Here is a 114391-nt window from a genome sequence, read left to right as displayed (position 1 = left end):
GAAGCTGACGTCGTCGAGCGCGGTGAACGTGCCGAATCGTTTCGTCAGTTTGGTGACGTTCATCGCTTCGTCCGTCCCCATAAGAAGTAGACGATCGGGCCGAGGATGTTGATGAACAGGATGACGAGAAGCCACACCCATTTCGGTCCGTTCGTTTCTTGTCGCTTCAGTAAATCGATCAAGGCGACGACGAGCAAGATGAGTTGCAATACGAGCAGCGGCAAGAGGATGAGCAATAAATTTGAGTCATTGGCAATGTCCAAGTATGTTCCTCCTTCATAAATTGAGTTCACTATCCCATTCCACACCTAGTACTTATTTCCTGTATGGAACAGAAAAAAAGCCCTTTCTCCGCAAAGAAAGGGTGACCATCATTTGACGATGATGACCGGGGCGAGAGCGCGTTTGGCAAGCTTATGGCTGACGCTGCCAAGCACGAACTCTTGGAACGTGTTCAGTCCGCGTGAACCGACGACGACGTACTCGTACGGCTGATGGTTCGCGTATTTGACGAGCTCGACGTCCGGTTCGCCGCGAAGTTCGATATATTCATATTCGAGCCCGGCTGCAACGATTTGATCGAAGAGCGGTTGTAACATCAATTTTCGCTTCGCTTCGAGATCGAGTTTTCCCGTCGAGTTGAGCGCGGCTTCTTTCGATTCTTTGGCGCTGACGACATGGACGATGTCAATCGATGCGTCTGATGCCTTGGCGAGCTGGATCGCTTTCTCAAGCGCCCGCTTCGAGTGGGCAGACCCGTCTGCCGCTAAAAATACCTTTCCCATAAAAACGTCCTCCTCTTTCACACAATCTACTTTTAGTATATGCGATTTTGTAGAGCCATGGATAAAAAAATGGGAGTGAACGCGAATGTCCACTCCCGTAGAGACCAAATCAATGGCCGGCGTTTGCTTCTTGTTGTTTCAAGTGAAGCGCGAGCGTATTGAGCAGTTTCTCTGAATCTTTGTTCAAGTTCAATAGTTCCGGCTCGATCCCGACTTCGCGATACTTGAAGACGACTTTATCGATGGCACCGATGGCCGAGTCGTCCCAAAGATGGGTGTTCGAGAAGTCGATCGTGACGTGTTTGACACCGGCTTCGGCGTCTTCGGTCACATCGAACTGATTGACGAACTCAGACGTCGAAGCGAAGAAGAGCTGACCGTTCACGATGTAACGGGCACGATCGGCGTCTACACTGCGATCGAGTTCGACTTTCGAGATTTTTGCGGCGAAGAGGATCGCTGCCGTCAAAATCCCGGCGAATACACCGAGTGACAAGTCGTGGGTGACAACCGTGACGAGCACCGTCACGAGCATGACGACCGTATCCGATTTTTGAGCGGTACGCATCGCTTTGAGCGAGCCCCAGTCAAACGTCGCATACGAGACGAAGAACATGACACCAACGAGAGCGCCGACCGGGATGAGCATCAATACATCACTCATCGTCATAATCATCAGGAACAACGCGAGTCCGGCGACGAACGTCGACAGTCGGCCGCGAGCACCAGACGATACGTTGATGACCGATTGGCCAATCATCGCACAACCTGGCATCCCGCCGAAGAAACCAGCGATGATGTTGGCGATCCCTTGACCGCGCGACTCACGATTTTTGTTCGAGTCCGTACCTGTCATGTCATCGACGATTTGTGCCGTCAACAGCGATTCGATCAATCCGACGAAGGCGAGGGAGATCGAGTAAGGAAGGATGATCATCAACGTGTCAAACGTCAACGGGACGTTCGGGAATAAAAATTCCGGTAGCGTTGCTGAGATCGTTCCCATATCACCGATGTTTTTCGTATCGAGACCGAGCGTGATGGCGAGCACCGTCATGACGACAATGGCGACGAGCGGGGCCGGGATCATTTTCGTGACACGCGGGAATAAGAAGATAATCGCGAGTGACGCGGCAACGAGCGCCCAGATGATCCAGCTCTCGCCTTCAAAGTTCGACAATTGCGCTTGGAAAATCAAAATCGCGAGCGCATTGACGAAGCCGACCATGACGGCGCGCGGGATGAATTTCATCAACCGGGCGATGCCGAAATAGCCGAGCGCGATTTGAATGATTCCCGTCAAAATACCGGCCGCGAGCAAGTACTCGAGACCGTGATCCGCGACGAGCGAGACGATGACGAGGGCCATCGCACCGGTCGCGGCCGAAATCATGGCCGGACGACCACCCGCGATCGAGATGACCATGGCGATGATGAATGACGCGTATAATCCGACCATCGGGTTGACTCCCGCGATGAGTGAGAACGCGATTGCCTCAGGAATGAGTGCGAGCGCGACGACAATCCCCGCAAGGACGTCTGCCCGGACGTTGCCGAGCCAATCTTGTTTGATCGTATTCAATTTTTCCAAAAGAACACACCTCTCTATATATTTTTGACTTTGATCTCCGAGTCTCACGAAGATCAAACGCCGCATTATATGAAAGAAGTCGTTCGACCGACACATGGTTTCACAACGTGTTTCATCATACCGGATTTTTTCTGAAAAGACAATTGCCGCGAATGAAAAACTATGGTAATTTCATAACGTAAAGGTTATATAACGGATTTGTTATACAGAGAAGGAGAATGACGATGCATACGGTAGATGATTTAAGTAAAGTGCTCAAAGTGCTCGCCGACCCGACCCGCTTGACGATGCTCAAGCAAATGCAGGCAGGGGAGCAGTGTGCCTGCAGTTTTGTCGACTGTTTCGACATCTCGCAGCCGGCCATCAGCCGTCATTTGAAGATGATGCGCCAAGCGGGACTGTTGTTGGAACGCCGCGACAAGCAGTGGATTCACTATCGGTTGAATGAGACGAGCCCGTTCTATGCGATCGTCGTCGAGCTGCTCGACAACATCGAGACGGTCGATGCGAGTTGTGACTGTGACGCCGAGTGTGCGATTTAAGGAGGAGTCAACGATGAAACTTGAAGTGTTCGAACCAGCCATGTGCTGTTCGACCGGACTATGCGGTCCGTCGATCGATCCCGAACTGACGCGGATCGCGACCATCCATTACGTATTGAAACAACGCGGCTTTGATGTGGCCCGTTATAACCTCGCCTCCGAGCCGAATCGGTTCGTCGAGAACGCCCACGTCCAAGCTGAAATCGCGAACGGCCTCGAGACGCTTCCGCTCACGGTCGTTGATGGGGACATCGTCAAACGGGGCGCCTATATGACGAACGAAGAGATCGCCCGATTGACAGAACTCCCGGTCGAGTCGTTCGCCACACAAGACGGCGCGAAACCGAAAGTGCGCATCACGCTCAAAAAATAAGGAGGCGCGTCATCATGAATCGCTTTGACTTCACGACAATCGAGCCGACCCGTTACGTATTTTTGACCGGGAAAGGCGGTGTCGGCAAAACATCGACGGCGTCGAGCCTCGCCTTGACGCTCGCTGACCGCGGAAAACGTGTCTTGCTCGTCTCGACCGATCCGGCGAGCAACCTACAAGACGTGTTCGAGATGGAACTTGACGAGACACCGCGTCGCGTCCCGGATACAGGTCTCGCCATCGCGAACTTCGACCCGGAAGAGGCGGCGCAACAATACATGGAACGCATGGTCGGACCATATCGCGGCGTGTTGCCGGACGTGGCCATCCAGTCGATGGAAGAGCAACTGTCCGGCGCCTGTACGGTCGAGATTGCGGCGTTCGACCAGTTCACCGAGCTGTTGACGTCCGAGTCGGCACGTGAGACGTACGATCACGTCATCTTTGACACGGCGCCGACCGGTCACACGCTGCGGTTGTTGACGTTGCCGAGTGCGTGGGACGAATTTTTAGAGACGAACACGACCGGTGCGTCGTGCCTCGGTCCGCTCGCCGGCCTAGCCGATAAGCAACTGCAATACAAACGGGCCGTCGAGACGCTCACCGATGGCGAGGAAACGACACTGTTGCTCGTCGCCCGTCCGGAGACGTCGACGCTCGTCGAGGCGGCGCGAGCCGCGACCGAACTTCACGCGATCGGGATCGAACGGATGCAACTCGTCATCAACGGCATCGTCGCAGTCGAAGAAGGGACGGATCGCTATACGAAACGGTTCATCGAGCGTCAACAACAAGCGCTCCGCGAACTTCCAGACGGCGTCGCCGACCTCGAGACGTTCACGTTGTCATATGCCTATGAGAACCTCGTCGGTGTCCCGGCGCTCCGCCGTTTTGTGAACGGAGAGACGGTCGCCGTCCCGGACACACGTTATGACACGAACCGTTACGGATCCATCGATCGTCTCGTCGACGAAATCGAGATGGACGGACCAAACGTCATCATGACGATGGGGAAAGGCGGGGTCGGCAAGACGACGCTCGCCTCGCTCGTCGCCGTCGCGCTCAGTGAGCGGGGGCACGCCGTCCATTTGACGACGACGGACCCGGCCGCGCATGTCGCCTTTACGATCGGGTTGGACGTCCCGGATACGTTCACCGTCGATGCGATCGACCCTAAAATTGAGATTGAGAAGTACCGGATGGATGTGTTCCGGGAAGCGGGGGAAATGAACGACGAGCAGCGCATGATGCTCGAAGAGGACTTGCGTTCGCCGTGCACCGAAGAGATCGCCGTCTTCCGCGCCTTCGCCGATCAAGTGGCGAAAGCGAAAGACCGCTTCGTCGTCATCGATACGGCGCCGACGGGTCACACGCTTCTCCTCTTGGATGCGACCGAAAGCTATCACCGCGAACTCGAACGGTCGACCGGGGTCGTCCCGAAAGCGGTCCGCGAGCTGTTACCGAAACTGCGCGACCCGAAACAGACACACGTCGTCATCACGACGCTTCCTGAAGCGACCCCAGTGTATGAAGCCGAGCGGCTCGTCGCTGACTTAGAACGGGCTGAGATTCAACCGTTCGCCTGGGTCGTCAACCAATCGTTCACACCGCTCGACGTGACGAGCAAGCTGTTTACGGCGAAAGTCGCGAGCGAGGCGCCTTGGCTCGAGCGTGTGAACGCCTATCCGCGCCCGACGTTACTCGCCTGGCAAGAACAGCTGCCGGTCGGTTATCCGGCACTGTCACAACTACTCAAGGAGGAAGTTACATGAACGTCACGAATGAAGCGATCGATTTTATGAAAGATGCACTGATTGAAGAGGAAATAAGATCGGTTCGCATCTGTACGGAAGCCGGGTGCTGTGGCCCGACACTCGGTCTCGTCGTCGCGGCTCCGGAAACGACAGATGATGTGAAAGATTTTGACGGACTCACGTTCGCCGTCGCGAAAGATGCCGAAGCGATGGCGGAGAACGTTACGCTCGACGTCGAGTCGACAGGAGACGGCGTCAGCCTCGTGCTTCGCGGCTTACAACAGACGTGCTAAACAAATAGAGAATTATTGGAGGAACTCATTGTGCAGTGGATTGCTAGTTTGATTTTTTTGGTGACGCTCTTCCTCATCATCAAGCAACCGAAAGGCCTCGGCATCGGTTACTCGGCGATGGGGATGGCGGTCATCGCCTTACTCACCGGGGTCGTCAATTTGGACGACGTCGGTACCGTGTGGGGCATCATTTGGAACGCGACGTTCACATTTATCGCCATCATCATCATCTCGCTCATCTTGGACGAGATCGGATTTTTTGAATGGGCTGCCTTACATATGGCCCGCATCGCCAAAGGCGGCGGCGTGAAGCTGTTCGTCTATATCACGTTGCTCGGTGCGCTCGTCGCGGCGTTGTTCGCCAACGACGGAGCGGCGCTCATCTTGACACCAATCGTGCTCGCCATGGTGCGAGCGCTCAAGCTGCCGGACGCGGTCGTGTTGGCATACGTCATGGCGTCCGGGTTCATCGCCGATACAGCGAGTCTGCCGTTCGTCGTCTCGAACCTCGTCAACATCGTCTCGGCCGACTTCTTCGGCATCGGTTTCGCCGAATATGCGGCGCGGATGGTGTTCGTCAACGTATTCGCAGTAGCCGGAAGTTTGCTCGTCTTGTATTTGTATTTCAAAAAAGACATTCCGAAGCAATACGATTTATCGAAACTCGTCGAGCCGGCCTCGGTCATCAAAGACCATAAAATGTTCCGTTTGTCGTGGGTCGTGCTCGCACTTCTCGTCATCGGATACTTCACGAGTGACATCATCGGCATCCCGGTCTCGCTCGTCGCAGGCGTCATCTCGTTGTTCTTCCTCATCATGGCGAACCGTTCACCGGCCGTGCCGACCCGGTCCGTCCTACGCGGTGCGCCTTGGGCGATCGTCTTCTTCTCGCTCGGGATGTACATCGTCGTCTACGGTCTGCAAAACGCGGGACTGACGCAAGTGCTCGCCAACTTCATCGACTGGTTCGCCGTGAACGCCTTCAGCGCCACGTTCGGGATGGGCTTCTTGGCCGCCATCTTGTCATCGGTCATGAACAATATGCCGACCGTCATGATTGACGCGCTCGCCATCGATTTGACGAATACGACCGGTCAGATTCGGGAAGCGCTCATCTATGCGAACGTCATCGGGTCCGACCTTGGTCCGAAGATTACACCAATCGGGTCACTCGCAACGTTGCTTTGGCTCCATGTGCTCCGTACGAAAGGGCTTAAAATCGGTTGGGGTCAATACTTTAAAGTCGGCATCATCTTGACGATCCCGACGCTCGCCATCACGTTGCTCGGACTATATATCAGCCTAATACTTTACTAAGGAGTGTTTTTTATGAAATTGGTCATCATCGGTTCAGTCGCCGCCGGTACGTCGGTCGCGGCAAAAGCACGTCGTAACAATGAAGACGCACAGATTACGATTTACGATCGCGATTACGATATCTCGTACTCAGGTTGCGGCATCCCGTATTACGTCGGCGGCGAAGTCGAGTCACGCGACGATTTGACGCCTCGTGACGCGGCGTTCTTCAAAAAACGTTATCAACTTGACGTCATGACACGACATAACGTGACGGCAATCGATGCCGACGCACAGACGATCACGGTCGAGAACCTCGAGACAGGCGAATCGTTCACGGACAGCTATGACCGCCTTGTCCTCGCGACAGGCGCCTCGAGCATCATCCCGCCGATCCCGGGTGTCGACTCGGACAACGTGTTCCCGATCCGTAACATCCAGAACGCGGAAGCGACACGCAACTTCGTCGACGCAACGAATCCGAAGCACGCGACGATCATCGGCGCCGGCTTCATCGGCCTCGAGATGGCCGAGCAGCTCAAATTGCGCGGCATCGATGTGACGATCATCGAGCGTTTCCCACAAGTGATGCCGCCGCTCGACAAAGACATGGCGTGCCGGGTCGAAGATCACCTCGAGAAGAACGGCATCGAGCTCATGCTCGGTGAGACGGTGACGGAACTCATCGGTGACGGTCACGTCGAACGCGTCGTCACAGAGAGCGGCAAGACGATTGACACGGACCTCGTCATCCTGTCGGTCGGCGTCCGTCCGAACACAGAACTCGCCAAGTCGATCGGGGTGACGATCGGGGAGACGGGTGCAATCGCCATCAACGAGCGCATGGAGACGAACGTGAAGAACGTCTATGCGGCCGGCGACGTCGCCGAAAGCTTCTCGCTCGTCACGGGTAAACCGATTTGGCGTCCGCTCGGTTCGACGGCGAACAAGATGGGGCGCGCTCTCGGTGACCTCATCACGGGCGGCGACCTCGAACACCGAGGCATCCTCGGGACGGGCATCTTCAAAGTGTTCGGCCAAGCGGTCGCGCAGACCGGTCTATCGGAACGTGAGGCACGCGAACTCGGATACGACATCGAAGTGCTCCATAACACGAAACCGGATAAGCCGGCCTATATGGGCGGGAAAGACATGACGATCAAAGCAATCGGTGACCGGGCGACACGCCAATTGCTCGGCGTTCAAATCGTCGGGTTCGAAGGTGTCGACAAACGCATCGACGTGTTCGTCACGGCGATTACGTTCAAGGCGAAAGTCGATGATTTGTTCCATCTCGATCTCGCTTATGCGCCACCGTTCTCGACGACGAAAGACCCGGTCATGTACACGGGCATGGTGCTCGCGAACAGTATGGACAAAGCGGCTCGCCTCATCACGCCGGCCGAACTGCAAAAGCGGATTGATGCGGGTGAGGACATGCAAATCATCGATACACGCAAAGCCTCGCAGTTCGAGAAGGCGTGCGTTGACTGTGCCGTCAACATCCCGCTCGGTGATTTACGTGCGGCATCGAACGACCTCGATAAGACCAAACCGACCGTCGTCTATTGCAACGGCGGGGTAACGGGGAACGCGGCCCAAAACGTGCTCCGCAACCTCGGGTTCACTGATGTCTATAACTTGTCAGGCGGAAACAAGAACTATCAACTCTTTAAAAAGTACGGGAATTAACACAGACGACGTCCGAATCAATCGGGCGTCGTTTTTTGTGTGCTGAGAAGTACGGGGAACAGGATATTATCGGGTGTTGCATGAGAAGGACGAAACGTTCAAGCTGAGCTATCGTTGGTCCTTAGAGGCGTTAGAAGAATGGAAGAAACTATCATGAACCCCTGATGCCACGCATCAAGGGTTAGTTCGCTTTCTTTTCATTCCACTTGCCGAGTCGGTTGCGTCCGCTCCGTTTGGCGACATATAAGCCGACGTCAGCTTTTTTAATCAGCTGGCTCGACGTGGCGATTTTGGACTCTGACGTGCTGGCGATGCCGATGGAGACGGTGACGTCAATGAACGATCCGTCTGGCAATAAGAACGGCGTTTCGGCGATTTGCCGTAAATAGCGTTTGCCGATGACGAACCCTTGCGACAACGTGCAGTCGGCCAATAAAACCGAGAATTCTTCGCCGCCGTTGCGGCAGACCATGTCATCGGTCCGGGCGGTTTTCGTCAACCGGTTGCCTAATTCGATCAAGATGGCATCACCGGCATCATGGCCGTACGTATCGTTAATCGATTTGAAATGATCGATGTCGAGGAAGAGCAAGGCGACGTCTTGCGTTCCATTGATCACTTCTTCGTCGACGCGCTTCATCTCTTCCTCGAAGCGGCGGCGATTGCCAAGTCCGGTCAATGCGTCGGTGAAGGCCGCTTCTTTATATTTCGAGATGAGCCGTTCCGAGCGTTGGATTTTATGGATGCCCCCGTAGACGACATGGAGAAGGAATCCGGCTGAGTACCCGATGGTGATGAAGGCGAGGAGCGTCATCACATACGTTTCGATTTGATTATAATTGCTGACGTTTAACAATGAGAACAACGAGATGAATCCGAGGCTGATCGCATTGACGATTCGGATGTCCCGCGCCGGCTTGATTCGTTCACGGAACCATAGGAAAGCGACAGCGACCGATGCGGCGAGCGTGTAGTCGAGAAACGTGATCAACAAAAGCGTCTCGGTCAAGATGAACGGCAAAACGAGAATGCTCGCGACATATGTGATGCGTACACCCGGCAGGCCGAAGTAGAGCGCCGACATGATGATGGGGACAAACCCGTATTGAAAGTCGGCTTGCGCGTTCCACAACACGCCGTGGAGGGTGATCACAATCGACAGCCCGGCGAGTAAGAAGGAGATGGTGACTTGACGCCGGAGCGGGAGCTTCGTCGTCACGCCCAGCTTCGTGAGACGCGAGATGATATAGAGGCCGACCAGCAACAGACTGGCGTTGGCGATCAAGTTGTTAATGAGGTTCGTAAGTGACATATTTTTAAAATTCCTCCCCTAACTTCTATATACAGTCCAATCGACCAATAATGCAATCGTTTTTCAAATGGATAATAGAGGGGGTTTCCCAACCGATGGCGCAAAGTGGAAGGCGTTAGGTGTTTGTCTAGAAAAACATTGAATTCCGAAAAGGAAACGTTTACAATTTTTGTGTAAGCGTTTTCCCAAATTAATGCTACAAGGAGGGACCCACATGGTCAACAAGCGATGGAAACAGGCATGGGCAGTTGTGCTAACGTTTGCACTAGTGTTCTCAATGTTTCCGATGTCATCGTCCGCTCTCGATAAAGGCAAGTCGACGCTCGTCGTCGTTCACTATCAAGAGGCCCCGGACAATCAAACGGATTGGAACTTATGGCTTTGGGCGAATAACCCAGATTATTTCCCGAATAAAGCCTTCGCCTTCAACGGCGAGGACGACTTCGGAAAGGTGGCGGCCTACGAATTCCCGGTCGATTCACCAGAAAAGCTCGGTCTCATCGTCCGTACGGACAACTGGGAGAAGGATAAAGGGTCTGAGAACGACCGCTTTATCACGAGCGATATGATCAAAGACGGCGTTGCCGAAGTGTGGATCAAGTCAGGCGACTCGAAGATCTATACGTCGAACCCGGACGGGGAGACGGCAGCAACGGACGTGGATATGAAAGTTCATTACTTCCGTTACGACAATACATACACCGACTGGGGTCTTTGGACATGGCCAGACGGTGGCGACGGGCAAAGCATCAACTTCGATGAGACGGACGCATACGGTGGCGTGGCGAACGTGAAGTTCGCGAACCCGGACGCGAAGAAACTCATCGGGCTCGTCACGAAAAAAGGGGAATGGGCCGAAAAAGATGGGGAAGATCGGTTCGCGCTCAGCACAGCGAAAGAGATTTGGCTCGTCGAAGGCGATTCGACAATCTACTACTCAGAACCAGAAATCGATCGCTCACCGAAAATCGTCTCATTCGAAGCGGACACGTTCCGTCAAGCGGAGCTCACGCTCAACCGCGTCATCGATGAGACGTTCTTGAGCGAATTGACGGTCGAAGGTGCGACGGTCGAGTCGGTTGAGAAATCAGGCGACAAATCGGTCACGGTCCGCTTCAGTGCCGATATCGATTTGGCGGCGGTCATCACGGCGAAACATCCGACGTTCGGAGATAAAGTGCTCCAAGCGGGCGACGTCCTCCGTTCACCGGAGTTCGATGCGAAGTACGCCTATGACGGCAAGCTCGGCGTGACGTACAAGAACTCAAAATCACAGTTCGTCCTGTGGGCCCCGACGGCTCAAGACGTCAAGCTCGAACTATGGAACATGCCGAAAACGCGTCCTGCTTCAGATAAAGACTTGAAGAAGACGATTTCGATGAAGCGTGGCGAGCGCGGCACGTGGGTCGCTGAAGTACGCGGCGACTTGGATGGCATTGGCTACACGTACAACGTCAAGCACGCGTCAGGCAGCGTCCGCGCGGTCGACCCGTACGCGACGGCGGTCGGTGTGAACGGGGACCAAGGGGTCGTCGTCGACTTGAACGAGACGAAGCCGAAACGTTGGAACTCGATGAAACCGAAATTGGCGAAACGGACAGATGCCATCATCTATGAGACGCACGTCCGCGACTTGTCAATCTTTGACGTCACGTCAGACAAGTATGACTCAGGCATCACGAACAAAGGCAAATATCTCGGCGTCGTCGAGCCGGGGACACGTCTCCTCGTCAACGGCAAGAAGACAGCGACGAAGACAGGCCTCGACCATATGAAAGACCTCGGCGTCACGCACGTCCAGTTCATTCCGGTATACGACTACAACACGGCCTCGGTCGATGAGACGAAACCGGATGCATCGTACAACTGGGGCTATGACCCGAAAAACTATAACGCGCCGGAAGGCTCATACTCGACGAACCCGTATGACGCCAAAGTCCGGATTCGCGAGATGAAACAAATGATCCAAGGGCTCCATGACAACAACTTGCGCGCCGTCATGGACGTCGTCTATAACCACATGTTCGATGCGCAGGCGTCGAACTTGCACAAGATCGTCCCAGGATACTACTATCGTTACACTGAAGGCGGCGACTTCGCGAACGGAACGGGCGTCGGCAACGACACCGCGTCGGAACGCAAGATGATGCAGAAGCTCATCGTCGACTCGGTCGTCTATTGGGCAAAAGAATACCATTGGGACGGGTTCCGTTTCGACCTCATGGGCATCCATGACGTCAAGACGATGAACCAAGTCCGTTCGGCGTTGAACAAAGTGGATCCTTCCATCCTCGTCTTCGGCGAAGGGTGGGACCTCAGCACGCCACTCGACCCGGCGAAGAAAGCGAACCAAAAAAACGCGTATAAGATGCCAGGCGTCGCACACTTCAACGACAACATCCGCGACGGCTTGAAAGGCAGTGTCTTCGTCGACACGGACAACGGCTTCATCAATGGTAAAGCCGGCCTTGAGAACCGCATCAAGACGGGAATCGTCGGCGAAATCGACTATAGCGCCGACATCAAAGGCTTCACGAAAGAACCGACGCAAGCGATCACATACGTCGAAGCGCACGACAACCACACGCTCTGGGACAAGCTCGAACTCACGAACCCAGAAACGTCGGAAGCGGACCGCACGAAGATGCACCGTCTCGCGTCGAGCATTCTCTTGACGAGCCAAGGAACGACGTTCATCCATGCCGGTCAAGAATTCATGCGCACGAAAGAAGGCGACCACAACTCGTACAAATCACCTGATCGCATCAACCAAATGGACTGGAAACGGGCCGCCGACCGCAAGGCGGACGTCCAGTACATGAAAGGCTTGATCGAGATGCGTAAAGACAACCCAGGTCTTCGCATGACGAAAGCGGTGGACGTGAAGAAAAACTTGAAATTCTACAAAGCCGAAGCGAACGTCATCAGCTACTCGATCGATGACAAAGCGCCAGGCCAGAAGAAGGACTTGTTCATCACGCACAACGCCAACGCCAAGACGGTCAAAGTGAAATTGCCGAGCGGGCAATGGAACCTCATCGTCGATGGGAAACAAGCGGGCACGAAGACGATTAAACGCGTCTCGGGCTCGGTCGATGTACCGGCTTACGGCTCGGTCGTCGTGAAACAGCGTTAATCAGGAGACCACGGCTCAATCGAGTGCGTGGTCTTTTTGCAAGGGTTAAAAATAATGACATTAATTTGAAAATATATACAAAAGAAAGATTATTCCCCTTATTTTCAAAAACAGATACCTGTTTGATCGTTCCCGTCTTATATAATCAAGGTAATACGATATTTTTGTGACGCTCGTCACACCGGGGAGTGGTGGAAATGGGCTTCTTCCGACAATGGAAGCATGCATTGGAATCAAACGTTGAACAATTGGAACGTGGGGAACGGATCAATATCGACCCGTTGCTGCTCCATCAGTATCCGGACGCCGTCTACGTCCTAGACTGTGACTTGAGACTAGTCGACTCAAATGAAAAACTGTCGCTTCTGTTCAACGGGGAAGAAGAGCGGTTCGTCCACCCGGCCTCATGGCTGCCGAAGGCCGAAAGTGAACGGGTCCAAGCGTTCCATCAGCGTTCGCTCCAAGGCGAAACGGTGCATTACGAATTGCAAGCGCGTAATGCGGATGGACGCTCAATCCATCTGTCGATCACGAACACGCCACTCTATACCGGACGGGTCATCACGGGCCTTTACGGGGTCGTCAAAGATTTGACGACGCAGACGGAGTTGCGGGAACGCTACAATCGGATGAAAGTGAGCCGGGTGCTGTTCGAGCGAATCCCTGGGCTCATTTTGATCGAGCTCGACCTCGACACCGGGACGTTCTATCATTCCCCGCAGACTGGGAACCTGCTCGGTTTGACGAAGCGACAGCTCACGAATATGAAACGAGAGGACTTCCGAAACCTGATTCATGAGGACGACCGGGGCGCGTTCGCGGCGGCGCTCGAGGCGTTGCTTCAAGACAGCACGCAATTCGAGTACGAGACACAACTGCGCGCCTTCAACCCGAAGATGAAACAGTATTTGGAGTTGATTGTGAAGGTCGGTGTCTCGAAAGACCGAAAAGCCGTCACCTGGGCGATGTTCGACGTGACGAACCTGGTCACAGCCGAAGAAGAACTGACGAAGGAACGATCGAAAGTGAGGCAGTTGTGTGAAATCGTCGACTCGGTCATTTTTGAGCGCTATTTCGAATCGAAGCAATTCAAGTTTTTGACGCCGGGCTTCTCGCTCATTTTTGGTTATACGGAAGATCAATTCAATGCCCATCCGGACTATTGGCAAAAAGTCGTCGTCCCGGACGACGTCCCGAAAATCAAGCAGGCGCGGGAAGTGACGTTGAGCGGCAAACCGTCGACGTTCTCGTACCGTATTTTCGCCAAAGGGAACGTCAAATGGATTGAAGAGAATCGGGAACCCATTTTTTCTGAAGGCGGCCATGTCGTCGGGTTCCGGACGCTCGTCAAAGACATCACACAGTTGAAAGAGCAGCAAGAAGAGATTTGGCGTCTCGCCTCGCTCGACCCGATCACGAACATGCCGAATCGCGAATCGATCACCGAATCGGTGTATCATTTGACCCGGAAGCGCAATCCGTTCACGTTGTTCTCGCTGTCGTTCAACCGGATTGCGGAGATCAACCATACGTTCGGTTACGAACTTGGCGACGAGTGGCGTGTCGCGACGGTGAACCAATTGATTCGTCTCTTGCCGAAAGACGCGCTCCTTGGACATCTCGATGCGGATAACGTGCTCATCGTGTTACCACGGCGCTTGGAAGACCCGGAAGTGCTCGCGCTCGGCAAGAAGCTCGGCACACTCTCGACCCACCGCTTCCGTGTCGACGTGTACGACTTGTTCGCCCGTATCTCGATCGGGGTGAGCCGATATCCGGAGGACGGCACACAGGCGAGCGAATTGATTAAGCACGCCTGTATCGCCATGAACCGGGCCGATAAGAAGATCGGGGCCCAATTGGAACTGTACTCGTCACAAATGGACATCGAATCGTTGAAGCGGTATGAACTGCTACGAGATATGCGCGGTGCCCTTCAAAACAAAGAATTTTATTTGATGTATCAGCCAAAAGTGAACGCATGGACGGGGCAAATCGTCGGGGCCGAGGCGCTCATGCGGTGGACGCATCCGACGTGGGGCTCGATCTCGCCGGCCGAGTTCATCCCGCTCGCCGAGGAGAGCAGCCTGCACCTCGAACTGACGAACTGGTTGATTGAAGAAGTGTGCCGGTATTTGATGACGCTTCCGAAGAAAGTGCCGATCTCGATCAACGTATCGGCCAAATACTTGTACCAAGAACATTTCGAACATGTGCTCGAAGACACGCTCTCCCGTTATCACATCCCGGCAAGCTATCTCGAGGTCGAGATCTCGGAGACGTCGCTATTAGAAGACGCCCAACAGATCACACAAGCGTTCGAACGATTGAACGACCTCGGCATCCCGATCGCCTTCGACGATTTCGGGAAAGGGTACTCGTCGCTTGCCTATTTGCAGGCGTATAGCGCTCAGACGATTAAAATCGACCGGGTGTTCGCCCATAACGTCAACCAAAGCCGAAAGGCCCAAGGCATCATTCGGAGCCTGCTCCTCATCGCCGAGGAGTTTGGGATGAACGTCGTCGTCGAAGGCGTCGAGATGATGGACGACTTGCTCCGCCTCCGCGAGTTCGGCTGCCACGTCATCCAAGGATTCATTTTCAGCCGTCCGCTCAAAGAGCCGGAGTTCGAACAGGCGCTCGAGGCGGGCGCGGGCACGCTGACCCCGATCGAGGAATATGTCGAGACGATTCCGTCCTCGAGTCGCTTGATTCACGCCGGTATCACGATCACACGCCTGCGCGACCAAGACGTCGCGGTCGGCACATCACCAATCGTCATCATGCGGCGCGGCTTCAAGACGATCGCCTTTTACGCGTCAATCCGCCTGCCGGTCGACAGTGACCTGAGCCTCGTCATCTTGTTAGATGACGGGATGGCACCGCTACCGATTCAAGTGACGCGGCTGACCGAGCTCGCCAACGGGCTTTACCAATATGAGGCGTCGTATGAACAGACGGTCGAACTCGAGAAGCGATTGACCGCTTTAGAGAGCGAAAAACCGCGAGGATTCACGATTCAAAAAGCGAAAGACTTGATCGATCAGACAGACTGAAGGCGAGCCGACACCGGCTCGCTTTTTCTGTACGCTAAAACTAGAAACCCGTAGCGATTTTCTCTAAGATGAGAGGGACAGACTACATAGAGGAGATCGACAACATGGACATGCAGGCAATCCGACACTTTTTCTCACAACTAGAAGGCGATTATACAGATCGGCTCGAGGCGATCGCCGTCGAGCTGGAGCAGACCGGGACGTACACGCTCACGACAGACGAGTTGACGGAAGGTGCGAAACTCGCCTGGCGCAACTCGAACCGATGCATCGGCCGGCTGTTTTGGCAGACGCTCACTGTCCGGGACGCCCGGGACGTGACGACGTTCGACGAGGTGTTCGAGGCGCTCGTCGGCCATCTGCGCTACGCGACGAACGACGGGAAAATCCGTTCGACGATGACCGTGCTCCCGAACGAGTTCCGTTTGCTGAACACGCAACTCATCCGCTATGCGGCATATGAGACGGAAGATGGGATCGTTGGTGACCCGCTCTCGCTGTCCATCACGAGGCAAGCCGAACGGCTCGGCTGGGTCGGGGCCGGGACCGCGTTTGACATCCTGCCGCTTCTCATCACCGACGGACGTGAGGTCCAGCTCTATGAATTGCCGGACGATGCGGTGCTCGAAGTCGAGATTCGGCACGAGGCGTACGACTTGTTCGACGGACGAACGGTCAAATGGCACGCCGTCCCAGCCATCGCCGATATGGAGCTCGAAATCGGCGGCTTGCGCTTCACGTCGGTCCCGTTCAACGGCTGGTATATGGAAACCGAGATTGGGGCGCGCAACTTGGCCGATACGGACCGCTATAATTTATTGCCCCTCGTCGGCACGTCGCTCGGGCTCGATACATCGAAAGAGCGGACGCTTTGGCGCGACCGGGCCCTCGTCGAGTTGAACGTCGCCGTCCTACAGTCGTTCGAGCGGGCCGGGGTGACGATCGTCGATCATCATACGGCGGCGAAGCAGTTCAAGCGGTTCGAGAAGAACGAACAGGACGCAGGTCGTGAGGTGACCGGGCAATGGGGATGGCTCATCCCGCCCATGTCACCGGCCGCGACGCACGTGTTCCATCGCCACTACAATGACGAAATTGTGACGCCGAACTTGTTCGCACGCTCGGGTTGTCCGTTTTCTGCGTTTCAAGCGAAGTCAAAAGAGGAATCAAAAGGCTAGACCCGAAACGAGAGGATGATGAACGTGGCAGTCCCAATTTGGAAACGCGCCGTTGCCAGTCAAATCGATCAATTCATTTTTCAAACGCCGGCGAAACTCGTCGAGAAGATGATTCGGAAGAAGCTGTTTCCCGGAAAAGATGTGAAACGGTATTACTTGCCGACGCTCGTGACGATCGCCGGAGAAGTGTATTTCTTGCTCAACAAAAATGGGCAGACGATCGGCGACCAAGTCGTCGGCATCAAAGTCGTCAGCCAAGACGGACGCCCGCTCTCGCTCGAGCAAGTCGTGAAGCGGACGCTTTATAAAGACGTTGTCTATCCGGCGACGCTTGGGCTGCCGCTCTTGAAGGCGCTCCAACAGATCAAGGCAGGAAAAGAGACGGAGTTGCCGCATGACGAGTTTGCCCATACCAAGTTGATTTCGACACGATGAGTCGAAGCCGAAGACAGTGCGACGATGAGTCTCGCTGTCTTTTTTCGGCCAAATCAGTCAAAAAGGAACGAATCCGAAAAATGAGGTATAATGAACTAGGAAAAAATTGAACGACCAATGGAGGATTTTTGTTATGACCAAAATCGCATGGATTACCGACAGCATGGCCAATTTCTCGAAGGAAGAGGCGGCCCGGCTCGGTGTCGATATCGTTCCGATTCAATTGATCGTCGACGGTAGCGGCTATAGCGAAGTCGATTTGTCACTCGAGGACTTGCACCGCTATATGATCGACCAAAAGAAAGAGGCGAAGACGTCGCAACCGATTTTTGGCGACTTCATCGCGCGCTATGAGCGCTTGAAAGAGGAAGGATACGACTGTGCCATCGCCGTCCACTGTTCGAACGGGTTGAGCTCGACGGTGAAAAACTCGAGCGCAGCGGCCGAAGCAGCCGGCTTCAAAGTATACACGGTCGACTCGCACGCGGCGCTCGAAGCGCAGCAAGAGCTCGTCCGACTCGGGCTCGCCGCCGAGGCCGAAGGCAAAGCAGCCGAAGAAATCGTCGCGTTGCTCGAAGCGTGGCGCGACAAGAAGAACTTCTTCATGATCATCGGCAACATGGAAACGATGCGCCGCGGCGGTCGCGTCTCGTCCGGTGAGATGTTCCTTGCTAACATCTTGAACATCAAACCGATCATCACGCTCGATGAGACCGGAAAAGTCATCCCGTTCAAAAAAGCACGGTCGCTCAAAAAAGCGTACGCTGAGATGGTAACCGAGCTTGAACGCCGCCACGCCGCGAACGGGATTCACCACAACCGTGTCTTCGTCCAGACGGCGCTCGCTCCGGAAATGCAAGACAATCTCGTCGCGCTCATCCAGGCGAAATTGCCAGACATTGAAGTCGTCAAGACGCGCTTCTGCCCATCGATCGCGGTCCACGCCGGCTTTGAGACGGTCGGGGTGCTTTGGCTCGACGCGTAATCAAAAAAGGAGGGAGTTCGATGGAAGCTGTCACCACACTTTCGGCGTTACACGACCGGATCGCGAATACAGACCAATTGCTCGTCTACGTCTCGCATCCGACCTGTAGCGTCTGCCACTCGCTCAAACCGCAAGTCGAGGAGATGTTGACGGAGTTCCCCGATATCGATTCGGTCGCCATCGATTCGGATCAGGTGCCGGAGATCGCCGGTGCCTACTCGATTTTCACCGTCCCGGTCGTCCTGTTTTTCCTCGACGGCAGAGAGACGCTCCGCCGGGCCCGGTTCGTCCCCATCGGCGAGCTGACCCATCAACTCGAGCGTCTCCAAGAGATGCGCGGTTGAATCCACAGACACTCGTCTGTGGATTTTTTTGGTTGTTTGCGTCGAGGACAGGGAATCAGGAGAGTAGCTGCGTCACTTGTTCGAATGAAGAAATGAGGAAACGCTGATGGAAATCATACGCCACTCCGAATGGGGGGACACGAAGCTCACGCTCCATCTCGTGTCGCAAATTCTAGGCAAAATCAAACTCGGTCTCGCCCCGCAAGAGCCGCAATGGGCCCACGTCACGTTACCGCTCACCGTGAATGGATTTTCGACAGGACCTCTCTGGAGCGGGCGGACGCTGTTCGAGATTGACATCGACGTCGCAGCCTCGGTCATCACGGTGCAGGTCGAAACCGCTACGACCGTGATTCCGCTGACGGACGGGACGTCAATCAAGTCATACTACGACGCGATGGTCGGTGCGCTCCATGCGTCAGGTGTCGAGATCACCATCAACCCGAAATCGCAAGAGATGCGCGACATCTGGTGGCTCGACCGCGATGAGACCCCGCTCGTCTATGACACATCGACGGCCCTGAAAGGGGTGCGCCTGTTCCAGTACGCGGCGCGGGAACAAGCGGCGTTTCTCGCCCCGCTCCGATGCCGGAAAGTGAAGCCGGCCTTGTTTTGGGGCACGTTCGACGTGTCATCGCTCATCGTCTACGGAAAATCCGAGCCGTTCCCCGAGGACAAGGTGATTGAGAAGGCGGCGTTCGACGAGCACATGATCGAGTTCGGCTTTTGGCTCGGCGACGAGTCCGTCGACGTGCCGACGTTCTTCATCTTGCCGTATCCGTTCCAATACACCGACCTCGGCTCAGAGCGGCTTCAACCTGAGGATGCCTACTACGACGCCAAGATGAGCGAATGTTTTTTGTCGATTGAGAACATGAGTCGGGCAGATGACATCCAAGCCTTCTTCCGGACGTCGTTCGACCTGTTGAGTGATCAACTCGGGTGGGAAGGGCGCGCACATTATTTCTTGCCGCTCGATATGCCGGCGCAACCAAAACAAGAGCCCACAGACGAAAGTCTGTGAGCTCTTGTTTAGTTTAACGTACGGTAGCGCGTCGTTCGACCGTTTCCGACACGGGTCACTTTTCGTTCGGCTATCAACTGTTCGATCAGTTTTCGGACAGTCCCTTTGCTTTTATTCAAATAGGCTTCGAGTTCTCTTGTCGTAAATTCGGACTGTTGACTAAGCCATTGTTCGAGTTCGTTTTCGTCAGAGTCTGGTGTCGTTAGCTGTTGTTTAGGCAACGTCACGACAAAGGCGTTCGGACTCGTAGTCCAGAATGGTCGTTCGAGACTTTCTTTGTAGCTTTCTTTGATTCGTTGTAACCCGGTACCATAACTTTCAATCCATTTCAGACGATACAATACATTGGCTAGTTTTGGATTACGGCTCTGAGAAATACCTAAATTGATATCCTCGATCGTTAAGCCCTTCACGAGTCCGCCCACCGAGACGATTTCGATTCGGTTTTGGAATAAATGAATCAAGATGCTACCGCTAAAACTATAATCGCGATGTGTAACGGCATTTACAAGAGCTTCTCGCAAAGCAGGACTAGGATAACTTTCGGTCTCGAGCCGTTTTAGACCGACGAAGCGTGCTGACGTGGCATTGTTCAGACTAAGGTATTCATAGACGGATTCGACTTGCGCGAGAATGGAGCCACTAAATTCTTTACGATCTTGAAATTCAAGCTTGTCGTTCCCTAAATAGCGGGCGCATTTGATTGAGTGTTCGCATTGGTCAGAAAGAAGGAGCCCTAAATTTGTGTAATAGCCATCATCTGTCATCAGGCCAAGTGTACGTTGTTGCTCGACACCAAATTTGATGTTCGTTTGAGCAAAAAAGTGAGAAGCTTCCTCGAAAGTCAGTTCCTGTTTCAAACTACGCATCGTTTCAAAGTTCGTCCCATCTGATTCGATAATCATTTGGCGGATGTTTTCTTCAGAGGCATTTGTGACAGACGTACCGTACCGAATGAAAACACCCGACGATTTCATGCCTTTTCCCTTCAAATTATAAGGGCGTCTCGTTCCGCGGGCCACAGCTATCTTTATGACCTCTTTTTTGTCGAGCTCAACCACTTCTAAATATAAATGGACTAGAATAGCTGGTTGAATGTTGTCATGTAGCTTGTTTGATACTGCTTCGAGTTGTTGATGTGCGTTAGGGACACCGAGGACGGTACCATCATCTTCTATACCGATATAAAGAACACCACCTTGCGTGTTGGCGAACGCAATCAATTCGTGAACGACAGCGTCTGTAAGTTCTCGCTTGAACTCAACCGTAGGCGACTCTTTCATATGATTCACCTCTAATCTATTATTTGTATAGATTAATTATAATCGATTAATCAAAAAAAGATCGATTTGGACGGGAGTCCGAATCGATCACCATGTTCAACCTTCAGTTGTCTGCGGCACGAGGTAAATCAAGCCGAACGGGTTATGGAGCAAGTTGTCGATGGACGTCCGCTCGTCTTCACCCATCTCGACCGTGAACGTTTTGCCGTCCTCGAACGTGAAGCTGTCCCCGTCCCCGAACATCGATCCACCCGAAATGAGGTGGAAGTTGAACGAATGGACGACGTGAATCGCGTCTTCAATTTCGAGCGTGGCCGGTACGGCGACGTCGGCGTGACCGAACGCTTTCATGCCCCACGAGACGTAGGCGTCTTCTTCTTCCGTGATGGCTGTGAGAAGCGAGTAATCGAGAGCGAGGTCTTCTTCTTTCGACTCTTGCCATTCGTCTTTCGAGTAGGCGACCCCAGCCGTCTCGACCATGACGCCGAGTCCGCCGGCGTTCAAGATGGCATTGGCCGCACGGCGGGCCGCCGCGATGTCCGTCACGTCATTGACGTCGACGATCAAATAGACGATATGCGTGTGGCGGGTAAGCCCTTTCGCGATTTTCGGCGTGAAACCGCCCGAGCTGGCATGAATCATCGCTTCGGCGAGAGCCGGGTCGCGCTCGACGACTTCGACCGTGAACGCTTTTCCGGTCTCATCTTCTAACAGCAGTAGGCCAGCCATCGTGTAGCCTTCGCTATGTAAACTGATTTGTTCGCTGACTGCCTCGGCCGATGACCAGTTTCCTGGGATGGCGAGCAATACTTGTGTACGGTTCATAAGAATCATCCTCTTCTTCAAATAGTCAGGCCCCTCACAGGGAGAGGCCTGGTCTCTTCTCTTATTATGCCCTATTTGGCGAAAAATTATTCTTGATACGTCTTCAATACTTCTTGGAGCGGAATCTGATCGATCTTGCGACGGCTGATGAACGTGCTTGCGAAGAAGAGGAGCGTCACCGCACCGAGTGTGTAAAGCAGATAAATCCACTCGAACTCGAGCGGCAAGACGAGTCCATAATCTTCCGCGAACACGACGATGATGACCCGCAAGATGACGAGGGCGATCGGGATGCTGAGCAGGGCCGAGATGAGCGCGTAGATGAAGTAGCTATTGAGAATCATCGAGCGGACCTCGCGCCGGTCGTAGCCCATCACTTTCAAGAGCGAGATGACGTAATAATTTTTCTCGACCGTGAGTGCGGTCAAGACGAACAGGATGCTGAAGGCGATCAAGGCCGATCCGCCAATCATGACGTTCATCATAAAGTTCATGTACTCATTTATCGATTGGGACTGCTCAATCAGACCGCTTCGTGAGATGACCGTCGGATAGTCCGTCTCGTCCGGCCGTTCGGTCGCATAAATCCCGTTGAACAAATCACGTGTCGTCCCGCCCGATAATTGTTCGCTGAGCGTTGCCCGAGGCAGGTAGACGACATCGCCCGCATATTCGTCGGCGATACCTCCGATCGGGTACGACAACGTCTCGTTGTCGAGTTCGATGTCAAGCGTGTCCCCGGTCTCGAGGCCGAGCTTCAAGGCGAGTGAGGCGTTGACGATGATCTCATCCGCTTTCGGTACCAGTTCGTTCCCGTCTTCGTCTTCGAGAGGATAGAGTGTGTTCGTCGCATCGAGCCCTTTCAACGTGACAAGGTTGTCTTGAGCGAAGGCAAACGGGTAGGTGAGGAACGGCTCTTGTCCATCTTCGAGCACGGGTTGCGTCGTCGTGTACGCCTCATATTCATAGTCGGCCTCGTTCAACTCGCCGACCGTCATCCGGTCGACCGCCCCGTTCATCATGAGGGCGAAGACGATGAGGAGCGTCGAGAATAGGATACCGAAAAAGAAGATGATGAAGCTGCCCGTGCTTTTGACGGCGTATAAATATTTGAATTTCGTCTTGCCGCGGGCGTTCCGGAGCAGACGGCTGACGATGCGGCTCAGTCGATTGAGTGAGGCGTTGTCTCGAGGCGACAGCAAAGCGAGAGCGCTCTCGCCCATGATTTTATAGATGACGGCTCCCGCCACGAGCGCGAAGAACAGGAGCGGGGCGAAGACGGCCGTGAGAAACACGAGCGGGCTTTGGGCGATGGTGATGGACGGCAATAGATAGAAATCGAGGTACAGGTTTTTGAGCGGCTCGGCGAAGTAGAGCCCGAGGAAATAGCCGATGACGAGCATGAGCGTCGCGAACAGCAAGATGAAGACTAGGTACGGGACCGCGATTTGGCGGCGGTTGTAGCCAATCGCTTTCAAGAGCCCGATTTGTCCGCGCTCGGCCTCGAGCATGTTCGAAATCAGGATGGCGACGATGATGACGGCAATCGAGACGATGAACAGGCTCAAGCCGAGCGCCATCGCTTTACCAGATGAGATCTCGCTATAGATGGCGCCGCTGCGCATGATGTTTTCCGTTTCCATGACCGAGATGACGAACGGGAGCTCGACGTCGGTCACGACCGTCCCGTCAGTGACACCGGCAAGGCGGAACGATTCGGTTCCAATCACCTCGTCGTAGGCGGCGTCCGTCATCAAAAGGAGTGTCTGCGTGCCGGGATCCAAATTGAAGAAGTTCTCATCAAACAGCGGGAGCGTGTAGTCCGGGAACAAGACGAATCCGCTCACCGTGAAAGGGGTGCCGAGGTCGAGCGAATCACCGATTTCAATCCCGTTCTTCTCGGCGTATTTCGCATTGATGGCGACCTCATCGTTTTGCTCAGGCCGCTTGCCAGCCTCGAGATAAGACACGTTGATCGTGTCCGCTTCTTTCAAGACGAGTCCGCGGTGTTCGCTCGAGCCGAACGGGTAGGTCAAAAGCTTCGAGGCGCGGAGCTCAAGCGTCGCGCCGTCCATCTCGCCCTCGACGGCGTCGATGCGTGCCGCGATCAAGTCATCGAACGCCGCCTCGTCGACACGTCGCAAGTCCGAGAGCGTGTAGCGGCCGGAGGCGATGAAGTCCGCCAACTCTGGCAAGGCCGCCTCTTCTTCCGTGACCCGATTCAGCATCTCGACGGCAAAATCCTCTTGATTCGATGAGGCGAGATACTCCTCGGTCGGCACTTCGATGCCGCTGATGCCATAAAACATCATCGTATACGTGAGCGAGCTCATGACGATGATGACGGCGATGGCAAGGAGCTGCATCCATTTGCCGGCGAGCGTCTTCCATACGTTTTTATACAGCATCTGTCTCACCCCCAGTGGATGTCGCGAGCGGCTTTTCGGACCGGGTTGTGCGTGTACTCCACGATCCGTCCCGAGTTCATTTTGATGACGTCATCGGCCATCTCACTGATGCCCGTGTTGTGCGTGATGACGACGACCGTCTTGTTGTACGTCTCGTTCAAGCGCTCGAGCAGTTCGAGCACCCGTTTTGAATTGTCCTCATCGAGCGAGCCCGTCGGTTCGTCGCAGAAGATGATGGACGGATTTTTGGCGAGACTCCGGGCGACCGAGACGCGTTGTTGCTCGCCGCCCGACAATTGGTACGGGTATTTGTCGCGGGCAGCCGCTAACCCGACTTGATCCAACAACTCTTCGATTGGGAGCGGGTCGGTCGATAAATCGGCCCCGATTTGAACGTTCTCGTAGACGGTCAAGTTTTGGAGTAGATTATATTGTTGAAAGATGAAGCCGAGATGGTCGCGTCGAAACGCTGTCATCTGCTCGGACGATAAGTCCGTCAAGACGGTGTCACCGAACGTGATCGTCCCGGACGTCACCGTGTCGAGGCCGCTGATGACGTTCAACAGCGTACTCTTGCCGCTCCCGCTCGGGCCGAGGATGACGACGAAGGCCCCGTCATTGATCGTCAAATCAATGTCTTTCAACGCCGCGGTCTCGACATCCCCAGTCTTATAGATTTTATTGACGTGCTGAATGTGAATCATACCGATTCCTCCTTTGTCCGATGTTATCTTTTACCCGTTTCGAGCACATCGCGGACGGGAATATGTGAAACTTCATAGGATTTCAATTTTGAAAAAATAGTGAAACCGCTTCACCTGTGATAAAATAATATTACCAGGTACTAATATTGATTGAAGGAGAATCCTACTATGAAAATTGCTTATATTACGGACAGCACGGTCGTCCTTCCTGATTCGATTCAACACCACCCGGACATCCATATCGTTCCGCTCTACGTCGTCAAAGGCGACCAGCCGTATAAAGACGGGGTCGAGGTCGATGCCAAGACTGTGTACGAATGGATCGACGCAGGTGAACGCGTCTCGACGAGCCAACCGGCCATCGGCGACTTCGTCACCTTGTATGAGAGCATCAAAGACCAATATGATATGGGCATCGCCGTCCACTTGTCGTCGGACTTGAGCGGGACGTATTCGGCATCGGTTCAAGGCGCAGAGATCGCCGAGTTCAAACTGCTCGCCATCGACTCACGGGCCGGCATCTACACGATGGGGCTCATGCTCGAAGAGTTGATTGAACGCGTCGAGCGTGGAGATACACTCGAGGACGTCGAAGCGTATATGAAACAACGAACCGAGGACGTCCACATCGAATTGATTTTGCAAAACTTGACGCAAATGCAAAAAGGCGGCCGGATCTCGAAGTCGAAAGCGCTCATCGGTAATATGTTGCAATTGAAGCCGGTGCTTCGCTTCGAAGACGGTCTTATCGTTCCGTATCAAACGGTTCGGACGTATAAGAAGGCGCAAGCCCAGTTGTTCGAAGCGCTCCGTCAAGTCATCGATTCGGGTGAATGCACGGACGTCTCGATTTTCCACGGGAACGTGCCAGAACTGGCCGAGTCGTGGAAACGTGAGCTCGGCGACAAAGCCAAAATTCGGGTCGACACACTCGCACCGCTCCTTGGGGCCCACACGGGGTCAGGCTCGATCGGTTTTTCGTTCTTAAAAGCAAAGTGATGACAGGATCGTGACGCGAGTCGCGATCTTTTTTTATTGTCACAACTTTCAAACAACGGCTGGAATCTTCCACCAAAACCCTTCATACTATGTAGGAATGATAAAGAAAAGGGGGGAGACGATGCGATTTCGGAAGTACCTCATCAGAAGCTGGTTCTCGTGGTCGCTCGTCTTCATGGGAATCCTCGCCTACATGTGGCTCGGCATCGGTACGTTTGATTGGTCGTTATTTTGGTTCATCTTCACGCTCGGCGCCCTGTTCGTCATGAACCCGCTCAAGCGGCGGCACCTTCACTTTACGTTCCATGAGATGTTCGTCTTCATGACGTTCTTCTTGTACGGCCTGTTGCCGGCCTTGTTGATGGGACAGCTCCTCTTACTCACGTTTCAGGCCCGGACGTTCACGAACAAAGTCGGACGTCGGCGTTTTTTGCATTTCTATCCGCTCAATACGTTGATCGAGGCGATGCTCCTCGTCTTGCCGGGGCTCGTCTATTTGCGGCTCGGCGGACAGATTGGACCGAACGTTCATCTGCTCGAACAAGGTACGGCGCTGATTGGCTTCTTTGCCGTCTTGTTCCTCGTCCTCGGCTTCAGTTTCCTGCTATCGCGGTTCCTGATTGGGGAACGGATCCCGCTCCCGATCATGTGGCGTTTGCTCCGTTTTGACTGGCTCGTCATCTCGCTCGAGCTGTTGTTCACGATGGTCGCCATCGAGGCGTTCCAACTGTTCGGATACACGGGGCTGATGGCGACGTTCCTCATCCTGTCGCTCCTCAAGATGGGATTATCGAAAGCGACGGAGACCGAAGAGACGCAGTCGAAGATCGATCAAGTCGAACGGTTGAAAGAGCAACTGTACCGCGTCGACAACGAGCAACTGCTCATCGAGAAGTTTTGGAACGGGCTCCGGGAAGTCGTCGAGCTCGAGCGCGGCTGGCTCCAAGTCAATCGGGACGGGCACCGGACGTTTTATGATATCAGCGGCCGTACGTCCACCCCCGTCGCCGACGCCTACACACTCGAACGGCACCGCGACGCGGAAGAACCATACTTTGTGTATGATTCGCTTCATGAGTGGCATCCCGACCTGCAGGCACATCAAACCGAGCTCCATCATTCGGCACTCGTCATCCAACCGGTGTCGAGCACGACGAACGCGGTCAGCTGTATGATCTCGACGACGGCGAACGGAGCTTACGACGGGGCGATCGCCGTCGAGCTCCATCGCCTGTTGAAGACACTGTCCTGGTCGCTCGAACGGATCGACGAGCGGAACCGTCTTCAACATGAAAGTTTGACCGATCCGATGACGGGACTCCCGAACCAGCGGGCGCTCAAGCGGTGGACGAAAGAGCGGTTGAACGATGTCGCATCGTATCCGTTGTCGGTGTTCTTGGTCGACCTCGATCATTTCAAGGCGATCAACGACACGTATGGTCACGCGTTCGGCGATGAGGTGTTGATCGAGGCTGGGACGTTGTTCACGCGTCTCATCCGAAACGGGGATCTCGTCACGCGTTACGGCGGCGAAGAGTTCGTTTTCGTCTTCCCACGCATGGATGAGGCTGCTGCCATCGTGACGGGGGAGAAGATTCGCCAAGCGCTCCGCAACCATCCGTTCGGCTCGGAAGGGATTCGCGTCCAGGTGACGGCGAGCATCGGCATCGAGACGATCCACGAGTACGAGGATCTCGATACATTGCTCCGCCACGCCGACCGGGCCATGTACGTCGGTGCGAAATTCAATGGACGGGACCGGGTCGCCCATTACCGCGACACGTCGACGGAACGGATTCAATGATGAAGGAGAACACCGGCTCATCGGTGTTCTCCTTTTTTGTCTGATCAACATGAACGATGCTTGGGCCGATGCCCTCCGTTCCTGGGGCGATGCGGATGCCTCCGCAGCGCGTGCCGCGCTTTACGGGGTCATCCTTGCATCGCTCTCCCCTAGGAGTTCGGGCACCGGCCTAGGCGCCGTTGAACGAATGTTAAATCGAATTCGATTCGCTCGTCCCTCGGCGCCCCGACTCTTGCAGGACAGCAATCCGACGGAGACCCAGCAGCGTAAGCGATGCGGCTCCGGGATTGCCTGCAGAAAGCGTGGGCGCCGAAAGGACGAGCGACAACGGTACACCTACAAAATAAAGGAGGGCACCGGATACCCGGCGTCCTCCTTATGAATGAAAGATTATAATTTCTGATTGAAGATTTCTGACTCGACCGCGTGAATCGCAGCCGACCACGAGCCGTAACGATGAAGGATGGCTTTCGTGGATGGTTTGTTGTTCCGTTTTGCCCATTCGCGATACGCTTCGAAGGAAAGAGAGAAGCCCATCTCGTGAATCGCTTCACGGAGTGCGTTAGAGAGTTCGGATTTGGAATAGGTCACACTCGCTTCAAGTCCGGCCTCGGCACAGGCGTCATGCCACGAGCCGAACGTCTTGACGATATGGTAATGGCTCGGTGCTTTCGGATGAAGCTTGCGCCATTCCTGATATTTTTTGAGCGTGATAATCGATCCCATGTCGCGCGAGTAGAGGGCAAGCGTCTCGATGATATCTTCGCGCGTGTACTTCGGCATTTTATCTGGGAGGTCGACGGTCGCCTCTCCATGCCATTCGTAGCCGGCGATGGCGAGCGCCTCGGCCCATGACCCGAACTGTCGGATAATCGACTCGGGAGATGGCCAGCTTTGTTCCATCGCGAAGCGACGATACACAGAGCGACGTGGACGTTCCTTCAACAAGTCGCCGAGTAGACGGATACAGTGAATCATCCTCTGTTGCTCGGTGGACAAGTGGTGGGATTTAGTGGATAGCGTTTGACTCAATGATGGTTCCTCCTTCCATGGACTCATATCTGAACCGACAAAGATGACGAAGTTGCTTCTACAATCATACTATCGGCCAGTTTTTACAATTTATAAGTGCATTCTTCAAGTTTTTTTAAACCGATTTTATAAACCGATAGGTCTAAAGCCCTGGTTACACTTTGAAAAAATGGTAACAGTTCTATTACAAATTTAATATTAAATGGGTTCAATTGTAAACAAAAAGTTTTATGATGGCGTAAATGTCATATTCTGTACGAAAAAGTACCCAACTGGCCAATGGGGTCATCACCGTTGCACCAGTTGAGTACTCTTCTATAATAAATTTAATTTTCAGACTAATCAATGAAAGTTTTGAAAATAACGAATTTTTTTTGAAAGGCTGGTCAGTGGAATAGGCGGTCTGCTAAAATAATGGAATTGATGTAAAAAAGAAAAGAGGATATTACGATATGACAATATGGTTGTTCTACTTACTGCTCGGTTTGATTCAAGGCTTCACGGAGCCGATCCCGATTTCGTCAAGCGGTCACTTGGTCATCTTCCAAGAGCTGTTCGATATCGAACTGCCGGGACTCTCGTTCGAGATATTCGTGAACTTTGCCTCGCTGCTCGCCGTCTTGACGATTTATCGGAAAGACGTCGTCCGTCTCGTCGTCAGTCTGTGGACGTTCTTATTTAAGAAAGATCGCAGCGACGAGACGATGATCGATGTCAAGTTCATCGGGCTCTTGCTCGTCGCGACCGTCCCGGCTGGTTTGCTCGGTGTCTTGTTCGGTGATTGGATCGGGGAGACGCTCGGTGGAGTCGCCACGGTCGGCTACACGCTCATCTTGACCGGGCTCGCGCTCTGGTTCATCCGCAACATGCGCGGGAACAAAGGGGACGGCGGCATCACGCTCCGCGACGCGATTTTGATTGGACTTGCTCAAGCGGTCGCACTCATTCCAGGGATCAGCCGCTCCGGCGCCACAATCGTCATGGCGATGCTCCTCGGCATCAAACAAGAGTCGGCCCTCCGCTTCTCGTTCTTCTTATTCATCCCGGTCAGTCTCGGGACGATGATTTTAGATGGACCGGCGCTGTTCACGAATCCGGAAACACGTGAACTGTTCGGACCGCTCATCTTGGCGTTCATCGCCTCGTATGCGCTCACGGCCATCTCGCTCAAATGGTTCCAACACATCATGGCGAAAGGCGAGCTCAAGTATTTCTCGTTCTATTGCTGGATCGTCGGTCTCCTCGTCGTCCTATTCTTGGCATGATTCTGAAGGCGCTGCTCACTCGAGCGGTGCCTTTTTGCGCATTTCGTTTTGCCATCGATTTATTTTTGCGCTAAAGTGGAATCGTACAAACAAATATTCCTTCGGGGTCGGGTGAAAGTCCCAACCGGCGGTGATGGGCGCGAGCCTTAAGTCCGTGACCCGGGCGCACGTGTGCGAACGGTGGATCTAGTGCGATTCTAGAGCCGACAGTATAGTCTGGATGGGAGAAGGAAACAGAACAGGTCCACGCGACCTGTAGTTCGTCGTACGTTTTTCTGTAAAGAAAACGCTTATTTGGTTTGCCCAAATGACGACCGACACCTCCCACCGAGACCTTGAGGATCATTCCTTGAGGTCTTTTTGTTTGTGCGAAACAAGGAGGGAGATTATGAATCAGTACATGCAACAAGCCATCCAATTGGCCAAGTCCGCCTCATCGACCGGCATCAACCCGCGCGTCGGCGCCGTCGTCGTCAAAGACGGCCGGGTCGTCGGGTTCGGCGCTCACTTGAAGGCCGGGGAAGCGCATGCCGAGGTGCACGCCATCCGCATGGCCGGCGCTGCCGCCTACGGTGCGACGATGTACGTCACGCTCGAACCGTGCTCGCATTACGGCAAGACGCCGCCGTGTGCCGACCTGCTCGTCGAGTCCGGCATCAAGCGTGTTGTCATCGCGATGGAAGACCCAAATCCGCTCGTCGCAGGGCGCGGCATCGCTCGGTTGAAAGCGGCCGGGATTGACGTCGAGGTCGGGCTGCTCGAGCGTGAGGCGCGGGCGCTCAATGCGGCGTTCTTACGTTCACTCGAGACGAAGCGGCCTTACGTCATCTTGAAGACGGCGACGAGCCTCGACGGCAAAGTCGCGCTCGATCACGGTGACAGCAAGTGGGTGACCGGGACAGCAGCCAGACGGGACGTCCATGAACTGCGTGCGACGGTCGACGCCGTTTTGACCGGTGTCGGCACCGTCCTCGCCGATGACCCAGGCTTGACCGTTCGGCTCGACCGCGAGACGACACAACCGCTCCGAATCGTGCTCGACCGTGAGTTGCGTACGCCGCTCTCGAGCCAGCTCGTCCGGACGGCAAACGACGTACCGGTGCTTCTGTACACGACGTCGGATGACCAAACAAAACGTGACGCGCTGGCAGCGAATGGCGTCGAAATTGCCGACTATACGTCGCTCGAAGCTGTCCTGCAAGACGTCTACGCACGCGGCATCGGTCGTATGCTCGTCGAAGCGGGACCGACACTCGTCACTTCACTCTTGGACGGACAGTTCGTCGACGAGTGGGTCATGTACCAGTCGCCACGCGTATTCGGCGGCAAGGGCGGTTTTTACCGTTCGCATCATGATGGGCCGCTCGATGCGGTCGAACGGTATGAGGTTCAATCGGTCGAGACGGTCGGCACCGACATCAAACTGATCATGCGAAAGGAGGAGTCCGATGTTCACGGGAATCGTTGAAGAGATTGGCAGTGTCAAGGCAGTGAAACGGAACGGTCCGTCACTTCGGCTCACGCTGAGCGGGAAGGTCGTCCTCGAGGACGTGAAGCTCGGTGACAGCATCTCCGTCAACGGCATCTGTCTCACGGTGACGACGTTCGACCGTGACAGTTTCTCGGTCGATGTCATGCCGGAGACGCTCAAAGCGTCGAGTCTCGACGGGGTCCGCCCCGGCACGAACGTCAACTTGGAGCGGGCCATGCCCACGAACGGACGCTTCGGCGGCCATTTCGTCTCGGGTCACGTCGACGGGGTCGGGCGCATCGTGAAAAAACGGGCGCTCGCGAACGCCGTCTATGTCGACATCAGCTGTGAGCCGTCGCTCCTCCGCTATATCGTCCCAAAAGGTTCGATCTCGGTCGACGGGACGAGCTTGACGGTATTTGATGTCACCGAACGCGGGTTCACGTTGTCGCTCATCCCGCATACGTACAGTGAGACGGTACTCGGGATGAAACAGGCAGGAGACGCGGTCAATTTGGAATGTGACATGTTGGCTAAATATATGGAAAAACTCGTAAGTCAAAAACCGATGACGCTTGAATCTCTGGCGTCGCAAGGGTATGGAAAGGCGGGATGGTAATGTTCCACACGATTGAAGAAGCAGTCGAAGATTTGAAGATGGGACGACCGATTATCGTCGTCGACGATGAGGACCGTGAGAACGAAGGAGACTTCGTCGTGCTCGCGGATAAAATGACCGCAGAGACGATGAACTTCCTCATCACGGAAGGGAAAGGGCTCGTCTGCGCCTCCCTGGCCGAAGAAGTGGCCGTTCGACTCGATTTGCAGCCAATGGTCGCAAACAGCACCGATCCACACGGGACGGCGTTCACGGTCAGCGTCGATCACGTCGATTCGACGACGGGCATCTCGGCGAGCGAACGGGCCCATACGGTTCGCGAACTCGCGAACATCAACGCCCGTCCGGCTGATTTCCAACGTCCGGGACATATTTTCCCGCTCATCGCCAAAAAAGGAGGCGTCTCGGTACGACGCGGACATACAGAAGCGTCGGTCGACTTGGCGCGCCTCGCCGGAAGTGAACCGGTCGCCGTCATCTGTGAAATCATCCGCCCGGACGGCGAGATGGCCCGGGTGCCGGACCTTGAACGCGTCGCGGAAGCGCATGGTTTAAAGTTCATCACGATCGAGGCGCTCGTCCGCTATATGGAGACGGACCTCGTCAGTCGAGAGGCGGACGTCTCGCTCCCCTCGGTGAAAGGGGACTTCCGATTGATCGGGTATCGGAACGTCCTCGACCGGGAAGAACACGTCGCACTCCTAAAAGGTGAGCTCGAACACGCACCGCTCGTCCGTATCCATTCCGAGTGTCTGACCGGCGACGTGTTCGGCTCATATCGTTGCGACTGCGGGCCACAACTCGATACAGCGATGGAGAAAGTGGAAGCCGAAGGCGGTGTCATCTTGTATATGAGACAAGAAGGGCGCGGCATCGGTCTGCTCAACAAGTTGAAGGCGTACGAACTACAAGAACAAGGGCTAGATACGGTCGAGGCGAACGTTGCGCTCGGTCTGCACGCCGATTTACGCGATTACCGGGTCAGCGCGGCGATGCTTCGTGACCTCGGGATCACGAACGTCCGGCTCATGACGAACAACCCAGAAAAAGTCGACGCCTTGGAAGCGTGCGGGATCACGGTCATCGAACGTGTCCCGATTATCGTCGGCGCCCATGCGGCGAACGAGAAATATCGAATGACGAAACAACAAAAAATGAACCATTTTGGAGGAGAAGAATCATGATGCATACATTTGAAGGAAACTTGGTCGGAAAAGGCTTGAAAGTCGGAATCGTCGTCGGACGGTTCAATGATCTCATCACGATGCGCTTGCTGGACGGTGCGAAAGACGCGCTCAAGCGCCACGGCGTCGAACAAGACGATGTCGAACTCGCGTTCGTCCCGGGCGCTTTCGAACTCCCGCTCGTCGCCAAAAAGATGGCGATGAGCAAGAAATATGATGCCGTCATCACGCTCGGGGCGGTCATCCGCGGCGCGACGCCGCACTTCGACTACGTCTGCAGCGAAGCGGCGAAAGGTGTCGCCCAAGCAAGTTATCAGTCAGAAGTACCGGTCATCTTCGGCGTCTTGACGACCGAGACGATCGAGCAGGCCATCGAACGCGCCGGCACGAAAGCCGGGAACAAAGGTTGGGAAGCGGCAACGGCGGCCATCGAGATGGCGAACTTGATGCGCGCGTTTTAATAGGATGGAGGAGAGCGAAACGGCTCTCCTCTTTTTTTGTCGTTAGCAACGCGTGTGTCCCGGGAAAAGAATAAGGTGAAAAGGGGGCGACGGTGATGTGGGAATGGGTGGCTCAACTGAGCCCGGCCATGCAGGCGCTGCTCGGAACGATGTTCACGTGGGGGATGACCGCGCTTGGGGCGGCCATCGTCTTTATGACGAAGTCGATCAACGCGCGGTTGATGGACAGTATGCTCGGGTTTGCCGGCGGGGTCATGATTGCCGCTAGTTTTTGGTCACTCCTTGCGCCAGCCATCGAGATGGCGGAGCAAGACGCGATGCCGGCTTGGTTGCCGGCCACCGTCGGCTTTTTAGCGGGCGGTCTGTTTTTGGCGGTCGTCGATAAACTGATCCCGCACGTGCATCCGACATCTCCGATTGAGGACGCGGAAGGTATCCGCCCGCAAAAACGAAAGCGGAGCACGTTGCTCGTCTTGGCGATCACGCTGCACAACATTCCGGAAGGACTGGCCGTCGGCGTCGCCTTCGGGGCGGTCGCGGCCGATTTCCCGTCCGCTTCGCTGACGGGTGCCATCGCGTTGGCCATCGGGATCGGCATTCAAAACTTTCCGGAAGGTGCCGCCGTGTCGCTCCCGCTCAGACGAGACGGGCTCTCCCGGCGCCGAAGTTTTTTCTACGGTCAGTTATCGGGCATGGTCGAACCGGCGGCTGCCTTGGTCGGTGTCTGGGCCGTGCTCGTCATGGAGCCGCTGTTGCCGTTCGCGCTCAGCTTTGCCGCCGGGGCGATGATTTTCGTCGTCGTCGAAGAGGTCATCCCTGGGTCGCAAGAGAACGGGCATAAAGATATGGCATCGATGGCATTGATGCTCGGCTTCACGATCATGATGATTTTAGACGTGGCGCTCGGATGAGGGCATGACAAAAGGAGCGCTGACGGTTGCGTCGGCGCTCCTTCATGTAGTGAACAGCCCGGCTCAAATGAGCCGGGCTGATGGATTAAAACGTCTCAGACGTCGTTTTCGCTTGCATGTGGAGTTGGATATAATCCGGTCCGCCTGCTTTTGAGTCTGTGCCTGACATGTTGAACCCGCCGAACGGCTGATAGCCGACGATGGCGCCTGTGCAGCCACGGTTGAAATACAAGTTGCCGACGTGGAAGTTCTGACGCGCGTACTCTTGGTTCGAGCGGTCACGCGTGAGGACGGCACCCGTCAAGCCGTATTCCGTGTTGTTGGCGATGTCGATCGCTTCTTTGAAATCTTTCGCTTTCGTGAAGGCGACGATCGGTCCAAAGATCTCTTCTTGCATGAGACGTGCTTTCGGTGCGACGTCGGCGACGACCGTCGGCTCGACGAAGTAGCCTGTCGAGTCGTCAGCTTTTCCGCCGGCGACGATCTTGCCTTCTTCTTTGGCGACGTCGAAGTATGACGTGATCTTCTTGAACGCGGCCGCATCGATGACCGGTCCCATGAAGTGTTCGTTCTGCTCCGTGTTGCCGACCGAGAGTTCGTTCGTCAATTCGACGACGCGATCGAGCACCGTGTCATACACGCTGTCGACGATGACGGCACGTGAACAAGCCGAACATTTTTGACCTGAGAAACCGAATGCCGATTTGACGATCGATTGGGCCGCGAGTTCGAGGTCCGCTGATTCGTCGACGACGATCGTGTCTTTTCCGCCCATCTCAGCGATGACACGTTTGAGCCAGATTTGGCCGTCGTTCAATTTCGAGGCGCGCTCGTTGATGCGCAAGCCCACGTCACGTGAACCTGTGAAGCTGATGAAGCGTGTCTTCGGATGGTCGACGAGGTAGTCACCGACTTCAGCGCCTGGTCCCGGGATGAAGTTGAGGACACCTTTCGGCAAGCCTGCTTCTTCCATGACCTCGACGAATTTCGCAGCGACGATCGGTGTCGTCGAAGCTGGTTTCAAGAGGATCGTGTTACCGGCGACGATGGCCGCGACGGCCGTCCCTGCCATGATCGCGAACGGGAAGTTCCAAGGGCTGATGACGATCCCGACCCCGAGTGGGATGTAGTCATAGCGGTTGTATTCGCCCGGACGGCTCTCGACTTTTTTACCTGGTTTGAGTTCGAGCATTTGACGTGCATAGTATTCCATGAAGTCGATCGCTTCTGCTGTATCTGCGTCTGCTTCGTTCCACGGCTTGCCTGCCTCTTTGACGAGGTAAGCCGAGAACTCGTGCTTGCGCTTGCGGACGATGTTCGCCGCTTTGAACAAGACGTCGGCACGGACGGCCGGGTCGACATGGCGCCATGAGTCGAACGCAGTGAGCGCTTCTTGCATCGCACGCTCCGCGAGCTCTTGGTTCGCTTTCGAGACGTGTCCGATGACTTCTTCTTTGTTAGCTGGGTTGTAAGACGTGATTTTGCTTTCCGTCGTAACTTTTTCCCCACCGATTACGAGCGGATAGTCTTTCCCGAGCTCACCGTTCACTTTCTCGATTGCCGCTTGGATGGCTGCGGCGTTCTCTTTGTTTGTAAAGTCTGTGAATGGTTCATGTTTGTATGGAATCATTCTCGTTCCCCCTTAAAAAGTGATCAAGCAGTTAAGCGCTTACGTCTGTATTGTATCGAAAATCTTGGTGAAATCCTAGTGAAACAATTTTCCAGAAAAGCTTGTAGTTTTCGCTCGAAATCGAGTCGTGGTAGGATGGGGGTACAGGACGTCTTGTGAAGGGAATGATTCGATGAAACAGTGGATATTGCCACTCGCCCTCACCGCTCTGCTTGCGGGGTGCGGCACGGGCGAAGAGGCGCCGGTCGAGGAGACGGCCGAAGAGACGAAAGCGCCACTCCCGGAAGCGGTTGAAACGGTATATGCGTCGTATCAACAAGCACTCGAAGACGGTGATGCGGCCGCGCTTAAAGCAATCGATTATGCGGGCGAATTGACCGCCATCCCGGCGACGGGCGCGAAGACGCGCGAGCTCACACCAGGCGATATGTACGAGAGCTGGGTGAACGAGGATGGGGATGTCGCTTTCATCGTCCACGAAATGGAAGACGCGGACGGCAATGAACTGCCGAACCGGCTCTCGAAAGTCGCCATCAAAGAAGAGGATGAGTGGAAGCTCGTCGTCACACCGGCCTTGCTCCCGGCCGACGTGATCGGAGAAGTCGGAGTCATGCTGACGGGCATCGAGGCGAACGAGTACGGGGTGAATCCGGAAGCGAACGCCCGTCTCGCCGACGTGCCGGAAGATGAGGCCGGTCCGATTTACGACCGAGTGAACGCCCAAACCGACTATATGGCGCTCGAAGCCGACAATAACGTCTTCTTGCTCATGTCTGAGACACTCACCGTACCAGAGAATCAAGACACGATGACCGACTATTTCGAGGCGTACCGGACGTGGTATATCGACAATGAAGCGGAGCTCCAAAAAGCGGCCGAGACAGAAGACCCGGTCAAGTATCTCGAAGTGCTCGAACCACTCAAACAAAAATTAGAACAAGCGATTGACGGTTATGACGAGAACCTCGTCGACCCGTCGTTCGGATAAGGAGGAAACGACATGTTAGCACCGACATTCACATTACCGAACCAAAACGGGGACATGATCTCGCTCGAGGACTATCGTGGTCAGAAAGTCGTCCTTTATTTCTACCCGAAGGACGCGACGCCGGGCTGCACGACCGAGGCGTGTGATTTCCGTGACGCGACACCGAGATTGAACGGGGCCGTCGTCCTCGGCATCTCGGCCGATAGCCAGAAGAAGCACCAAAACTTCATCGCCAAACACGAGCTTCCGTTCGATTTGCTCGTCGACGACACGCATGAGGTATCGGAACTGTATGGCGTCTGGCAGTTGAAGAAGAACTACGGGAAAGAGTACTACGGCATCGTCCGCTCGACGTTCCTCATCAATGAGGACGGCTACATCGAACAGGAATGGCGCAGTGTGAAAGTGAATGGGCACGTCGACGAAGTCGTCGCGGCGCTCACATCATAAATGGCGACGGCTTCCTTGAGGGGAGGCCGTTTTTGTTAGGGTTTCTTATTACAAATTTATTTCAAATACTAAATTTAGAATCAAGGTCATTCAAAGCGTCAGAGAGGTATATTACAAAAATATTACACGGCAACGTCGCGGTTTCGTACCCCGTCAACTTGACGAAGTTGAGAATGTTCTGAAAAATATGAAGGAACAGTGAATTCAAGAAATACATAGGGGGCATAACTAGCATGGAGCAATTTGAAGCGGTCTTGACGAGTCTATCGAATCTCGTCTGGGGACCACATTTGTTGATTCTATTGATCGGGACCGGGATTTACTTGACGTTCCGGCTCGGATTTATCCAAGTGACACGTCTCGGTGTCGGTTTGAAAGAAGCGTTCATCCCGAAACAGCAGACGGACGCAGAGGTCGCGAAACAGAAGCGGCAGCGCGGGGATATCTCACATTTCCAAGCACTCATGACGGCGCTCGCGGCCACGGTCGGGACCGGCAACATGGTCGGTGTCGCGACGGCTGTCGTCCTCGGGGGACCGGGGGCCATCGTCTGGATGTGGCTCTCTGGTTTTATCGGGATGGCGACAAAATACGCCGAGGCAATCCTTGCCGTCAAATATCGTGTCGTCGATGAGCGGGGAGAAATCGCCGGCGGACCGATGTACTATTTGGAGCACGGGTTGAAAAAACGGTGGCTCGGAATGACGTTCGCCTTGTTCGCGTCAATCGCTGCGTTCGGAATCGGCAACGGTGTCCAGACGAACTCGATCAGTCTTGCCTTGAACACGTCGTTCGGGGTACCGATGATCGCGACGGGAATCGGCATGATGGTCTTGACGGCGTTCGTCATTCTCGGCGGCGTCAAATCAATCGGGAAAGTCGTCGGCATTTTCGTGCCGGTCATGATCTTCGCATACGTCGGAGGCGGTCTCGTCATTCTCGTCACCAATTACGAGTTGATCCCATCGGCGTTCGCGACCATCTTCTCGAGCACGTTCAGTGCGGAGGCCATCGGCGGCGGGGCGCTCGGTGCGGCCATCCGTTACGGAGTTGCCCGAGGCGTGTTCTCGAACGAGGCGGGTCTCGGTTCGGCGCCGATCGCAGCTGCTGCGGCGAAGACCGATTTCCCGGGACGGCAAGCGCTCGTCTCGATGACGCAAGTATTAATCGATACGCTCATCGTCTGTTCGATTACCGGATTGACGATCGTCATGAGCGGTCAATATACGGGAGGGCTCCAGGGCATCGAGTTGACGCAAGCGTCATTCGCCTACTTCCTCGGCCCGATCGGGGAACTCATCGTCACGATCTCACTCGTCTTCTTCGCTTTCTCGACAGTCATCGGCTGGTGTTATTACGGTGAACGGTCGGTCTATTATCTGCTCGGGGAGAAAGCGATCGTTCCGTATCGGATGATGTATATCCTCGTCGCTGGACTTGGTGCGATGACGACGAACTTGAATCTGATTTGGGCCATTTCGGACGTCTTCAACGGACTGATGGCAATCCCGAACTTGATTGGTCTCTTGTTCTTGTCGGGTGTCGTCGTCGCCGAGACGAAGCGCTTCGAATTGGAACGGAAAAAAGAATTGCGGCAAGCGGCCGCCTAATCTAAAGGAAGCATCCTCATGCGAGGACGCTTCCTTTTTTCATACTTTGAATTGACCGATCAATTCGTTCAACTCATCCATTTTTTGTTGGGACATCTCGGTGGCCCGGTTCAACTCACTGAACCGGTCGACGGACATCGTCACTTTCTCGGCGATTTCTTGTGTGCCGAGCGCCCCGTTGTTGACTGTGACGGCGACATCTTGGATGACCCCGATCATATTCGACGTCAACTGTTCGAGTTCGACGGCGGCATCGGCGAATTCTGATGCGGTCGTCTCGAATCGGCTGGCGTCCTCACTGTAATGCTCGGCTGCTTCCTCAAGCTGATCATAGTCTTTTAATACGTTCGTATCGAGGAAACCGAGCATCTCGCTCGACGTGTCATTTAAATGGTCGACGGAGTGGAGCACGGTCGTCGAGATGGCTTGAATCCGTTCGACGGTCGTCCGGCTCGTCTCCGCCAGTTTTCGAATCTCATCGGCGACGACGGCGAACCCGCGTCCCGCTTCACCGGCCCGAGCGGCTTCGATCGAGGCGTTCAAGGACAGGAGATTCGTCTGGGCGGCGATGTCGAGGATGTCATTCGTGAGTGTCGCGATTTCCCGGACGGCTTTGGCGTCTTGCATCGCTTTCTCTAAATTGACACGTGTCGATGACAGGACACTGAGTGCGGACGCTTTCGCCTCGACGGCATGGTCACGCAAGGCGACGGCACGGGCATCGACTTGTGCGGCCTCGGCTTTTCGCTCGGCGGCCATCGTCACGATATGGTGGAGCGTCCGTTCCATGTCGGAGGCCGACGCGTTCATCTCTTGGGCACTCGCGGCCGTCTGTTGCATGCCGGCTGTCAAGTCCTCTGTCGTCGCGGCGGTCGTCGTCATATACGTATCAAGCGCTTTCAATTCGTCGTACATATGTGTGGACTGTTCGGTCACCCCGCGTGACACACCGTTCACTTGAAGAATCAATTGACGGAGGTTGGCGAGAAATTGGTTGAAGTCGCGGGCGAGTCCCGAGAACTCGTCGCGTCGCTTCACCGGGATGGCGGTCGTCAAATCTCCTTGACTCGTGGCGAGTTCGCGCATCTTCAGTTTGAACTCTTTGAGCGGTTCGAAGATCGAGCGGAAGATGAATACCATCATCAATACTGTGAACACGACAGCCGCGGCCATGATGACCATGAGTGTGAACTGGACTTGTTCGAACAGCGCCGCACCGGATTCCGTGTCAGACCGAATCGCGTCGCGGTTCAAGTTGACGAGCAGACCGAGCGTGTTCGAGAGGGCGTCGGCGGCCGGTGTCGCCGTGTCCCGGATATAGGCATCGGCTGCGGCTTGACCGTCCGTGTTCGAGATGCGGACGAGCTCCTCGATATTCGTTTTAAATGTCGTCCATTGGTCCGTCGCTTGATCGAACAGCTCCTGGTCGGCTTTCGTGATGATGGTCGACTCATAACCGCTCATCTGTTGCTCGAGAATCGTGATGCCCGTGTCGAGGTTCGTTTCGACATTTTGCTTCGTCACCTCGTCTTCGACCAAGGCGTGGCGCATCATCTGTTGGCGAATCTCAAGCAACTGTTTATCGACTTGATGAATTTGGTCCATCCCCGGCACCCACGAGACGTTCATATCTTGCTGGGCGGCCTTGGACGCGTTCAATGCATAGAATGAGTAGCCGCTCACCCCGAGCAACAACAGGAGCAAGACGGTGAAGGCGACGATCAGTTTGTTACGGATTGACATAGGGATCCTCCTCGGAAAAAAGAATGCTTCTTTCTAAGCATAATGAGATTGAGGGACGGACCGAATAGGCGTTTTTGGAAACGAGTCAATATTACAGGGGCATTCCCTAACTTTTCAAAAAAGACATCAAGATTGGCGAGATGGGATTTTCTTTTTTGTCTTATAAAAAAGTGGTATGATAATGGACGATGTATTGAAAACTGTTGGAGGTGGAACCTTTGGCTCGAATCACAGAAGCTGAAGTTCGGCACGTCGCCGGACTCGCCCGACTTGCGATCACAGAAGATGAAGTGACGCACTTCACGGAGCAATTGACAAAAATCCTCGAGTTCGCCGAGCAACTCGATGAACTCGATACGACGGGCGTCATCCCGACGACCCATGCCCTAGATTTGAAAAACGTACTACGCAAAGACGAGGTTCGTCCTTCACTTCCACGCGAGGAAGTCGAACGGATGGCACCTGATTGGGAAAACGGCCAAGTTCGTGTCCCAGCGGTCTTTGAATAAGGAGGCCCTTCATGAGTTTATTTGATCACGGTGTAGCCAAGCTGCATACGCTTATAAAAGAAGGCGAAGTCACGGTATCCGACCTCGTCAAAGAATCATTTGACCGCATCGAGGCGACCGACGAGAAAGTCGGTGCCTTCTTGACGCTCAACGAAGACGCGTTCGAACAGGCGAAACGGATGGACGAGCTCGCCAAGACATCGGACAACCCGCTCTTCGGTTTGCCGATCGGCGTCAAAGACAACATCGTCACGAAAGGGACACGCACGACGTGTGCCTCGAAGTTCCTCGAGAACTTTGTCCCGGCCCATGACGCGACGGTCGTCGAGCGTCTCCATGACGCCGGTGCCGTCACAATCGGAAAGTTGAACATGGACGAGTTCGCGATGGGTTCATCAAACGAGAACTCGGCGTTCAAAGTCGTCCGTAACCCGTGGGACCCAACGCGCGTACCAGGCGGTTCGTCAGGCGGTTCAGCGGCAACGGTCGCGGCCGGCCAAGTCTTATTTAGCCTCGGCTCGGATACGGGTGGCTCGATTCGTCAACCGGCGGCCTATTGTGGCGTCGTCGGGATGAAACCGACGTACGGTCTCGTCTCACGTTACGGCCTCGTCGCATTCGCCTCGTCGCTCGACCAAATCGGTCCGCTCACACGTACGGTCGAAGATAACGCCTACTTGTTGAACGCGATTGCCGGTCATTGCGACATGGACTCGACGTCAGCAACGGTCGACCTTCCGGATTACACGAAATCGCTTCACGGTGATATCAAAGGCATGAAGCTCGCACTTCCACAAGAGTTCATGGCCGAAGGCGTGTCAGACGGTGTCCGCAAACAGATTGAACAAGCGGTCGAGACGCTAAAATCGCTCGGTGCGACGGTCGAGACGGTCTCGCTCCCGACGGTGAAATATGCGCTCCCGACGTACTACTTGCTCGCGTCATCAGAAGCGTCTTCGAACCTTGCCCGGTTTGACGGCATCCGTTACGGACGCCGCGCCGAGGCCGATGCGCTCGAAGAAGTGTTCACGTACTCGCGCGAACAAGGTTTCGGGGAAGAAGTGAAACGCCGCATCATGCTTGGGACGTACGCACTCAGCTCGGGTTATTACGATGCGTTCTACAAAAAGTCGCAACAGGTCCGCACGCTCATGAAGCAAGACTTCGCGAACGTGTTCGCCGACTACGATGCGATTATCGGACCGACTGCGCCGACGGTCGCGTTCAAACTCGGTGACCAGCTCGAAGATCCGCTCACGATGTATGCCAACGATATTATGACGATTCCGGTCAACTTGGCGGGCATCCCGGCCATCTCGGTACCGGCTGGCTTGTCAGAAGGTCTCCCGGTCGGTTTACAGATCATCGGGAACCATTTCAGTGAACCAACACTCTACCGCGTGGCCCATGCTTTTGAACAAGCAAACGGCGGTTTCAAGATGCCACAGCTCTAAGGAGGACGTACGATGAACTTTGAAACGATCATCGGGATCGAGGTGCACGCCGAGCTGAGCACGAAGTCGAAGATTTGGTGTGGCTGCTCGCGCACATACGGTGCCGAAACGAATACACAGACGTGTCCGATTTGTCTCGGACACCCGGGCGTCTTGCCTAAATTGAACGAAGAGGCGGTCAATCTCGCCATTAAGGCCGCGATGGCACTCAACTGCGAAATCGCGACCGATACGAAATTCGACCGCAAGAACTACTTCTATCCAGATACGCCGAAAGCGTATCAAATCTCGCAGTTCGACCAGCCGATCGGCTTCAACGGTCACGTCGATGTCGAAGTCGACGGTGAGATGAAGCGGTTCCGCATCGAACGCGTCCATCTCGAGGAAGATGCCGGGAAGATGAACCACACGGGCGAGAAACATTCGGTCGTCGACTTCAACCGGACCGGGTCACCCCTCATCGAAATCGTCAGTGAGGCTGACATGCGTTCACCGAAAGATGCTGTTGCCTACCTCGAGCGCTTGAAAGAAGTGCTCTCGTTCGCGGGCGTCTCGGACGTCAAGATGGAAGAAGGGTCGCTTCGTTGCGACTGTAACATCTCGGTCCGTCCGTTCGGTCAAGAGCCGTTCGGCACGAAGACGGAGCTCAAGAACTTGAACTCGTTCTCGAACGTCTTGAAGGCGCTCGAGTATGAGGAAGACCGTCACCGCAAACTGCTCATCACAGGCGGCGTCATGCGTCAAGAGACGCTCCGTTTTGACGAAGCGGCGAAGAAGACGATCCTCATGCGTGTCAAAGAAGGGGCGGCCGATTACCGTTACTTCCCAGAGCCGGACCTCGTCCGTCTCGAGATCGATGAGGAATGGAAAGAACGCATCCGCGCCACGCTTCCGGAACTTCCGGTCGCACGTCGCGAACGTTATATGAACAACTACGGCTTGTCGGCTTATGACGCCAAGGCGCTCACGTCGACGCGGGAGTTCTCGGACTTCTTCGAAGCGACGACTGCGGCCGGTGCCGAACCGAAAGCGGCCGCGAACTGGCTCATGGGCGAAGTGCTCGGTCACTTGAACAAATCGGACGATACAATCGAGACGATGAAATTGACGCCGAGCTCGCTTGCGGAGTTGATTCGTTTGATTGGAGAAGGTACAATTTCTTCGAAGATCGCCAAACGCGTGTTCACAGCCATGATCGAAGAAGGCGCCGAGCCGAAGGCGTACGTCGAAGCGAACGGTCTCGCCCAAATCTCGGACGAGAACTTGCTCCGCGGCTACATCCTCGACTTGTTCGAAGCGCATCCGCAGATGATTGAAGACTTTAAGAACGGGAAAGACCGTGCTAAAGGCTTTATCATCGGGCAGATCATGAAGCAGACGAAAGGGATGGCGAACCCGGCACTCCTCGATGGCTTGTTCCACGAAGAGATCGCCAAACGCTAAACAAGCGGCGAGGCACTTGTGTCTCGCTTTTCGCTCGACTTGAGCATGGGGAGAGAACATTATGCAACGAAAACGCGCACGGGTCATCTATAACCCGACATCTGGAAAAGAAGTGATCAAACGGGAACTCCCGTACATTTTGAACCGCCTCGAGGATGCGGGTTATGAGACGTCGACGTACGCGACGAAAGCGATTGGCGACGCGACGCTCGAGGCCGTTCGGGCGGCGGAGGCCGAGTTCGACTTGATTATCGCGGCCGGTGGGGACGGGACGCTGAACGAGGTCATCTCGGGACTCGCCCCGCTCGACACGCGTCCAACGATCGGACTCATTCCGGTCGGTACGACGAACGACTTCGCTCGGGCGATGCGAATCCCGCTCAACGTCGTCGGTGCCCTCGACGTCATCTGTGACGGGTTCGAGATGCCGGTCGACCTCGGTGAGATTGAAGGGGAGAAAGGCGACATCCATTACTTCATCAATATCGCCGGCGGAGGCATCATGACGGAGCTGTCGTATGAAGTGCCGTCGAAACTGAAGACGGCGCTCGGCCAGCTCGCCTATTACGTCAAAGGGATGGAAAAGCTTCCACTCATCAAGCCGACGTACATCGAGCTCGAACACGACGAGGGCACGTTCAGCGGCGAGGTCATGATCTTCCTCACGTCGAATTCGAACTCGGTCGGTGGCTTTGAGAAAATCTCACCGCACGCGTCATTGAACGACGGACTGTTTGACTTGTTCATCTTGCGCAAGTGTAACTTGTTCGAGTTCATCCACGTCGTCCGTTTATTGCTCCGCGGCGAACACTTGTCGAGTCCGCTCGTCGAGCACGTCAAGACGGGACGCGTTAAGATGAAGACGACGACGGAACCGATGAGTCTCAACATCGACGGCGAATACGGCGGCGAATGCACAGGCGAGATGCGGAACTTGTTCCGTCACTTGACGGTGCTCGCGCCGAACGCGCGCATCCGTGAGATGGAAGACTTGAACGCCCAGTATGAACGCGAACAGATGATTAAACAGCTGTTCAACGTGTCAAACGAGAAAGCAGAATGAGTCGGCTCGGCGTGGCGCACACGCCGAGCTTTTCGTTCGCTTGGAACGGGTATGAACCAATACACACTATTTTTTGAATCGGGAAAGGAGAGACTCATGTTACCAGTCCAAAAAAATGACCGTCTCGACGTCCACATCCACGACCTCACACACGAAGGCGCGGGTGTGGCACGGGTCGACGGTTACACGTTGTTCGTCCCGAACGCACTTCCGGGAGAGACCGTGGAGATCGTCGTGACGAAGACGAATAAACAGTACGGATTCGCCCGCTTGATCGATGTGAAACAAGCGAGTGCGGACCGCGTCGAGCCACCGTGCCCGATTTTCTATCAGTGCGGAGGCTGTCAGCTCCAACATTTCAGCTACGACGGCCAGCTCCGCCAAAAACGGGACCGTGTCGTCGATGCGTTGAAGCGACTCGGTCAATTCGACGTGCCCGTCCACGAGACGATCGGCATGCCGGAACCATGGCGTTACCGCAACAAGGCGCAAGTGCCGTTCAAAGACGAGGCCGGTCGCCTCGTCGCCGGTTTCTATCGTCCACGTTCACACGATATCGTCGAGATGAAGGAATGTCTCATCCAAGACGAGCGCAACGATGAGGCCGTCCAAGTCGTCCGTGACGTGCTCGCGGCGCACGGTGTGCCTGCGTACGATGAGAAGACAGGGCGCGGCGTCATCCGCCACGTCATGGCCCGTTACGGGTATCATTCGGGTGAATTGATGATCGTCCTCATCACGAAGACGACGAAAATCAAAGGCGTCAACGAGATTGTCGCCGACATCTTGAAGCGTCTCCCGGACGTGACGTCGATTATGCAAAACGTCAACCCGGACAAGACGAACGTCATCTTAGGGTCGACGAACAAATTGTTATATGGCCATGAGACGATCGAAGATAAGATCGGTGGATTGACGTTCACGATTTCCCCGCACTCGTTCTTCCAGGTCAACCCGGTCCAGACGGAGAAACTGTACGGCAAGGCGCTCGAATACGCGCAACTCACGGGGACGGAACAAGTCGTCGACGCCTATTGCGGCATCGGGACGATCAGTCTGTTCCTCGCCCGGAAAGCGGCGCACGTGTACGGCGTCGAAGTCGTACCGGAAGCGATTGAGGACGCGAAACAGAACGCGCTCGTCAACGAGATTGACAACGTGACGTACGCGTGTGGCGCAGCAGAAGATGTGTTGCCACAGTGGAAAAAAGATGGCGTCAATCCAGACGTCATCGTCGTTGACCCGCCGCGTAAAGGCTGTGCCGAGTCGTTCCTCGAGACGATGGTCGAGATGGCACCGAAGCGGATCGTCTACGTGTCGTGTAACGTCGCGACGCAAGCGCGCGATATGCGTTACCTCGCCGACCGTGGCTATCGACTTGTCGAAGTCACACCGGTCGACATGTTCCCGCATACGGCGCATGTGGAGACGGTGGCGTGGATGGAGAAAGAGTAGAAAAAGTATATATTGAAGCGTGTTGTATGTTCCCCCAAACAGGTAGTTTGGGGGAATTTATTTTTGTGCAAATTTGTACGAGGAACAAGAAACGCAAAGATTTTCACCTTGCGTTTTACTTATCCTTAATTCACCATTATTTATAGATGATAATCCATAATGTTACAAAATGAATCTGATTTCAATGGTTGAAAAGGGGTGAATATAAGTGGTTGACGTTTTTAAAGTTGCAGAAGTATGTAATCAACGCTGTTAAAATGGTTCTTCCTCACTTTTGGTGAAACGCCTCATCCCTGTGGTTATGTAGACATCGATTTATATTTCAGTAGAACAACGAGCCTCAAGTGACATTCAATATTTTGATGCGCAACAGCTCCAATCCCGCCCGACCATACATCTGGCGTTTGATCGTCTTCAGTCGGTTGACCTGTCCCTCGACCATGCCGTTCGACCAGGGCAGCGTCATCCCGAGCCGGATAGCGTCGATGTCCCCTCGTATATAGGTTGCGAAAGAGGCTAGTGGGGCTTCGTTCGCCCTTTGCGCCTGTTCACACCACCATAAGATATCTTGTTCAGACGTCGCTTCGCTGAAAAGATTTTTGAACGAACGGACGAGCTCGTTCAATACCTTCAAGAAAGGATGGATGTCCAGTATCTTTATGAGAAGTGGTTTGTTAGAAGGCTCGTCCTCCCAGAGGACTTTCTGGATGATTCGTCGATTGATGTTAATCTCGTGTGGGACTGCTTTTTTCAATCTTGCCACATAAGGTCGAAACGTACTGATTCCACGGAGATATCCTTTCCGTTTCAACGTCCGGTACATCCATTCGGTCGTCCTACCTTGACGGATCCATCTGACGATGTCTCCCTTGTAGATGTCTGCGCTGTGTCGTCGATGTGACCGACTGATTCTTGGTGGCTCTGTCATCTGTAGGTATCTACGGCACGTCTTTGGGTCGATATGGTGACGTCTAATCAACTCGGAAATCGGAACACCCTGTCTCGCATCCTGTTGTACTGCGAGAATAAGCGTCCATTTTCTTCTTTCAGCGTCTGTCAGTTCACGTTCGGCGTTAAGGCCATCCGATTCGAGAAGGATTTTTTCGCTATATGGAAGACGTCGCTTCAAGATGTCTTCAATTTTCTTTCCTAAGTTATGAAACAAGTGCCATCGGTCACTCACCTGTTGAATCGTCTAATCGGCCAAACGGATGGCCTCCCGAAACTCCATGGACCCGTCACGTGCCACCACCTGGATGGTGGGATGCGAACGAATCCAAGCACAGACGGTTTTGACATCCCGAGAAGGAAGTAAGGCGATCGGGCGTCGTGTCTCTAGATCACAGATGATTGTCCCGTACTTTTTTCGTTTTCTCCAGGCCCAATCATCAATGCCGACCACGCGAGGGTCAGGCGTTTTCCGATGATGTTGTGAGCGTTTCAACAGTCGGAGTAGCGTACTATCGCTGATATTGTTCAAGATACGTTCCAGCCCGATCGCACTCATTCCACTTAAGAGCCTCAGTAGCCCACGTTCTAAACGGACTGTTCTGCGGGAGTGTGGTCGACACAGGGAAGGAAATCTCTCCGTAAAGATGCTTGAGGGACAGCTTGGTTCGTCGCAAAAGAAACGTCTTGCCTGAATCCGTAGCTGCACATCAAATCCGAACACACGCTCATCGTACAATGTCCTGATGTATCGGCTATGGACACGATGTGAGCTTTTAGTGCAATGGGGACAGGGTGCGCACGACTTTTTTCCATGACAAATGAACTGATATGTTTCATCACGACGGTTCACCTCGACCACTTCTAGTTCTGGAAGAAACTCGTTTAACATGATTGATCCCTTCAATCCTTTTAGTGAACTAATTCCCGAAGACGGGCTTCATCAAAAGTGAGCAAGAACCAATTTTAAACCGCTGTTGACAGAAGTACTCGTTGAGAATGTAAGAGAACGATGTCACTTCGATCAGGATGGCCGTATTAGAGTTTATTGATATATCCGTAGATTGTCTGGCTCTCATAAATCAAACCTACTTCAACCGAGTGTGGTGGGCGAACGACGAAAAACTTCAATCCTTTGAAATTAGACCTGAAAAACTATTGGAATCGATTTGGACAATAATATCAACTTCTGAGAATTTGCATGAAATTGAAGAAACTGCGCTGAGGCTAAAGGAAGAGATGAGGGAATTATTGTTGGCCGAACAAAAACGACTCGGGGAAAGAGAACCGTTTCAAGAGGTATTCAAGGGTTATTATCCTGGAGTTTTTGCATATACAAATAAAGTACGTTCAGCATGCAACAAGAAAAATGAAATCGCTATGTTCGCAGCTGCGACAAAAATACAGAATGAAGTGTCTTTGATGCTTTCCACTTCTTTTGATGAAACGTACCATTCAAGCCTTCGCATCTATAAAGAGGACAGAAAAATTTATGATGATTTGGAACTACCGGATGTAGTTGCTCATTTGCATTGTGGTGATTTTGCTATCGTTTCTGAGAAAATACAGACGTTTGACGAGCGAGCCATGGAACTGATGAAAGGAAATGCAGTCGCGATCAATAAGTTCGAAGAATTAGAAGACTTAAGAGTATATATATACGAAGCATCCAATGAATGATCGACGCATTCTTGTGAAATTAGTGAAGGTCCAGCTTCAATTTCAGAATTACAAATAGAGTTTTGGGCCAGCTTTGTGAGTTATTGTGAAGAGATGGGAATAAATAAAGATATTGGTTCGAGAAAATCAGAAAAAATTGGTATAACATAAGTATTGGTAAGAACGGATATCGCGCATTTTTAAACATCGTTGGAAAATCGTCATTGCGAATTTGATGGTATATATAGTGGTGAAGTATTCAAGATGTTAGAGGAACATAAAGAAGTTATTTAAGATATATGCGTTCTTAATTTAGAGTGATATTCAAGTAAGAAAAACAGTACACATAAGAGAGTTCTATATTCCACTGACAGTGATTTATATGACAAGTCAAAATATAAGGATAATTTTGATTCGGTTATAAAAAATTCGATTATAAAAAAATGGGTATTTTAATTTTCTATTGTTAAAATAAGATGATTTTATAACAGGGACATAACTATTTCAAGGTGATTAAAATAAAAGTTAGGGAGCGATTATTGTGAAAATATTTAATGTGAAATCTGTAGATGAACTTAAAACATTTGGAAATATAATTGATGTAAGAAAGCAAGTGAATAATATTTTGGGTGATAATATTAAGGTGAAAACAAGAAGTTGGGAAGATTTGTTTAGTAGTATTCAAAGTTTGAAGAATCTGTTTAATTCTATTTCAGGTAACGAGCTGAAAGACAGCTTTTATGATGATTTATATTTTAAAGGTAATGCTGAAAAATATATCTATATACTTCTTGAGATGGATGGAAAACAGAGATTAAAAAAACTTGGGGTTAATAGAATTCATTATAGCAAGAAGCAGGTTTCTGATAAATGGAGAAATGAGATTTTAAAAGTAATACATCCTGATGTTTGTATGCATCCTCAAGCGGGAAAAGCGACGGCTGAGTTAAATGAAATGTATAAGGAGATGATTAAATGAGCGGCAACTATTTAAACCCTATACATTCATTTGCTAAAGATATTGAGTATATTTCGCCAAATGACGAGTATATAGAAAATAAAAGAGTTGTAAAAGAAATTAAAGACGCGTGGGATAATTCCTGTGTAGTTGATAAAGGGGGTAATTTATGGATTGTAGACACACATCTACATTCGATATTACGGACAACAAAAGATAATGCTAAGTATTATGTTCAACAAATAGAAAAATCGAATAAGTTTAAAGATGGTGGGGTTACTTATATTAGAGGATTCGCAATAATTCCTTTTATAGATTCAAGATTACAAAATGCTGGTGGGACAGGTAAGGAAAAGAATTTAAGATATTCTTATCATATGTATTCAGCAATAAGAGATTCAGACACTGCAAAATTGTTGAGAGCAGAGTACTATGAAAGTATAAAAAATTGTGTAAAAAAACTTAAAAAGGCGCGTATTAAGAAATTTAACATAAAATACGATGAATTAACAAATAAACCATTAATTGAAAAAACAAGCGAGTTTTCTCATATTAGAAGCTGTAGCGTATATCCCAACTTGATGGATAATATTTTTAATGGACATGTAGTCAACAAAAGTACACATGATATTATAACGGAAAATTCAATAAATGATGAGGAAGAGCTTTATGCTTTATGTGAAGAACTAGGTTGGGATACAGGATGGTACGAGGAATATATTCAGTATTTGGAAAACTGATAGTTTGATTAATCTAATAAATAGACTATATTTAATCAAGAACTGGGGGAGGCAGTCAATTAAACCTTTTGTGAACTTTGATTTGATAATTTGTATAAAACTAATGTGACTTCGCATGTAGAGACTTGCGTGATGAAGAAAGTAGAATAAGATCAATTTATCATGCCTTCGATTGATTCTGAACTGCTCCCCGTCAAGTAGACAGGGCAAATAATGAAAACTAGCCTAGGCGGCTTGAGCCCTATATTCGACAGGGCTCAAGCCGTTTAGTCGTTTCTGAAAACAATCATGGTTGTAGAATGATATATACGATTCGAAACCGAAGCGTCCCGATTTCCTTACATGACGCTGTCATCACGGAAGCGACCGTGATGGGTTCGACGATACGTCTCGTATTTGCAGATGGAATCCGTGATTTGTTCAAGAATGAAGCGGTTTGGAGAGTACGTGCCATCGTCACGATTTCGAACGTAGATCGAGATTCTTCTTCACTTACACGATTTGATGAATCGACTTATACTGTGGGTCCGATTGAACAGTTGAGCCACTTTGTAAAACGTGGACGTTTCGAGATTGTCGATGAGTTGTATGGTTATCGCCAGCTGTTATTCCGCTGCATGTGGTTGACCGATACGACATGTGAGACGGTGGAGTTGAATCTCTCCCATGCAAGCGACCTCGTCATCCAATGGGAAGACGAACCCGTGGAAGAAATATATGAATCTGAATCACTTTGAAGAAAGCCTAAGTCCTACATGCTGAGCGACTGCTCTCGCGACGTCTTGTTTTGATTGATAATCCGTTATAATTTTTTCTGCATGGATTTCAGATTCGAATGCGAATTGGCAGCGGTCGATTTGAGATTTCCCCCAGGAGTTGAACCATTCGAATCGTTTATTCAAGCGTTTTACAAGAGTCTGTCGATTTGCTTCGAGGATTAGATGTCGTACATCGATGCCGTCCCGTTGCAGACGACCTATAATCTCATCTAAATACGTTGCGTTCACCAGTGTCATCGGAACAAGGATGACCCCATCAAAGGATGTGGCAATCTTCAACAACATCTGATAGTTGAACTCACGCCATTCCGGATGATGCTGAAAATCAGGCTGTTGGAGGCTCTTCGGTAATTGGTCCCGAATGAAAAAGCCGGCCTGTTCGGAGTCATACAGAAACGCGTTTGGCAACTGTTTTTCGAGTATCTTGGCACATGTTGTTTTACCCGAACCGAATGCACCGTTAATCCATATTATCATTCCTACTCCTCATTTCATTGTCATTGTTCCTTTATTATATCGAACGGTGTGGTGAAACAGTTGATACAATCCGACAGACATAATAGAATAGATGAGTGATTTTGTTGGACTGTATGGATGAAAGGAACTGATTTTACGATGAAAGAAAACTTCTGGCGCGACCTTCCGCGTCCATTCTTTATACTTGCCCCGATGGAAGACGTGACCGATGTCGTCTTCCGCCACGTCGTCGCCCATGCCGGCCGACCAGACGTGTTCTTCACCGAGTTCGCCAACTCGGACAGCTATTGCCATCCAGAAGGGAAAGGCAGCTTGCGTGGACGCTTGACGTTCACGGAGGACGAACAGCCGATGGTCGCCCACATTTGGGGTGACAACCCGGACTACTTCCGCGAGATGAGCATCGGCATGGCGGAGATGGGCTATAAAGGCCTCGACATCAACATGGGTTGCCCAGTCCCGAACGTGGCTAAACGCGGAAAAGGGAGCGGACTCATCCTCCGTCCTGACGTCGCAGCGGAACTCATCCAAGCGGCGAAAGCCGGCGGAATCCCCGTCAGCGTTAAGACACGTCTCGGATTCGCGAAGCTCGATGAGTGGCGCGACTGGTTGACGCATCTCTTGAAGCAAGACATCGCCAACTTGTCGATTCACTTGCGCACACGCAACGAGATGAGTAAAGTCGATGCGCACTGGGAGATGATTCCGGATATCGTCAAACTGCGTGACGAGATCGCACCGGATACGCTCATCACGATCAACGGCGATATCCTCGACCGTCAAATGGGGTTAGAACTCGTCGAGAAATATGGCGTCGACGGCGTCATGATCGGCCGCGGGATTTTCAAGAACCCGTTCGCGTTCGAGAAAGAGCCGCGTGAGCACTCGATGGAAGAGTACCTCGACTTGCTTCGTCTCCAACTCGATTTGCAAGATAAGTTCCAAGAAGAAGTGCCGCGTTCGATTTCAAACTTGCACCGCTTCTTCAAGATTTACGTGAAAGGATTCCGTGGGGCGAGCGACCTCCGTGTGAAACTGATGGACACGAAATCGACAGACGAAGTGCGGGCGCACCTTGATGCGTTCGTCGAGAACTATCATAAAGAAGAAGCTGCGCTTGCCGAGGCAGCATCGACAGTCGAATAATGTTTTACCGGGATTCAGTGTATACTGGGTCCCTTTTTTATATGAAAAATAGTAGATGGGCGATGAAACGTTTGGGCGGGCTGCTTCGTATGAAGTGGGTGGAAGGGGAGGGTAAACATGAACGAATGGCGTGAATCAGCGGTCGGTCTTGGTCTTGCGTTTGGAACGGCGGGCGGACTACTCATCTCTGTCTTACTCGATTTTCCGTCCATGTATGGTATTGTCATCGGTTCAATCATTGGATATTGGATTGGACTCCTCATTTCCATTCGTGCGATGAAGCGATAACGAGCAGGATATCAAAGATCAGGAGGTTTTTACATGAGTGAATTCCAATTTATAACGAGCGATTACCCACTGAAAGAAGTCGAAAATCCGTATATCAAGTTCTTATCCATCAATGAAGCAATCAAAAAAGGTGTCATCTTGCCTGAGATGCTCACAGACGACGAAGACCTTGACCGTGATGAAAAGATTTTGATGAACGTCGAGTTAGAAGAGCAGCTTGATGAAATCGAAATTAAGCGAGACCTATATTATGACGTGGCGAACGTCGAGGCGTACTCGGAAAAACCACACGTCGTGGAGTTGCGTTGGCGTTATTCCGATGTGAGAGCCGAACAGCTCGTCGAGTATATAACCGACCACTTGAAGACGGCGAAGGAAGTTGAGATTTGGAAAGTGTGGGTCGATGAACAGACGGAACCGAACGTTCAATCCATCACGCTCGATGCGTTAACGATTGATGCGCTAAGTTTTTTAGGTACAGATGGGTTCGAACGACCGGAGTGCCTTCGTGTGACAATATCCTAATCCGAGCGCAAACGACGTCTGGCCATTCCGAACGAGATGTCTCGTTCGGTTTTTTGTTTTGTCTCCTCACTTGAAAAAGACTGCTATATTATGAAGAGAAGAGTCAGGAGGGAATCAGATGCACATTTTAATCGTTGAAGACGACCGGACAATCGCCTCCGGTCTCCAATATTCGCTCGAACAAGAACAATTCACGACGACGTTGTGCCAGAACGCGACCGACGCGACACGTTTGATTGAACAACAGTTACATACGATCGACCTGTGTCTATTCGATTTGTCGTTGCCGGACGGGAGCGGCTATGACTTGTGTCGGCTCGTGAAGCAACAACAGGATACGCCCGTCATTTTTTTGACGGCGTTCGATGATGAAGTGAACGTCGTCATGGGACTCGATATGGGGGCGGACGACTACATCACGAAACCGTTCCGGGTCCGTGAACTCATCTCACGGATTCACTCGGTGTTGCGCCGCTACAATAAACAAGCCAGCTCGCCCATTTTGACAATCGGATCAATTGAAATCAATACGCAAGACGCGAAAGTCAAAAAGGATGGAATCGAGATTTTATTAACGGCACTTGAATATCGCCTCTTACTCATCTTCGGGAAACATACGGGCCAAGTGTTGTCACGGGCCCAGCTGCTCGACCAGATTTGGGACATGGGCGGGGACTTTGTGAATGACAATACGTTGACCGTCTACATCAAACGATTACGCGAGAAACTCGAAGACGACCCGCAGCGGCCGACGTTGATTAAGACGGTTCGCGGGATTGGCTATAAGGTGGAACGCTGACATGTTGCGCAATCGAGAAATCCGTATCTATTTAATCAGTCTGTTGCTGCTGATTGGGATGGCTTCTATCGTCGCAGCTTTGCTCCTATCGATGGAGGCCGTCATTCTCGTCCTCCTTTTATCGGTCGCGTTCTTGATTGTGACATATCGGTTCACGGCGTGGCGCTATCGGGAGATCGATCAGCTGTCGAGCTACCTGCAAGAAATCAGCAACGGCAACTATAAACTCGACGTCCGCGACAACCGTGAAGGCGAGCTCAGTCTATTGAAGAGCCAAATCTATAAAGTGACGAAGATGCTGTCGGAACAAGGGACGCATCTCGAAGAGGACAAGCAGAAGTTGACGGATGCCATCTCCGACATTTCCCATCAGCTGAAGACCCCGCTCACATCGATGACCGTCATGGCGGATTTAATCAGTGACCCGCGGCTGTCGGATGACAAGCGTCAAGAGTTCACGCATAACGTGCAGGTGCAGCTCGAGCGGATGGAGTGGCTCGTCTCGTCACTGCTCAAGCTGTCTAAAATCGATGCCGGGACGATTCAGTTCAAACGGGAACCGGTGTCCGTCCCCGCACTCGTTCAAGCCGTGACGAAACCGATGCTCGTGCCGATTGATATTAAAATGCAACGGCTCCAGATTACGGGTGAGCGTGACGTCGTGTTCGAAGGCGATATGAAGTGGACGACCGAGGCGCTCATCAACATCTTGAAGAATTGCATCGAGCATACACCGGAACAAGGGGAGCTGTTCATCGAATTTAGCGAGAACACCCTGTATACGGAAATCGTCATTCGCGACACGGGGAGCGGCATCGCCAAACAAGACGTCCCGTACATTTTCCAACGTTTTTATAAAGGCATGAATGCGGGGGACGACAGCGTCGGTATCGGCCTCGCCATGGCCCATAGCATCATCACGAGCCAACAAGGTGAACTGACCGTACGCAGTGAACGCGGAGCTGGAACTGCGTTTCAAATTCGATTCTACAAAGCCATCGTCTAAGTGACGAAACAGTCACTTTCGAGTCACGGACGTGTCACACTCGCTCGGTACACTCAAAGTAGATCAAGTACTGGAGGGTGCAACTATGAATATATTAGAAGTACAACACTTATCGAAAGTATACGGGAAAGACGAGATGGAAGTGCGGGCGCTCGATGACGTGTCGTTCACCGTGAAAAAAGGTGAGTTCGTCTGTATCGTCGGACCGTCGGGCTCGGGGAAGTCGACGTTGTTACATTTGCTCGGCGGCGTCGATGTCCCGACGAGTGGACACGTGTTGATCGACAACACGGATATTTATAAATTGGACGAGACGCAGCTCGCCATCTTCCGCCGCCGTCAAATCGGTTTGATTTATCAGTTTTACAACTTGATCCCGATTTTGACGGTCGAGGAGAACATTACGTTGCCGATGTTGTTGGACGAGCAAAAAGTTGACGCCGCCCATTTGGAGCGCATCATCGGAATCCTCGGGCTATCGAACCGGTTGACGCATCTGCCGAACCAACTGTCTGGCGGGCAGCAACAACGCGTCTCCATCGGTCGGGCGCTCATCAGCAACCCGGCCATCATCTTGGCCGATGAGCCGACGGGGAACTTGGACAGTCAAAATAGTGAAGAAATCATGAGCCTCCTGAAACTGTTCAACAAAAAGTTCAATCAGACGCTGATCATCATCACGCATGACGAACGAATCGCCTTGCAGGCCGACCGGATCATCTCGATCGAGGATGGGAAGATTGCGAAGAACGAGGTCGTCCGCTCATGAACATCATCAATAAAATGACGCTTCGCCACTTGCGTGAAAACAAGCGGCGCTCGCTCGTCACCATCATCGGGGTCATCATCTCGGTGGCGATGATCACGGCCGTGACGACACTGGGTTCATCGTTCCTGGACTTGATGATCCGTCAAGACATCGCGGACAATGGGGAATGGCACGTCCAATACATCAACACGAATGAGGAGCAGGTCGAGGCGATTCGAAATGATGCATCGACGAAGGACGTCATCCTATCAAGTGACGGCTATGCGGAATTAAAGGAATCGCAGAATGCGTATAAACCGTACTTATACGTCCGGAACTATAACACGTCGGGGCTGAAAAACTTTCCCATCGACTTGACGGACGGGCGTTTGCCGAACAAAGAAGGCGAAGTCGTCATTTCCGAGGCCATCCGTCAAAATGCGCAAGTCACGTACAACATCGGTGATCAATTGACGCTTGATGTCGGTGAGCGCGTGGACGAGTCGTCCGGTCGGGTGTTGACCCAAAACGATGGATTGATCCGCGAAGGGGAGACAATGCTTGAACAGTTGAAGGTCGAAGATACGGTAACGTTGACCGTCGTCGGCACAATGACGCGCCCGGCCTGGGAGCCGACTTGGTCGCCAGGGTATACGGTCGTCGGATACATTGACGACAAAGCGTTGAACGGTGCGACCGTCGATACGTTCGTTGCCTTGAACGATGTCGATAACTCGATTTACTCGGATACGGAACGAGTGATGAACGAACAGAAAATTGAAGGGGTCGCCTATAACTCCTCTTTGCTTCGCTATTACGGGGTGACGGACGACGGCGGATTGCGTAAGACGTTGTATGGTTTCGTCGGGATCATCATGACGGTCATCGTCATCGGTTCGATTTCGCTCATCTATAACGCGTTCGCCATCAGCGTATCCGAGCGTTCCCGTTATCTCGGGATGCTCGCGAGTGTCGGGGCGACGAAACGTCAAAAGCGGAATTCGGTCTTTTTTGAAGGATTGATTATCGGAGGGATTAGCATCCCGATCGGCATCATCGCCGGGGTGACCGGGATCGGGGTCACGTTCCTATTCATCAACGCGTTCGCGGAAAAGGCGCTCAACGTGACGGAGAAGTTTGAGGTCGTCGTCACACCAATCACGCTCCTGTTGACGATTTTGATTTCGAGCGTGACGATTTTCATCTCGTGTTATCTTCCGGCGCGCCGTGCTTCAAAAATTTCTGCGATTGACGCGATTCGTCAAACCCAAGATGTTCGACTGACGTCGAAGAACGTAAAGACGTCAAAGCTCGTGCGCCGCATCTTCGGTTTGGAAGCGGAGATTGGGCTGAAAAACACAAAACGCAACCGGAAACGGTATTTGGCGACGGTGTTCTCGCTCGTCATCAGTATCGTGCTCTTTTTAGTCGTCAGTTACTTCACGGATCGACTCGAACAGTCACTCGAGATGTCACAAGGCACGTATGAGTTCGATATTCTCGTGAACGGGTCGAATCTCAGTAAAGATGACTTACAGCGCTATGAGACGTTAGACCATGTGACGAGCGGGACGTACTTCGAGAACACGACCGTCCAGACGATGGTCGACGAAGCACGGTTACCGAGCGCGGTCATCGAGAACGAGAACTTGGCGTCCACGTTTGTCGATGGAAAATTCATGTATTACGTCTCCCTCTATCAATTAGATGATCAAAGTTTCGATGCGTACTTGAAGCAAATCGGGGCAGCCGCCAGCAATTTTGAAGACGGGGAGATGCCGGGTGCCGTCTTGATTGATGAAATTTCGTATCAAGACGTCGACAAGAAGAAATTTGTGAACTCGAAGACGATTGAGACCGAAATCGGCGATACGCTTGAACTCCGGGACGAGAACGCAACGGACGAGACGGCACCGCTCAAAACAATCAAAATCGGCGCCATGACCGACGTCCCCCCGACCGGTGTGATGACGAGCTCACTTGGATGGCTTGATGTGATCGTTCGGGAAGGGACGTTTGAAGAGGATGCGATTGGTCAATTGATGAAACAATCAAGTCCATCAATCGCCTTGAACACGAGTAATCCTGAGGCGACGCAACAAGTGATTGAGGCGGAACAAAATATGGACCAATACATTTTCAACGTGTCGGAGCAGCGTGAACAACAAGAGCAAGTCTTGTTGCTGTTATCGATTTTCGTATATGGGTTCATCGTCTTGATTTCACTCATCTCGGTGGCGAACATCTTCAACACAATCTCGACGAGCGTCTCGCTCCGACGCCGCGAATTCGCGATGCTACGGTCGGTCGGGATGACACCGAAAGGGTTCAACAAGATGGTGTACTATGAGAGCATCTTCTACGGCATGAAAGCATTGGCGTATGGGGTGCCGGTCAGTGTTCTGATCATGTACCTGATTTACCGGGCGCAAATCAACACGTTCGAAGCACCGTTCACGTTGCCGTGGGGCGATATCTTGTTCGTCACGGTCGTAATCTTCCTGATCGTCGGTTCTTCGATGGTGTACGCGATTTCGAAAGTGAAGTCGGATAATATCATCGACCGGTTGAAGCAAGAGAACAATTGATGATTGGCGCACAGTCACTCAAAAAATAGATGTATCGGGATTCAGTGTCTAACTGAGTCCCTTTTTTTGTAAAATGAGAGAGAAGAAAGAGGTGGGAGAATGGACATCCGAGAAGTATTGAGTAGCGGGGATTTGCGCTCGGTCGGCCACGTCGATGAGGTCGTCGCCTACGTCGGGAACGACCCGGACCGATTCAGCGAATTGATGACCGGCCTAACCGATGACCGTCCCGTCGTTCGGATGCGGAGCGCAGACGCGATGGAGAAAGTGACACGCCGTCATCCAAAGTTGCTTCAAGCGCATCAGGCGTCCTTATTCCAACAGTTACATCGTGCCACTCAACAAGAAGTGAGGTGGCATTTGGCGCAACTCATGCCACGGCTGATGTGGACGGAAGACGAGGCGGCCGACATCGTTCATGTGCTCAACGATTGGATTGATATGGAGACGAGCAACATCGTCATCGTCAACGCTCTGCAGACGATTTTCGACTTGAGCGCCATGCATCCACGATTCCGGGACGAACTGAAAGTCTTGCTCGAGACACAGCTCGAGACAGGGAGTCCGGCCGTGAAGAGCCGCTCCAAAAAACTTTTACAGAAGTTGTGACCGATGGACTTCATTTCCGGTCTATAAAGATGTAAGTACATCGAGAGGGGGATTCGATTGGACGATCAAGCGATTATCGATTTGTATTGGCAACGTTCCGAACGGGCGATTGAGGCGACGGCCCAAAAGTACGGCGGCTATTGTCATACGATTTCCTATAATATTTTGAATAGCCGAGAGGACGCGGACGAGTGCGTCAATGATACGTACATGAAGGCGTGGCAAGCGATTCCGCCGACACGTCCAGCACGACTCGCCGCCTATTTGGCGAAGCTTGTGCGTAACGTCTCGCTCCATAAGTATGAGAAGGCGAACGCCAAGAAGCGTGGAGCGGGACAAGTCCCGCTCATCGTCAGTGAGCTCGAGCACTGTCTCGCCTCCTCCGTCGCGACCGATTCAGAAGTCATCGAGTTGTTGAACGACTTTTTGGCCCAGTTGCCGCAAGAGACCCGGCAGATCTTTATGGGGCGTTACTTTCACTTTCAGTCGATCAAAGACATCGCGAAGATGCGCCAGGTGAGCGAGAGCAAGGTCAAGATGGTGCTGCTTCGGACCCGTAATGACTTGAAACAAATGCTCGAAGCGGAAGGGGTGGCGCTATGAACGGAGATCGGCTCACACGTTTGATGGGGGACGTCGATGACCGTTTTGTCGAGGAATCGATGAAAGTCGAGGTAAAGAAACGGAGACATTGGCGTTGGATGGGTGGTCTTGTGGCAGCAGTCGCTATCACACTCTTCGCCTTGACATGGGACGGTTTTAAAGAATTGATTCCCCTGTCGGACAACTCGAGCAATATGTCGGTCGCTTATATCGATGAAGGGGAGATTGATGTCGGGATGTCGTCGGCAAACCTTGCCGAGATGAGTGAAGACGAGCTGTTCTCGAAATGGAATCCCACCGTGGTGAGAGGCGTCGTGAAGCAGATTGACCACATCGAGCTCGACTTCAACGGACAAGAGGAATATCAGTCGATCGTGACGATTGGCGTGACAGACGTCTATCGAGGTGAGGTTGAGCCTGGGAGTGAGATGAAAGTACTTACCGTTGCCGGTGTCGGTTCTGAAGTGCTTCAGTCGGATGCGGACGTCATCTCTGAACTTCGCCTCGGTATGGAAGGGATTTTTATGCCGAGACGGCATGATGCTTCCCACATCTGGTCACAAAACGGGGCCACGCTTCAAGTGATGGATGTGAGTGATTACGGATTTCCGGACGGTGAGCGGTACATGTTCTTGAACACGAACGAAGGCCTCGTCTTCAGTCGAGATGCCTATCCGTCGCTACGTGGCGCTGAAACACTTGATGACATAGAGGCGTTCATGATGGAACGGTTCCGTTAACGGGAAGGGATATAGGAGAGGGGGGACTACGATGACAGAGCAGAATTGGCGAGCGTCGGGTGTAGGACTCGGACTGGTGTTTGGAGCTGGGATTGGCATCATCAGTTCGCTCCTATTTGGATTTGAATTGGTTTACGGAATCGCGGCAGGTGCTGCATTCGGCTATCTCATCGGGCTCGTCGTGTCATTGACAGGAAAGACATGATTGAAGGGAAGGCTAACTCAAAGTGATCACAAAGAAAATAATACAGTGGGTGAAGAAGCAAGGAAGCTTTGAGATGAAGGAAAACTTGCTCGAAATTAGGTTTCGGGTAGGTGAGTTCGGCATTTCTTAAAATCAGAAGGAGGACATCATATGGATCGTACAATCACTGTCAAAGGAACAGGAAAAGTATCGGCCAAACCTGACTTGATTGTCGTGAGAATGGATTTGTCGTCAAGAGCCGTCCGCTATGAGGAGACGATGAACGGGGCGGCAATCGCCGTCACAAGTCTGCAAAAAGCGATTGAACAGGCCGGCTTTGCGAAGACGGATTTAAAGACGACCGACTTCTCGATCGACACCGACTATGAGAGCTATCGGGACAAACAAGGCAATTATAAATCGCGGTTCCGAGGCTATGTCTGTCAGCAGAAGACGAAGCTCGAGTTTCCGCTCGATACGAAACAACTGTCAGCGGTCATCGAACATGTCAGCAACTCGCTAGCCGAGCCGAAGCTGTCCATCTCGTTCACAATCAAGGACGCGGACTCGATTCAAGACGAACTGCTCGCGAGCGCGGCGGCGAACGCGCGTCATCGGGCCGAACTGTTGGCGAAAGGGGCCGGGGCGACGCTCGGTGACTTGCTTCAAATCGATTACACGTGGGGTGAGCTTCATCTTTATTCGCCGACGCGTCTCACGCTCCATGACGAGGTGCTCTTCTCGGAGGCTGCGATGCCGGAACTTGAGCCGGACGAGATCGACTTGAGCGACTCGGCGACGTTCGTGTGGGCGATTCGATGAGGCGCGTCATCGGATTGGTGCTGCTGTTCCTATCGGTTTCAATGTCAGCTCAAGCCTTATCTTGGGCGTATGCGTTCGTCGTGTTGGACGGACGGGTGTATGAAGTGATGGACGTCGCAGTATTGGAGGCTGACTTGGGTGACGTCGTCGGCGAGGTGAAGACGATGGCTGACGATATGGATGGCAGCTATTACGGGGATGCCTCGAACATGTATCCGGTTGGGACAACGTATCGGAAAGTGAACGGGGAAGCGATGGAGGACGTGCTCGCGGTCGAGGATGGGTCTGGGTGGAAGCGGGCCGAGTATCGGCATGACGCCCCGTTCAGCATGCGTGACCATCTGGATAAGGTTGCGTATGCGGTGTTTGGGATTGGTGCTGTCCTTTTTGTGTCTACACGATTGAAGAAAAGACATAAAAATTAACTGAATCCATGATGAGGCCTCGTTCATTAAGGGAAGAGTCATATATAGATACGTAGAGCTTTCGCACAATGGAGGGAGATTGTATGAAAATCCTCATCATCTTTGACTCGATGTACGGGTGTACCGAAAAAGTCGCATATGCCATCAAGGACGGATTCAGCGACTTACACCGCGTCGACATCATGCAGATCAGCCACGTCGGATACGGCGACCTCGCCAACCTTGATTTGTTCATCGTTGGTTCGCCGACTCACGGAGGGCGCGAGACCGAGGACGTGAAGACGTTTCTCGATGGCTTGTCGGACCATGCGCTGCGTGGTACGCGAGCTGCAGCCTTCGATACGAGTATGGCCGAAGAAGATCAAGGCTTTTTCGTCGGGAAAATCGTCAAATGGTTCGGTCACGCCTCGACCCGCATGGAGCAGTTACTGCTCGAAAAAGGAGCGGAACCGGTCCTGAAAGAATCGTTCATCGTCCTTGATAAAGAAGGACCACTTAAAGAAGGAGAGCTCGAGCGGGCGACCGAATGGGCCCGTCACTTGATGGACAAATAATCTGGCGTGTTCCTTATGGGACGCGTCTTTTTTGACGCAGAATTGTCCGAAGCGTTCGCAAAACGGGTAAATATAAGGGTAGCTCTATTGTGTGGAACGGAGGGAAAATGATGAAAAAATGGGAACGTGACGTCCTCATGGGTTGGATTGTCGTCTTATTGGTGCTCGTTGCGCATTATGTGATCACGGTATCACTCGGCAACACGTATTTTGCCGAGTCCACGATGAACCGAATGCTTTGGCTCAGTAGCTTCCCGGCCTTTTTGATCGCCTTTCTTGCGGCCCTCTTCCAAAAAACGAACACGCTCACGCTCGCTGTTCGTCGTAGTGTCATTTGGACGGCCGAACTCGTCGTCGGCTTCTCGCTCGTCGCCTGGTTTTTTCGGGCGTTCGAGATGTTGTTTGTGAGCCCGGGCGCGTATTGGGTGTTCGGCGCCGTTCTGCTCGCTCCGCTCGTCTACTTGTTCGAGTTCCGGCGTCAAAACCGTGGGACGAAAGCCGGGGCCCACTAAATTTAGAAAACGTCTCCGTCAGGGAGGCGTTTTTAGTCTGGTCTGGAATGGGAATGGGGTACAGAAGACAAGAATGGAGGGAATCACCATGAGTCATTATTTTTCATCATCATACGAAGAGTCGCGTGAGAAGTTTCTCGCCTTACTCGACAACGTTAAAACCTATTATCCGACGGCCCGCGTGATGTCCCACTCGATCGGCGAGGACACGATCGACTTGATCATCGGTGAGCCGGCGGGGTCACGCGAGGCGGTGCTCCTCATGACAATCGGCGAGCACGGCATCGAAGGGTATGCCGGTGCCGCTGTGACGCATCAGTTCATCGAGACGCAACTCGAAAACCTTCGGCACGAGTCGACAGGGATCTGTCTCATCCATGCGGTCAATCCGTGGGGGATGAAGCATTTCCGCCGCGTCAATGAACATAACGTTGACTTGAACCGGAACTACGTCATCGACCGGGAATCACTCCCGCGTAACGTCAATAAAGAGTATGAAGTCATGCGGCACTTGTTCGTCCCGGACGGCGTCATCGATGACTACCATGAATCGCGCGAACATATCTACTCGTTCCTCGGTTCTGGTATCAAGCTCGACGGCTTCGAGGCGATGACCGAGGCGAAAGGGATGGGACAATATCAGTTCCCGAAAGGCGTCTATTATGGCGGCGAGTCGGATGAGCCGTCCGCCATCTTTTTGAAGGAGATTCAACATGACCTGCTCGATCGCTATGACCGCGTCGTCCATATGGATTGGCATACGGCGCTCGGTCCGACGAACGAAGTGACGATGGTCATCAGTGAGCGCGACGGGCGTGACGTCGACGAGTTGAAGCGGACTTACGGGTTGAAGAACATCCAGACGTATGACCCGACCGATGTCCTCGGGGACTCGACGAACCACTTCTACTATGTGCGCGACACGCATCACCCGGACAAACGGCTCGTCTCGGCGTTGTTCGAGTTCGGGACATTCGGGACGTCGACGAAAGCGACGATTCGCGAGTTCTTGACAATCATCCTCGAGAACCGGCTCTACTTTGAAGGGACGAAAGATCCCGAAGCACGGAATGGGATTCGAAAAGAGTTCATGGCGATGTTTTATCCGGAAGACGAGTCGTGGCGGACGTCCGTATTACGCGAAGGAGCGGCGGCGATTGAGCATGTCTTGAAAGGCGAATCGCTCTGGCGCGACAGTTGATAGGTTTCCACTTCGGTCAAACGGGAAAAGTTGGGTTGTGGGCAAACAAGCATGCCGCTCAACAATCCAACTGGGGGTTTTGACCAATGGGGAATTATATTACCGCACATGACGGAACGAGTATTTACGTGGAAGACGTCGGGACAGGCGATGCCGTCGTCTTCTTGCACGGCTGGCCGGCGAACAACAACATGTTCGAGTATCAAAAGAATGCATTGCTCGAAGCAGGCTATCGCTACGTCGGGATCGACTATCGTGGCTACGGCAAGTCGGATGCACCGGCGACAGGTTATGACTATGCGACGATGGCGTCGGACGTGCACATGGTCGTTGATGGGCTTGGCATCAAAGATTTCACGCTCGTCGGCTTCTCGATGGGCGGGGCCATCGCCATCCGCTATGCCGTCGATTTCCCGGATGACGGGTTGAAGAAACTAGTCCTCTCAGGCGCAGCGGCACCAGTGTTCACGCAACGTCCGGACTATCCGTACGGGATGACGCAAGCCGAGGTCGACGCGTTGATCGAGGATACACTAAAAGACCGTCCGAAGATGCTCGAAGGGTTCGGCGAGATTTTCTTCGAGAAAGAACATTCGAAACCGATGCAAAACTGGTTCCATCATCTGTCGCTCGTCGCGTCGAGCCACGGGACGATCGCTTCGGCGAAAGCGCTCCGTGATGAGGATTTGCGCGAGGACTTACCGAAAGTCAACGTCGAGACGCTCATCATCCATGGCGTACATGACAAGATTTGTCCGTTCGAGTTCGCGCTCGAGATGGAAAAAGGCATCCCGAACGCCCGCATCGAGCGGTTCGAGGAGAGCGGTCACGGTACCGTCCTCGACGAGATGGACAAGTTCAACAAGACGTTGCTCGGATTTATTTGACTGTGTGCCAAGCCTAGGAAGATTCCTAGGCTTTTTTTGATGGTCATCTGTAGCATGTTTGTTACGGATTTTGAGGCTAGAACGACTTGTACACGGGTATAGCTAAAATGAAGCACTTTGTTCGAGTTGAGATTGAACAAGTTTGCTGTATGTCGAGGTTTTGACATAGAGTCGTTGGTGTTCGTACCACGGTCAAGGATGGCTATGGAAAAGCCGCTCGGGACCGTGCCTGTTTTTGTGTTCTCACACAATTCGAATAGCTCGTCTGGAAACGCTTCACAAGAAAAAAGAAATAAGCCTCCTTTTGCTAGAACGGATGACATTTAGATGGTCAATTTGTGCTGACTAGACCTTAATACATGGTACAATGGAGAGGTGGATTTTTAGATTGAGGAGAGATTGTACATGAATATCGCTTTCTTTTTATATCCGAAAGAAGACGTCAAATATTTAGACCCGGAATCGACGGTGCGTCAAGCGCTCGAGAAGATGAAACATCATCGCTTCACCTCGGTGCCGCTCGTATCCGAGAACGGTTTTTACGCCGGGACGATGACGGAAGGGGATTTGCTCTGGGCACTCGCTGAACAGCTTCGCGGGGAAGAAGACTACGAAAAAGTGCTCCGGACACGCCTGAAAGACATCAAGCAACGCGTACGGTATAAACCGGTCGCCATCACGGCTCAAATCGAGGAGCTCGTCGATGCGATCACGGATCAAAACTTCGTGCCGGTCGTCGATGACGGGAAGTATTTCATCGGTATCATCCGGCGCCGCGACATCATCGAATATTACTCGACGAAGTTGCAACAGCTCGAGAATAAAGTGAACTAAACTTAAAAGCCAAGTCGCCATGACTTGGCTTTCCTATCGTTCACGTAAAAATGGAAAGGGGAACTGAACATGAATGAAGAAGAAACGTTTGTGATTGAGTCGGTCTCGCCAAATGAACGCTACGTCTGTGTATTTGAGGATGATGGGGATACGGGGTACGTTTATTTTTGTCCACTGAATTCTTCAGGGGAGATGGAAGGTGTCGCGGACGCGCTTTGGATTTACGACCAAATCGCACCGCCGATTGAAGCGTGTGAAGAAGTCGGATTTGCCTGGGACGACGATTCATCTAAAGTCGCATTCATCGTGGATGGAGAATGCTGGGGGATGTTGGACCTGAACACGAAGCGAAAACTCACCGCACCGCGTGAGCATAACGCCATCGTCTCGCTCCCGATTGAACTATGGGAAGAAGGCATTCCGATGTCGACGGGAGAGCCTTTACAAATGAGTGTAGCGAACTGACAAGTAGAAAAATAGTGACATAAATGCGAGTGAGCACGGAGGATGGTAGATGAAACTAGCATCTACATATGCGTAAAAGAATCATTCCCTGTCACGTAAAAGGACGACTTCCACGAGGGGTAGTCGTCCTTTTGAATACCTGAATTCTACGAAAGCGGTGGGAAATGGGGGAGCACATATTCCCCGAGCTCCTCGATGACCTCGTCGGCCGGACGTTGCCCGTCGAACAAGGCGAAGAACAGATGATTGACGCCGATGGACCGATACGCTTCGAGCAGTTTGATCAATTGATTGCGACCGACACGGAAGCCGAGCCGGATCGGAGTCGGAAGCTCGTCCGCGTCATGCGCCAAATCGAGATGCATCGGCATCGAGAACGGGCGGAACTCTTTTCCATGCGTCTGACCTGACTCGCGCCAATCGCTCAGCACTTGCTGTTGGGCAAATGGGGCCTGCGGATAATACATCCACCCGTCCCCGTGTTGCCCGAGCCAGTCCATGTCCTGCTGCGCGAACCCGGTGATCATCGTCGGGATGCGTTTTTTCGGACGGGGCACGAGCGTCGCCTCATGGACCTCGCCGTACGACGAATCGATGGTCGGATAGTTGTGGTAGAGCGCCTGTTCCATGACACGGAGCGATTCTTTGAACTGCTCGCCCCGTGTCGCATGGTCGACCCCGAGTCCTTTGAAGTCGGCCCGACGGTCGCCGGAGCGGCAAGACGAGGGCGGACGTGCCGAGGGCGATGCGCTTCGTCTGACCGAGCAAGTGTGTCCCATAGATGAGCATGTCATAAATCTGTCCGACGGCCGGGTCCAAGAAGTTCGGGTCTTTCAGCAAGACATCTCGGAGCCAGAGCGCCGTGAAGCCATAGTCGTCTGCTCGTTGGGCGAGCTCGACTTGACGTTCGAGCGTCGGGGTGCGCATCTTGAAATTTTCTAACGGGATGTGGAGGCCGAGCGTGAGCTCGCCCTCCCGATACATCCGATTGTAGCTGACATGATTGTTGAACATGGTGTCCTCCTTAGTTCGCTTCCAAACGACGTGAGACGGCGGTCAAGATGACAGCGATGATGACCATGATGCCACCAACCCAAGGCGTATGCACGAGACCGATCGAGTCCGCGACAATCCCACCGATGGTCGCACCGAGCGCGATACCGATATTGAAGGCGGCGATGTTGAGCGCCGACGCGACATCGACCGCGGCCGGTACATACTTCTCTGCCAACTGTACGATATATAGTTGAAGGCCAGGTACGTTCATAAAGGCGAGCAGTCCCATCAAGACGATGGCGATGAGTCCCGCGACTTTGAACGGGATCATGAACGACATGACGATCATGACAGCGGCGTGGACGATGAACATATAGAACAACGCCTTGGCCGGATCTTCATTGGCGAATTTTCCGCCTGCCCAGTTGCCGATGGCGACGGCGATCCCGTAGACGAGTAGGACGATACTAATCAAGCTCGGACTGATGTTCGTCACGTCCTGCATGATTGGCGTCAAGTACGTGAAGGCGACGAACGTTCCGCCGTAACCGAGTGCGGTGATCAAGAAGCCGAGCATGATTCGGCCGTTCGTGAGCAATTTCTTCATATCGGAGAACTTCGCTGGTGGTGACTGTTTCAAATCTTTCGGAATCAAGAAGAAGCTGGCGATGATCGATACGATCCCGAGTGCGGCGACGGCGAAGAACGTGGCGCGCCATCCGAACGCTTGCCCGATGAACGTGCCGAGCGGGACGCCGGTCACGGTCGCGACCGTCAAGCCGGTGAACATGAGTGCGATGGCACTCGCTTTTTTATGCGGTGGCACGATCTGTACGGCGATCGTCGCCCCGATGGAGAAGAAGACACCGTGTGCGAACGCGGTGATAAATCGGGCAGCAATCAGCAGTTCAAAACTGGTCGATAAGGCGGAGACCAAATTTCCGCCGATAAAGACGACCATGAGTGCCATGAGTAACGTCTTGCGATTCATCCGGTTCGTGAGTGCCGTCAAGATCGGCGCACCGACGGCGACGCCGATGGCATAACCGGAGATGATAAGACCGGCGAGCGTGATGCCGATATTCAAGTCGCTGGCGATGGATGCGAGCAGGCCGACCGGGACGAACTCGGTCGTCCCGATGCCGAAGGCGCTGATGGCGAGGGCGAGCAAGGCCAGCCCTCCGTTTTTCGGTGCCTGTTCGTCGACGGGCTGGGTGTACGGTTGATTCATGTGTAGTTCCTCCTAAGAATGTTTGTTGAGACGAGGGCCCTTCATCTCGAGGCAGCCCGAGCATCTCAATCTTCTCTATTGTCCAGTACGGTCGAAAAAGATCCTTACTGTCTCAAGAAGCGGTTACTGGTGAGATGAACTTGTATAACTGAGCTACAGTTGCTATCATAAGTCCATCGAATTTAATTGGGAAGTACGCACTTTCAAGTACGATAGGCACCGAAAAGTACCTATCCCGGTCTATAAGGAGGAACCATCATGCCATACAACATCCCGGTCGAGGCGACGCTCGACGTCATCGGCGGCAAGTGGAAAGTCGTCATCATGTGTCATTTGATTAAATGGGAACGGCGGACGAGCGAATTGAAAAAGCTCATGCCGAACATCACGCAAAAAATGCTCACGCAACAGTTGCGCGAGCTCGAGGCGGACGGTGTCATCATCCGCACGGTGTATGAGCAAGTCCCGCCGAAAGTCGTCTATTCCCTGTCCGACTACGGCTGGTCGCTCCAACCGATTTTGGATGCGATGTGCGCCTGGGGAGAAGGGCATATCGAACAGACCGGGGAAGACGTCATCTCCTAAATCAGAAAAGACAGCGGCTCTTCAATGAGAGAACCGCTGTCTTTTTATCGTTATGAGGCGGATACGTCTTTTGAGACAGCTTGTTTGCTGCTCCATAACGTCTCCATCTCTTCGAGCGTTTTGCCTTTCGTCTCCGGTACGAGCTTCCAGACGAACAAGGCGGACAATACGCTCATCACCCCGTAAAATCCGTATGTCATCGTGCCACTAAATTCCATCATCATCGGATAGGTCGATGAAATGAAGTAGTTGGCGGTCCATTGAGCGGCGACGGCGATTGCGACCGCTTGCCCTCGAATTTTATTTGGGAAGATCTCCGAAATGAGTACCCAACAAATCGGTCCCCATGACATCATGAATGAGGCTGTGTAGATGATGATGAAGATGAGTGTACCGATTCCGATTGCATTCGTGTAGGCCATCGAAGCGACACCGAACATCCCGATTGCCATGCCGACCGAACCGATGATGAGCAGTGGTTTTCGACCGACTTTATCGACAAATAAGATGGCGACGATGGTGAAGACGACGTTGACGAGCCCCATGACGACGGTCTGCATCATGGAAGCATCTTTCGCGGCACCCATACTTTCAAAGATTCGTGGGGCATAGTACAATGCGACGTTGATGCCGACAAATTGTTGGAACACCGATAAGAGAATCCCGATGGTGATGACCAGTTTTCCGTAAGTGAACAGCTTGGCTGAAGAATGACTGACAGACGATTTGATGTCTTGCATGATTGCTTCGGCACGTTCTTTGCCATTGATTCGACTGAGGATGTGGAGTGCTTTTTCTTCCTCGCCTTGGAGCGCCAAATACCGTGGTGTTTCCGGAACGATCAATAAGAGCGAACCGAAAAGGAGGGCCGGAATGGCTTCAGAGGCAAACATATACCGCCAACCGATGTCATCGATCCAGGCGACCGTTTGTCCACTTGTGATCGACCAGTTGACGAAGTAGACGACGAGCATTCCGAGGATGATGGCAAATTGGTTTAGCGACACGAGCCGTCCTCGAATCGCAGCTGGCGCGACCTCACTGATATACATCGGCGTGATGGCCGAGGCAAGTCCGACGCCGATTCCGCCGATGATGCGATACAAGTTGAACGTAAGTAGAAGGGCAATCGTCGGTTCGCCTTTCGTAAAGAAGAGGACTTCGGGATAAGCCGATCCCAGTGCGGACAAGAAGAAAAGAGTGGCCGCGAAAATCAATGATTTTTTACGACCAAATCGGCTTGCGAATATACCGGAGATGATCCCCCCGATGATACAACCGATCAATGCCGAGGAAGTGGTCGCCCCGTGTACGAGCGAACTTAAATTCAGCCCGTCAATAAAATACTTCTCCAATGATTTCTCTGCGCCTGAGATGACAGCAGTATCATAACCGAACAACAAGCCACCTAATGTCGCGACGAGTGTGATGGTCATGAGGTATAGCGTGTTCTGATTTTGTTTCATCACGTTTTGCCCTCCTTGGAATTGGTAACGCTTACAATATCGGGTTAAAAAATAAGTTAGTTTGTTTGACGGATAAACTAACTATCCTTATCATACAAAATGAGGCTCGAATTCTCAACTATATTTTTGCAGTTTTTGTATAATGAATTAGAGAGTAAACGGAATGGAACGAAAGTTAAACGATGGATGAGACATCACTTCGTATAAAGGGGAGACAAAGTCATTGGCAAAATTAGATGTGACCGCTGATCAACAGCTTGTGAAAAAAATGAATAAAACCGTATTGTTGAATGAAATCATTCGTAGTTATCCAATTTCACGCGCAAAACTGTCAGAAGTGACGGGATTGAACAAATCGACGGTATCTGCGCAAATTGGCGCTCTATTGAACGAAGAACTCATCTTTGAAATCGGACAAGGCGATTCGAGCGGGGGGCGTCGCCCGGTCATGCTCGTGTTCAACCAGCAGGCAGGATTCACGATCGGAGTCGATTTAGGCGTGAAAGCGATCAATGCGGTATTGACCGATTTAAAAGGCAACGTCGTGGAGTCGTTGACGACCGAGTGGGCCGAGGCGGACCAGGAGGCAGAACCGAAAGTGAGAGCTGCCATCGATGTGTTGCTTGGTAAGATGCCGTCCTCTCCATACGGGCTCATTGGGATCGGTGTCTCGGTGCCTGGACTCATTAATCGCGAGCAACAAGTCATTTTTGTCCCGAACCTCCGTCCTGACGTGACGAGTTTGAAGCACGATTTAGAGAACCGTTATGATGTACCCGTTAATTTAGAGAACGAGGCCAATGCGGGGGCTTACGGAGAACGACGGTTCGGGGCAGGGAAAGACCATGAAGAGATGGTCTTCGTTAGTCTCGGGACCGGTGTCGGTACGGGCATCATCTTACACGGGGAACTGTATCGAGGCGAGGACGGGTTCGCTGGCGAGTTCGGGCATATGTCGATTGAATACAATGGACCGAAATGTACGTGTGGCAACCGCGGGTGTTGGGAGTTGTATGCCTCGGAAAAAGTACTATGGGACAAGTATTTGCCGGGGCACACGGTCGATACGCTCCAACGAAGTTTACAGGCCAATGAGGCATCGGTGTTGAATGAACTACAAAAATGGTGCTTTTACGTCGGGGTCGGGTTGAATACGGTACTGAACGTCTATAATCCGAAAGCGATCATCATTCAAAGTCGGGTCATCGAGTCGCATCCGATGGTCCTCAACATGATTCGCACGGCGATCTCATCACGTGTGTATGCGCAAGCCGATCATTCGTTCGAGCTCATCCCGTCGAAATTGAGCGACCACGCTTCAGCGATCGGCATGGCCTCGCTTGCCATCGAGCAGTTTTTACAGCGTCGAATGATGCAATGACGAATAGCCCGTCACCTTCAGGTGGCGGGCTATTGTCATGGGGCAAACGTCCACGTCGTCTCGGAGACGTACGTCTCGCCGGGACGTAACACACTACGAGGGTCCAGCAGGTTCGGTGCTTGTTGGGTCTCTAAACAAAGCCCGGTCCGTCTCAGCCCGTTCGGCAGCATATTACCCGAATAGAAGACGACACACGGCTCGGTCGTATGGACGGAAAGCCTGCGACCGGAAGCATGACGAAGATCGATTTGAGGACGTTCCGTTTGGGGCAGGCAAAATGGGTGATCGAAGCCTCCGGCGAGGTCCAGTTGCGTATCTGTATCATTTAGACCATCTTCGATTCGTTTCGCCTCTCTAAAATCGAATGCCCGGGAGGTCATGACGGACTTCACGCGGCGCGGAATAAGGGTCTCGTCTAGTTCATAGAACGAGTCACTCATAAGCTGAAGCGTATGGTCAGAAATCGGCATGGACGTCCCTGATAAATTGAAGTATGTGTGATTCGTCATGTTCATGACGGTCGGCGCGTCGGTCTTCGCCTCATAGCGGATGGCCACGGCGTGGGGAGTAATCGTGTATTCGACCGAGACGTCAATATTCCCAGGGTATCCGTGATGGCCATGAGGAAACGACCGTTCAAATCGAATGGTCACGCCATCATCCGTCTGTTCGATGGATGGGTTCCATACGACTTTATGGAAGTGATCACCGTGAAGGTGGTTGGGACCGTCGTTCAAAGGCAGTTGAATGGTCTGATCGTCGAGTGTGAACTGACCATTCTGTATCCTTCCGGCCACCCGTCCGACCACGCAACCTAGATAATAATCGTGACAGACATATTCCTCAAGCGAATCAAGCGCTAATACGACGTTCTCCATGTTCCCCAGTTGATCGGGGACGGCAATTTCCGTGATGGTACACCCATAATCGATACAAGAAAAGCTGAACGAGTCTGTCGATACGCGGTGACGCGAGACGGGGATACCGTCCACGGTCCCGTAATGGTCGGATGTATAGTTCATCGTCGTCTCACTTTCTCCGAAATGCGGACAGACCATGAGAGAGATGTTTCGTGGCCGGATAGACTTGTTGGTAGAGTGCGAACAAGGCGTGGTAGCGTGTGACGTTTTCTGGAATCGGTTCGTATCGCTTCGCCTCCTGAATGAACGCCTCACTGCAGGCCTCGAGACTATCAAACCACCCACAGCCGTAAGCAGCCAACATGGCGGCACCGAGCGCACAGCCTTGCTCGTTGGAAAGCTTGATGATGGTAGCGTCGAAGATGTCTGCCTGCATTTGCAGCCACGCCTCGTTTTTGGCGCCCCCTCCAATCGAAACGATCGACGTGATCACTTTCCCTTCCGCACGGAACAGTTCGAGCGATTCTTTTAAGGAGAACGTGATCCCTTCTAGCACGGCCCGTGAAAAATCGGCCAAGCGATGGGTGGAGTCCATCCCGATAAAGCTTCCTCGCACCATGGCATCCGCATGAGGGGTCCGTTCGCCGACGAGATAAGGGGTGAACAAGAGGCCGTTCGACCCGATCGGTACGTCTTTCACTTCGGCGAGCAGCGTCTCGAATGATTGGTCCGGTGCGAACGTATCCTTGAACCAAGATAAGCTATGTCCTGCTGCCAAGGTGACACCCATCGTATAATAGGCACCTGGCTTAGCATGATTGAAATAATGGACTTTCCCTTTGAAATCGAGCAGGGCGGTTGGTTCATAGGCCAAGACGACACCCGACGTGCCGATGCTGCACATCGTTTGTTGATCGTTCAAAATACCGGCCCCGATGGCACCGCAGGCATTGTCGGCACCTCCGGCGAACACGCTAACGCTCGAAGAAAGGCCGGTGCGCGTCGCGTAGTAAGAACTGAGCGTCCCGATTTGATCAGACGACTCGACGAGTGGGGGACAGAGGGATTTCGGCACACCGACCCGTTCACAGATTTCGTCGCTCCATTCCTTTTTAGCGATATCGAGGAGAAGCGTTCCGGCCGCATCGGAATAATCCATGTGCAGTTGACCTGTCAACGCATAGCGGACATAGTCTTTCGGGAGCAGGAAGACGGCTGCTTGACGGTACAGGTCAGGTTCATGCCGCTTCACCCATAAAAGTTTCGGGAGCGTGAAGCCCTCGAGCGCTGGGTTTTTAGTGAGGTCGAGGAGAAGCGGTCCGAGTCGATCTTTGATCTCCTCACATTCAGCCGTCGTTCGCGTATCGTTCCAAAGAATCGCATTGCGAAGCAACTGATGTTGCGCATCGAGTAAGACGAGCCCGTGCATTTGTCCCGAGAAGCTGATGCCTTCGATGTCTTCAGGACGTCCTTCGAACTGTTGAACGAGCTCGGTCAAGGCGTTGACCGTCTGTTCGACCCAGGCCGACGGATCTTGTTCGCTGTAGCCTTCTCGTTCTTGGATGAGGGGATAGGCGCGACTCGCTTCCCCGCAGAGTTGCCCGTTTTGGTCGACGAGGATGGCTTTGACCGCACTCGTCCCTAAATCGATTCCGATGACGTATTTCATTAGGTTCATCCTTTCCGGTTTGATTTAAAAGCCCAGACCCCATCATGGAGTCTGGGCTTCGCGATTAAGGGCGTTGTACATCCAACAAGTATTGGTTGAGGATGTGACGGAGCTGTTCTTGACGTCCCGATTTATTTTGGATGTCGGTAAGCGTGAACGCGTGGGCCTCAAGTTTGTGGAAGTCGGTTTGACCGGAGACGATGTCTTTTCCGATTCCCTCATTGTAGCTTGCGTAGCGATCTTGGATGACGTTCTCGAACACACGGTCATCAATCAAGCGTTGAGCGACTTTCGCACCGACGGCGAAGCTGTCCATGCCTGCGATGTGGGCATAGAACAAGTCCTCAGGTTCGAATGAACCGCGGCGGACTTTCGCATCGAAGTTGAGCCCACCGCTTCCGAGCCCACCATTCAACAAGATCTCGTACATGGCGAGCGTCGTTGAATAGAGGTCGGTCGGGAATTCATCCGTATCCCAGCCGAGGAGCGGGTCACCTTGGTTCGCGTCGACGGACCCGAGCATCCCGTTCACGCGGGCGACGCGGAGCTCATGTTCGAACGTGTGGCCGGCGAGCGTCGCATGGTTGGCTTCGATGTTGAATTTGAAGCGGTCCGCCAAGTCATATTTTTGCAAGAAGGCGAGACCCGTCGCCACGTCAAAGTCGTATTGGTGTTTCGTCGGCTCTTTTGGTTTCGGTTCGATCAAGAACTGGGCATCAAAGCCGATCTCTTTGGCATAGCTATCGGCCATGTGGAAGAAGCGGGCCAAGTTATCAAGCTCAAGTCCCATGTCGGTGTTGAGCAACGTTTCATACCCTTCACGACCTCCCCAGAACACATAGTTCTCGGCCCCGAGCTCTTTCCCGACCTCTAATCCTTTTTTCACTTTCGCTGCTGCGTAGGCGTACACATCTGCGTTCGGTGCAGTGGCGGCTCCGTGAATCCAGCGCGGATGCGAGAACATGTTCGCTGTGTTCCAAAGTAATTTCGTCTTACTCGTTTTCATATATTCTTTCATCATCGAGACGATGACATCGATATTTCGGTTTGTCTCAGCAAGGGTGCTTCCTTCAGGGGCGATATCGAAATCATGGAAGCAGAAGTAAGGCACGTTCAACTTGTCAAAGAACTCGAACGCCGCTTCGACACGGGCTTTGGCGAGGTCCATTCCTGAAAGGCGGTCATACGGTCGGATCATCGTGGCTTTACCGAACGGGTCGCTTCCATCGGCTGTGAACGTATGCCAATACGAGACGGCGAAACGGAGCAGCTCTTCCATCGACTTCCCACCAATTTGTTCCTCTGGGTTGTAGTGTTTGAAGGCGAATGGGTTTGTAGAAGAAGTACCTTCAAATTTGATTTGTCCGACACCTTGATAGTATTCCTTTTTCGTTTGAGTTTGTGACATGCGATTCATCCTCCTCATTTCTGTAATCGTTTTCAGGAATAGAATACATCAAACTTTTTAGTTTGTCTATCGAACAAACTAAGTTTTTTGAATTATCTTTTTGAACTTTTTCACCGTGAGTTGGCTCACAGGTTAATCGGGCGTCAACTCGGGTACAAAGACAGAGACAAGGAGGGAACAATATGGATGTGTTGACATATCGATTTGAAGACGACGGCTCGATCCCGAACAATCCGGATTTCCCGGTGTTGTTGTATCGCGGCGTGTTCGATGAGACGGACGGGATGCAAGCGACGTTCGAACATAACGGTTGGGGCAACAGCTGGGTCAACGGGGTGTTCGATTATCACCATTACCATAGCAATACGCATGAAGTGCTCGGCGTGAAGTCGGGCCGGGCGACCGTCCAACTTGGCGGTGCGACCGGGGACCTCGTCTCGCTTCAAGCAGGAGACGTCTTGATTTTGCCGGCCGGGACGGGACATCGCCGTCTCGAGGCGAGTGAAGACTTTGCCATCGTCGGTGCCTATCCGGAAGGACGCGATTATGACACGTTGACAGGGAAACCGGAAGAACGACCGGACAGTGTGCAACGGATCGAACGAGTCGACAAACCGGCGACCGATCCCGTCTTTGGGACGACCGGACCGTTACATGAACAATGGACGAAGGAGGAGATGGCATGAACCGCATTCCACATACATTAATTTTGGCGGCACTAAAACAACACGTGGCTGAATTGCCAGACGGGCGTGAGATGAGGGCCCTCGGGCAAGGCACATGGCGCATGGGAGAAGACGAATCGAAACGGGAAGCCGAGATCGAGGCACTCCGGACGGGACTCGACTGCGGGTTGCACGTCATCGATACGGCGGAGATGTACGGGGAAGGGAAATCGGAGTCGCTCGTCGGTGAAGCGATTCAAGACCGGCGGGAAGACGTGTTCCTCGTCTCGAAAGTGTATCCGCATAACGCCGGGGGCGACAAACTCGTCCAAGCTTGTGACGCGACGCTCGAACGGCTCGGTACGGACTACCTCGACTTATATCTCCTGCATTGGCGCGGGAACATCCCGCTCGAGGAGACGGTCGACGGGCTCGAACAGTTGAAGGCGGACGGTAAGATCCGAGCGTGGGGTGTCTCGAACTTTGATGTCGACGACATGAAAGAACTGCTCGCCTTGCCGAAGGGGAAACATTGCGCCGTCAACCAAGTGCTCTATCATCTCGGCAGCCGCGGCGTCGAATACGATTTGTTGCCATTTTTACAGGAGCAAGGAATCCCGATGATGGCTTACGCCCCGCTCGCGGAAGGCAGCGACGTGAAAGAGAAAGTCTTCAACGACGAGACGGTGAACCGGATCGCCGAGGCGTACAGTGCGACGCCGGCCCAAATCTTGCTTGCGTGGACGGTGCGGAGCGGAAACGTCATCGCCATCCCGAAAGCGGGGCAGAAAGCGCACGTCGAAGAGAACGGCGCGGCGTTGCTCCTCAACTTGACCGAGGACGACTTTAACGCGCTCGACGAGGCGTTCCCGCCACCGAGCCAAAAAGAACCATTAGATGTGATTTGAAGACACAGGTGGGCTCACGGGCTCACCTGTTGTTGCGTCTTGACCTCGGAGAAGATGAAATGTGTGACGGTCTGGGCGTAAGGGATGGCCGCATCGATGAACTGCTCGGCCTCGGCGAACGTCGCGAATTGCATCTTCAGCATATAGCAGGCGCTCCCGGAGATGCGATAACAGAATGACACGTTCGACTGCTGACCCAAAAACTGAGTGAACGCCTCATAGTTCCCGTTCTTCACGGTCGCCTCGATGAGACATTGAATCGGTCGACCGAGCAATTCATGATCGATATCAATCGTGTAGCCTTTGATGACGCCAAATGACTCGAGTCGGCGGACGCGTTCGCCGACGGACGGAGCCGATAAATTGATGCGGCGCCCGAGTTCGCTCATCGAGAGGCGGCTGTCGTTTGTTAGTTCATGTAAGAGGAGACGGTCGATATCGTCGATTTTTAGCATGAAATGAATTCTCCTTTTTTTCGTATTATATGGCATGTATTGTAGCTGGATTCCGCTGTGAATGAAATGGGAAACACTGTAATCACCTTCTATACTTATATACAGGAGGTGTTGAAATGAGTCGAATCCAACCAGCTGTCATCGGAAAGACGCCGTTCGAACGATTGCTCGGGCATGACGAAGGCGTGATGCGACAGTGGTCCATGCTCGGAGACACGTTAACGGGCGAGGGGAGACTGTCCGCCGAGCTGAAAGAGCAGGTACGACGGACGCTCGCCCAACAGAACGGCTGTGACTACTGCCAGGCGAAAGGAAAGCCTGAACCGCATATGTTCGACGAACGGACGGCACTCGCCGTCGGGTTCGCCGATGTGTTTTTACAACTGAAAGGCGACACGCCGGCCTCATCGATCCGTGTGCTCCAAGACGTCTTCACGGATGCCGAGATCAGTGAACTTTGCGCTTTTATCGCCTTCATGACGGCCTCGCAATACGTCGGCGCCATGCTCGGGCTGGAACGCGAAAACCCACTCACGCTGACGTGAGTGGGTTCGTTTTAGTTCGCGAGCGGGTGTTTCAATAGATAGTCTTCAATCTGTCCGACCGTCTGTTTCAATACGCCGTCCTCGAACGGTGACTTGAGACCGGCCAATTCGACGAGCTCGAGGAACGAGCGGCTGCCGCCGGCTTGGCAGAGCGTGAGGTAATCGCTCCACGCCGCCTCACGGTCCTCATGCATGCGCACCCAGAACTGGAAGGCGCACACTTGCGCGAGCGTGTAGTCGATATAGTAGAACGGGCTCTGGAAGATGTGTCCTTGTTGGTGCCACCAAGCGCCTGACTCGAGGTAGTCGTTCGTCTCATAGTCACGGTGTGGCAAGTACACCTTCTCAAGGTCACGCCATGCCTGGCGCCGCTCAGCGACCGTCATGTCAGGGTTGCGGTAGACGACGTGCTGGAACTCGTCGACGAGGACGCCGTACGGGAGGAACGTGATGCTTCCTGCCAAATGATTGAACTTATATTTGTCGACTTGGTCTCCGAAGAACAGTTCCATCCATGGCCAGCAGAAGAACTCCATCGACATCGAGTGGATCTCACACGCCTCGTAAGTCGGGAACGCGTATTCCGGCGTCGTCAAATGACGGCTCTCGTACACTTGGAAGGCGTGACCGACCTCGTGCGTGAGCACGTCGATATCGCCGGCCGTCCCGTTGAAGTTCGAGAAGATGAACGGCAGACCTTCCGACGGGAGGTACGTGCAGTAACCGCCGCCGGCCTTGCCCGGTTTCGCCGTCAAGTCGAGGGCGCCGCGCTGTTGCATGAATTGGAAGAACTCGTCCGTCTCTTTTGAGAGTTCACGATACATCGTGTTCCCGCCTTCGATGATGAACGCCTCGTCGCCCTGTGGCGTCGCGTTGCCGTCTGGGAAGACGAACGACTCGTCGTAGTACGTGAGCGAATCGACATCGATCCGTTTCGCTTGCTTCTCTTTTAACGTCGTTGCGAGCGGGACGATGACGTCGCGCACTTGTTTGCGGAAGTTGTCGACGTTCGACTCGTCATAGCCGACGCGTTGCATCCGGGCGTAACCGAGCTCGACGAACGACGGGAAGCCGAGCGCGTGCGCGATGTCGGTCCGGACGCGGACGAGTTCGCCGTAGATGCGGTCGAGTTCGTCTCCGTTGTCGGCCAGATATGTATAACGGGCCTCGGATGCCGCTTTTCGTACCGAACGGTCAGGGGATTGTAGATACGGGCCTAACTGGGACAAGTTGAGCGTCTTGCCGTCGAATTCGATTTGGGCCGCCGACATGACTTTCTGATAGGCGGTCGCCAATCGGTTCTCTTCCTGCAGTTTCGGGATGAGCGACTCCTCGAACGTTTTGAGTGCACGCTCGGCGAGTTCGAACAACTGGCTGCCCCATTCCTGTTCGAGTTGGCTGCGCAGGTCGTGCTCGGTCAAGACGCGATAATACGCTTGGACCTCTTTCTCGTAAACCGGTAAGGCATCGTCAAAGAATGTCTGCTCGGCCTCGTAGAACGCATCACGCGTATCGATCGAGTGGCGGATTGCGACGAGTTGACTTTGCGTCTCGAACGCGTTCCGTTCTTGGTTGATTTGGCGAATCAATTCGTTCGCCTCTTCGAGTGTGCTCGCTTGTTGCAATTCGACTGAATAGTCCGACAATCGGCTGTTCAAAGCGTCCAAGTCGGGCCGTTCATATGACAATTTTGTGAAAGTCGTCATTGTAAGCGCCTCCATCATGTGAAATTTTTATAAAGTGTAAAAAGGGCTTGCAAAAGCGATTGCACACTCGTATTCTTACGATGTGTAAACGAATTCGCACTACCTTATTACAACTATACCGTTTATAGGGTAGGGATTGAAGAGGAAGCTTTTCGGGTATAAAAGCTAAGACTTTGATTAACAGAACATGTTGGAGGGATTAAGCTATGGGATTCTTTAAAAAACTATTTGGTGGTAAAGAAGAACAACTTAACGCGGTTTCACCGCTTACAGGGAAGGTCATTGACATCACGAACGTTCCTGACCAAGTGTTCTCGCAAAAAATGATGGGTGACGGCATCGCCGTCGAACCGACAGACGGCAAAGTCGTCTCGCCAGTCAACGGTACAATCGCGACTGTCTTCCCGACAAAACACGCGATTGGAATCAACGCTGACAACGGTGCCGAGTACTTGATTCACATCGGTCTCGACACGGTCAACCTTAAAGGTGAAGGCTTCGAAACGCACGTGACAGAAGGTCAAGCCGTCAAAGCTGGCGACACGCTCGTCACGTTCGACCTTGACTTCATCAAAGCGAACGCGCCGTCGACGATCACACCGGTGATTATCACGAACCACGACAGCTTCGGCGTGAACAAACTCGTTGCTGAAGGCGACACGGTCACAGCCGGTTCTACAGAAGTCGTCGAATTGACGAAAAAATAAGTTGAACATTTTACTCGGAGGCGTATGCTTCCGAGTATTTTTTTATGGATTCGGGAACTATACTAAAAAGAGAGGGGGAGAGAGACATGGATGGAAAAAACGCACCGTACCGGGGTTATGGGGATCGGATTCGAATATTACGTGAGCGGGCCGGCATCTCGGTCGAGGCACTCGCCGACCGCATCGGCGTCGCCCCGTACTTTATTCGCCGGACCGAACTGAGTGAAGTCTACCCGACGATGCCTTACATAGAGGCGCTCGCCGAGGCGCTCAAGATCGACGCGAACTATTTGGCCCGCCATATTTGGACGGGCGAGTCGCTCAAAGTGCTCATGAAAGGGACGGTCCCAGAACTTGAACAAATGAAGCTCGCCTACGATGAGGCGATGCACGGCAAGTCGACCGAGGACATGCAGCGGCAGCTCGAGGCACGCATGCGCATCTTCGACCTCATGCATGAGGAAGAACTCCGTCGCATCTTCGCCGAGGACGAGGAACCGACGTCACATCATGCGCTCGAGGCGCTCGTCGATGCTGTGCTCGACCTGGGTCGCTCGCACGAACCGACGCATCGGATCGTGCCGTTCGCCCGCTATATCGAGCAGCTCGTACCGGATCAGTTCGTCGACAACTCGTTCCAATACACGGAGTTCGGGGTCGTCGATAAATCGTATAAATTGCAGTGAAGGCCGTGGGGGACCACGGTTTTTCATTATGGATGAAAGGAACAATGTGATGATTGCTGTTCAAGTACTGAAACGACGGTTGGTGAACAACCGGCTCGATGTCCAGTTAGAAGAAGGATACGTGAATCAACTGACATTCTCCTTCAACGGTCCAGCTACTGCGACGGAGTTAGAGCGGTTGCCGAAAGAAACACCGGCAGCGGTCCGTGCATGGTTAACCGAACAGAACGGTGCCAAACTGTTCGAAGACCCGGAATACGGCGGAGCAATCGAATTGTTCTCGATCGACGACATCCTTGAGCACCGACAACTTTGGGACTGTCCGGCGCGTTTTCTACCGATAGGGGCGGGGCGTGACGGAGAATGGATGGTTTGCGAATACATAAGTGAGACGGACAACCGGGTGTGGATTGGAGAATTTTTGAGTTTTGATGAAGAAGACGCTAAATTGAACCGCTTGCCGTTCAACTTTTCGCAATGGTTGGACTATGTGATTGTGGCACAAGGTGCTTCATTTTGGGATTGGTATCGAGCATAAAAAAGAACGGCCGCCCATTTGGGTGGCCGTTCTGTCGTTCAGCGCACAGAACGTGCGTCATATCTTACTTTCGGTCGTGTCCCGGCAAGTAGGAAGCCGAGCACGATGTTGAGGATCGTGAGCACCCAACCGACGTAACCGAACGTATAGGCGAGGCTCGCGAGCATCGTCTGCCAGTCGAGTAAGGACGCGGCGTCACCGCGAACGGTAAAGCGGATCACGGTGAATCCGATGAGCGTCGTCGTCGTGATCAAGATGCCGATCCACGCGCCGCCGAACCGCGACGTCTCTGGACGCCGGCTGACCGGATACCAAAAAGCGAGCGTCCCGAGGAACGTGCTTCCCGCATATGCGAGCAAGATTTGCCACAGCGCATCGGCGTCCAAGAAGACGGTATAACAGATGAACGTCGTGAGCGTCGTCATGAAAGTAAAGATTAAAGCTGCGAGTAATCGTGATCGCATTGTTCGTTTCCTCCTCATTTTGCACATTCTTTAGAGTATACGAAAACGAAAATGCTGTAAACGTTATTGTCGATTCTGTAATATTTGTCGCCATTGTTTAATCGCGTTGTTGCCGTAGAATAGGACTCCGCCGCGATAAAATTTCGAGCCGACCCACAAAATCACACCGATCGTGGCAATCATGATGCCGATTGACAACGCGACTTCCCATACCGGCACATCGACGAGCATGACACGAAGGAACATGAGCATCGGCGTGAAGAACGGTACGTACGACAAAATCGTGACGATCGGTGCTTCCGGGTTGTTTAAGCCGAACATGGCGGCGAGGAACCCGGCGACAAGCAGCATGATGACCGGCATCGTCATCTGTTGCGATTCTTCGACCCGGCTGACGAGTGAGCCGAGTACGGCGAACATGGCCGCATAGAGTAGGTAGCCGAGCGTGAAGAACGTCAACAGGTAGACGACGGCCCGGACGTTGCCGGCGTTATCGATGACCGACTGGGCCATCTCGTTGCTGCGGGCGCTGAAGTACCCGAAGCCGAGGAAAATCGCGATTTGAAGCAACGCGAGCGTCCCGATGGCCGAGATTTTGGCGAGCATGTGCGTCACCGGATGCGTCGTCGAGATGATCAGCTCCATGACGCGTGACGACTTCTCGGTCGTGACCTCGGTCGAAATCATCGAGCCGTACGTGATGATTGAGACGTAGAGCAACATGAGCATGACGTAGACGAACGCGAATGACGAGAACAGTTCGTCCGAGTTCTCTCCGCCGCGGCCGAGATACAACTCTTCGACCGTGACAGGTTCATTCAACGCCGCGAGGACGGCCGGATCGATGTTCGACGTCTCGATCAGTTCGGCGTTCCGGATTTCGCGGAGTGCCGTCTGGAGGACCGTCGTGAAGTCCGGTTCTGGCCGTTCCGATAGAACGCGGGCCGAATCGCCCTCGATGAAGGCGACAATCTCATAATCCCCGTTGTCGAGACCAGCACGCGCCTCGGACTCGGGGATCGCGGCCGATTCGATGTCTTCATAACCGAGCGACTGCATGAGCGTCGTCAGTTCGCTGTTTTCAGTGACGAGGATGGCTTGGGCCTGGTCGGTATCCTCGAAGTTCGCGAGCAGACGGTCGATGTTCGTGAAGCCGAGGATGAACAAGATCGTTAAAATCGTCGAGATGAGGAACGCCTTTGAGCGCAGCTTCGAGCGTAACGTGAACGAGTAAAGTGGTCCGAAGTTATGAAACATGTTGACCGACCTCCTTGATGAAGATGTCGTTTAATGAGACGGGTTGGCGCATGAACGTCTTGACGGCGGCACCGTTCGAGACGAGGGCCCCGAGCACCGCATCACTGTCTTCAAATGAGTCGAGTCGGACGAAATGGCCATCTTTATGCGGTTCGATCGCCCGGACGACCGGGAGGGCTTGGAGCACGTCAGGTCGGTCCGTCTCGATAAAGAGCACCGGTTCAGCGTAACGTTCCTTGATCGTCGGCACGTCGCCGCTGACGACCGCGCGGCCGCCTTTCAAGATGCCGATGTGTTGGCACAGCTCCTCGACGTGCTCCATCCGGTGGCTCGAGAAGACGATCGTCGTCCCGGCGTCGCGGAGGGCGAGCACTTCACGTTTCAAGATCTCGACGTTGACCGGGTCGAGCCCACTGAACGGTTCATCGAGGATGAGCAGCTCCGGGTTGTGGAGCAGGGCGGCCACGAGTTGAATCTTCTGCTGGTTCCCTTTGGACAGTTGTTCGACGCGCATCGTCTCATACTGCGGGATTTCGAGTCGTTCGAGCCATGACTTGACCGCCCGTTTCGCCTCGGCTTGGCGCATTCCTTTCAAGCTTGCTAGAAAGACGAGCTGGTCCCGGACGGGTGACTTCGGATAGAGGCCCCGTTCTTCCGGCAGATAGCCGACGATGCGGTGGTCGACTTTTCGGCCGTCCCAGAGGATCGTCCCGTCACTCGGTTTTAGAATGTCGAGAATCATGCGGAACGTCGTCGTCTTCCCAGCCCCGTTCGCCCCGAGCAGGCCAAACATCTCGCCTTTCGGGACGTGGAAGCTCAAGTCGTCGACAGCCGTGAAGTCACCGAACTGTTTTGACACACGATCGATTTGTAACGTCATATATGTACCTCCTTATAGGTGTCTACTATTAGCGTACGCCATATTGAGCAAAAAGTTTCACATTTCTTCGAAAATGATTTATCTTGAAATCAAGATAATAAAAAGGAGGACATGAGATGACGAAGCAATCAGCGGGTATCCATCACATCTCGGCGATGGTGAAAGACCCACAACGCACATTAGACTTTTACGGGAATGTCCTCGGACTCCGGTTCGTCAAACAGACGGTCAACTTCGATGACCCGGGCACGTACCATTTCTACTTTGGGGACGAGCAAGGGTCACCGGGGACGGTCATCACGTTCTTCCCGATTCCAGGGATCGGCAAAGGCAGCGTCGGCAGCGGACAAGTCGGGGTCACGGCTTACCTCGTCCCGGAAGACAGTCTCTTGTTTTGGGAGAAACGATTGAACGACCATGGCGTCGGCACGGTCGCGACCGAACGGTTCGGCGAGCCGTCGCTCTTGTTTGAAGACCCGGACGGACTCGTCGTCGAGCTCGTCGCCCGGGCGAGTTCGAAACAGACGAGTTGGGTCGTGCCGGGCGTGACATCAGCTGAAGCAATCACCGGCTTTGCTGGAGCGACGCTGTTGTCGAAAGACCCTGAAGCGACGGTCCGCTTGTTGACGGGACTGTTTGGCTTTGAGACGGTAGGGGAAGATTCAGAATGGATTCGCCTACAAGCCTCTGCCGACTACGGCAACGTCATCGACGTGAAAAAGACCATCCTGCCGAACGGGGTGCCCGGTTCGGGGACGGTCCATCATATCGCGTGGCGCGTCAATGACGGGGAGGACTACACGACGTGGCAAGACGCCATCTTCGAGCTCGGGCTCCGTCCGACCGAAGTGAAGGAACGCCATTACTTCCGCTCGGTCTACTTCCATGACGCCGGCCGAATTCTTCATGAACTGGCGACCGATGCGCCCGGCTTTTTGATCGATGAGAGTTTGGAGGGCCTCGGCTCGACGCTCCAGCTCCCGGCATGGTTCGAACAAGACCGTGACGCGATCACCCGTACGTTACCGACAATTACAATCCCGAGAGGAGACATGACATGATACATCAATTCATTCAAGGCACGACCGAGACGACACTCGTTTTATTGCACGGCACAGGAGGGACGGAGCAGGACTTGATCCCGCTCGCACGAAGACTCGCTCCCGAGGCGAACATTTTGACGCTCCGCGGGGACGTGCTTGAGAACGGCATGTCTCGCTTCTTCCGCCGTCACGCGGAAGGCGTCCTCGACCTCGAGGACTTGAAGAAACAGACGGAACGGTTCTTGACGTTCTTGGATGATGCGGCGGCGGAATATGGCATCGACCGCGACAAGATGATCCCGCTCGGCTATTCGAACGGGGCCAATTTGATCGGATCGGCGCTTTACCGGCAGAATGCGTTCCACGCATCACTTTTGTTCCACCCGATGGTGCCCGACCGTTCACTCACGTTGCCAGACCTTACGGGGGCGAACGTGTTCATCTCGGCCGGGGAGCATGACCCGATTTGCCCGAAAACAGAAACAGAAGAGCTCACATCGACGCTCCGAAGTGCCGGAGCGGACGTTGAACTCTTCTATCACGAAGGCGGGCACGAGCTACGTATGGAAGAAGTTGAGGCAGCGCAGACCTGGCTGGCGCCGTATCTCGGTTAAGCCATCTTCTTCGGTTTCGATGGTCTCGAGTAGACGACGAGCACACCACGATCAATCAAATAGGCGGCGAACAGACGCTTCGCCTCTTCAGAACGGACAGTTCGGTCGATTTGGATATACAATCGGCCGAGCTTTTTTTGTGACGTGCGGGTCAATAACCAGATGGAGTCGAGCGTGTACTGCCAGCTACGGAGCGTGTCGGCCCCGATGTACATGTATCGGTTTGATGTGCGTTCGAGCAGGTAGTTGAGCCACCAGACGTCACGCGCGAGTTTCATGGCGACACCGATGAAGAACGAAAGGAACACAAAGGACAGCACGGACAGAATCGGATGGATGGCGGTGAATCGTTCCCGGATTGGTTCGAAGGCGACGATGAGCAGTCCGACGGAAAAGGCGCCGGTGAACCACCAAAATCCGAAGTTAGAGAATGAACGTTTCGGGTCATGTACCATGTGGTGACGGTTACGAATGACGGAAGCCATTCTCCACACCTCCTTTTATTAGAATATTCTGATTATTTGGTAAGACTACTATACTATACTGTACCCACTCTCGTCTATTTGAATACGCTTGAAACATGCTGTCGGATGAAGATTTCTTGACGTTTCGGCTTGCGAAGGGCAAATCCGGGGAATGATGACAGTGACGTCATCATTTTTTTGTGGAAACGTAATTTCACCAGTTCAAAAAATCGGCTATGATGAATGAGGCAAAAAATGAAGCGAGGGAATTGGATGAAGAAGATGAAGGTGGGCGAGTTGCGGGCCGAGCTCAAGCAATTCGACCAAAACGAGTTGATTGAGCTCATCGTCGGTCTGTATAAACAGCATGCAGAAGTGAAGACGACGTTGAACCGTTATTTCAGCGAAGGCTTCGAAGCTGAAGAGATGCTTCGGCTCATCAAAGAGATTGTCCGACTAGGGGACAAGGGAACGAATCGTTTTTTGATGAACTTTAACATGTTGCGTGAAGGGGCGGCCATCGTCAAAGAAGCAGAACGTTTCACGGATCCGGTGCTCACGGAACGGGTGCGCATCTTCTATCTCACTTATTTTGGCGGATATGTCGCGGAAGCTGGACAGCTGCTCGAAACGCAGGCTCCTCGCGAACTCGAGGTGTTCTTTACGCAGTTTGAAAAGATTATGCGGTGCGCTCAGGAAAACCCCGGATTGCTGTTGCCACTCGAAGACGAAGTGGGGGAGATGCTCGAGGAGTTTCCAATTGAACGGAAGAAAGAAACGATTGCCTTTTGGAATCGTCAAAAAGAATTGGCTAAACAACAATATTGATTTATAGAACTTGAGGGAATATCATGCGAAATCATTGGTACGATAATGTTAAAGGCGTGCTCGTCTTGCTCGTCGTGTTCGGTCATTTGTTGACGGACGTGCGCGGTGCTTACGACGACATCTTGCCGAAATGGGTCTATTTATTCTTATACACGTTCCACATGCCGTTATTCATTATGCTGAGCGGTTACTTCTTCCGGGAGAACCGTTATTTGCGCGTCATCCAGTTGTTCGTCGTCTACGTCATCTGGCAAGTGATCCTCGGCTCATGGTTTGCCTTCACCGAGGGCATCCCGCTCTTGTCGCTCGAGAACCCGGGACTGATTCTATTGAAGCCGTATTGGGCGCTCTGGTACTTGATGGCGATCATCATCTGGTACGTCATCACCCCGTATGTGACCCAGTTGAAAGGATACGTGCTGTACGCGCTTCTATTCGCGCTCTTGTTCGGCTTCCAAGCTGAATCGACCGGGTTCTTCGCCCTGCGGAAAGTCATCATGTTCTATCCGTTCTTCTTGATCGGGAACTGGATGAGCGCGCGGAACACGATGAACTTCTTCGAACTGCCGAAGCGGGCCGAGCAACGGAACCGGTATCGGATCGGCGGATTCGCCGTCTTCACGACGCTCACGCTCGGGCTGCTCGCCTCGATGAGTCTTCAGAACGAGAGCGCGTTCTATCATATCGGTAACTTGTTCAAGTTCCGGTTCGCCTATGAGACGGCGGTGCCGGAGGCGATCTGGAGCGGGCCGTTCGCCTTCTTGATTGTCTATACGGTATCGATCCTCATGGCGATCAGTTTCGCACTCATCATCCCGGGGCGCGAGCTACCGGTCATCACTCGGGCCGGAAAGTACAGTCTCTACATTTATTTGGTGCACGTCTTCCTCGTCGTCGCCTGGAAGGCGTTCGTGCCGGCTGGGTTCATGCCGACGTCATGGCTCCAATTGCTCGTCTTGTTCGGCGTCGCCTTCTTGATCGTCCTATTGATCATCAGCCCGCCGGTCGTCAAGCTATTGAAGCCGCTCGTCGAGATCGACGTCCGCCGTGCCCAAGATGTGAAAGATGCAAAACCGTAAACCCTTTTCTAAACGGACGTTTTCCGCTACACTTTATAAAGGGAAGCGAAACTAGAGTTAAGGAAGTGACACCATGCCATACGAAAATGGAATGCATAGCACAGAAGGAGACGTCAACGTCTCACGTCACGTCGTCGAAATGATCGCCGCAGTCGCGGTCAAAGAGACGAAACACGTGTCGTTCACGCAAGAAGATACGAAACTGTCGGAGCGTGCGCTCATGAAGCACGTCAAAGTCGACGAATCGTCAGAAGGCGTCACGATCAACTTGTCGCTCTACATCGCTTACGGTCAATCGATCGTCAAGACGGTGACAGCCGTACAGGAACGCATCACGCAAGACATGGATACGATGCTCGCGATGACACCGCTATCGGTCAACGTGAAAGTCGTCGGCATCCAGTTGTAAGCAGTGGGAGAGGCGAATGCTTCTCCTGCTTTTTTATTTTTTTGCGAAAGCGGTTGCATGATGATGGCTTTTTCATTTATAATAGAAATCGAACAAGTGCAACCGTTTGCATCAATGACCAATCGTGCAACGGGTACTTGTCAAGTTCCCTTAATGTAGTCTGACGACAGAAACATTAGAAGGAAAGGCGGAAAGCATGTATGTCGACGATTGAAGCAGTCATTTTTGATTTGGACGGTGTCATCACTGACACCGCGGAGTACCATTACCTCGCTTGGAAACAACTCGGAGAAGAGCTCGATATTCCGTTTGACCGCGAGTTCAATGAGACGCTAAAAGGCGTGAGTCGGACGGACTCGCTCGAGCGCATCCTCGCGCTCGGTGGGAGACAGGACGATTTCACACCGGATGAAAAAGCGGAACTCGCACAGAAGAAGAACGAGCATTACGTTGAACTCATTCAACACATCTCTTCAGACGATTTGTTGCCGGGCATCATTTCATTCCTCGATGAAATCAAAGAGGCTGGTCTCAAAATCGGAATGGCATCGGCTTCTAAAAACGCATTCGCGGTCGTAGACGCACTTGGTGTCCGTCATTACTTCGATCACATTGTCGATGCAGCAACTGTCGCCGAATCGAAACCACATCCCGAAGTGTTTTTGAAGGCTGCCTCTGCCCTTGGCGTGAAACCCGAACATGCCATCGGTGTTGAAGACGCAGCCGCAGGCGTGACTGCCATCAAAGCGGCAAACATGTTTGCTGTCGCCGTCGGGGAAGAATCGATGCTTGGTCATGCAGACCTCATCGTCGCTTCGACCGACGAACTCTCGCTCGCACGCATCCTCGAACGCGTCGGCGCGTAAAGACTACGATCATCTTCCGTGAGATGACGACTGCCCCGAACAGTCGTCATCTTTTTATATTGAGTCAAAAGACCTAAAATAGATAAAAATGCCTAAAAACAGATGACAAGCACATTACAAAACCGTTACACTTTTAATTGGGAATAAGTAATAACTGGTAATAATTGATGAATTTGGGTGATGGGGAACATCAATTAAGTGTAGAGGAGGACTTGTGCATGGAATCTACGGACGTCAATGAGAATATCTATCGGGAACTGATGGAGATCGAAGAGTCATATCGTCAGTTGCAACGCCGGGCGGAATACTTGATTTCAGAGTTGAACCGAAACAAGCGCGAAGAGGAATCACTCCTCGATCCGGCGAAACGAATGCGCCCACGTCGCGTCAATCAACGTTATCCGCTCGAGGTCTACGTCCATCAGGTAACAGACCTGTTGAAAGAACGGAAGACGATGAGCGTACGGGACATCCAAATGGAGCTCGAATTGCGCTATCGACATCACATTAGCAATATTTACCAATTGATGGTGAAAATCGAATCGGTCAATCCTGACATCAAAAAGATTGGCCGCGGCTTGTATACATACGAGGCCACGGATGAAGTGACGACGCATCCGGCCCACGCCTGAACGTGACCCGACGAGACGACCTCGTCGGGTTTTTTTCGTTGTAACATTTCTGATACGTCTCGCCCCAAGGGAAATATGCTATAATTCGCCAGAGTCTATTTTTTTATGAGAGAGGAACGTTGGCCCATGCTATGGATTGCCATGTTGGTCAGTTTTGTAATGGCCATCTTGATCACGCCGCTCGTTCGCCGGTTTGCTTTTCTGATCGGAGCGGTCGATCACCCGAACGCCCGAAAAGTACATTTACGGACGATGCCACGGATCGGCGGCCTCGCCATCTTCATCGCTTTTTTCATCGGCTACGCCTTGTTGCTGCCGACGAGTCGATATAACGATGCCATCTTGATCGGGGCGGTCGTCATCATCTTGACCGGCTTCATCGACGACCGGTTCCAGTTGACGGCCCGCGTCAAGCTGATGGGGCAGATGATCGCGACGGTCATCGTCTTGAACGCCGGTATGCGCATCGAATTGATTAACCTCCCGTTCGACCAGCAGCTCTATCTCGGTTCATGGAGCATCCCGGTGACGGTGCTCTGGCTGATCGGAATCACGAACGCGATCAACTTGATCGATGGGCTCGACGGGCTCGCCGCGGGCGTGTCAAGCATCGCCCTCGGGACGATTTCCCTGCTCGCCATCATCCAAGGCAACGTCTATTTGACGATGATGGCCTTGTTGCTCCTGGCGAGCACGCTCGGTTTTCTCGTCCATAACTTCTATCCGGCGAAGATCTTCATGGGAGACACCGGGGCGCTCTTCCTCGGTTATATGCTCGCCGTGTTCTCGCTCATCGGGTTCAAGAACGTGACGTTGTTCTCGCTCGTCGTGCCGGTGCTCTTGCTCGGTCTGCCAATCTCGGACACGATCTTCGCGATCGTCCGCCGGCTCGTGCAAGGCCGTCCGCCGATGTCGCCCGATAAGTCGCACATGCATCACCAGTTGATCGACATGGGCTTCACGACACGGCAGGCCGTTCTGCTCATGTACGGGATGACATTCTTTTTCGGCATCGCCTCGATTCTGTTCGCCAAGACGACGATGCTCGGGGCGGTCATCACGTTCGTCATCGTGCTCATCGTCATCGAGCTGATCGTCGAATCGACCGAGTTGATCCATCCAAACTATAAGCCGATCATCCAAACATCACGACGCCTGCTCGGCCGGCCGAAGGCCTGATGTGACCATATGAAAACGACCGGGGACAAGCGTCCCCGGTCGTTTTTTGGTATCAGTACGTCGTCGTCTCGCTGAAACCGTCTTCCGTTTCATTCAAGCCGTCGCCGGTTCCGTTGTCACTGTCTTCCGCCGTCACCGGCAGGCCGAGCTCGCTCTTCAAGAGCGTGCGTTTCTCGCTCAAGTCGGCCGGGTCGAGTTCGTAGTAATACACACCGCCGAGCGTCAAGTCACCGCCTGCGAGCGTCTCTTGGTTGAACGACCGGAGCGACTTCGTGTACGGCTGCAGCTGTGACGCCTCGGACAAGGACATATTCGTTCGGATGTTATCGCCGACCGCATTCATGATCCGGTTGAGCTTCGTGAACGAATTGATCGTCGTCGCCTCGTTGATGATGGCCTCGAGCACCTGCTGTTGACGTTTCGCCCGTCCGACGTCACCCTCGGGGTCGTCCTTGCGCATGCGCGCGTAGGCGAGTGCTTCTTTTCCATCTAACATTTGGACGCCGGGTTCGAGCTCGACGTTACCGGTCGCCCGGCCCGAGATTGGGACGAGTACATCGACCTCGACGCCGCCGACCGCATCGACGAGATCCTCGATGCCGTCAAAGTTAATCGTCGCGTAGTAGTCGATCGGAATGTCGAACAGCTTCTCGACCGTCGCAATCGTCGTGTCGATGCCGCCGTAGGCGTAGGCGTGGTTGATCTTGTCTTTGAACTCGCCGTCCGTCGTCACGATGTCGACGTATGAGTCGCGTGGGATGCTGACGAGCGTCACTTGGCGCGATTCCTTGTTGAACGTCGCCACCATGAGCGAGTCGGTCCGTCCTTCCTCGAGCGAGGCACCGCCATCGACGCCGGCGAGTAGGACGGAGAAGTGATCTTTCGTCAGGTCGACCGTCTCTTCCCGACGGTCCGACTTGTCACCTCGTGTCAGCTCGCTGTTCGTGTTCTCCGCCGTCTCGTTCGCCTTAAAGACGAAGTAGCCGAAGGCCGACCCGCCAATCAACAGGACGAGGCCGAGCACGAGCAGGACAATCTTCCACACGGGGCGTTTCTTGCGGGAGTCTTGTTCCATGTCGTCTCCTCATTTCATTTGTTTCCTTTAGTATACGTGACCTACCGCACAAAATCACGTTCGATGATGCGTTGGTCCTGGGTCTCGAGTCCCCCTTGTCCGTTCGTCAAATCGACGAGCCATGCCATTGCGGCCTCGGTCTCTTCGACCGGCACCGAGATGTGGAACGTGACGGTGTCCGCGTAGACGATGTCGTCGAGGAGGTACGATGATTGCCGCAGTTCGTTCTCGACCTTGCCGATCCAGCCGTAATCGACCGTGAGCGTCAAGCGTTGCATCGGGATGCGCTCGACGATGCCGACCGCGTCGAGACCTTCGCTCACCGTGCCGCCGTATGCGCGGATCAGTCCGCCGCCGCCGAGCTTGATGCCGCCGAAGTAGCGGGTGACGACGACGACCGTGTCTTTCAACTCGCGTTTCCGGAGCACTTCGAGCATCGGCAGCCCGGCCGTCCCGCTCGGCTCGCCGTCATCGTTCGCTTTTTGGAACTCGTTCCGCTCGCCGATGATATAGGCGGAACAGTTGTGATTGGCGCTCCAATGCGCTTTTTTGATGGTTTGGATGAACGCCTGTGCCTCTGCTTCGGAGGTGACCCGTTTGAAGTGGGCGATAAATTTTGACTTTTGAATGACGACCTCGTATTCTCCGTCTTGTTTTATAGTATAATTTTGTTCAGTAGACATTTCTGAAAATTCTCCTTTCTATTTTTGAATATTTTTTTTAAAATTCAAGTAGGCGTCAACGCCTGGTGCGGCGAATGGGAAGGAGAGCCTCCATTTTTTACTGTAAACGAACGTTCCGCAGTCGATAATAGGAATAGATGAAGACTTACTACCGAATTATTAGGGGATGGCATCGTGAATCATATTACCGATCGTACAGCTTTAGAACATATCATAACAAATATGATTGATACGGTGACGGAAAGTAAAGAGGAGATCGTCCGGATTACCGAGAGTTCGGCCAACGAGTATTCGTTGATTCAAAACGAGCTGAAAGAGTTGACGCAAAAGATCGAGTTTTATATCGAGGAGTCGGAACGGCTCGACCTGCTCGTGAAAGCGGCGAAGAACAAACTCGTCCAAGTGAGCAAGAAGTTTCATATACATAGCGAGCAAGAGATCCGAGAGGCGTATGAACGCGCCAATCAAATGCAGCTCGAACGCTTTCTCATCCAAAAAGAAGAGATGGCCGGCCAACAGCGTCGCAACGACCTCGAACGCCGCCTGCTCGTCCTCGAGGACACGATCGAACGGGCCGACAAACTCGTCAGCCGCGTCTCCGTCGTGCTGAACTTTCTTCGGGACGATCTGCAGCAAGAGTACTCGGACATGATGAAGAAGCAAGAGATGGCGATCAGCGTCTTCGAGGCGGCCGAACGGGAACGGCGCCACCTCGCCCGTGAGATGCACGACGGACCGGCGCAATCGCTTGCTCATATTTTGATTCGAGCCGATTTGATCGAGAAGACGTTCGACAAGCGCGGGAAAGACGAGGCGTTCGCCGAACTGCACGAGCTGAAACGCCTCATCCGCGGCGCGCTCGTCGACGTCCGGCGGCTCATCTATGACCTTCGTCCGATGTCACTTGACGACCTCGGCTTCTTGCCGACGCTCGAACGATACCTCCATCAGACCGAAGAATATACGACCATCAAGACACGGCTCAACTACCGGGGGTCTCGGGCCCGATTGCCTGAGAAACTGGAAATCAACGTGTTCCGACTCGTCCAAGAGGCCGTCCAAAACGCGATCAAACATTCGAAGACGGCGGAGATCATCGTCAACGTCGAGCAAGCGCACGACGCGATACATATTCATGTACGGGACCATGGGGTCGGATTCGTGCCGAGCACGATTGGCGAGGAGTCGTTCGGGATCGTTGGGATGCGGGAACGGATCGAGCTGGTGAACGGAAGCATGACCATTGATTCGGAAGTCGGCAAAGGGACGGTCGTCCGCATGTCGATTCCAATCACGTAAGACAAGAACAAGGGGGAGTATCCAGATGGAACAATTACAAACACGCATCGCGATCGTGGATGACCATGAGCTGTTTCGAGAAGGGTTGAAACGGATCTTTGATTTAGAGGATGAATTCACGGTCGTCGCCGAAGGACGGACCGGCACCGAGGCGATTCGCATCGCCGCCGACCACAAACCAGAGATCTTGATTCTCGATATCAACATGCCTGAACTGAACGGGATCGAGGCGACGAAACAGTTGTCGGTGCTGTCACCGGAGACGCGTGTCCTCATCCTGTCGATTCATGACGACGAGTCGTACATCACGCACGCGCTCGAAGCGGGCGCATCGGGCTTCCTGCTCAAAGAAGTGGCTTCGACCGAGCTCATCTCGGCGGTCCGTTCGGTCGCGAAAGACGGGGCGTACCTGCACCCGAAAGTGACGACGAACGTCTTGAAGGAATACCGTCGCTTGCTCCAATTCAAAGGGGAGCAGGCCGGCCGTAACGTCGAGAACCGCACCGACGATCCTGTCTACCAATTGTTGTCGCGCCGTGAAGTCGAAGTGTTGCACTTGCTCGCCGAGGGCCGCTCGAACCGCGACATCAGCGACATGTTGTTCATCAGCGAGAAGACGGTCAAGAACCACGTCTCGTCGGTGCTTCGCAAGATGGAAGTGAACGACCGGACGCAAGCCGTCGTCGATGCCATCCGCCGCGGATGGGTTGAGATTTGACCTCTACCGATGCAATACATCGTTTTTATGCTACAATATGGAATGGAATCCACATTCAATTGGAAAACGAAACGATGTAAAGTGAGGATATAGCATGGGAAACATAGCCATTTTGACCGACAGTACTGCCTATTTGCCGGCCGAATTTTGTGAGCGGCACGACATCCACGTCGCCCCGCTCAGCGTGATCTTTGACGGGGAGTCATTCCGCGAAGCCGTCGACATCACGACCGAGGCGTTTTATGACCGGATCGAGGCAGGGAACTTGCCGACGACTTCCCAACCGAGCATCGGGGAAACGATCGAATTGATTGAACGTTTGCCGGACGAGGTGACGGATGTGATCGCGATCACCCTCTCGAGCGGGATCAGCGGCACGTACCAGTCGATGATCGCCTTGAACGGTATGGTCGACGTCAACGTCCACGCGTTCGATTCGGAGATCTCATGTATGCCTCAAGCGTTCCTCGTCGAAGAAGCGATTCATCTGCGTGACGCAGGCGCGTCGGCACAGGAGATCATGGCTCACCTTGAAAAGATGCGCGAGTTGATTCGCGCGTACTTTGTCGTCGATGACCTCGACCACCTCCAACGAGGCGGACGACTCAGCGCGGCACAGGCGCTCGTCGGATCGTTCCTTCAAATCAAGCCGGTGTTGCATTTCCAAGACCGGTTGATCGTCCCGTTCGAAAAGATTCGGACGTACAAGAAGGCGGTCCGCCGCATCGAAGAGATGATGGAACAATCGATCGAGGGCGACGGTGCAGGCTACTGTATCGGCATCATCCACGCCAATTGCCCGGACCGTCAGGCCGAGGAGATCGCATCGATGAAACAGAAGTTTCCACAGGCCCATGTCACGGGCGGTCATTTCGGACCGGTCATCGGGACACACCTTGGACCTGGTGCGATCGGCATCACGTGGTATCGCCGCGAGTGGTAAACAAAAGACGGCCATCCGGTCGTCTTTTTCGATAGAGAGGAGTGAGCCTGTGGCCAAATATCGTCAAATCTATGAGCGCCTCGCCGAGCGGATGAAGACCGGGGAATATGCGGCGGAGTCGAAGCTGCCATCCGAGACCGAGCTCATGCATGAGTATGAGGCGAGCCGAGGCACGGTCCGGAAAGCGCTCGACCTGCTCCAAGAGCACGGCTACGTCCGGAAGCATCACGGGAAAGGCGTCTTCGTGCTCCGGCGCGACCAAATCGAGTTCCAATTCAACGGCATCGTCAGCTTCTCGGAAGTGTACGCTTCCTTGCTCGGCCGCTCGATCCAGACGTCGGTCGCTTCGTTTGAGGACATCGAGGCGCCGACTTGGCTCGCCGACCGGATGAACCTGGAGCCGGGGACGCGGATATACCGGATCGAACGGGTCCGGAACTTCGACGGGGAGGACGTCATCCTAGACGTGAACTATTTCGTCAAAGACCTCGTTCCGGGACTGACGGAAGAGATCGCCGCCCGCTCGATCTATGAGTACGTCGAGCATGAGCTCGGGCTCCAGATCAGTTACGCCAAGCGGAAGATCGCGGCCGAGGATGTGACCGAGCTCGACCGGATGCGGCTCGACCTCCACGATTACGAGTACGTCATCGTCATCACGAACGACACGTTCCTCTATGAGGGCAGACAGTTCGAATATACCGAGTCCCGGCACCGGCTCGACAAGTTTCAGTTCAGTGACGTGGCTCGCCGCTAGCGCCCCTTCTTTCGAAGGGGTCTTTTTTTCGTTTTGAATCGAGGGGAGAGGGAACAAAAATAGTGAACGCCTGTCACGAATTTGTCACGCATAACTTATATAGATAAGTTGTTGACAGAACTCGTCTATATAAGTTAAACTTTGTTTGTACTCATAAGTAACCGTTTTCAACAAACGCTTTCAAACAAAGGAGGCCAACAAATATGAAGGCAGATTATCGTCAAATCGCCGCGGATATCCTTGAAGCCATCGGAGGCAAGGATAACGTCGACAAAGCGGCACACTGTGTCACGCGGCTCCGTCTTTCGTTGAAAGACCAATCGCTCGTCAATGAAGCAAAAGTGAAAGAAGCTGATCTCGTCAAAGGGGCATTCGAAAACTCGGGTGTCTATCAAGTCGTCATCGGGGCCGGTGACGTCGAACGCGTCTACGCCGAATTCATCAAACTCGCCGGGCTCGAAGCGGCGACGGTCGCCGAGGTCAAATCGGCCGGCGGCAAGAAGATGAACCCGCTCCAAAAACTCGTCAAAGTGTTCTCTGACGTGTTCATGCCGATCATCCCGGCCATCATCGTCGCCGGTCTATTGATGGGGATCAACAACTTGCTCGCGTCGGAAGGGCTGTTCGTCGATGATGCGACGCTGATCGAGGCGTACCCGAACCTACAAGGACTCTGGGACCTCATCAACATGATGGCGAACACGGCGTTCGTCTTCCTCCCGGCGCTCGTCGGTTGGTCGGCGACGAAACGGTTCGGCGGCAGCGAAGTGCTCGGGATTGTCATGGGTCTCTTGCTCGTCCACCCGGACCTCTTGAACGCCTGGGGTTATGGGCAGGCGGCGCTTGAAGGCGACGTCCCGACGTTCAACATCCTCGGCTTGTTCGAAATCGAGAAAGTCGGCTATCAAGGTCAGATCCTTCCGATTTTGGCCGCGGCCTTCATCTTGAGCCATATTGAGATGTTTTTGAAAAAACACGTCCCGAACGCGATTCAATTGCTCGTCGTACCGATCACGACCATCGTCGTCACCGGTTTCCTCGCGCTCGCGATCGTCGGACCGGTCACACGCGGAATCGGGAACGTCATCGCGACGAGCCTCGTCAACGTATTCGAAGTCGTACCGGTCGTCGGTGCGCTCTTGTTCGGATTGTTCTACGCACCGCTCGTCGTCACGGGGATGCACCACTTGTTCATCGCGATCGACCTTCAGCTCATCGCGGAAACGGGCGGTACGTTCATCTGGCCGATGCTCGCCTTGTCGAACATCGCCCAAGGCTCGGCTGCACTTGCCATGTTCTTCGTCTATAAGCACAACGCGAAACAAAAGAGTATGGCGTCGACATCAGCCATCTCGGCTTACTTCGGGATCACCGAGCCGGCCATGTTCGGGGTGAACTTGCCGAACAAGTTCCCGTTCTACTCGGCAATGATCGGGTCGGCGATTGCCGCCGTCTTCATCACCTTGAACGATGTTCAAGCGATTGGGATCGGGGTCGGGGGTCTACCTGGCTTCCTCTCCATCTTCACCGATAAGATCTTGCTCTTCATCGTCGGGATGATCATCGCGATCGTCGTGCCGTTCGCGCTCACATTCGTCTTGTCGAAGCGCTATATGAAGAAAGGTGAAATCGAAGAAAACAAAGTTGCATAAGAAGATGACTGACAAGGGGAGGGACGGAGGTTCTTCCCCTTTTCCCGTACAAATGAAAACTCTTACAAAAGGAGACTACACCTATGACACCATCAAACTGGCGCAAATCTGTCGTCTATCAAATCTACCCGAAAAGCTTCTATAGCCCGGAAGGCAATGCCACCGGCTCCATCAAAGGCGTGACGGCCAAGCTCGACTATTTGGCCGAGCTCGGCATCGAATACATCTGGATGACGCCGGTGTACAAGTCACCACAAAACGACAACGGCTATGACGTCAGCGACTATTACGCGATCGACCCCTCGTACGGGACGATGGATGACCTCGATGAGCTCGTCCGTGAGGCCGAGGCGCGTGGCATCGGGCTCATGATGGACATCGTCGTCAACCACTCGTCGACCGAGCATGAGTGGTTCCAGAAGTCGCTCGCCGGCGACGAGCGCTACCGCGACTATTACATCTGGCGCGACGAGCCGACGAACTGGGAGTCGAAGTTCGGCGGCAACGCCTGGAAGTATGATGAGAAGAGCGGCCAATATTATCTTCACTTGTTCGACGTGACCCAGGCCGACTTGAACTGGGAGAACGAGCAGATGCGCGAGGACGTCTATGAGATGATGCGCTTTTGGCGTGACAAGGGCATCAAAGGGTTCCGCCTCGACGTCATCAACTTGATCTCGAAGCAGCAGGACTTCCCGGAAGACGACTCGGACGGCCGCAAGTTCTATACGGACGGGCCGCGCATCCATGAATATTTGAAAGAGATGAACCGCGAGGTGTTCGACGGCCACGACGTCATCACGGTCGGCGAGATGTCATCGACGACGCTCGACCACTGCGTTCGCTACTCGAGCCCGGACGAGCGTGAGCTCAGCATGACGTTCAGCTTCCATCACTTGAAAGTCGACTATCCGAACGGTGAGAAGTTCGTCGCCGCCCCGTTCGACTTCATCCAACTGAAAGACATCATGTCGACGTGGCAGGAAGGGATGCACGGTAAGGGCTGGAACGCCATCTTCTGGTGCAACCATGACCAGCCGCGCGTCGTCAGCCGGTTCGGCAACGACACCGACCATCGCGTCGAGAGCGCGAAGATGCTCGCGACCGTGCTCCATGGCCTCCAAGGGACACCGTACATCTATCAAGGCGAGGAGATCGGCATGACGAACCCAGGCTTCGACTCGCTCGACGAGTATCGTGACATCGAGACGCTCAACGCCTATAACTTGAAACGCGAACAGGGCGTGTCGCACGAGGACATGATGGCCGCCATCAAACAGAAGTCGCGCGACAACTCGCGGACGCCGATGCAGTGGGACGCGACGCCGCACGCCGGCTTCACGAGCGGGACGCCGTGGATCAATGTGGCGCCGAACTATACGGACGTCAACGTCGAGACGGCGCTCGACGACCCGAACTCGGTGTTCTACCACTACAAAAACTTGATCTCGCTCCGCAAAGAGTTCGACGTGTTGACGGACGGGGACTATACGCTCCTGACACCGGACGCGCTCGACGTCTGGGCGTACACGCGGAAGACGGAAGACGAGGAAGTGCTCGTCGTCGCCAACTTCTACGGCCCTGAGACGACGTATGAGATCCCGGCAGGTTTCTCGCAGGCCGAGGTCGTCAGCCACAACTATGACGTGCCGCAGCTCGACGGGACGACGTTGTCGCTCCGGGCGTATGAGGCGATCATGTTCTACAAACGGAACGCATAACGAGAAAAACTCGCCAGACGAAAAATCGTCTGGCGAGTTTTTTGATTATAGGTGTTAGTCGAAGGCGTCGCGTCGGTCCAATGACCGTGAGACGTTCGCGACATCCCCGATATTGTCGTCCACGACGTCTCCGGCTCGAGTGACGCGCACCCACAACTCAGCTTCGGCATGGGACGGGGACGCGAACAAGACGTAATACTTCGCATCGTACAGGGATAAGTACGTCACGTCGGTCACGACGAGTTCCATCTCGGGATACGTCGTGTCGACATACGTTTCGGCTGCTCGGACGGCTCGTTGTTCGGCCGCCTCACTGCCGTTCAACACATACCACACCCACCAACCGAGACAGAACACGGCCATCATTCCGAGTACGGTCAAGACGTTATGAAGTGGTCGTTTGTGCATCGGACACCTGCTTTCCAATTATTGGACTACGCTTAGTATAAAAGAGATGTTGCACCGTTCGCCTCGGTCGTAAGTCGCAAATGGCTCAGGTTCCGTACGGGAATGGTGCCGCTACATGCTGACAACGCCTCATGTCCGACGGCTTCTCACATGATATCCTCATTCAAAAAGGACTGATTGTATTGGGACAACTCATCATCGCTCCGACCGGCACGCCCGCCATCCGCTTCGGCATCTGTCAACGCTGTCTGAGCGCGGACACCCGCTCGTTCACGTGCCACCACGGTGCGTGCCGCTATTGCCGGAATTGCCTCCATCTCGGCCGTGTCTGTCAGTGCGACCGTCTCGGGGAAGAAGACATCACGACACCGGTCGAACCGACGGAACTCGTCATGCCGTTCGAGCTGTCGACCGACCAGCAACACATCAGCCGGCAGTTGCTCACCTGGTGGGAATCTCGGACGAGCGGGCTCGTCCATGCCGTCTGCGGGGCCGGGAAGACGGAGATGACATTCCCGGTCATCGCGCGCGTCGTCAATGAAGGGAAGCGTGTCCTCATCGTCTCGCCGCGCCGTGACGTCGCCATCGAATGGGTCGACCGGCTCGAGGCCGCCTTCTCCGTCCCGGTCACCCGGCGCTACGGGGGCGGGGATAAGGACACGATTGGGATGATCACGGTCGCGACGGCGCCGCTGCTCGTGAACTTACGACATGTCTTCGATTACGTCCTCGTCGATGAGTCTGATGCCTTCCCGTTCGCCTTCGATTTGGCACTTTGGTGGACGCTCCGCCGAGCCGGGAAAGGCCTGTTCTTGTTCGTGACGGCGACGCCGACCGTCTGGCAGCGCCAGTTCCCGACCGTGCATCTATCGCGTCGCTATCACGGCCACGACTTGCCGGTGCCGCGACTCGTGCGTGAGACGGGGCAGGCCATCCTCGACTTCTGTCGGCAATACGAGGGGTCCCCACGTTTGCTGTTCGTCCCGACGAAGCCGGACCTCGTCCGTTATGGGGAACTGCTTGCGGCGAACGGGTTCGGCTACCAGGCCGTCTCGGCAGATACCAATGAGCGGACGGATACGCTCGAATGGCTCGAGGCGACGAACGGAATCGTGCTCGCGACGTCGATTTGGGAGCGGGGCATGACCGTGACCGGGGTCAACGTCGCCGTCCTCGACAGCAGCCACGCCTTGTTCTCGTCCCGCGCCCTCGTCCAGATGGCAGGGCGGGCCGGTCGGAAACCGACCGCGCCGACCGGGGATGTCGTCTTCTTCTACCACGAGCGCACGTTCCGGCAAGACCGGGCCATCCGCGAGATCGAGGAGGCGAACCGGAGATGAACTGTCTCGTCTGCCGAAAACCGTTCGCTATTCCCTGGAGCCCGGCGACGCTCTTAAAACGGGACTGGGTCTGCCCGGACTGCGAGGGGAGATTGACCCCGATCATCTCGGGCTGCCCGCGCTGCGGCCATCCGACCGAGGACGGGGCGACATGCGACGATTGCGTCCGGTGGCTTGCCCTCGGTCTCGATTTGACCGTGCGCTCGCTCTACCTATATGACGAGGCGGGTGTGAACTGGCTCCACCGCTACAAGTTCGGCGGTGACGTCGTCCTGGCCAATCAGATGCGTCCGGTACTAAGGCAGCTGCGAGAACCGGATTTCGTCTACGTGCCAATCCCACTCAGCGAGGAGCGGTTACGGACGCGGCGTTTCAATCAGGCCGAGGTGCTCGCCCGATTGATCGGACCGATGGAACGAACGCTCGTGAAAGCCGAGGTTTCAAGTCAGCGCGAACTTGGGAAAGAAGAAAGGCGGCACCGTGCGAACCCGTTCACTGTACAGCGGTTACCGCGCTGTGGCAAAATTGTCCTCGTCGATGACGTCTACACGACCGGGACGACGTTGCATCAAGCGGCGCTCACTTTACGTCGGGCCGGGGTGGAACAAGTTTCTGCCGTTTGCCTGTTCCGGACGCTAAACAAATTAAAAATGCGTCCGATATAAAGGGCAGAGGTGAATGACTGTGGAAGCAACAACTTGTCAAACGTGCGGACGGCTGTTCATGAAACAAAGCCGCTCGCCTTACTGCCCATCCTGCGCGGAAGTCGATTTCCAAAACTTCTTGAAAGTCCGGGACTTCATCCGCGAACCCGCTAACAAACAGACGACGATCGGGGCCCTTGTCGAAGCGACAGGCGTCTCCGAACTTGATATCACGCGATATATCCATGAAGGACGCTTGATCATCAAGGACAACCCGTCCCTGAACATCGCCTGCGTGCGCTGCGGCAATCCGACGAACCAAGGAAAGGTATGCGCGGACTGTCAGACCGACATGCAGCAAGAACTGAAAGGGCTACAAGCCACCGTCACGAAACAAAGCGTTCGCGCTTATCGTTTGGACTAACAACTGAGAAGAGGGGGGACACGTATGCGCATCGATTCTGCAAAGTGGGTACACTTACCGAACACTTATGAGAAGAAAACGCAACCTGAGACGAAGCCCGAGCTGACACGCCAAACGGACCAACTATCGATATCGGCCGAAGCCCGCGCCCGGTTTGAAGAACCGGTGAAACATCCGGAGCGCCTGGAGAAGATTAACGCCTTGAAGGCGGAAATCAACGCCGGGACGTATTCACGGGACGCGCGCGAAATCGCCAAACGCTTTCTACAAGGATGAATGAAAGCGAGGTCCGAGGGAGACCTTCGCATAAATATGATGGCACGGAAGCTGACTAAACAAGGGACACCCTTTCTTTAGTCGGCTCTTTTTTTGGAAAAAGGAGAGACTTATGCTCACATTACATACACGTTTGCTCGAAATCGCTTATGAAAAAGAACGACTGCTCGTCAATGGCGATATGCCCGCTTTTAGCGCGCTCGTCAAGGAAGAAGCGACGCTCGTCCGACAAATCAAACAAAAAGAGGCGGAACGACTTCAAGGAACGCTCGTTTTGGACGATGAAGAGAAAGAAGCGTTACGACTGGTCGTCCTCGAGCTGAAACGGCAGAATGAATTGAACGCCGTCTTGCTCGAACAGTCGCTCCGGTATATCGAATGGCATTTGGATATGCTCCTGCCAGAGGCAGATGATTTCACGTACGGTCAACAGGCGCTCGAGACGCGCTCGTTCAGCCGGGATGTATAAGGAGGAAGTTTAATGGGCTCAACATTTATGGGATTAGAGACGGCGCGTCGAAGTTTGACGACGCACCAGTGGGCGCTCCAGGCGACAGGGAACAACGTCGCCAACGCCTCGAACCCGGGTTACTCACGCCAGCGCCTATCGCTCGGCATGACCGAACAGCTCAGCGTCAACTTCGGCGGAACGAAGGCCGGGCAGTTCGGGACGGGTGTCCGCGGGGAGACGCTCGCTCGGATCCGTGACTTGATGATCGACCAGCAATATCGTGACGAATCGGTCAAGAACGCCTACTACGCCACGAAAGAGGCGGCGTTCGGCCGGATGGAGGACATCGTCAATGAGCCGTCCGAGACGGGCCTCGCCAAATCACTCGACTTGTTCTGGGCCTCGCTCCAAGACTTGTCGGTCAACCCGGACGACGCCGGCGCGCGGAGCGTCGTGCGCCAACGGGCGATGACGCTCACGGAGACGTTCAACTACATGTCGTCCTCGCTCCAAAAAGTGCAGGCCGACTTGGCGTCCGAGGCGGACGTCGTCGTCAAGAAAGTGAACGACTTGATGACGAAGATCAGTGAGGTCAACCGTCAAATCGGTGACGCGGAGCCGCTCGGTGTGCTCCCGAACGAATTGTATGACGAGCGTGACCGCTACATGGACGAGCTTGCCCAATATATGGACTTCAAACGTGTCCCGGTCGACTATACGAACGGGGAATCGCGCGGGAACTCACAGAAAGTCGCCGAGGGCCGGATCGACATCGTCGTCACGGTCGGTGGCGTCGACCATAAGCTCGTCGATGGGATCAACGGCACGGTCGGCTCGTTCGACGGTCTCGACATGACCGATGCGAGCGGAGCGGATGTGGCCCTCACGCACGCATCGATGCCAAACGGTAAATGGAAAGCGCTCGTCGAGATGTACGGTACGGACACGCCCGAATCAGGCAGCGTGAACGGCGCGTACGCGACGATGTTGAAAGACTTGGACGAGATGGCGGGCCAGTTCGCCTCGGCCTTCAACACGGCCCACAGCAACAACATGGACGCCAAAGGCAACGCCGGGACGGCGAACTTCTTCGAAGGGACGGCGAGCGCCGCGACGATCAAAGTGAGCGACGCCGTCATGAACAACCTCGATTTGATCGCCGCGTCTCAAGACGGCAACATCGGGGACGGCAGCGGGGCACTTGCGTTGGCGAACTTGAAGTCGGCCACGCTCAGCTTCGACGGATCGGTCCAGACAGAGACGTCGATCGGGAAGTACTATCAAAACGTCATCGGGAACATGGCTGTCGCCGCCGACCAGAGCGGACGACTCGCGACCAGCACGTTCGCCCTCATGGCGAGCTCTGACCAGCGCCGCCAGGCAGTGAGCGCCGTCTCGCTCGACGAAGAGATGACGATGATGATTCAATATCAACACGCTTATAACGCGGCGGCCCGAAACATCACGGCCGTCGATGAGATGCTCGACAAAATCATCAACGGCATGGGTGTCGTAGGGAGGTAATGCTTGATGCGAGTCACACAGACGATGCTCACACAGACGAACTTGAAACACTTATCGAGCAGCTATAACAAGCTCGCCCAAGTGCAAGAACAACTCATCAGCGGGAAACGGATTCAACGGGCTTCGGAAGACCCGGTCGTCGCCATGCAAGGCATGCGCTATCGGACCGAGGTGCGCGAGGTCGATCAGTTCCGCCGCAACGTCAGCGAAGCGACGAGCTGGATGGACTTGACCGACTCGACGTTGAACGAAGTGACGGAAGCCGTCAAACGGATTCGCGAACTGACGACGCAGGCGGCGAACGACACGTACGAGTCGTCGCAACGTCAAATCATCCAAAGTGAGGTCAATCAGTTGATTGAACATATCGGCTCACTCGCGAACGCGAAGTCGGGTGAGAAATATATTTACAACGGCACGAAGACGGACCAACCGCTCGTCGACATGGACGCCTTGAAGGCGTTCCTTGCCGACCCGAACGGAGACGTCAACAGCATCTATCCGGACGGGGCGCCGGCAGCGAGCGGGAAAGTCGCCTTTGAAGTATCGAAAGGCATCACCGTCCAAGTGAACATGCAACCGGAGACGGTGTTCGGGAGCGACGTGTTCGCCGGACTCCACGACCTCGTCTCGAAACTGGCCGACCCGAACACGACCGGTGAAGTGCTCTCGAACGAGCTCGCCGACCTCGACGTCATCGCTCAAAACTTGATCACGGAACGGGCCGAGCTCGGGGCGCGCGCCAATCGGCTAGAACTCGTCGACAACCGCCTGCAAGAACATGAGATCATCGCCAAGACGATTATGTCCGATAACGAAGACATCGACATCGAAAAAGTCATCATGGAGCTCAAGTCTCACGAGACGGTGCACCGGGCCGCGCTATCGGCCGGCGCCCGGATCATTCAACCGACGCTCCTCGACTTCCTCCGGTAAGCGATGAACATCGCCCGGCTGGAGATGCGGCAGACGCAGGCCGCGATTCAAATCACGTCGAACCGGCCCCACCTCGAGATGAGGCAAGGCCGGGCCGATGTGTCGATGACGCAAGGCAAGGTCGAGATGACCCAACAGACGACAGGCGGTACGCTCGAGGTCGACTCGTCGGTCGCGCGCAGTGAGAGCAACTTGAAGGCGGCGCTCGAGCTCGGGCGCCATTTCGGTCAGCTCGGGGAACAGGCGGCCCGGGAAGCGACATCGACCACGGCCCGGGACGGGGACCGGCTCATGCGCATCGAGAACGGCAACCCGATCGCCGCGATGGCCGCTGAGAAGACGAGCGCCCCGTACCCGGTCGTCGACATGGACTTCATGCCGAAATCGCTCGACCGCGTGAAGTTGACGTATACGCCGGCGGATGTCAAAATCGAGTGGAACCTGACGCCGGCACAGATTGATGTATCACTCACCCCGGCCGACATCTCGTTCACGCCATGGACGACGGACATCTCGCTCCGTCAGCAGGCGTCGCTCGAAATGTGGCCGGTCGGTGGCATGTATGATGAGACGCGTTGAAAGTGAGGACAACCCATGTTCATTGAGACAGACTATTTTGGCAAAATCGAAGTAAATGAAGAAGAGACGATCTCGTTCGTCAGCGAGATTCCCGGATTCCCGGACTCGAAGACGTTCACCCTCATCCCGTATGGGGACGAGCTCCCGTTTTGGTCGCTCCAGTCGCTCGAGGACCCGGCCTGCGCCTTCGTCGTGACGAACCCGTTCTGGCACAAGCCGGACTATGCGTTCGAATTGACCGACGGCGCGAAAGAACAGCTCGGCATCGACGAGGCGGAGCACGTCTCGGTATATGCCATCGTGACGCTCCGTGAGCCGTTCGACGCCTCGACGCTCAACTTGAAGGCACCGATCGTCATCGAGACGAAAGAGCGCCGCGGGAAGCAAGTCATCTTGGATGACGTTTACCCGGCCCGGTTCCCGCTCGGCGGTCAGAAAGAAGAGGTGCGCTGATGCTCGTATTGAAACGAAAACAAGGCGAGGCGATCCATATCGGGGACGATGTGACGCTCACCGTGCTCGCCATCGAAGGCGACCAGGTCAAGCTCGGCATCGACGCCCCGCGCCATATTGATATCCATCGCCATGAGGTGTACGTCCAGATGCAAGCCGAGAACGAATCGGCTCGGGACAGCGCCAACTTGATGAAACAGATGATGCAAAACAAGTCGGAGGCGTGAGCTTCCGGCTTTTTTAGCTGTCCTAAAATTTGGATAGGGTGACATGTGTCACTTTTGTACGATAGGATAGGGAGAAAGAAACGGCGGGAAAGGACGAGGTAGTTTGGGTCAAGTCATCAATATCTTTTTTATCAATATCAGTATCATCTATCTCGTCTTGTCGCTGACGTTGTACCTCATGCGCCAATTGTTGCCGATCCAGACGGGTTCTCCTTACGCGGTCCGCATCTGGTTCGGTCTCGCCATGGGGCTCGCGGCCGTGCTGTTGACGGTCAACTCGTTCCAAGTCGGGGAAGCACGAGTCGATTTACGAATCATCCCGCTCGCGCTTTCAGCGGCCTATGCCGGACCGATCGGTGTCACTGTCACGACGGGTTTGACGCTCCTCGGTCGCTTCGCCCTCGATGGCATGACGGAGCAGTTCGTCAGCTCGTTCGGTACGCTCGGCCTGTTTCTCGTCTTGTCGCTCGTGTTGAATCGAATGATGCTGCGGCGCGGCCACTTATACTCGGCCTATCTCGTCTTCGGGACGGTGCTCGTCTTGTTCCGCATCGCCGGCAACGTCCCGATGCATGCGTTCACGACCGTGTTCTTGCCGTATTTTGCGATCACGTTCCTTGGCGGGTGGATGTGCTACTGGGTCGCGAAACAAATCGAGACGCATCTGCGCATGTTCCGGCTCCATACGCAGCGGGCGACGATTGACGAGCTGACCGGGCTTCCGAACCGATACATGACGCTCGAGCGGTTGAACGAGGTCGAGATGTCGGGTCTCCCTTGGGCGCTGTTCGTCATCGACGTCGATCGCTTCAAGCAGTTGAACGATACATATGGGCACCGGGCCGGTGACGCGGCGCTTCACCACATCGCCCAAACGTTACAGGCGAACTGTCCGGAGGGCTGCTTCGTCGGCCGTTACGGCGGGGAAGAGTTCTTGATGGTACTCGAGGACGTCGGAGACGTGAGGTCGATCGCCGACGACATCGTCACCGTCGTCCGGGATACACCATTCTCGTTCGAAGGGACAACAATCCCGATGACGGTGTCAATCGGGGCCTCGCTCGCCGGGGCCGAACCGGGCACGCTCGTGTTCGAACGGGCCGATGCCGCCCTTTATCACGCCAAGACGAGCGGGCGTGACCAAGCTAAAATCGGATAAACAAAAGGGGATGAAGCTCTATGCTTCGTCCCCTCTTTATTTAAGTGAACCTCAATTGATTAATATCTATAACCGTACAAGGGTTAGAAGTACTGTAATGCACGTTTTTTCCAACGAGCGGGCTTGACTTTTCACTTAAGACAAAAGCGACTCTGTTCGGCTCTAGCTCATCTTGTTTAATGCCTAGGATAGTGAACACTCCGACAATTTTTCCTTTATACAACGTAATAAGCTCAGTTTCATTTGTAAGTGTCCGAATATTTCTTTTCCACGCACGTCTAGTTCGTTCTTTCAATTCTTCTTTCGATGTTGGCAATTTATTAATTTTAATTACAATCATCCGATTATCCCCTTATCCCAATCAATACACATATTATCCTTTTTATTATTATCTAAGTAAATATAAACCAAAAATAAAACACCAATTGAAAAGTTGGTGTTTTAGTGAATATTTTTCTTTTTGAACTGGCCGCCCCGGACGTCATGGATGTTGCCGATGGCGAGGAACGCCTTCTCGTCATAGTCGTCGAGGATGTCCTTCAGTTTCGTCTCTTCGAGTCGGCTGATGACGGTGAAGACGACTTTCTTGCCGTCGCCCGTATAGGCCCCTTCACCGTGTAGATACGTCACGCCGCGGCCGAGCCGGTCCATGATGGCCTGACCGATGTCGTCCGGCGCCGTCGTGATGATCCACGCCGCCTTCGACTGGTCGAGCCCCTCGAGCACGATATCGATCGTCTTGAAGGCGACGAAGTACGTGATGAGCGAGTACATGGCCCGGTCCCAGCTGAAGACGAAACCGGCCGTCCCGAGGATGAAGATGTTGAAGAACATGACGATCTCACCGACGGAGAACGGCAAGCGGTCCGTGAACGACACGGCCAAAATCTCGGTCCCGTCGAGTGACCCGCCGGCCCGGATGACGAGACCGATGCCGGCCCCGAGCAAGAAGCCGCCGAACACGGTCGACAACAGCAGGTCGTCGGTGAACGGTTCGATCGAGTGGAGCAAAATCGTGAAACCGGACATGAGCATGATGGCGATCAACGTGACGACGGCGAACGTCTTCCCGATTTGGCGATAGCCGAAGAAGATGAACGGCAAGTTAAACATGACGAGCCAGATGGCGAGCTTCGTCTCTGTCAAATAAGACGTAATGATCGAGACGCCGACGATGCCGCCGTCGATGATTTGGTTCGGGACGAGGAACGCCTCGAGCCCGATGGCGAAGATGAAGGCACCGATCAACAGGAGCAGCCCCTTGGCGAGGAGTTCGGTCGGTTTGATCGGATTGTGGACACGTTTCAAACGGAGCACTTCCTCCGGGGTCGGGGAAGGCATCGGTGGACGCTGCATCGGGGTTCACTCCTTTTTCTTTTTAGTATAGCAAACCTCACACAGAATTTAGTGGATGAGGCAGGAAATCTGACACAAGTTATGGAACACATGGGGATTCGGAAAGGAGAGTACGTATGCGTCCGCTTCTGTTAGGTGTACTCGCCGCCTTGTTTTTTGCGAGCACGTTCGTGTTGAACGAATCGATGCAAGTCGGAGGTGGTCACTGGGCGTACAGCGCCTCGCTCCGCTTCCTGTTCATGATCCCGCTCCTCGTTTTCGTCGTCTACGTCAGGGGCGGGATGACCCGGGTGCACCAGGCGCTCGTCGAACAGCCGTGGCCGTGGCTCGTCTGGGGAACGGTCGGCTTTGGTCTGTTTTACGTCCCGATTTGTCTCGCCGCCGAGGTCGCCCCGCCTTGGCTCATTGCCGGCACTTGGCAAGTGACGATTATCGCCGGGGCGCTGTTGTCGCCCCTCTTCCGTCGTGGTGACGGGACGCGGGAACAGATTCCGTGGACGGCGCTCCGCTTCTCTGGACTCATCCTGTTCGGCGTCGTCTTGATGCAAGTCGAGTTCCTCGCCGACTTCGAGCCACGTTTCTTGGTGGTGGGTGTGCTCCCGGTACTGATTGCCGCGTTCGCCTATCCGCTCGGAAACCGGAAGATGATGGCCCACACCGACCTCGACGTGTTCGAGCGTATCCTCGGGATGTGTATCGGTTCGCTCCCGGTCTGGCTCCTCTTGTTCGGTTACGGGTTGACGACGGGGGCGCCCACGGGTTCGCAACTGACGCAGACGCTCCTCGTCGCGCTCTTGTCCGGTGTCGTCGCGACGGTGCTGTTCTTCAAGGCGACCGACCTCGTCAAACACGACATGGGGAGACTGGCGACGGTCGAGGCGACGCAGGCACTCGAGGTGCTGTTCGCGCTCATCGGGGAGCTGATTTTCCTTCAGGCGCATCTGCCGTCCGGGCTGTCGCTCGTCGGCATCTCGCTCGTCATGATTGGGGTCGTCTTCCACAGCCGTAGCCAGTTCCGTGTAAAGGAGAAGACGATGCCGGCGGCGAATCGATACGACAAGGAGGGATGAAGATGAAACCGTATGGATTGTTCGGCAAATTGACGGCCGTCCCGGGCGAGCGCGAGATGCTGCTCGCCATCTTGCTCGAGGCGGCCGAGGCGATGGAACGAGAGGCGACGTGTTGCGTGTATCAAGTCGCGGCGTCGCTCGACGACGAGTCGATCGTCGTCTATGAGGTATGGGAGAGCGTCGAGGCGCATCAACAGTCGCTGTCGCTTGAGACGACACAGACGTTGATTGGACGGGCGAAGCCGATTTTGGCTAACATCGAACGCTTGGCCGTGTTCGAGCCGAGAAGCAAAAATTAAAAAATCCACGTCCGAGGACGTGGATGGCGGGTCAAGCTTTCGTCAAGCTGCCTTTGACTTTCTCATAAAACTCGTCCATCATCCCGGTACGGCTACCGAGCTGGCAGATGAGTTCGAGTGTCTCTTTATAGAACTTTTTGACGAGTCCTTTGTTTTTGATTCCGTCCATCGACGCGAGCGTCTTGTCGAGGTTTTGAAGGATCTCTTCGATTTGGTCGTCCGAGTCCGGTTTCACGACCGTCATGTTGTCCGGGATTTTGACGACTTTGTCTTGTTCCTGGTGACGGAACGAGGCGCCGAAGCCGAGGTTCTCGATGAACAAGTGCGGCATCACTTTTTGGCCGAAGAACTGTTTATGCCACTCCGTCGCTTTCATCGTGTCCATGTCCTGCTTGAACGTGGACGCCGTCGAGACGTACTTTTTAAATAGGTCGGTCATGAACTTCTCGATGACCGGGATTTGAAGGGCGAAGACGTTCTTTAAGAGCGCGTCGAGCTGTGCGCGTGACAATTGTTGTTCGTTTGACATGTCGGTTCCTCTTTTCTATAATGCGATACTTTTATCGTATGGGATTGCGGAACGTGCGTCAACGCATCGCTAAACATTTTTTCAGAATATTTAATGATTTAAGGACATTTTGTGCGATAATCGTCTCATGGCAAGACTAAAGAGGAGTGAATCCACATGAACAAAACAATGAAATGGGCCGTCGCGCTCGGCGTGACGGGTGCCCTCGTCGCAACGGTCGGTGTCGTCTCGTCCCGGGGGCGGACTGACGATACGACGCAGACGATCCGTGACCGTGAGCTCGGTTATGAGATCATTCTCCCGTCGAAAATCGTCGCGGCGATTGAGCGTGGGGACGTCTATATCGAGAAGGCGCAGGACGTCGTCGATGTCGGCGATCAGAACAGCTACGGCACGTTCGACCTCTACTATAACGTCGAGGACGGCGACGACCAGTTGTTGTTTCATTTGGACTTGATTGACCGTGAACTATCGGAAGCGGCGTTCGCAGAGGAAGTCGGCTACGGCAACTACCTCGGAGCGAGCGACAAGACGTTCTTCTGGGTCGAACCGACCGAGGCCGTCCCGGGTGCCGAGGCGCACACGGATGAGATCGCGGAGCTGCTTGAGACGCTTCCGGAGCTCGAGTTCCGTACGTTATGAGCCTGCCCGCTATGAACTGCTCCCCGTCAAGTAGACAGGGCAAATAATGAAAACCATCCTAGGCGGCTTGAGCCCTGTATTCGACAGGGCTCAAGCCGCCT

120 protein-coding genes, 2 pseudogenes and 1 riboswitch (1 of these 123 cut by a window edge) are annotated in these 114391 nt (G+C 53.7%); of the genes and pseudogenes, 88 read left to right on the top strand and 34 right to left on the bottom strand.

Annotated elements, in window-relative coordinates:
* The 4 genes from KNP79_RS09445 to KNP79_RS09430 form a co-directional block, all read right to left on the bottom strand.
* On the bottom strand, positions 1-63 hold the beginning of the coding sequence (locus KNP79_RS09445; protein WP_215192150.1) for an ABC transporter ATP-binding protein. 786 nt of this gene lie to the left of the window's left edge; only the first 63 of its 849 coding nucleotides appear in the window; it begins with the start codon at positions 61-63; its stop codon lies off the left edge, out of view.
* Positions 60-263 carry a PLD nuclease N-terminal domain-containing protein gene (locus KNP79_RS09440; RefSeq protein WP_084592848.1) on the bottom strand — a complete coding sequence of 68 codons (204 nt, stop codon included), beginning with the start codon at positions 261-263 and terminating at the stop codon, positions 60-62. The genes KNP79_RS09445 and KNP79_RS09440 overlap by 4 nt, the downstream gene beginning before the upstream one ends.
* A 108-nt stretch (positions 264-371) precedes the next feature.
* On the bottom strand, positions 372-785 hold the full coding sequence (locus tag KNP79_RS09435) for a universal stress protein (RefSeq protein WP_034778808.1): 414 nt from the start codon (positions 783-785) through the stop codon (positions 372-374).
* A gap of 109 nt (positions 786-894) precedes the next feature.
* Positions 895-2376 (bottom strand): SulP family inorganic anion transporter, encoded by a 1482-nt coding sequence (locus KNP79_RS09430; protein WP_215192148.1) that lies wholly within the window; start codon positions 2374-2376, stop codon positions 895-897.
* 224 nt (positions 2377-2600) lie between these two features.
* Between KNP79_RS09430 and KNP79_RS09425 the strand changes: the two genes are divergently transcribed.
* The 6 genes from KNP79_RS09425 to KNP79_RS09400 are packed head-to-tail and all read left to right on the top strand — an operon-like array spanning position 2601 to position 8326.
* Positions 2601-2918, top strand: coding sequence for an ArsR/SmtB family transcription factor (locus KNP79_RS09425; RefSeq protein ID WP_052090154.1), 318 nt, complete (start codon positions 2601-2603; stop codon positions 2916-2918).
* Between the two features lie 13 nt (positions 2919-2931).
* On the top strand, positions 2932-3291 hold the full coding sequence (gene arsD, locus KNP79_RS09420) for an arsenite efflux transporter metallochaperone ArsD (RefSeq protein WP_215192146.1): 360 nt from the start codon (positions 2932-2934) through the stop codon (positions 3289-3291).
* 14 nt (positions 3292-3305) lie between these two features.
* Positions 3306-5063: an arsenical pump-driving ATPase gene (arsA, locus tag KNP79_RS09415; RefSeq protein WP_215192144.1), complete on the top strand. Its 1758-nt coding sequence runs from the start codon at positions 3306-3308 to the stop codon at positions 5061-5063.
* A complete protein-coding gene (locus KNP79_RS09410) occupies positions 5060-5338 on the top strand; it encodes a Fe-S cluster assembly protein HesB (protein ID WP_215192142.1) in 279 nt (92 codons plus the stop codon). Before arsA ends, KNP79_RS09410 begins: the two co-directional genes overlap by 4 nt.
* A 30-nt stretch (positions 5339-5368) precedes the next feature.
* Positions 5369-6655, top strand: coding sequence for an arsenic transporter (locus tag KNP79_RS09405; RefSeq protein WP_215192141.1), 1287 nt, complete (start codon positions 5369-5371; stop codon positions 6653-6655).
* Between the two features lie 12 nt (positions 6656-6667).
* On the top strand, positions 6668-8326 hold the full coding sequence (locus KNP79_RS09400; protein ID WP_215192139.1) for an FAD-dependent oxidoreductase: 1659 nt from the start codon (positions 6668-6670) through the stop codon (positions 8324-8326).
* 181 nt (positions 8327-8507) lie between these two features.
* On the opposite strand, the gene KNP79_RS09395 is transcribed toward KNP79_RS09400, so the two are convergent.
* Positions 8508-9638, bottom strand: coding sequence for a GGDEF domain-containing protein (locus KNP79_RS09395; RefSeq protein ID WP_215192137.1), 1131 nt, complete (start codon positions 9636-9638; stop codon positions 8508-8510).
* A 214-nt stretch (positions 9639-9852) separates the two neighbouring features.
* Between KNP79_RS09395 and pulA the strand changes: the two genes are divergently transcribed.
* From pulA to KNP79_RS09360, 7 genes are all read left to right on the top strand, one after another.
* Positions 9853-12774, top strand: a complete 2922-nt coding sequence (gene pulA, locus KNP79_RS09390) for a type I pullulanase (protein ID WP_251132933.1) — start codon at positions 9853-9855, stop codon at positions 12772-12774.
* A 197-nt stretch (positions 12775-12971) separates the two neighbouring features.
* On the top strand, positions 12972-15830 hold the full coding sequence (locus KNP79_RS09385) for an EAL domain-containing protein (protein ID WP_215192135.1): 2859 nt from the start codon (positions 12972-12974) through the stop codon (positions 15828-15830).
* Between the two features lie 104 nt (positions 15831-15934).
* A complete protein-coding gene (locus KNP79_RS09380; RefSeq protein ID WP_215192133.1) occupies positions 15935-17008 on the top strand; it encodes a nitric oxide synthase oxygenase in 1074 nt (357 codons plus the stop codon).
* 18 nt (positions 17009-17026) lie between these two features.
* Positions 17027-17443, top strand: a complete 417-nt coding sequence (locus KNP79_RS09375) for an RDD family protein (RefSeq protein ID WP_233004560.1) — start codon at positions 17027-17029, stop codon at positions 17441-17443.
* Positions 17444-17576: 133 nt separating this feature from the next.
* Complete coding sequence (locus tag KNP79_RS09370) at positions 17577-18428, top strand: DegV family protein (RefSeq protein WP_215192131.1); 852 nt, start codon at positions 17577-17579, stop codon at positions 18426-18428.
* A gap of 20 nt (positions 18429-18448) precedes the next feature.
* The gene (locus KNP79_RS09365) at positions 18449-18772 is read left to right on the top strand and encodes a thioredoxin family protein (protein WP_215192129.1); all 324 of its coding nucleotides are present in this window, start codon (positions 18449-18451) and stop codon (positions 18770-18772) included.
* 106 nt (positions 18773-18878) lie between these two features.
* Complete coding sequence (locus KNP79_RS09360; protein ID WP_215192127.1) at positions 18879-19796, top strand: DUF5996 family protein; 918 nt, start codon at positions 18879-18881, stop codon at positions 19794-19796.
* Positions 19797-19804: 8 nt separating this feature from the next.
* Here the strand turns inward: KNP79_RS09360 and KNP79_RS09355 are convergent, their stop codons facing one another.
* The 4 genes from KNP79_RS09355 to KNP79_RS09340 form a co-directional block, all read right to left on the bottom strand.
* Complete coding sequence (locus KNP79_RS09355; RefSeq protein WP_215192125.1) at positions 19805-21079, bottom strand: RNA-binding domain-containing protein; 1275 nt, start codon at positions 21077-21079, stop codon at positions 19805-19807.
* Between the two features lie 96 nt (positions 21080-21175).
* Entirely contained in the window at positions 21176-21904 is a 729-nt protein-coding gene (locus KNP79_RS09350; protein WP_034778786.1) for a DUF4261 domain-containing protein, read from the bottom strand.
* Positions 21905-21990: 86 nt separating this feature from the next.
* Positions 21991-24312: an ABC transporter permease gene (locus KNP79_RS09345; RefSeq protein WP_215192123.1), complete on the bottom strand. Its 2322-nt coding sequence runs from the start codon at positions 24310-24312 to the stop codon at positions 21991-21993.
* Between the two features lie 5 nt (positions 24313-24317).
* Positions 24318-25016 carry an ABC transporter ATP-binding protein gene (locus KNP79_RS09340; protein ID WP_214796898.1) on the bottom strand — a complete coding sequence of 233 codons (699 nt, stop codon included), beginning with the start codon at positions 25014-25016 and terminating at the stop codon, positions 24318-24320.
* Positions 25017-25184: 168 nt separating this feature from the next.
* Between KNP79_RS09340 and KNP79_RS09335 the strand changes: the two genes are divergently transcribed.
* Positions 25185-26015 carry a DegV family protein gene (locus KNP79_RS09335; protein WP_214706973.1) on the top strand — a complete coding sequence of 277 codons (831 nt, stop codon included), beginning with the start codon at positions 25185-25187 and terminating at the stop codon, positions 26013-26015.
* Positions 26016-26136: 121 nt separating this feature from the next.
* A complete protein-coding gene (locus tag KNP79_RS09330; protein WP_215192121.1) occupies positions 26137-27819 on the top strand; it encodes a GGDEF domain-containing protein in 1683 nt (560 codons plus the stop codon).
* 390 nt (positions 27820-28209) lie between these two features.
* Here KNP79_RS09330 and KNP79_RS09325 read toward each other — a convergent pair whose 3' ends face one another.
* The gene (locus KNP79_RS09325) at positions 28210-28851 is read right to left on the bottom strand and encodes a homing endonuclease associated repeat-containing protein (RefSeq protein WP_233004553.1); all 642 of its coding nucleotides are present in this window, start codon (positions 28849-28851) and stop codon (positions 28210-28212) included.
* 452 nt (positions 28852-29303) lie between these two features.
* Here KNP79_RS09325 and KNP79_RS09320 point away from each other — a divergent pair, with 452 nt between their 5' ends.
* The 6 genes from KNP79_RS09320 (at position 29304) to KNP79_RS09295 (ending at position 34762) form a co-directional block, all read left to right on the top strand.
* Positions 29304-30116, top strand: a complete 813-nt coding sequence (locus tag KNP79_RS09320; RefSeq protein ID WP_034778775.1) for an undecaprenyl-diphosphate phosphatase — start codon at positions 29304-29306, stop codon at positions 30114-30116.
* Positions 30117-30209: 93 nt separating this feature from the next.
* A riboswitch (FMN riboswitch) is annotated at positions 30210-30352 on the top strand.
* A 152-nt stretch (positions 30353-30504) separates the two neighbouring features.
* The gene (gene ribD / locus KNP79_RS09315) at positions 30505-31584 is read left to right on the top strand and encodes a bifunctional diaminohydroxyphosphoribosylaminopyrimidine deaminase/5-amino-6-(5-phosphoribosylamino)uracil reductase RibD (RefSeq protein ID WP_215192119.1); all 1080 of its coding nucleotides are present in this window, start codon (positions 30505-30507) and stop codon (positions 31582-31584) included.
* Complete coding sequence (gene ribE / locus KNP79_RS09310) at positions 31565-32206, top strand: riboflavin synthase (protein ID WP_214754006.1); 642 nt, start codon at positions 31565-31567, stop codon at positions 32204-32206. The genes ribD and ribE overlap by 20 nt, the downstream gene beginning before the upstream one ends.
* Positions 32206-33390, top strand: a complete 1185-nt coding sequence (gene ribB, locus KNP79_RS09305; RefSeq protein ID WP_214754004.1) for a 3,4-dihydroxy-2-butanone-4-phosphate synthase — start codon at positions 32206-32208, stop codon at positions 33388-33390. The genes ribE and ribB overlap by 1 nt, the downstream gene beginning before the upstream one ends.
* Positions 33387-33851 carry a 6,7-dimethyl-8-ribityllumazine synthase gene (ribH, locus tag KNP79_RS09300; protein WP_285222545.1) on the top strand — a complete coding sequence of 155 codons (465 nt, stop codon included), beginning with the start codon at positions 33387-33389 and terminating at the stop codon, positions 33849-33851. Before ribB ends, ribH begins: the two co-directional genes overlap by 4 nt.
* Before the next feature lie 95 nt (positions 33852-33946).
* Complete coding sequence (locus KNP79_RS09295) at positions 33947-34762, top strand: ZIP family metal transporter (protein ID WP_214754002.1); 816 nt, start codon at positions 33947-33949, stop codon at positions 34760-34762.
* An 85-nt stretch (positions 34763-34847) separates the two neighbouring features.
* Here the strand turns inward: KNP79_RS09295 and pruA are convergent, their stop codons facing one another.
* Positions 34848-36392 carry an L-glutamate gamma-semialdehyde dehydrogenase gene (gene pruA / locus KNP79_RS09290; RefSeq protein WP_034778762.1) on the bottom strand — a complete coding sequence of 515 codons (1545 nt, stop codon included), beginning with the start codon at positions 36390-36392 and terminating at the stop codon, positions 34848-34850.
* A gap of 172 nt (positions 36393-36564) precedes the next feature.
* Between pruA and KNP79_RS09285 the strand changes: the two genes are divergently transcribed.
* The 3 genes from KNP79_RS09285 to KNP79_RS09275 all read left to right on the top strand — a co-directional run bounded on the left by KNP79_RS09285 (position 36565) and on the right by KNP79_RS09275 (position 39440).
* A complete protein-coding gene (locus KNP79_RS09285) occupies positions 36565-37380 on the top strand; it encodes a nuclear transport factor 2 family protein (protein ID WP_215192117.1) in 816 nt (271 codons plus the stop codon).
* Between the two features lie 12 nt (positions 37381-37392).
* Complete coding sequence (gene bcp / locus KNP79_RS09280) at positions 37393-37830, top strand: thioredoxin-dependent thiol peroxidase (protein ID WP_034778758.1); 438 nt, start codon at positions 37393-37395, stop codon at positions 37828-37830.
* A gap of 233 nt (positions 37831-38063) precedes the next feature.
* Positions 38064-39440, top strand: coding sequence for an alanine/glycine:cation symporter family protein (locus tag KNP79_RS09275; RefSeq protein ID WP_214753999.1), 1377 nt, complete (start codon positions 38064-38066; stop codon positions 39438-39440).
* Between the two features lie 39 nt (positions 39441-39479).
* On the opposite strand, the gene KNP79_RS09270 is transcribed toward KNP79_RS09275, so the two are convergent.
* The gene (locus tag KNP79_RS09270; protein ID WP_215192115.1) at positions 39480-41183 is read right to left on the bottom strand and encodes a methyl-accepting chemotaxis protein; all 1704 of its coding nucleotides are present in this window, start codon (positions 41181-41183) and stop codon (positions 39480-39482) included.
* 218 nt (positions 41184-41401) lie between these two features.
* Here KNP79_RS09270 and gatC point away from each other — a divergent pair, with 218 nt between their 5' ends.
* The 5 genes from gatC (at position 41402) to rlmD (ending at position 47107) form a co-directional block, all read left to right on the top strand.
* Complete coding sequence (gatC, locus tag KNP79_RS09265) at positions 41402-41692, top strand: Asp-tRNA(Asn)/Glu-tRNA(Gln) amidotransferase subunit GatC (protein WP_021066487.1); 291 nt, start codon at positions 41402-41404, stop codon at positions 41690-41692.
* Between the two features lie 11 nt (positions 41693-41703).
* Positions 41704-43146 (top strand): Asp-tRNA(Asn)/Glu-tRNA(Gln) amidotransferase subunit GatA, encoded by a 1443-nt coding sequence (gene gatA, locus KNP79_RS09260; protein WP_215192113.1) that lies wholly within the window; start codon positions 41704-41706, stop codon positions 43144-43146.
* 12 nt (positions 43147-43158) lie between these two features.
* Positions 43159-44589 carry an Asp-tRNA(Asn)/Glu-tRNA(Gln) amidotransferase subunit GatB gene (gene gatB / locus KNP79_RS09255; RefSeq protein WP_021066489.1) on the top strand — a complete coding sequence of 477 codons (1431 nt, stop codon included), beginning with the start codon at positions 43159-43161 and terminating at the stop codon, positions 44587-44589.
* Positions 44590-44650: 61 nt separating this feature from the next.
* Positions 44651-45652, top strand: a complete 1002-nt coding sequence (locus KNP79_RS09250; protein ID WP_214753993.1) for a diacylglycerol kinase — start codon at positions 44651-44653, stop codon at positions 45650-45652.
* Between the two features lie 96 nt (positions 45653-45748).
* Positions 45749-47107: a 23S rRNA (uracil(1939)-C(5))-methyltransferase RlmD gene (gene rlmD / locus KNP79_RS09245; protein ID WP_215192110.1), complete on the top strand. Its 1359-nt coding sequence runs from the start codon at positions 45749-45751 to the stop codon at positions 47105-47107.
* 340 nt (positions 47108-47447) lie between these two features.
* On the opposite strand, the gene KNP79_RS09240 is transcribed toward rlmD, so the two are convergent.
* Both KNP79_RS09240 and KNP79_RS15870 read right to left on the bottom strand, forming a co-directional pair.
* Positions 47448-47870, bottom strand: coding sequence for a transposase (locus KNP79_RS09240; protein ID WP_215192108.1), 423 nt, complete (start codon positions 47868-47870; stop codon positions 47448-47450).
* A gap of 432 nt (positions 47871-48302) precedes the next feature.
* On the bottom strand, positions 48303-48947 hold the full coding sequence (locus KNP79_RS15870; RefSeq protein WP_214753987.1) for a transposase family protein: 645 nt from the start codon (positions 48945-48947) through the stop codon (positions 48303-48305).
* Between the two features lie 137 nt (positions 48948-49084).
* On the opposite strand from KNP79_RS15870, the gene KNP79_RS09230 reads away from it, so the two are divergent.
* From KNP79_RS09230 to KNP79_RS09220, 3 genes are all read left to right on the top strand, one after another.
* A complete protein-coding gene (locus KNP79_RS09230; protein WP_214753985.1) occupies positions 49085-49735 on the top strand; it encodes a hypothetical protein in 651 nt (216 codons plus the stop codon).
* Between the two features lie 520 nt (positions 49736-50255).
* Complete coding sequence (locus tag KNP79_RS09225) at positions 50256-50693, top strand: hypothetical protein (protein WP_214753983.1); 438 nt, start codon at positions 50256-50258, stop codon at positions 50691-50693.
* Entirely contained in the window at positions 50690-51412 is a 723-nt protein-coding gene (locus KNP79_RS09220) for a hypothetical protein (RefSeq protein WP_214753981.1), read from the top strand. Before KNP79_RS09225 ends, KNP79_RS09220 begins: the two co-directional genes overlap by 4 nt.
* A 225-nt stretch (positions 51413-51637) precedes the next feature.
* Here the strand turns inward: KNP79_RS09220 and KNP79_RS09215 are convergent.
* Positions 51638-51727 (bottom strand): annotated as a pseudogene (locus KNP79_RS09215) (IS3 family transposase); the annotation flags it as partial.
* On the opposite strand from KNP79_RS09215, the gene KNP79_RS09210 reads away from it, so the two are divergent.
* Positions 51712-52149, top strand: a complete 438-nt coding sequence (locus tag KNP79_RS09210) for a hypothetical protein (RefSeq protein ID WP_214753979.1) — start codon at positions 51712-51714, stop codon at positions 52147-52149. The pseudogene KNP79_RS09215 and the gene KNP79_RS09210 overlap by 16 nt on opposite strands.
* Here KNP79_RS09210 and KNP79_RS09205 read toward each other — a convergent pair.
* Positions 52141-52668, bottom strand: a complete 528-nt coding sequence (locus KNP79_RS09205) for an AAA family ATPase (protein WP_214753977.1) — start codon at positions 52666-52668, stop codon at positions 52141-52143. The two genes, KNP79_RS09210 and KNP79_RS09205, sit on opposite strands and share 9 nt — an antisense overlap.
* A 117-nt stretch (positions 52669-52785) precedes the next feature.
* Between KNP79_RS09205 and KNP79_RS09200 the strand changes: the two genes are divergently transcribed.
* The 19 genes from KNP79_RS09200 (at position 52786) to KNP79_RS09110 (ending at position 67604) form a co-directional block, all read left to right on the top strand.
* Positions 52786-53814: a tRNA dihydrouridine synthase gene (locus KNP79_RS09200; RefSeq protein WP_215192106.1), complete on the top strand. Its 1029-nt coding sequence runs from the start codon at positions 52786-52788 to the stop codon at positions 53812-53814.
* Between the two features lie 117 nt (positions 53815-53931).
* Positions 53932-54102, top strand: a complete 171-nt coding sequence (locus tag KNP79_RS09195; RefSeq protein ID WP_214753973.1) for a hypothetical protein — start codon at positions 53932-53934, stop codon at positions 54100-54102.
* A gap of 33 nt (positions 54103-54135) precedes the next feature.
* Complete coding sequence (locus KNP79_RS09190) at positions 54136-54627, top strand: hypothetical protein (protein WP_215192103.1); 492 nt, start codon at positions 54136-54138, stop codon at positions 54625-54627.
* Positions 54628-54745: 118 nt separating this feature from the next.
* A complete protein-coding gene (locus tag KNP79_RS09185) occupies positions 54746-55426 on the top strand; it encodes a response regulator transcription factor (RefSeq protein WP_215192101.1) in 681 nt (226 codons plus the stop codon).
* Between the two features lies 1 nt (position 55427).
* The gene (locus tag KNP79_RS09180; protein ID WP_215192099.1) at positions 55428-56432 is read left to right on the top strand and encodes a sensor histidine kinase; all 1005 of its coding nucleotides are present in this window, start codon (positions 55428-55430) and stop codon (positions 56430-56432) included.
* Between the two features lie 85 nt (positions 56433-56517).
* On the top strand, positions 56518-57201 hold the full coding sequence (locus KNP79_RS09175) for an ABC transporter ATP-binding protein (protein WP_215192097.1): 684 nt from the start codon (positions 56518-56520) through the stop codon (positions 57199-57201).
* Positions 57198-59768, top strand: coding sequence for an ABC transporter permease (locus KNP79_RS09170; protein WP_215192096.1), 2571 nt, complete (start codon positions 57198-57200; stop codon positions 59766-59768). The genes KNP79_RS09175 and KNP79_RS09170 overlap by 4 nt, the downstream gene beginning before the upstream one ends.
* Positions 59769-59867: 99 nt before the next feature.
* Positions 59868-60377, top strand: coding sequence for a HEAT repeat domain-containing protein (locus KNP79_RS09165; protein ID WP_215192094.1), 510 nt, complete (start codon positions 59868-59870; stop codon positions 60375-60377).
* A gap of 57 nt (positions 60378-60434) precedes the next feature.
* Complete coding sequence (locus tag KNP79_RS09160) at positions 60435-60980, top strand: RNA polymerase sigma factor (RefSeq protein ID WP_215192092.1); 546 nt, start codon at positions 60435-60437, stop codon at positions 60978-60980.
* Entirely contained in the window at positions 60977-61720 is a 744-nt protein-coding gene (locus KNP79_RS09155) for a hypothetical protein (protein WP_215192090.1), read from the top strand. The genes KNP79_RS09160 and KNP79_RS09155 overlap by 4 nt, the downstream gene beginning before the upstream one ends.
* 31 nt (positions 61721-61751) lie before the next feature.
* The gene (locus KNP79_RS09150; RefSeq protein ID WP_215192088.1) at positions 61752-61925 is read left to right on the top strand and encodes a hypothetical protein; all 174 of its coding nucleotides are present in this window, start codon (positions 61752-61754) and stop codon (positions 61923-61925) included.
* 150 nt (positions 61926-62075) lie between these two features.
* Positions 62076-62726: an SIMPL domain-containing protein gene (locus KNP79_RS09145; protein ID WP_215192087.1), complete on the top strand. Its 651-nt coding sequence runs from the start codon at positions 62076-62078 to the stop codon at positions 62724-62726.
* A 41-nt stretch (positions 62727-62767) separates the two neighbouring features.
* Positions 62768-63151 (top strand): hypothetical protein, encoded by a 384-nt coding sequence (locus KNP79_RS09140; protein ID WP_251132932.1) that lies wholly within the window; start codon positions 62768-62770, stop codon positions 63149-63151.
* Between the two features lie 83 nt (positions 63152-63234).
* Positions 63235-63705, top strand: coding sequence for a flavodoxin family protein (locus tag KNP79_RS09135; RefSeq protein ID WP_251132931.1), 471 nt, complete (start codon positions 63235-63237; stop codon positions 63703-63705).
* 110 nt (positions 63706-63815) lie between these two features.
* On the top strand, positions 63816-64217 hold the full coding sequence (locus tag KNP79_RS09130) for a hypothetical protein (RefSeq protein WP_214753945.1): 402 nt from the start codon (positions 63816-63818) through the stop codon (positions 64215-64217).
* Positions 64218-64305: 88 nt separating this feature from the next.
* Positions 64306-65418: a M14 family metallopeptidase gene (locus KNP79_RS09125; RefSeq protein WP_215192081.1), complete on the top strand. Its 1113-nt coding sequence runs from the start codon at positions 64306-64308 to the stop codon at positions 65416-65418.
* Between the two features lie 86 nt (positions 65419-65504).
* Complete coding sequence (locus KNP79_RS09120; RefSeq protein ID WP_131472910.1) at positions 65505-66305, top strand: alpha/beta fold hydrolase; 801 nt, start codon at positions 65505-65507, stop codon at positions 66303-66305.
* Between the two features lie 405 nt (positions 66306-66710).
* Positions 66711-67139: a CBS domain-containing protein gene (locus KNP79_RS09115; RefSeq protein ID WP_021066516.1), complete on the top strand. Its 429-nt coding sequence runs from the start codon at positions 66711-66713 to the stop codon at positions 67137-67139.
* A 69-nt stretch (positions 67140-67208) separates the two neighbouring features.
* On the top strand, positions 67209-67604 hold the full coding sequence (locus tag KNP79_RS09110) for a DUF2251 domain-containing protein (protein WP_215189840.1): 396 nt from the start codon (positions 67209-67211) through the stop codon (positions 67602-67604).
* Between the two features lie 146 nt (positions 67605-67750).
* Here KNP79_RS09110 and KNP79_RS09105 read toward each other — a convergent pair.
* Positions 67751-68618, bottom strand: a pseudogene (locus KNP79_RS09105) (LLM class flavin-dependent oxidoreductase).
* Between the two features lie 10 nt (positions 68619-68628).
* Positions 68629-69831, bottom strand: coding sequence for an MFS transporter (locus tag KNP79_RS09100; protein ID WP_215192079.1), 1203 nt, complete (start codon positions 69829-69831; stop codon positions 68629-68631).
* A 255-nt stretch (positions 69832-70086) separates the two neighbouring features.
* On the opposite strand from KNP79_RS09100, the gene KNP79_RS09095 reads away from it, so the two are divergent.
* Positions 70087-70416 (top strand): winged helix-turn-helix transcriptional regulator, encoded by a 330-nt coding sequence (locus KNP79_RS09095; protein WP_215192227.1) that lies wholly within the window; start codon positions 70087-70089, stop codon positions 70414-70416.
* 50 nt (positions 70417-70466) lie between these two features.
* On the opposite strand, the gene xylE is transcribed toward KNP79_RS09095, so the two are convergent.
* Complete coding sequence (xylE, locus tag KNP79_RS09090; protein WP_215190387.1) at positions 70467-71882, bottom strand: D-xylose transporter XylE; 1416 nt, start codon at positions 71880-71882, stop codon at positions 70467-70469.
* A gap of 268 nt (positions 71883-72150) precedes the next feature.
* Between xylE and KNP79_RS09085 the strand changes: the two genes are divergently transcribed.
* Positions 72151-73263, top strand: a complete 1113-nt coding sequence (locus tag KNP79_RS09085) for an ROK family transcriptional regulator (protein WP_215192077.1) — start codon at positions 72151-72153, stop codon at positions 73261-73263.
* 35 nt (positions 73264-73298) lie between these two features.
* Here KNP79_RS09085 and KNP79_RS09080 read toward each other — a convergent pair whose 3' ends face one another.
* The 3 genes from KNP79_RS09080 to xylA all read right to left on the bottom strand — a co-directional run bounded on the left by KNP79_RS09080 (position 73299) and on the right by xylA (position 77200).
* A complete protein-coding gene (locus tag KNP79_RS09080) occupies positions 73299-74285 on the bottom strand; it encodes an aldose epimerase family protein (protein WP_215192075.1) in 987 nt (328 codons plus the stop codon).
* Between the two features lie 7 nt (positions 74286-74292).
* Positions 74293-75792, bottom strand: a complete 1500-nt coding sequence (gene xylB / locus KNP79_RS09075; RefSeq protein ID WP_215192074.1) for a xylulokinase — start codon at positions 75790-75792, stop codon at positions 74293-74295.
* Between the two features lie 64 nt (positions 75793-75856).
* Entirely contained in the window at positions 75857-77200 is a 1344-nt protein-coding gene (gene xylA / locus KNP79_RS09070; RefSeq protein WP_215192072.1) for a xylose isomerase, read from the bottom strand.
* 182 nt (positions 77201-77382) lie between these two features.
* Here xylA and KNP79_RS09065 point away from each other — a divergent pair, with 182 nt between their 5' ends.
* Together KNP79_RS09065 and KNP79_RS09060 are read left to right on the top strand one after the other, a co-directional pair.
* Positions 77383-77886, top strand: a complete 504-nt coding sequence (locus tag KNP79_RS09065) for a cupin domain-containing protein (protein ID WP_034778690.1) — start codon at positions 77383-77385, stop codon at positions 77884-77886.
* Positions 77883-78773 (top strand): aldo/keto reductase, encoded by an 891-nt coding sequence (locus tag KNP79_RS09060; protein WP_138859013.1) that lies wholly within the window; start codon positions 77883-77885, stop codon positions 78771-78773. Before KNP79_RS09065 ends, KNP79_RS09060 begins: the two co-directional genes overlap by 4 nt.
* Before the next feature lie 14 nt (positions 78774-78787).
* Here KNP79_RS09060 and KNP79_RS09055 read toward each other — a convergent pair whose 3' ends face one another.
* Complete coding sequence (locus KNP79_RS09055; RefSeq protein ID WP_131472905.1) at positions 78788-79228, bottom strand: Lrp/AsnC family transcriptional regulator; 441 nt, start codon at positions 79226-79228, stop codon at positions 78788-78790.
* Positions 79229-79344: 116 nt separating this feature from the next.
* Between KNP79_RS09055 and KNP79_RS09050 the strand changes: the two genes are divergently transcribed.
* Positions 79345-79773, top strand: a complete 429-nt coding sequence (locus tag KNP79_RS09050; RefSeq protein WP_215192071.1) for a carboxymuconolactone decarboxylase family protein — start codon at positions 79345-79347, stop codon at positions 79771-79773.
* A gap of 11 nt (positions 79774-79784) precedes the next feature.
* Here KNP79_RS09050 and KNP79_RS09045 read toward each other — a convergent pair whose 3' ends face one another.
* A complete protein-coding gene (locus KNP79_RS09045) occupies positions 79785-81479 on the bottom strand; it encodes a M3 family oligoendopeptidase (RefSeq protein ID WP_215192069.1) in 1695 nt (564 codons plus the stop codon).
* 206 nt (positions 81480-81685) lie between these two features.
* On the opposite strand from KNP79_RS09045, the gene KNP79_RS09040 reads away from it, so the two are divergent.
* From KNP79_RS09040 to KNP79_RS09030, 3 genes are all read left to right on the top strand, one after another.
* On the top strand, positions 81686-82186 hold the full coding sequence (locus KNP79_RS09040) for a PTS sugar transporter subunit IIA (protein ID WP_021066526.1): 501 nt from the start codon (positions 81686-81688) through the stop codon (positions 82184-82186).
* Between the two features lie 86 nt (positions 82187-82272).
* Entirely contained in the window at positions 82273-82872 is a 600-nt protein-coding gene (locus KNP79_RS09035; RefSeq protein WP_021066527.1) for a helix-turn-helix domain-containing protein, read from the top strand.
* A 28-nt stretch (positions 82873-82900) separates the two neighbouring features.
* Entirely contained in the window at positions 82901-83410 is a 510-nt protein-coding gene (locus tag KNP79_RS09030; RefSeq protein ID WP_251132929.1) for an SMI1/KNR4 family protein, read from the top strand.
* Between the two features lie 38 nt (positions 83411-83448).
* On the opposite strand, the gene KNP79_RS09025 is transcribed toward KNP79_RS09030, so the two are convergent.
* The 3 genes from KNP79_RS09025 to KNP79_RS09015 all read right to left on the bottom strand — a co-directional run bounded on the left by KNP79_RS09025 (position 83449) and on the right by KNP79_RS09015 (position 86011).
* Positions 83449-83874 carry a hypothetical protein gene (locus KNP79_RS09025; RefSeq protein WP_214711662.1) on the bottom strand — a complete coding sequence of 142 codons (426 nt, stop codon included), beginning with the start codon at positions 83872-83874 and terminating at the stop codon, positions 83449-83451.
* Positions 83875-83937: 63 nt separating this feature from the next.
* Positions 83938-85131, bottom strand: coding sequence for an ABC transporter permease (locus tag KNP79_RS09020; protein WP_215192067.1), 1194 nt, complete (start codon positions 85129-85131; stop codon positions 83938-83940).
* Complete coding sequence (locus KNP79_RS09015) at positions 85121-86011, bottom strand: ABC transporter ATP-binding protein (RefSeq protein WP_214824991.1); 891 nt, start codon at positions 86009-86011, stop codon at positions 85121-85123. Before KNP79_RS09015 ends, KNP79_RS09020 begins: the two co-directional genes overlap by 11 nt.
* 116 nt (positions 86012-86127) lie before the next feature.
* On the opposite strand from KNP79_RS09015, the gene KNP79_RS09010 reads away from it, so the two are divergent.
* Both KNP79_RS09010 and KNP79_RS09005 read left to right on the top strand, forming a co-directional pair.
* Entirely contained in the window at positions 86128-87072 is a 945-nt protein-coding gene (locus tag KNP79_RS09010) for a VOC family protein (protein WP_215192066.1), read from the top strand.
* Positions 87069-87668 carry an alpha/beta hydrolase gene (locus tag KNP79_RS09005; RefSeq protein ID WP_215192064.1) on the top strand — a complete coding sequence of 200 codons (600 nt, stop codon included), beginning with the start codon at positions 87069-87071 and terminating at the stop codon, positions 87666-87668. Before KNP79_RS09010 ends, KNP79_RS09005 begins: the two co-directional genes overlap by 4 nt.
* Here the strand turns inward: KNP79_RS09005 and KNP79_RS09000 are convergent.
* A complete protein-coding gene (locus KNP79_RS09000; protein ID WP_034778666.1) occupies positions 87665-88153 on the bottom strand; it encodes a hypothetical protein in 489 nt (162 codons plus the stop codon). The genes KNP79_RS09005 and KNP79_RS09000 overlap by 4 nt on opposite strands.
* A 252-nt stretch (positions 88154-88405) precedes the next feature.
* Here KNP79_RS09000 and KNP79_RS08995 point away from each other — a divergent pair, with 252 nt between their 5' ends.
* The 6 genes from KNP79_RS08995 (at position 88406) to KNP79_RS08970 (ending at position 93125) form a co-directional block, all read left to right on the top strand.
* Entirely contained in the window at positions 88406-88960 is a 555-nt protein-coding gene (locus KNP79_RS08995; protein WP_152567751.1) for a hypothetical protein, read from the top strand.
* A 23-nt stretch (positions 88961-88983) separates the two neighbouring features.
* Positions 88984-90039, top strand: coding sequence for an acyltransferase family protein (locus tag KNP79_RS08990; protein WP_215192062.1), 1056 nt, complete (start codon positions 88984-88986; stop codon positions 90037-90039).
* Between the two features lie 91 nt (positions 90040-90130).
* On the top strand, positions 90131-90448 hold the full coding sequence (locus KNP79_RS08985; protein ID WP_251127521.1) for an Asp23/Gls24 family envelope stress response protein: 318 nt from the start codon (positions 90131-90133) through the stop codon (positions 90446-90448).
* A 200-nt stretch (positions 90449-90648) separates the two neighbouring features.
* Complete coding sequence (pgmB, locus tag KNP79_RS08980; protein WP_138859026.1) at positions 90649-91314, top strand: beta-phosphoglucomutase; 666 nt, start codon at positions 90649-90651, stop codon at positions 91312-91314.
* Between the two features lie 218 nt (positions 91315-91532).
* Positions 91533-91946, top strand: a complete 414-nt coding sequence (locus KNP79_RS08975) for a Rok-like winged helix domain-containing protein (RefSeq protein WP_215192060.1) — start codon at positions 91533-91535, stop codon at positions 91944-91946.
* 126 nt (positions 91947-92072) lie between these two features.
* Positions 92073-93125, top strand: a complete 1053-nt coding sequence (locus KNP79_RS08970; RefSeq protein WP_034778651.1) for a glycosyltransferase family 4 protein — start codon at positions 92073-92075, stop codon at positions 93123-93125.
* A 52-nt stretch (positions 93126-93177) separates the two neighbouring features.
* Here the strand turns inward: KNP79_RS08970 and KNP79_RS08965 are convergent, their stop codons facing one another.
* Together KNP79_RS08965 and KNP79_RS08960 are read right to left on the bottom strand one after the other, a co-directional pair.
* Entirely contained in the window at positions 93178-94200 is a 1023-nt protein-coding gene (locus KNP79_RS08965; protein WP_029594991.1) for an LCP family protein, read from the bottom strand.
* Positions 94201-94241: 41 nt separating this feature from the next.
* Positions 94242-94883: a YigZ family protein gene (locus KNP79_RS08960; RefSeq protein ID WP_215192058.1), complete on the bottom strand. Its 642-nt coding sequence runs from the start codon at positions 94881-94883 to the stop codon at positions 94242-94244.
* Between the two features lie 174 nt (positions 94884-95057).
* On the opposite strand from KNP79_RS08960, the gene KNP79_RS15865 reads away from it, so the two are divergent.
* From KNP79_RS15865 to treC, 6 genes are all read left to right on the top strand, one after another.
* Positions 95058-96182 carry a sensor histidine kinase gene (locus KNP79_RS15865; RefSeq protein WP_200881489.1) on the top strand — a complete coding sequence of 375 codons (1125 nt, stop codon included), beginning with the start codon at positions 95058-95060 and terminating at the stop codon, positions 96180-96182.
* A 25-nt stretch (positions 96183-96207) separates the two neighbouring features.
* On the top strand, positions 96208-96900 hold the full coding sequence (locus tag KNP79_RS08950) for a response regulator transcription factor (RefSeq protein WP_034778646.1): 693 nt from the start codon (positions 96208-96210) through the stop codon (positions 96898-96900).
* Between the two features lie 94 nt (positions 96901-96994).
* On the top strand, positions 96995-97843 hold the full coding sequence (locus tag KNP79_RS08945) for a DegV family protein (RefSeq protein WP_034778644.1): 849 nt from the start codon (positions 96995-96997) through the stop codon (positions 97841-97843).
* Positions 97844-97934: 91 nt separating this feature from the next.
* Complete coding sequence (treR, locus tag KNP79_RS08940) at positions 97935-98600, top strand: trehalose operon repressor (protein WP_251132938.1); 666 nt, start codon at positions 97935-97937, stop codon at positions 98598-98600.
* Between the two features lie 203 nt (positions 98601-98803).
* On the top strand, positions 98804-100252 hold the full coding sequence (treP, locus tag KNP79_RS08935) for a PTS system trehalose-specific EIIBC component (protein WP_034778639.1): 1449 nt from the start codon (positions 98804-98806) through the stop codon (positions 100250-100252).
* Positions 100253-100335: 83 nt separating this feature from the next.
* On the top strand, positions 100336-101973 hold the full coding sequence (gene treC / locus KNP79_RS08930; protein WP_138859033.1) for an alpha,alpha-phosphotrehalase: 1638 nt from the start codon (positions 100336-100338) through the stop codon (positions 101971-101973).
* 54 nt (positions 101974-102027) lie between these two features.
* On the opposite strand, the gene KNP79_RS08925 is transcribed toward treC, so the two are convergent.
* A complete protein-coding gene (locus KNP79_RS08925) occupies positions 102028-102381 on the bottom strand; it encodes a hypothetical protein (protein ID WP_214753915.1) in 354 nt (117 codons plus the stop codon).
* A gap of 182 nt (positions 102382-102563) precedes the next feature.
* On the opposite strand from KNP79_RS08925, the gene KNP79_RS08920 reads away from it, so the two are divergent.
* From KNP79_RS08920 to KNP79_RS08870, 11 genes are all read left to right on the top strand, one after another.
* Positions 102564-103721, top strand: coding sequence for a helicase-related protein (locus KNP79_RS08920; RefSeq protein WP_215192054.1), 1158 nt, complete (start codon positions 102564-102566; stop codon positions 103719-103721).
* A complete protein-coding gene (locus tag KNP79_RS08915) occupies positions 103718-104386 on the top strand; it encodes a ComFC family protein (RefSeq protein ID WP_215192052.1) in 669 nt (222 codons plus the stop codon). Before KNP79_RS08920 ends, KNP79_RS08915 begins: the two co-directional genes overlap by 4 nt.
* A 58-nt stretch (positions 104387-104444) precedes the next feature.
* Positions 104445-104789: a flagellar protein gene (locus KNP79_RS08910; RefSeq protein WP_052090149.1), complete on the top strand. Its 345-nt coding sequence runs from the start codon at positions 104445-104447 to the stop codon at positions 104787-104789.
* A gap of 24 nt (positions 104790-104813) precedes the next feature.
* Positions 104814-105065: a flagellar biosynthesis anti-sigma factor FlgM gene (locus KNP79_RS08905; protein WP_034778628.1), complete on the top strand. Its 252-nt coding sequence runs from the start codon at positions 104814-104816 to the stop codon at positions 105063-105065.
* Between the two features lie 112 nt (positions 105066-105177).
* Positions 105178-105534, top strand: coding sequence for a flagellar export chaperone FlgN (gene flgN / locus KNP79_RS08900; RefSeq protein WP_215192050.1), 357 nt, complete (start codon positions 105178-105180; stop codon positions 105532-105534).
* A 12-nt stretch (positions 105535-105546) separates the two neighbouring features.
* The gene (flgK, locus tag KNP79_RS08895; protein WP_215192048.1) at positions 105547-107040 is read left to right on the top strand and encodes a flagellar hook-associated protein FlgK; all 1494 of its coding nucleotides are present in this window, start codon (positions 105547-105549) and stop codon (positions 107038-107040) included.
* Positions 107041-107046: 6 nt separating this feature from the next.
* Entirely contained in the window at positions 107047-107976 is a 930-nt protein-coding gene (gene flgL, locus KNP79_RS08890; RefSeq protein ID WP_138859039.1) for a flagellar hook-associated protein FlgL, read from the top strand.
* A 3-nt stretch (positions 107977-107979) separates the two neighbouring features.
* On the top strand, positions 107980-108555 hold the full coding sequence (locus tag KNP79_RS08885; protein WP_131472892.1) for a DUF6470 family protein: 576 nt from the start codon (positions 107980-107982) through the stop codon (positions 108553-108555).
* 15 nt (positions 108556-108570) lie between these two features.
* A complete protein-coding gene (fliW, locus tag KNP79_RS08880) occupies positions 108571-109008 on the top strand; it encodes a flagellar assembly protein FliW (protein ID WP_138859041.1) in 438 nt (145 codons plus the stop codon).
* Positions 109008-109235 carry a carbon storage regulator CsrA gene (csrA, locus tag KNP79_RS08875; RefSeq protein ID WP_021066562.1) on the top strand — a complete coding sequence of 76 codons (228 nt, stop codon included), beginning with the start codon at positions 109008-109010 and terminating at the stop codon, positions 109233-109235. Before fliW ends, csrA begins: the two co-directional genes overlap by 1 nt.
* A 103-nt stretch (positions 109236-109338) precedes the next feature.
* Positions 109339-110394 (top strand): GGDEF domain-containing protein, encoded by a 1056-nt coding sequence (locus KNP79_RS08870; protein ID WP_215192046.1) that lies wholly within the window; start codon positions 109339-109341, stop codon positions 110392-110394.
* 40 nt (positions 110395-110434) lie between these two features.
* On the opposite strand, the gene KNP79_RS08865 is transcribed toward KNP79_RS08870, so the two are convergent.
* Both KNP79_RS08865 and KNP79_RS08860 read right to left on the bottom strand, forming a co-directional pair.
* Positions 110435-110734: a hypothetical protein gene (locus tag KNP79_RS08865; protein WP_215192044.1), complete on the bottom strand. Its 300-nt coding sequence runs from the start codon at positions 110732-110734 to the stop codon at positions 110435-110437.
* 101 nt (positions 110735-110835) lie between these two features.
* A complete protein-coding gene (locus tag KNP79_RS08860) occupies positions 110836-111750 on the bottom strand; it encodes a YitT family protein (RefSeq protein ID WP_215192042.1) in 915 nt (304 codons plus the stop codon).
* A gap of 116 nt (positions 111751-111866) precedes the next feature.
* On the opposite strand from KNP79_RS08860, the gene KNP79_RS08855 reads away from it, so the two are divergent.
* Both KNP79_RS08855 and KNP79_RS08850 read left to right on the top strand, forming a co-directional pair.
* Positions 111867-112820 (top strand): DMT family transporter, encoded by a 954-nt coding sequence (locus KNP79_RS08855; RefSeq protein WP_215192040.1) that lies wholly within the window; start codon positions 111867-111869, stop codon positions 112818-112820.
* 2 nt (positions 112821-112822) lie between these two features.
* The gene (locus tag KNP79_RS08850; RefSeq protein WP_034778607.1) at positions 112823-113119 is read left to right on the top strand and encodes a putative quinol monooxygenase; all 297 of its coding nucleotides are present in this window, start codon (positions 112823-112825) and stop codon (positions 113117-113119) included.
* Positions 113120-113150: 31 nt separating this feature from the next.
* Here the strand turns inward: KNP79_RS08850 and KNP79_RS08845 are convergent, their stop codons facing one another.
* Complete coding sequence (locus tag KNP79_RS08845) at positions 113151-113648, bottom strand: hypothetical protein (RefSeq protein WP_034778604.1); 498 nt, start codon at positions 113646-113648, stop codon at positions 113151-113153.
* Positions 113649-113804: 156 nt separating this feature from the next.
* On the opposite strand from KNP79_RS08845, the gene KNP79_RS08840 reads away from it, so the two are divergent.
* Positions 113805-114290, top strand: coding sequence for a hypothetical protein (locus KNP79_RS08840; protein ID WP_215192038.1), 486 nt, complete (start codon positions 113805-113807; stop codon positions 114288-114290).
* The last annotated feature ends 101 nt before the right edge of the window (positions 114291-114391 follow it).

Origin of the sequence: Exiguobacterium sp. s7 (genome assembly GCF_018618195.1) — a bacterium.
GTDB lineage: Bacteria > Bacillota > Bacilli > Exiguobacteriales > Exiguobacteriaceae > Exiguobacterium > Exiguobacterium mexicanum_A.
Note: the sequence above shows the minus strand (reverse complement) of the source record. Positions and strands in the feature narration are given on the sequence as shown.

Bases quoted from the DNA above. Each gene is read 5' to 3' on its own strand.
- ribB (WP_214754004.1), top strand. From the start codon at position 32,206: ATGTTCCACACGATTGAAGAAGCAGTCGAAGATTTGAAGATGGGACGA.
- KNP79_RS09125 (WP_215192081.1), top strand. From the start codon at position 64,306: ATGAGTCATTATTTTTCATCATCATACGAAGAGTCGCGTGAGAAGTTT.
- KNP79_RS09340 (WP_214796898.1), bottom strand. From the start codon at position 25,016: ATGATTCACATTCAGCACGTCAATAAAATCTATAAGACTGGGGATGTC.
- KNP79_RS09080 (WP_215192075.1), bottom strand. From the start codon at position 74,285: ATGAACTATACATCCGACCATTACGGGACCGTGGACGGTATCCCCGTC.
- arsD (WP_215192146.1), top strand. From the start codon at position 2,932: ATGAAACTTGAAGTGTTCGAACCAGCCATGTGCTGTTCGACCGGACTA.
- KNP79_RS09150 (WP_215192088.1), top strand. From the start codon at position 61,752: ATGACAGAGCAGAATTGGCGAGCGTCGGGTGTAGGACTCGGACTGGTG.
- KNP79_RS09295 (WP_214754002.1), top strand. From the start codon at position 33,947: ATGTGGGAATGGGTGGCTCAACTGAGCCCGGCCATGCAGGCGCTGCTC.
- KNP79_RS08990 (WP_215192062.1), top strand. From the start codon at position 88,984: ATGCGAAATCATTGGTACGATAATGTTAAAGGCGTGCTCGTCTTGCTC.
- flgN (WP_215192050.1), top strand. From the start codon at position 105,178: ATGCTCACATTACATACACGTTTGCTCGAAATCGCTTATGAAAAAGAA.
- treP (WP_034778639.1), top strand. From the start codon at position 98,804: ATGAAGGCAGATTATCGTCAAATCGCCGCGGATATCCTTGAAGCCATC.
- KNP79_RS09170 (WP_215192096.1), top strand. From the start codon at position 57,198: ATGAACATCATCAATAAAATGACGCTTCGCCACTTGCGTGAAAACAAG.
- KNP79_RS09370 (WP_215192131.1), top strand. From the start codon at position 17,577: ATGACCAAAATCGCATGGATTACCGACAGCATGGCCAATTTCTCGAAG.
- KNP79_RS09045 (WP_215192069.1), bottom strand. From the start codon at position 81,479: ATGACGACTTTCACAAAATTGTCATATGAACGGCCCGACTTGGACGCT.
- arsA (WP_215192144.1), top strand. From the start codon at position 3,306: ATGAATCGCTTTGACTTCACGACAATCGAGCCGACCCGTTACGTATTT.
- KNP79_RS08960 (WP_215192058.1), bottom strand. From the start codon at position 94,883: ATGTCTACTGAACAAAATTATACTATAAAACAAGACGGAGAATACGAG.
- KNP79_RS09025 (WP_214711662.1), bottom strand. From the start codon at position 83,874: ATGCGATCACGATTACTCGCAGCTTTAATCTTTACTTTCATGACGACG.
- KNP79_RS09270 (WP_215192115.1), bottom strand. From the start codon at position 41,183: ATGTCAATCCGTAACAAACTGATCGTCGCCTTCACCGTCTTGCTCCTG.
- KNP79_RS09425 (WP_052090154.1), top strand. From the start codon at position 2,601: ATGCATACGGTAGATGATTTAAGTAAAGTGCTCAAAGTGCTCGCCGAC.
- KNP79_RS09330 (WP_215192121.1), top strand. From the start codon at position 26,137: ATGCGATTTCGGAAGTACCTCATCAGAAGCTGGTTCTCGTGGTCGCTC.
- KNP79_RS09355 (WP_215192125.1), bottom strand. From the start codon at position 21,079: ATGAAAGAGTCGCCTACGGTTGAGTTCAAGCGAGAACTTACAGACGCT.
- pulA (WP_251132933.1), top strand. From the start codon at position 9,853: ATGGTCAACAAGCGATGGAAACAGGCATGGGCAGTTGTGCTAACGTTT.
- KNP79_RS08845 (WP_034778604.1), bottom strand. From the start codon at position 113,648: ATGTCAAACGAACAACAATTGTCACGCGCACAGCTCGACGCGCTCTTA.
- KNP79_RS09190 (WP_215192103.1), top strand. From the start codon at position 54,136: ATGAGTGAATTCCAATTTATAACGAGCGATTACCCACTGAAAGAAGTC.
- KNP79_RS15870 (WP_214753987.1), bottom strand. From the start codon at position 48,947: ATGTTAAACGAGTTTCTTCCAGAACTAGAAGTGGTCGAGGTGAACCGT.
- KNP79_RS09115 (WP_021066516.1), top strand. From the start codon at position 66,711: ATGAATATCGCTTTCTTTTTATATCCGAAAGAAGACGTCAAATATTTA.
- fliW (WP_138859041.1), top strand. From the start codon at position 108,571: ATGTTCATTGAGACAGACTATTTTGGCAAAATCGAAGTAAATGAAGAA.
- KNP79_RS09410 (WP_215192142.1), top strand. From the start codon at position 5,060: ATGAACGTCACGAATGAAGCGATCGATTTTATGAAAGATGCACTGATT.
- treC (WP_138859033.1), top strand. From the start codon at position 100,336: ATGACACCATCAAACTGGCGCAAATCTGTCGTCTATCAAATCTACCCG.
- KNP79_RS09400 (WP_215192139.1), top strand. From the start codon at position 6,668: ATGAAATTGGTCATCATCGGTTCAGTCGCCGCCGGTACGTCGGTCGCG.
- KNP79_RS08840 (WP_215192038.1), top strand. From the start codon at position 113,805: ATGAACAAAACAATGAAATGGGCCGTCGCGCTCGGCGTGACGGGTGCC.
- xylA (WP_215192072.1), bottom strand. From the start codon at position 77,200: ATGTCACAAACTCAAACGAAAAAGGAATACTATCAAGGTGTCGGACAA.
- KNP79_RS09380 (WP_215192133.1), top strand. From the start codon at position 15,935: ATGGACATGCAGGCAATCCGACACTTTTTCTCACAACTAGAAGGCGAT.
- KNP79_RS09345 (WP_215192123.1), bottom strand. From the start codon at position 24,312: ATGCTGTATAAAAACGTATGGAAGACGCTCGCCGGCAAATGGATGCAG.
- gatA (WP_215192113.1), top strand. From the start codon at position 41,704: ATGAGTTTATTTGATCACGGTGTAGCCAAGCTGCATACGCTTATAAAA.
- KNP79_RS09020 (WP_215192067.1), bottom strand. From the start codon at position 85,131: ATGTTTCATAACTTCGGACCACTTTACTCGTTCACGTTACGCTCGAAG.
- KNP79_RS09100 (WP_215192079.1), bottom strand. From the start codon at position 69,831: ATGAATCAACCGTACACCCAGCCCGTCGACGAACAGGCACCGAAAAAC.
- KNP79_RS09335 (WP_214706973.1), top strand. From the start codon at position 25,185: ATGAAAATTGCTTATATTACGGACAGCACGGTCGTCCTTCCTGATTCG.
- pgmB (WP_138859026.1), top strand. From the start codon at position 90,649: ATGTCGACGATTGAAGCAGTCATTTTTGATTTGGACGGTGTCATCACT.
- KNP79_RS09010 (WP_215192066.1), top strand. From the start codon at position 86,128: ATGACGAAGCAATCAGCGGGTATCCATCACATCTCGGCGATGGTGAAA.
- KNP79_RS09385 (WP_215192135.1), top strand. From the start codon at position 12,972: ATGGGCTTCTTCCGACAATGGAAGCATGCATTGGAATCAAACGTTGAA.
- flgK (WP_215192048.1), top strand. From the start codon at position 105,547: ATGGGCTCAACATTTATGGGATTAGAGACGGCGCGTCGAAGTTTGACG.
- KNP79_RS09250 (WP_214753993.1), top strand. From the start codon at position 44,651: ATGCAACGAAAACGCGCACGGGTCATCTATAACCCGACATCTGGAAAA.
- KNP79_RS08885 (WP_131472892.1), top strand. From the start codon at position 107,980: ATGAACATCGCCCGGCTGGAGATGCGGCAGACGCAGGCCGCGATTCAA.
- KNP79_RS09050 (WP_215192071.1), top strand. From the start codon at position 79,345: ATGAGTCGAATCCAACCAGCTGTCATCGGAAAGACGCCGTTCGAACGA.
- KNP79_RS09030 (WP_251132929.1), top strand. From the start codon at position 82,901: ATGGATGAAAGGAACAATGTGATGATTGCTGTTCAAGTACTGAAACGA.
- xylB (WP_215192074.1), bottom strand. From the start codon at position 75,792: ATGAAATACGTCATCGGAATCGATTTAGGGACGAGTGCGGTCAAAGCC.
- KNP79_RS09350 (WP_034778786.1), bottom strand. From the start codon at position 21,904: ATGAACCGTACACAAGTATTGCTCGCCATCCCAGGAAACTGGTCATCG.
- ribE (WP_214754006.1), top strand. From the start codon at position 31,565: ATGTTCACGGGAATCGTTGAAGAGATTGGCAGTGTCAAGGCAGTGAAA.
- ribD (WP_215192119.1), top strand. From the start codon at position 30,505: ATGAATCAGTACATGCAACAAGCCATCCAATTGGCCAAGTCCGCCTCA.
- KNP79_RS09060 (WP_138859013.1), top strand. From the start codon at position 77,883: ATGAACCGCATTCCACATACATTAATTTTGGCGGCACTAAAACAACAC.
- rlmD (WP_215192110.1), top strand. From the start codon at position 45,749: ATGTTACCAGTCCAAAAAAATGACCGTCTCGACGTCCACATCCACGAC.
- KNP79_RS09220 (WP_214753981.1), top strand. From the start codon at position 50,690: ATGAGCGGCAACTATTTAAACCCTATACATTCATTTGCTAAAGATATT.
- KNP79_RS08865 (WP_215192044.1), bottom strand. From the start codon at position 110,734: ATGATTGTAATTAAAATTAATAAATTGCCAACATCGAAAGAAGAATTG.
- KNP79_RS08995 (WP_152567751.1), top strand. From the start codon at position 88,406: ATGAAGAAGATGAAGGTGGGCGAGTTGCGGGCCGAGCTCAAGCAATTC.
- KNP79_RS09000 (WP_034778666.1), bottom strand. From the start codon at position 88,153: ATGGCTTCCGTCATTCGTAACCGTCACCACATGGTACATGACCCGAAA.
- KNP79_RS08915 (WP_215192052.1), top strand. From the start codon at position 103,718: ATGAACTGTCTCGTCTGCCGAAAACCGTTCGCTATTCCCTGGAGCCCG.
- KNP79_RS09035 (WP_021066527.1), top strand. From the start codon at position 82,273: ATGGATGGAAAAAACGCACCGTACCGGGGTTATGGGGATCGGATTCGA.
- treR (WP_251132938.1), top strand. From the start codon at position 97,935: ATGAAGACCGGGGAATATGCGGCGGAGTCGAAGCTGCCATCCGAGACC.
- KNP79_RS09365 (WP_215192129.1), top strand. From the start codon at position 18,449: ATGGAAGCTGTCACCACACTTTCGGCGTTACACGACCGGATCGCGAAT.
- KNP79_RS09210 (WP_214753979.1), top strand. From the start codon at position 51,712: ATGATATATACGATTCGAAACCGAAGCGTCCCGATTTCCTTACATGAC.
- KNP79_RS09155 (WP_215192090.1), top strand. From the start codon at position 60,977: ATGAACGGAGATCGGCTCACACGTTTGATGGGGGACGTCGATGACCGT.
- bcp (WP_034778758.1), top strand. From the start codon at position 37,393: ATGTTAGCACCGACATTCACATTACCGAACCAAAACGGGGACATGATC.
- KNP79_RS09175 (WP_215192097.1), top strand. From the start codon at position 56,518: ATGAATATATTAGAAGTACAACACTTATCGAAAGTATACGGGAAAGAC.
- KNP79_RS08860 (WP_215192042.1), bottom strand. From the start codon at position 111,750: ATGCAGCGTCCACCGATGCCTTCCCCGACCCCGGAGGAAGTGCTCCGT.
- KNP79_RS09195 (WP_214753973.1), top strand. From the start codon at position 53,932: ATGAACGAATGGCGTGAATCAGCGGTCGGTCTTGGTCTTGCGTTTGGA.
- KNP79_RS09110 (WP_215189840.1), top strand. From the start codon at position 67,209: ATGAATGAAGAAGAAACGTTTGTGATTGAGTCGGTCTCGCCAAATGAA.
- KNP79_RS08985 (WP_251127521.1), top strand. From the start codon at position 90,131: ATGCATAGCACAGAAGGAGACGTCAACGTCTCACGTCACGTCGTCGAA.
- KNP79_RS09120 (WP_131472910.1), top strand. From the start codon at position 65,505: ATGGGGAATTATATTACCGCACATGACGGAACGAGTATTTACGTGGAA.
- KNP79_RS09130 (WP_214753945.1), top strand. From the start codon at position 63,816: ATGAAAAAATGGGAACGTGACGTCCTCATGGGTTGGATTGTCGTCTTA.
- KNP79_RS09135 (WP_251132931.1), top strand. From the start codon at position 63,235: ATGAAAATCCTCATCATCTTTGACTCGATGTACGGGTGTACCGAAAAA.
- KNP79_RS09285 (WP_215192117.1), top strand. From the start codon at position 36,565: ATGAAACAGTGGATATTGCCACTCGCCCTCACCGCTCTGCTTGCGGGG.
- gatB (WP_021066489.1), top strand. From the start codon at position 43,159: ATGAACTTTGAAACGATCATCGGGATCGAGGTGCACGCCGAGCTGAGC.
- KNP79_RS08950 (WP_034778646.1), top strand. From the start codon at position 96,208: ATGGAACAATTACAAACACGCATCGCGATCGTGGATGACCATGAGCTG.
- KNP79_RS09165 (WP_215192094.1), top strand. From the start codon at position 59,868: ATGGACATCCGAGAAGTATTGAGTAGCGGGGATTTGCGCTCGGTCGGC.
- xylE (WP_215190387.1), bottom strand. From the start codon at position 71,882: ATGAAACAAAATCAGAACACGCTATACCTCATGACCATCACACTCGTC.
- KNP79_RS08970 (WP_034778651.1), top strand. From the start codon at position 92,073: ATGCTATGGATTGCCATGTTGGTCAGTTTTGTAATGGCCATCTTGATC.
- KNP79_RS09200 (WP_215192106.1), top strand. From the start codon at position 52,786: ATGAAAGGAACTGATTTTACGATGAAAGAAAACTTCTGGCGCGACCTT.
- ribH (WP_285222545.1), top strand. From the start codon at position 33,387: ATGATGCATACATTTGAAGGAAACTTGGTCGGAAAAGGCTTGAAAGTC.
- KNP79_RS08975 (WP_215192060.1), top strand. From the start codon at position 91,533: ATGGAATCTACGGACGTCAATGAGAATATCTATCGGGAACTGATGGAG.
- KNP79_RS09085 (WP_215192077.1), top strand. From the start codon at position 72,151: ATGAATAAAACCGTATTGTTGAATGAAATCATTCGTAGTTATCCAATT.
- KNP79_RS09055 (WP_131472905.1), bottom strand. From the start codon at position 79,228: ATGCTAAAAATCGACGATATCGACCGTCTCCTCTTACATGAACTAACA.
- KNP79_RS08910 (WP_052090149.1), top strand. From the start codon at position 104,445: ATGAAACAAAGCCGCTCGCCTTACTGCCCATCCTGCGCGGAAGTCGAT.
- KNP79_RS09180 (WP_215192099.1), top strand. From the start codon at position 55,428: ATGTTGCGCAATCGAGAAATCCGTATCTATTTAATCAGTCTGTTGCTG.
- KNP79_RS09395 (WP_215192137.1), bottom strand. From the start codon at position 9,638: ATGTCACTTACGAACCTCATTAACAACTTGATCGCCAACGCCAGTCTG.
- KNP79_RS09015 (WP_214824991.1), bottom strand. From the start codon at position 86,011: ATGACGTTACAAATCGATCGTGTGTCAAAACAGTTCGGTGACTTCACG.
- KNP79_RS09275 (WP_214753999.1), top strand. From the start codon at position 38,064: ATGGAGCAATTTGAAGCGGTCTTGACGAGTCTATCGAATCTCGTCTGG.
- KNP79_RS09435 (WP_034778808.1), bottom strand. From the start codon at position 785: ATGGGAAAGGTATTTTTAGCGGCAGACGGGTCTGCCCACTCGAAGCGG.
- KNP79_RS09140 (WP_251132932.1), top strand. From the start codon at position 62,768: ATGTCAGCTCAAGCCTTATCTTGGGCGTATGCGTTCGTCGTGTTGGAC.
- KNP79_RS09005 (WP_215192064.1), top strand. From the start codon at position 87,069: ATGATACATCAATTCATTCAAGGCACGACCGAGACGACACTCGTTTTA.
- KNP79_RS09360 (WP_215192127.1), top strand. From the start codon at position 18,879: ATGGAAATCATACGCCACTCCGAATGGGGGGACACGAAGCTCACGCTC.
- KNP79_RS09230 (WP_214753985.1), top strand. From the start codon at position 49,085: ATGGCCGTATTAGAGTTTATTGATATATCCGTAGATTGTCTGGCTCTC.
- KNP79_RS09040 (WP_021066526.1), top strand. From the start codon at position 81,686: ATGGGATTCTTTAAAAAACTATTTGGTGGTAAAGAAGAACAACTTAAC.
- KNP79_RS09320 (WP_034778775.1), top strand. From the start codon at position 29,304: ATGACAATATGGTTGTTCTACTTACTGCTCGGTTTGATTCAAGGCTTC.
- flgL (WP_138859039.1), top strand. From the start codon at position 107,047: ATGCGAGTCACACAGACGATGCTCACACAGACGAACTTGAAACACTTA.
- KNP79_RS09375 (WP_233004560.1), top strand. From the start codon at position 17,027: ATGAACGTGGCAGTCCCAATTTGGAAACGCGCCGTTGCCAGTCAAATC.
- KNP79_RS08945 (WP_034778644.1), top strand. From the start codon at position 96,995: ATGGGAAACATAGCCATTTTGACCGACAGTACTGCCTATTTGCCGGCC.
- KNP79_RS09205 (WP_214753977.1), bottom strand. From the start codon at position 52,668: ATGATAATATGGATTAACGGTGCATTCGGTTCGGGTAAAACAACATGT.
- KNP79_RS09065 (WP_034778690.1), top strand. From the start codon at position 77,383: ATGGATGTGTTGACATATCGATTTGAAGACGACGGCTCGATCCCGAAC.
- pruA (WP_034778762.1), bottom strand. From the start codon at position 36,392: ATGATTCCATACAAACATGAACCATTCACAGACTTTACAAACAAAGAG.
- KNP79_RS08855 (WP_215192040.1), top strand. From the start codon at position 111,867: ATGCGTCCGCTTCTGTTAGGTGTACTCGCCGCCTTGTTTTTTGCGAGC.
- KNP79_RS08925 (WP_214753915.1), bottom strand. From the start codon at position 102,381: ATGCACAAACGACCACTTCATAACGTCTTGACCGTACTCGGAATGATG.
- KNP79_RS08850 (WP_034778607.1), top strand. From the start codon at position 112,823: ATGAAACCGTATGGATTGTTCGGCAAATTGACGGCCGTCCCGGGCGAG.
- KNP79_RS08905 (WP_034778628.1), top strand. From the start codon at position 104,814: ATGCGCATCGATTCTGCAAAGTGGGTACACTTACCGAACACTTATGAG.
- KNP79_RS09145 (WP_215192087.1), top strand. From the start codon at position 62,076: ATGGATCGTACAATCACTGTCAAAGGAACAGGAAAAGTATCGGCCAAA.
- KNP79_RS08965 (WP_029594991.1), bottom strand. From the start codon at position 94,200: ATGGAACAAGACTCCCGCAAGAAACGCCCCGTGTGGAAGATTGTCCTG.
- csrA (WP_021066562.1), top strand. From the start codon at position 109,008: ATGCTCGTATTGAAACGAAAACAAGGCGAGGCGATCCATATCGGGGAC.
- KNP79_RS09185 (WP_215192101.1), top strand. From the start codon at position 54,746: ATGCACATTTTAATCGTTGAAGACGACCGGACAATCGCCTCCGGTCTC.